The 114489-nt window shown below is 72.0% G+C and carries 96 protein-coding genes, 1 tRNA gene and 1 riboswitch (1 of these 98 only partly in view); of the genes, 35 read left to right on the forward strand and 62 right to left on the reverse strand.

All coding sequences use genetic code 11. The features are described 5' to 3' along the window. Positions 1-595 precede the first annotated feature (595 nt). On the reverse strand, positions 596-1603 hold the full coding sequence (locus tag ACZ6B1_RS15625; RefSeq protein WP_468778591.1) for a stage II sporulation protein M: 1008 nt from the start codon (positions 1601-1603) through the stop codon (positions 596-598). A 143-nt stretch (positions 1604-1746) separates the two neighbouring features. Here ACZ6B1_RS15625 and ACZ6B1_RS15630 point away from each other — a divergent pair, with 143 nt between their 5' ends. After that, complete coding sequence (locus tag ACZ6B1_RS15630) at positions 1747-2757, forward strand: RDD family protein (protein WP_468778594.1); 1011 nt, start codon at positions 1747-1749, stop codon at positions 2755-2757. Between the two features lie 15 nt (positions 2758-2772). Here the strand turns inward: ACZ6B1_RS15630 and ACZ6B1_RS15635 are convergent, their stop codons facing one another. The 8 genes from ACZ6B1_RS15635 to ACZ6B1_RS15670 form a co-directional block, all read right to left on the reverse strand. After that, positions 2773-3384, reverse strand: coding sequence for a hypothetical protein (locus ACZ6B1_RS15635; RefSeq protein WP_468778596.1), 612 nt, complete (start codon positions 3382-3384; stop codon positions 2773-2775). A 177-nt stretch (positions 3385-3561) separates the two neighbouring features. Then, the gene (gene ahcY, locus ACZ6B1_RS15640; protein WP_468778599.1) at positions 3562-5019 is read right to left on the reverse strand and encodes an adenosylhomocysteinase; all 1458 of its coding nucleotides are present in this window, start codon (positions 5017-5019) and stop codon (positions 3562-3564) included. A 250-nt stretch (positions 5020-5269) separates the two neighbouring features. Next, a complete protein-coding gene (locus ACZ6B1_RS15645) occupies positions 5270-6250 on the reverse strand; it encodes a cation diffusion facilitator family transporter (protein ID WP_468778601.1) in 981 nt (326 codons plus the stop codon). 132 nt (positions 6251-6382) lie between these two features. Next, on the reverse strand, positions 6383-7534 hold the full coding sequence (gene manA / locus ACZ6B1_RS15650; RefSeq protein WP_468778603.1) for a mannose-6-phosphate isomerase, class I: 1152 nt from the start codon (positions 7532-7534) through the stop codon (positions 6383-6385). A gap of 137 nt (positions 7535-7671) precedes the next feature. Beyond that, positions 7672-8799 carry an SIS domain-containing protein gene (locus ACZ6B1_RS15655; RefSeq protein ID WP_468778605.1) on the reverse strand — a complete coding sequence of 376 codons (1128 nt, stop codon included), beginning with the start codon at positions 8797-8799 and terminating at the stop codon, positions 7672-7674. Positions 8800-8911: 112 nt separating this feature from the next. Beyond that, positions 8912-9082, reverse strand: a complete 171-nt coding sequence (locus ACZ6B1_RS15660; RefSeq protein WP_007382472.1) for a Trm112 family protein — start codon at positions 9080-9082, stop codon at positions 8912-8914. A 145-nt stretch (positions 9083-9227) separates the two neighbouring features. Next, on the reverse strand, positions 9228-10592 hold the full coding sequence (locus ACZ6B1_RS15665) for a phosphomannomutase/phosphoglucomutase (RefSeq protein ID WP_468778610.1): 1365 nt from the start codon (positions 10590-10592) through the stop codon (positions 9228-9230). A gap of 177 nt (positions 10593-10769) precedes the next feature. After that, positions 10770-11147 (reverse strand): DUF3499 domain-containing protein, encoded by a 378-nt coding sequence (locus tag ACZ6B1_RS15670; protein WP_250404864.1) that lies wholly within the window; start codon positions 11145-11147, stop codon positions 10770-10772. 435 nt (positions 11148-11582) lie between these two features. Here ACZ6B1_RS15670 and ACZ6B1_RS15675 point away from each other — a divergent pair, with 435 nt between their 5' ends. Next, entirely contained in the window at positions 11583-11966 is a 384-nt protein-coding gene (locus tag ACZ6B1_RS15675; protein ID WP_468778612.1) for a metallopeptidase family protein, read from the forward strand. A gap of 214 nt (positions 11967-12180) precedes the next feature. Here the strand turns inward: ACZ6B1_RS15675 and ACZ6B1_RS15680 are convergent, their stop codons facing one another. The 3 genes from ACZ6B1_RS15680 to ACZ6B1_RS15690 all read right to left on the reverse strand — a co-directional run bounded on the left by ACZ6B1_RS15680 (position 12181) and on the right by ACZ6B1_RS15690 (position 17786). Beyond that, the gene (locus ACZ6B1_RS15680; RefSeq protein ID WP_468778613.1) at positions 12181-13689 is read right to left on the reverse strand and encodes a DUF5719 family protein; all 1509 of its coding nucleotides are present in this window, start codon (positions 13687-13689) and stop codon (positions 12181-12183) included. Continuing rightward, positions 13686-17309, reverse strand: a complete 3624-nt coding sequence (locus ACZ6B1_RS15685) for a glycosyltransferase family 2 protein (protein WP_468778615.1) — start codon at positions 17307-17309, stop codon at positions 13686-13688. The genes ACZ6B1_RS15680 and ACZ6B1_RS15685 overlap by 4 nt, the downstream gene beginning before the upstream one ends. Before the next feature lie 213 nt (positions 17310-17522). Then, complete coding sequence (locus ACZ6B1_RS15690; protein WP_003975777.1) at positions 17523-17786, reverse strand: WhiB family transcriptional regulator; 264 nt, start codon at positions 17784-17786, stop codon at positions 17523-17525. Between the two features lie 669 nt (positions 17787-18455). Between ACZ6B1_RS15690 and ACZ6B1_RS15695 the strand changes: the two genes are divergently transcribed. The 4 genes from ACZ6B1_RS15695 to ACZ6B1_RS15710 all read left to right on the forward strand — a co-directional run bounded on the left by ACZ6B1_RS15695 (position 18456) and on the right by ACZ6B1_RS15710 (position 22369). Next, positions 18456-18962 (forward strand): cysteine dioxygenase, encoded by a 507-nt coding sequence (locus ACZ6B1_RS15695; protein WP_468778617.1) that lies wholly within the window; start codon positions 18456-18458, stop codon positions 18960-18962. A gap of 33 nt (positions 18963-18995) precedes the next feature. Continuing rightward, positions 18996-19955: a 2-phospho-L-lactate transferase gene (gene cofD, locus ACZ6B1_RS15700; protein ID WP_468778620.1), complete on the forward strand. Its 960-nt coding sequence runs from the start codon at positions 18996-18998 to the stop codon at positions 19953-19955. Further along, complete coding sequence (locus ACZ6B1_RS15705; RefSeq protein ID WP_468778622.1) at positions 19952-21259, forward strand: coenzyme F420-0:L-glutamate ligase; 1308 nt, start codon at positions 19952-19954, stop codon at positions 21257-21259. Before cofD ends, ACZ6B1_RS15705 begins: the two co-directional genes overlap by 4 nt. A gap of 87 nt (positions 21260-21346) precedes the next feature. Beyond that, entirely contained in the window at positions 21347-22369 is a 1023-nt protein-coding gene (locus ACZ6B1_RS15710) for a DNA-3-methyladenine glycosylase family protein (protein WP_468778624.1), read from the forward strand. 263 nt (positions 22370-22632) lie between these two features. Here the strand turns inward: ACZ6B1_RS15710 and manB are convergent, their stop codons facing one another. Together manB and ACZ6B1_RS15720 are read right to left on the reverse strand one after the other, a co-directional pair. Then, on the reverse strand, positions 22633-23715 hold the full coding sequence (gene manB, locus ACZ6B1_RS15715; protein ID WP_468778627.1) for a mannose-1-phosphate guanylyltransferase: 1083 nt from the start codon (positions 23713-23715) through the stop codon (positions 22633-22635). A gap of 166 nt (positions 23716-23881) precedes the next feature. Continuing rightward, positions 23882-25204 carry a peptidoglycan recognition protein family protein gene (locus ACZ6B1_RS15720; RefSeq protein WP_468778629.1) on the reverse strand — a complete coding sequence of 441 codons (1323 nt, stop codon included), beginning with the start codon at positions 25202-25204 and terminating at the stop codon, positions 23882-23884. Positions 25205-25332: 128 nt separating this feature from the next. On the opposite strand from ACZ6B1_RS15720, the gene ACZ6B1_RS15725 reads away from it, so the two are divergent. The 4 genes from ACZ6B1_RS15725 (at position 25333) to ACZ6B1_RS15740 (ending at position 31234) form a co-directional block, all read left to right on the forward strand. Then, positions 25333-26088, forward strand: a complete 756-nt coding sequence (locus tag ACZ6B1_RS15725) for a TIGR03089 family protein (RefSeq protein WP_468778630.1) — start codon at positions 25333-25335, stop codon at positions 26086-26088. A gap of 183 nt (positions 26089-26271) precedes the next feature. After that, positions 26272-27450 carry an LCP family protein gene (locus ACZ6B1_RS15730; protein ID WP_468778632.1) on the forward strand — a complete coding sequence of 393 codons (1179 nt, stop codon included), beginning with the start codon at positions 26272-26274 and terminating at the stop codon, positions 27448-27450. Between the two features lie 233 nt (positions 27451-27683). Then, positions 27684-29453, forward strand: a complete 1770-nt coding sequence (locus tag ACZ6B1_RS15735) for an LCP family protein (RefSeq protein WP_468778634.1) — start codon at positions 27684-27686, stop codon at positions 29451-29453. 191 nt (positions 29454-29644) lie between these two features. Further along, complete coding sequence (locus tag ACZ6B1_RS15740) at positions 29645-31234, forward strand: LCP family protein (protein WP_468778636.1); 1590 nt, start codon at positions 29645-29647, stop codon at positions 31232-31234. 91 nt (positions 31235-31325) lie between these two features. Here ACZ6B1_RS15740 and ACZ6B1_RS15745 read toward each other — a convergent pair whose 3' ends face one another. Beyond that, positions 31326-32354: a glycosyltransferase family 2 protein gene (locus ACZ6B1_RS15745; RefSeq protein WP_468778638.1), complete on the reverse strand. Its 1029-nt coding sequence runs from the start codon at positions 32352-32354 to the stop codon at positions 31326-31328. 127 nt (positions 32355-32481) lie between these two features. On the opposite strand from ACZ6B1_RS15745, the gene ACZ6B1_RS15750 reads away from it, so the two are divergent. Beyond that, the gene (locus ACZ6B1_RS15750; protein WP_468778640.1) at positions 32482-34035 is read left to right on the forward strand and encodes an LCP family protein; all 1554 of its coding nucleotides are present in this window, start codon (positions 32482-32484) and stop codon (positions 34033-34035) included. Between the two features lie 65 nt (positions 34036-34100). Here the strand turns inward: ACZ6B1_RS15750 and ACZ6B1_RS15755 are convergent, their stop codons facing one another. Continuing rightward, positions 34101-34649, reverse strand: a complete 549-nt coding sequence (locus ACZ6B1_RS15755) for an acyl-CoA thioesterase (RefSeq protein WP_468778642.1) — start codon at positions 34647-34649, stop codon at positions 34101-34103. 119 nt (positions 34650-34768) lie between these two features. Here ACZ6B1_RS15755 and ACZ6B1_RS15760 point away from each other — a divergent pair, with 119 nt between their 5' ends. Continuing rightward, the gene (locus tag ACZ6B1_RS15760; protein ID WP_468778644.1) at positions 34769-36061 is read left to right on the forward strand and encodes an LCP family protein; all 1293 of its coding nucleotides are present in this window, start codon (positions 34769-34771) and stop codon (positions 36059-36061) included. On the opposite strand, the gene ACZ6B1_RS15765 is transcribed toward ACZ6B1_RS15760, so the two are convergent. From ACZ6B1_RS15765 to ACZ6B1_RS15775, 3 genes are all read right to left on the reverse strand, one after another. Next, on the reverse strand, positions 36058-36876 hold the full coding sequence (locus ACZ6B1_RS15765; RefSeq protein ID WP_468778646.1) for a class I SAM-dependent methyltransferase: 819 nt from the start codon (positions 36874-36876) through the stop codon (positions 36058-36060). The two genes, ACZ6B1_RS15760 and ACZ6B1_RS15765, sit on opposite strands and share 4 nt — an antisense overlap. Before the next feature lie 71 nt (positions 36877-36947). Then, complete coding sequence (locus ACZ6B1_RS15770) at positions 36948-37310, reverse strand: four-helix bundle copper-binding protein (RefSeq protein WP_468778649.1); 363 nt, start codon at positions 37308-37310, stop codon at positions 36948-36950. 161 nt (positions 37311-37471) lie between these two features. Beyond that, complete coding sequence (locus tag ACZ6B1_RS15775) at positions 37472-38629, reverse strand: acyl-CoA dehydrogenase family protein (RefSeq protein WP_468778651.1); 1158 nt, start codon at positions 38627-38629, stop codon at positions 37472-37474. A gap of 180 nt (positions 38630-38809) precedes the next feature. Here ACZ6B1_RS15775 and ACZ6B1_RS15780 point away from each other — a divergent pair, with 180 nt between their 5' ends. Further along, the gene (locus tag ACZ6B1_RS15780; RefSeq protein ID WP_468779375.1) at positions 38810-40153 is read left to right on the forward strand and encodes a UDP-glucose dehydrogenase family protein; all 1344 of its coding nucleotides are present in this window, start codon (positions 38810-38812) and stop codon (positions 40151-40153) included. Between the two features lie 90 nt (positions 40154-40243). Here ACZ6B1_RS15780 and ACZ6B1_RS15785 read toward each other — a convergent pair whose 3' ends face one another. Next, positions 40244-40777, reverse strand: coding sequence for a CGNR zinc finger domain-containing protein (locus ACZ6B1_RS15785; protein WP_468778653.1), 534 nt, complete (start codon positions 40775-40777; stop codon positions 40244-40246). Between the two features lie 122 nt (positions 40778-40899). Between ACZ6B1_RS15785 and ACZ6B1_RS15790 the strand changes: the two genes are divergently transcribed. Then, positions 40900-41256: a VOC family protein gene (locus ACZ6B1_RS15790; protein WP_468778655.1), complete on the forward strand. Its 357-nt coding sequence runs from the start codon at positions 40900-40902 to the stop codon at positions 41254-41256. Positions 41257-41284: 28 nt separating this feature from the next. Beyond that, the gene (locus ACZ6B1_RS15795) at positions 41285-41686 is read left to right on the forward strand and encodes a VOC family protein (protein ID WP_468778657.1); all 402 of its coding nucleotides are present in this window, start codon (positions 41285-41287) and stop codon (positions 41684-41686) included. 17 nt (positions 41687-41703) lie between these two features. Here ACZ6B1_RS15795 and ACZ6B1_RS15800 read toward each other — a convergent pair whose 3' ends face one another. The 4 genes from ACZ6B1_RS15800 to ACZ6B1_RS15815 all read right to left on the reverse strand — a co-directional run bounded on the left by ACZ6B1_RS15800 (position 41704) and on the right by ACZ6B1_RS15815 (position 46105). Next, positions 41704-42810, reverse strand: coding sequence for a dipeptidase (locus ACZ6B1_RS15800; protein ID WP_468778659.1), 1107 nt, complete (start codon positions 42808-42810; stop codon positions 41704-41706). Positions 42811-43230: 420 nt separating this feature from the next. Continuing rightward, on the reverse strand, positions 43231-44418 hold the full coding sequence (locus tag ACZ6B1_RS15805) for a dipeptidase (protein WP_468778661.1): 1188 nt from the start codon (positions 44416-44418) through the stop codon (positions 43231-43233). 5 nt (positions 44419-44423) lie between these two features. Then, a complete protein-coding gene (gene purE / locus ACZ6B1_RS15810) occupies positions 44424-44948 on the reverse strand; it encodes a 5-(carboxyamino)imidazole ribonucleotide mutase (protein ID WP_468778663.1) in 525 nt (174 codons plus the stop codon). After that, complete coding sequence (locus ACZ6B1_RS15815; protein ID WP_468778665.1) at positions 44945-46105, reverse strand: 5-(carboxyamino)imidazole ribonucleotide synthase; 1161 nt, start codon at positions 46103-46105, stop codon at positions 44945-44947. Before ACZ6B1_RS15815 ends, purE begins: the two co-directional genes overlap by 4 nt. A 182-nt stretch (positions 46106-46287) precedes the next feature. On the opposite strand from ACZ6B1_RS15815, the gene ACZ6B1_RS15820 reads away from it, so the two are divergent. Further along, positions 46288-46797, forward strand: a complete 510-nt coding sequence (locus ACZ6B1_RS15820; protein WP_468778668.1) for a GtrA family protein — start codon at positions 46288-46290, stop codon at positions 46795-46797. Positions 46798-46918: 121 nt separating this feature from the next. On the opposite strand, the gene ACZ6B1_RS15825 is transcribed toward ACZ6B1_RS15820, so the two are convergent. Continuing rightward, positions 46919-48190: an ATP-binding protein gene (locus tag ACZ6B1_RS15825; protein ID WP_468778670.1), complete on the reverse strand. Its 1272-nt coding sequence runs from the start codon at positions 48188-48190 to the stop codon at positions 46919-46921. A gap of 42 nt (positions 48191-48232) precedes the next feature. Continuing rightward, complete coding sequence (locus ACZ6B1_RS15830) at positions 48233-48910, reverse strand: response regulator transcription factor (protein ID WP_468778672.1); 678 nt, start codon at positions 48908-48910, stop codon at positions 48233-48235. Positions 48911-49400: 490 nt separating this feature from the next. On the opposite strand from ACZ6B1_RS15830, the gene ACZ6B1_RS15835 reads away from it, so the two are divergent. After that, positions 49401-50939 (forward strand): peptide MFS transporter, encoded by a 1539-nt coding sequence (locus tag ACZ6B1_RS15835; protein ID WP_468778674.1) that lies wholly within the window; start codon positions 49401-49403, stop codon positions 50937-50939. Positions 50940-51026: 87 nt separating this feature from the next. Here ACZ6B1_RS15835 and ACZ6B1_RS15840 read toward each other — a convergent pair whose 3' ends face one another. The 3 genes from ACZ6B1_RS15840 to ACZ6B1_RS15850 all read right to left on the reverse strand — a co-directional run bounded on the left by ACZ6B1_RS15840 (position 51027) and on the right by ACZ6B1_RS15850 (position 53111). Continuing rightward, complete coding sequence (locus ACZ6B1_RS15840; protein WP_468778676.1) at positions 51027-51386, reverse strand: hypothetical protein; 360 nt, start codon at positions 51384-51386, stop codon at positions 51027-51029. A 502-nt stretch (positions 51387-51888) separates the two neighbouring features. Further along, a complete protein-coding gene (locus tag ACZ6B1_RS15845) occupies positions 51889-52449 on the reverse strand; it encodes an ATP-binding protein (RefSeq protein ID WP_445055353.1) in 561 nt (186 codons plus the stop codon). Positions 52450-52733: 284 nt separating this feature from the next. Continuing rightward, entirely contained in the window at positions 52734-53111 is a 378-nt protein-coding gene (locus ACZ6B1_RS15850; RefSeq protein ID WP_468778680.1) for an STAS domain-containing protein, read from the reverse strand. 249 nt (positions 53112-53360) lie between these two features. Between ACZ6B1_RS15850 and ACZ6B1_RS15855 the strand changes: the two genes are divergently transcribed. Further along, positions 53361-54254: an RNA polymerase sigma factor SigF gene (locus ACZ6B1_RS15855; protein WP_468778682.1), complete on the forward strand. Its 894-nt coding sequence runs from the start codon at positions 53361-53363 to the stop codon at positions 54252-54254. A 289-nt stretch (positions 54255-54543) separates the two neighbouring features. After that, positions 54544-56088, forward strand: coding sequence for an RICIN domain-containing protein (locus ACZ6B1_RS15860; RefSeq protein ID WP_468778684.1), 1545 nt, complete (start codon positions 54544-54546; stop codon positions 56086-56088). A 22-nt stretch (positions 56089-56110) separates the two neighbouring features. Here ACZ6B1_RS15860 and hutI read toward each other — a convergent pair whose 3' ends face one another. The 4 genes from hutI to hutU form a co-directional block, all read right to left on the reverse strand. Further along, on the reverse strand, positions 56111-57286 hold the full coding sequence (gene hutI, locus ACZ6B1_RS15865) for an imidazolonepropionase (protein ID WP_468778687.1): 1176 nt from the start codon (positions 57284-57286) through the stop codon (positions 56111-56113). 53 nt (positions 57287-57339) lie between these two features. Beyond that, a complete protein-coding gene (locus tag ACZ6B1_RS15870) occupies positions 57340-58692 on the reverse strand; it encodes a formimidoylglutamate deiminase (protein ID WP_468778690.1) in 1353 nt (450 codons plus the stop codon). Further along, positions 58689-59891, reverse strand: coding sequence for an allantoate amidohydrolase (locus tag ACZ6B1_RS15875; protein ID WP_468779377.1), 1203 nt, complete (start codon positions 59889-59891; stop codon positions 58689-58691). Before ACZ6B1_RS15875 ends, ACZ6B1_RS15870 begins: the two co-directional genes overlap by 4 nt. Positions 59892-60043: 152 nt before the next feature. Then, positions 60044-61708: a urocanate hydratase gene (hutU, locus tag ACZ6B1_RS15880; protein ID WP_468778692.1), complete on the reverse strand. Its 1665-nt coding sequence runs from the start codon at positions 61706-61708 to the stop codon at positions 60044-60046. 94 nt (positions 61709-61802) lie between these two features. Here hutU and ACZ6B1_RS15885 point away from each other — a divergent pair, with 94 nt between their 5' ends. The 5 genes from ACZ6B1_RS15885 to ACZ6B1_RS15905 all read left to right on the forward strand — a co-directional run bounded on the left by ACZ6B1_RS15885 (position 61803) and on the right by ACZ6B1_RS15905 (position 65525). Continuing rightward, positions 61803-63221 carry a type III PLP-dependent enzyme domain-containing protein gene (locus tag ACZ6B1_RS15885; protein WP_468778695.1) on the forward strand — a complete coding sequence of 473 codons (1419 nt, stop codon included), beginning with the start codon at positions 61803-61805 and terminating at the stop codon, positions 63219-63221. Positions 63222-63400: 179 nt separating this feature from the next. Further along, complete coding sequence (locus ACZ6B1_RS15890; RefSeq protein WP_199210805.1) at positions 63401-63790, forward strand: hypothetical protein; 390 nt, start codon at positions 63401-63403, stop codon at positions 63788-63790. Continuing rightward, positions 63787-64605 (forward strand): transcriptional regulator, encoded by an 819-nt coding sequence (locus ACZ6B1_RS15895; protein WP_468778697.1) that lies wholly within the window; start codon positions 63787-63789, stop codon positions 64603-64605. The genes ACZ6B1_RS15890 and ACZ6B1_RS15895 overlap by 4 nt, the downstream gene beginning before the upstream one ends. Before the next feature lie 34 nt (positions 64606-64639). Next, a complete protein-coding gene (locus tag ACZ6B1_RS15900; RefSeq protein WP_468778699.1) occupies positions 64640-65140 on the forward strand; it encodes a roadblock/LC7 domain-containing protein in 501 nt (166 codons plus the stop codon). Positions 65141-65150: 10 nt separating this feature from the next. After that, on the forward strand, positions 65151-65525 hold the full coding sequence (locus ACZ6B1_RS15905; protein ID WP_468778701.1) for a roadblock/LC7 domain-containing protein: 375 nt from the start codon (positions 65151-65153) through the stop codon (positions 65523-65525). Positions 65526-65546: 21 nt separating this feature from the next. Here the strand turns inward: ACZ6B1_RS15905 and ACZ6B1_RS15910 are convergent, their stop codons facing one another. Together ACZ6B1_RS15910 and ACZ6B1_RS15915 are read right to left on the reverse strand one after the other, a co-directional pair. Then, positions 65547-66131 (reverse strand): hypothetical protein, encoded by a 585-nt coding sequence (locus ACZ6B1_RS15910; protein ID WP_468778703.1) that lies wholly within the window; start codon positions 66129-66131, stop codon positions 65547-65549. A 97-nt stretch (positions 66132-66228) separates the two neighbouring features. Further along, complete coding sequence (locus tag ACZ6B1_RS15915) at positions 66229-67092, reverse strand: MurR/RpiR family transcriptional regulator (protein ID WP_468778705.1); 864 nt, start codon at positions 67090-67092, stop codon at positions 66229-66231. A gap of 174 nt (positions 67093-67266) precedes the next feature. Between ACZ6B1_RS15915 and ACZ6B1_RS15920 the strand changes: the two genes are divergently transcribed. Continuing rightward, positions 67267-67698 (forward strand): hypothetical protein, encoded by a 432-nt coding sequence (locus ACZ6B1_RS15920; protein ID WP_468778707.1) that lies wholly within the window; start codon positions 67267-67269, stop codon positions 67696-67698. Between the two features lie 409 nt (positions 67699-68107). On the opposite strand, the gene ACZ6B1_RS15925 is transcribed toward ACZ6B1_RS15920, so the two are convergent. Then, entirely contained in the window at positions 68108-69499 is a 1392-nt protein-coding gene (locus ACZ6B1_RS15925) for a cystathionine beta-synthase (protein WP_468778710.1), read from the reverse strand. 161 nt (positions 69500-69660) lie between these two features. Between ACZ6B1_RS15925 and ACZ6B1_RS15930 the strand changes: the two genes are divergently transcribed. The 3 genes from ACZ6B1_RS15930 to ACZ6B1_RS15940 all read left to right on the forward strand — a co-directional run bounded on the left by ACZ6B1_RS15930 (position 69661) and on the right by ACZ6B1_RS15940 (position 73129). Further along, on the forward strand, positions 69661-70743 hold the full coding sequence (locus ACZ6B1_RS15930) for an SGNH/GDSL hydrolase family protein (RefSeq protein WP_468778711.1): 1083 nt from the start codon (positions 69661-69663) through the stop codon (positions 70741-70743). Positions 70744-70843: 100 nt separating this feature from the next. Continuing rightward, the gene (locus ACZ6B1_RS15935) at positions 70844-72064 is read left to right on the forward strand and encodes an acetyl-CoA C-acetyltransferase (RefSeq protein ID WP_468778713.1); all 1221 of its coding nucleotides are present in this window, start codon (positions 70844-70846) and stop codon (positions 72062-72064) included. A 282-nt stretch (positions 72065-72346) separates the two neighbouring features. Next, complete coding sequence (locus tag ACZ6B1_RS15940) at positions 72347-73129, forward strand: hypothetical protein (protein ID WP_468779379.1); 783 nt, start codon at positions 72347-72349, stop codon at positions 73127-73129. Between the two features lie 25 nt (positions 73130-73154). On the opposite strand, the gene ACZ6B1_RS15945 is transcribed toward ACZ6B1_RS15940, so the two are convergent. Further along, entirely contained in the window at positions 73155-73466 is a 312-nt protein-coding gene (locus tag ACZ6B1_RS15945; RefSeq protein WP_468778715.1) for a hypothetical protein, read from the reverse strand. 99 nt (positions 73467-73565) lie between these two features. Here ACZ6B1_RS15945 and ACZ6B1_RS15950 point away from each other — a divergent pair, with 99 nt between their 5' ends. Next, positions 73566-73796: a DUF4287 domain-containing protein gene (locus tag ACZ6B1_RS15950; RefSeq protein WP_031173022.1), complete on the forward strand. Its 231-nt coding sequence runs from the start codon at positions 73566-73568 to the stop codon at positions 73794-73796. A 114-nt stretch (positions 73797-73910) separates the two neighbouring features. On the opposite strand, the gene ACZ6B1_RS15955 is transcribed toward ACZ6B1_RS15950, so the two are convergent. The 3 genes from ACZ6B1_RS15955 to ACZ6B1_RS15965 all read right to left on the reverse strand — a co-directional run bounded on the left by ACZ6B1_RS15955 (position 73911) and on the right by ACZ6B1_RS15965 (position 76331). Next, complete coding sequence (locus ACZ6B1_RS15955; protein WP_468778717.1) at positions 73911-74771, reverse strand: Bax inhibitor-1/YccA family protein; 861 nt, start codon at positions 74769-74771, stop codon at positions 73911-73913. Positions 74772-74916: 145 nt separating this feature from the next. After that, positions 74917-76089 (reverse strand): 4-hydroxybenzoate 3-monooxygenase, encoded by a 1173-nt coding sequence (locus tag ACZ6B1_RS15960; RefSeq protein ID WP_468778720.1) that lies wholly within the window; start codon positions 76087-76089, stop codon positions 74917-74919. Between the two features lie 155 nt (positions 76090-76244). Continuing rightward, a tRNA-Leu gene (locus ACZ6B1_RS15965) sits at positions 76245-76331 on the reverse strand. Positions 76332-76723: 392 nt separating this feature from the next. On the opposite strand from ACZ6B1_RS15965, the gene ACZ6B1_RS15970 reads away from it, so the two are divergent. Together ACZ6B1_RS15970 and ACZ6B1_RS15975 are read left to right on the forward strand one after the other, a co-directional pair. After that, positions 76724-77494, forward strand: coding sequence for an ABC transporter ATP-binding protein (locus tag ACZ6B1_RS15970; protein WP_468778722.1), 771 nt, complete (start codon positions 76724-76726; stop codon positions 77492-77494). Next, a complete protein-coding gene (locus ACZ6B1_RS15975) occupies positions 77494-80022 on the forward strand; it encodes an ABC transporter permease (protein ID WP_468778723.1) in 2529 nt (842 codons plus the stop codon). The genes ACZ6B1_RS15970 and ACZ6B1_RS15975 overlap by 1 nt, the downstream gene beginning before the upstream one ends. A 65-nt stretch (positions 80023-80087) precedes the next feature. Here the strand turns inward: ACZ6B1_RS15975 and ACZ6B1_RS15980 are convergent, their stop codons facing one another. From ACZ6B1_RS15980 to ACZ6B1_RS16050, 15 genes are all read right to left on the reverse strand, one after another. Beyond that, positions 80088-81377 carry a class I SAM-dependent methyltransferase gene (locus tag ACZ6B1_RS15980; RefSeq protein ID WP_468778725.1) on the reverse strand — a complete coding sequence of 430 codons (1290 nt, stop codon included), beginning with the start codon at positions 81375-81377 and terminating at the stop codon, positions 80088-80090. A gap of 208 nt (positions 81378-81585) precedes the next feature. After that, complete coding sequence (locus tag ACZ6B1_RS15985) at positions 81586-82968, reverse strand: NAD(P)/FAD-dependent oxidoreductase (protein ID WP_468778727.1); 1383 nt, start codon at positions 82966-82968, stop codon at positions 81586-81588. Between the two features lie 544 nt (positions 82969-83512). Next, on the reverse strand, positions 83513-84469 hold the full coding sequence (locus tag ACZ6B1_RS15990; protein ID WP_468778729.1) for a Ppx/GppA phosphatase family protein: 957 nt from the start codon (positions 84467-84469) through the stop codon (positions 83513-83515). Then, on the reverse strand, positions 84466-85005 hold the full coding sequence (locus ACZ6B1_RS15995) for a DUF501 domain-containing protein (protein ID WP_358928876.1): 540 nt from the start codon (positions 85003-85005) through the stop codon (positions 84466-84468). The genes ACZ6B1_RS15990 and ACZ6B1_RS15995 overlap by 4 nt, the downstream gene beginning before the upstream one ends. 82 nt (positions 85006-85087) lie before the next feature. Then, entirely contained in the window at positions 85088-85564 is a 477-nt protein-coding gene (locus tag ACZ6B1_RS16000) for an FtsB family cell division protein (protein ID WP_468778731.1), read from the reverse strand. Positions 85565-85686: 122 nt separating this feature from the next. Beyond that, positions 85687-86994 carry a phosphopyruvate hydratase gene (gene eno, locus ACZ6B1_RS16005; protein WP_445051213.1) on the reverse strand — a complete coding sequence of 436 codons (1308 nt, stop codon included), beginning with the start codon at positions 86992-86994 and terminating at the stop codon, positions 85687-85689. A gap of 339 nt (positions 86995-87333) precedes the next feature. Next, positions 87334-88026, reverse strand: a complete 693-nt coding sequence (locus ACZ6B1_RS16010; protein ID WP_468778734.1) for a transglycosylase family protein — start codon at positions 88024-88026, stop codon at positions 87334-87336. A gap of 4 nt (positions 88027-88030) precedes the next feature. Then, positions 88031-88203: riboswitch (cyclic di-AMP (ydaO/yuaA leader) on the reverse strand. A gap of 176 nt (positions 88204-88379) precedes the next feature. Continuing rightward, complete coding sequence (locus tag ACZ6B1_RS16015; protein ID WP_468778736.1) at positions 88380-89411, reverse strand: transglycosylase family protein; 1032 nt, start codon at positions 89409-89411, stop codon at positions 88380-88382. Between the two features lie 148 nt (positions 89412-89559). After that, positions 89560-90849: a cytochrome P450 family protein gene (locus ACZ6B1_RS16020; protein WP_468778738.1), complete on the reverse strand. Its 1290-nt coding sequence runs from the start codon at positions 90847-90849 to the stop codon at positions 89560-89562. Positions 90850-91129: 280 nt separating this feature from the next. Then, positions 91130-92098, reverse strand: a complete 969-nt coding sequence (locus tag ACZ6B1_RS16025) for a nucleoside triphosphate pyrophosphohydrolase (RefSeq protein ID WP_468778740.1) — start codon at positions 92096-92098, stop codon at positions 91130-91132. 96 nt (positions 92099-92194) lie between these two features. Next, a complete protein-coding gene (locus ACZ6B1_RS16030; protein ID WP_468778742.1) occupies positions 92195-92842 on the reverse strand; it encodes a SurA N-terminal domain-containing protein in 648 nt (215 codons plus the stop codon). Positions 92843-92988: 146 nt separating this feature from the next. Then, entirely contained in the window at positions 92989-93816 is an 828-nt protein-coding gene (locus tag ACZ6B1_RS16035; protein ID WP_468778744.1) for a glycoside hydrolase domain-containing protein, read from the reverse strand. Positions 93817-93939: 123 nt separating this feature from the next. Next, positions 93940-95433: a protein kinase domain-containing protein gene (locus ACZ6B1_RS16040; protein WP_468779381.1), complete on the reverse strand. Its 1494-nt coding sequence runs from the start codon at positions 95431-95433 to the stop codon at positions 93940-93942. 38 nt (positions 95434-95471) lie between these two features. Further along, positions 95472-96101, reverse strand: coding sequence for a hypothetical protein (locus ACZ6B1_RS16045; RefSeq protein ID WP_468778746.1), 630 nt, complete (start codon positions 96099-96101; stop codon positions 95472-95474). Positions 96102-96248: 147 nt separating this feature from the next. Continuing rightward, entirely contained in the window at positions 96249-98327 is a 2079-nt protein-coding gene (locus ACZ6B1_RS16050; RefSeq protein WP_468778748.1) for an N-6 DNA methylase, read from the reverse strand. A 189-nt stretch (positions 98328-98516) separates the two neighbouring features. Here ACZ6B1_RS16050 and ACZ6B1_RS16055 point away from each other — a divergent pair, with 189 nt between their 5' ends. Both ACZ6B1_RS16055 and ACZ6B1_RS16060 read left to right on the forward strand, forming a co-directional pair. Then, the gene (locus ACZ6B1_RS16055) at positions 98517-99218 is read left to right on the forward strand and encodes a hypothetical protein (protein ID WP_468778750.1); all 702 of its coding nucleotides are present in this window, start codon (positions 98517-98519) and stop codon (positions 99216-99218) included. 187 nt (positions 99219-99405) lie between these two features. Next, a complete protein-coding gene (locus ACZ6B1_RS16060; protein ID WP_468778752.1) occupies positions 99406-100158 on the forward strand; it encodes a hypothetical protein in 753 nt (250 codons plus the stop codon). Between the two features lie 25 nt (positions 100159-100183). Here ACZ6B1_RS16060 and ACZ6B1_RS16065 read toward each other — a convergent pair whose 3' ends face one another. From ACZ6B1_RS16065 to ACZ6B1_RS16085, 5 genes are all read right to left on the reverse strand, one after another. Beyond that, positions 100184-100927, reverse strand: a complete 744-nt coding sequence (locus ACZ6B1_RS16065) for an N-acetyltransferase (protein WP_468778754.1) — start codon at positions 100925-100927, stop codon at positions 100184-100186. Positions 100928-100976: 49 nt separating this feature from the next. Further along, positions 100977-101696 (reverse strand): HNH endonuclease family protein, encoded by a 720-nt coding sequence (locus ACZ6B1_RS16070; protein WP_468778756.1) that lies wholly within the window; start codon positions 101694-101696, stop codon positions 100977-100979. A gap of 216 nt (positions 101697-101912) precedes the next feature. Then, positions 101913-105446, reverse strand: a complete 3534-nt coding sequence (gene mfd / locus ACZ6B1_RS16075) for a transcription-repair coupling factor (protein WP_468778758.1) — start codon at positions 105444-105446, stop codon at positions 101913-101915. A gap of 301 nt (positions 105447-105747) precedes the next feature. Beyond that, positions 105748-108330, reverse strand: coding sequence for an ABC transporter permease (locus tag ACZ6B1_RS16080; protein WP_468778760.1), 2583 nt, complete (start codon positions 108328-108330; stop codon positions 105748-105750). Then, positions 108327-109115, reverse strand: a complete 789-nt coding sequence (locus ACZ6B1_RS16085; protein WP_392295449.1) for an ABC transporter ATP-binding protein — start codon at positions 109113-109115, stop codon at positions 108327-108329. The genes ACZ6B1_RS16080 and ACZ6B1_RS16085 overlap by 4 nt, the downstream gene beginning before the upstream one ends. Positions 109116-109716: 601 nt before the next feature. On the opposite strand from ACZ6B1_RS16085, the gene ACZ6B1_RS16090 reads away from it, so the two are divergent. Then, a complete protein-coding gene (locus ACZ6B1_RS16090) occupies positions 109717-110124 on the forward strand; it encodes a DUF485 domain-containing protein (protein ID WP_468778762.1) in 408 nt (135 codons plus the stop codon). A 53-nt stretch (positions 110125-110177) separates the two neighbouring features. Then, entirely contained in the window at positions 110178-111758 is a 1581-nt protein-coding gene (locus ACZ6B1_RS16095; protein ID WP_468779383.1) for a sodium/solute symporter, read from the forward strand. A gap of 30 nt (positions 111759-111788) precedes the next feature. On the opposite strand, the gene ACZ6B1_RS16100 is transcribed toward ACZ6B1_RS16095, so the two are convergent. Both ACZ6B1_RS16100 and ACZ6B1_RS16105 read right to left on the reverse strand, forming a co-directional pair. After that, positions 111789-112724: a cellulose-binding protein gene (locus tag ACZ6B1_RS16100; protein WP_468778764.1), complete on the reverse strand. Its 936-nt coding sequence runs from the start codon at positions 112722-112724 to the stop codon at positions 111789-111791. Positions 112725-112925: 201 nt separating this feature from the next. After that, positions 112926-114489, reverse strand: the 3' portion of a protein-coding gene (locus ACZ6B1_RS16105) for an SUKH-4 family immunity protein (RefSeq protein ID WP_468778766.1). Its footprint extends 1313 nt past the window's final position; only the last 1564 of its 2877 coding nucleotides appear in the window; its start codon lies beyond the right edge, outside the window; the stop codon is at positions 112926-112928.

A 114489-nucleotide genomic window follows, 5' to 3' on the forward strand; every position in this document is an offset into this window, starting at 1 on the left:
CAGGATCAAACTCTCCGTGAATGTTTACTCGGCCAGAAAATTAATTCAGCCGGTTGAACACCACGAGAGCGGTGCAAGGGGAGGAATGATCCCCTCGCACACAGCGTCCTCGCTGTGTTTTTCAAAGGAACCTCGTCCCAGCAGATGCTGGAGACGGGGTATCAACATATCTGGCGTTGATTTTTGGCACGCTGTTGAGTTCTCAAGGAACGGTCGCTTCCTTTGTACTCACCCTCTCGGGCTTTCCTCCGGGCGCTTCCCTTCGTTCTTGCGTTTCCGACTCTATCAGATCTTTTCTCGATCCGATTTCCTCGGTGCTTTCCAGGTTTCCGCTCTCGCGTTTCCCTTTCCGGCGGTTCCGACTTTATCAGAAGTTTTCGGCCGGTCTGACCGGCTGCTTATTTCTGAGTAATTCGGAGGGGTGCTTCTCTCGATCGCGGCTGCGACTCTTTGGGAAGCGAGTAGATTCTAAACGATCAGCCCCGAACCTGTCCAGTTCTAGGCAACTGTTTGAATCTACCTCCCCGCTCGGTCCGTGTCAACGGCTCTTGCGGGGCGAAGGAGAGACTAGCAGCTCAGAGGCGGTGGATGCACATCAGGCGGCCGTGGGCACGGTCGAGCTGCGCTCGGCCTCCTCGACGTCGCCCGTCTCGCCGGCCCGCACCGCACGGCCGCCCAGGACGAAGACGTACGCCAGGAATGCCAGCTCGGCCGCGACACCAATGCCGATACGGGCCCAGGTGGGCAGGCCCGACGGGGTGACGAAGCCTTCGATGGCGCCGGAGACGAAGAGCACGAGGGCGAGGCCGATGGCCATGCCGACCGCGGCTCGGCCCTCCTCGGCAAGCGCGACACGGCGACTGCGCGGCCCCGGGTCGATGACAGTCCAGCCGAGGCGCAGACCGGTGCCGGCGGCGACGAAGACCGCGGTCAGTTCGAGCAGGCCGTGCGGAAGGATCAGACCGAGGAACGTGTCGAGGCGGCCGGCGGACGACATCAGTCCGAAGCCGACGCCCAGATTGAGCATGTTCTCGAAGAGGATGAAGAGCACGGGCAGGCCCAGGAAGATCCCCAGGACCAGGCACATCGCCGCGGCCTGGGCGTTGTTCGTCCAGACCTGGGCGGCGAAGGACGCCGCGGGATGGCTGGAGTAGTAGGTCTCGTACTCGCCGCCGGGGCGGGTCAGCTCACGCAGCTGGCTGGGGGCCGCGATGGTCGACTGGACCGCCGGGTGGGTGCCTATCCACCAGCCCAGGAGGATCGCGACGGCGGTGGAGACGAGCGCGATGGGCACCCACCAGCGACGCGCGCGATAGACCGCGGCGGGGAATCCCTGTCCCAGGAACCGCGTGACGTCCCGCCATGATGCGCGGCGGGTGCCGGTCACGGCGCTGCGCGCGCGTGCCACCAGTTGGCTGAGCCGTCCCGTCAGCTGCGGGTCCGGAGCGCTGGACTGGATGAGGGAGAGGTGTGTGGCGGTGCGCTGGTAGAGGGCGACGAGCTCGTCCGCCTCGGTTCCGCTGAGGCTTCGCCGGCGGCGGAGCAGGGCGTCGAGACGGTCCCACTCGGCGCGGTGTGCGGAGACGAAGACGTCCAGGTCCATGGGGTCTGCCTGCTCCTCGGCTGGTCGTCCACTGCTCGTCGTGGATGCTCTTGTTTCCGTCAGCTTGTCGTACTGCGGCGCGATGCGCCCTCAGCTTGGCAGACTTGCGGTTCACGGGGCAGGGCAGGGGAAGGACGACGGTCGTGAGTGAGCTGGTTACCGGCGAGGCGGTGGCGCTCGAATTGCGGCCCGCGAAGCTGCCGAGCAGGGCGTTGGCGGTGCTGCTCGATCTGGTCGTGGCCGTACTCGTGTACATCGCCGCGACTCTGGCGCTGGTGGCGGCGACGTCGTCCCTCGACGAGGCCGCTCAGGTGGCGCTGTCGATAGCCACCTTCCTGCTGGTGCTGGTCGGCGGGCCTATCGCGGTGGAGACGCTCAGTCACGGCCGTTCGCTGGGGAAGGTGGTGTTCGGGCTGCGTGTGGTGCGGGACGACGGTGGCCCCGTCCGGTTCCGGCACGCGTTGGTGCGCGGCGCCATCGGTGTCGTCGAGATCCTGATGACGTTCGGGGTGGGGGCCTGTATCGCCTCGCTGGTGTCGGCGCGGGGGCGGCGGCTCGGTGACGTGTTCGCGGGCACCCTGGTCGTGCGCGAGCGGATTCCCGCCGGGCAGACCGGTCAGGTGCCTCCGCCGCCACCGTGGCTCGCGGGGCGGTTCGCCGAGCTGGATCTGTCGGCCGTACCGGACGGGCTGTGGCTCGCGATCCGGCAGTACCTGACGCGGATGCAGCAGCTGGATCCGCGGGTGTCCTGGGAGATGGCGCAGCGGCTCGCGGCGGACGTCGCTGCCCGCACGGGGGCTCCTGTGCCGCACGGCGAGCACCCGGCGGCCGTTCTGGCCGCCGTGGTCCAGGAACGGCAGTCCCGTGAGGCCCGGCAGGCGTTCGGCGGGGCCGGGCCTGCCGCGCCGACGGGCTCGTCCGCTCCCTTTGCCTCCGGAGCGCCCGCGGAGCCTGCGGGGCCCTGGACGGTCGGCGGCGGTGCGCCCGGTGGTTACCCGCCGCCGTTTGCGCGGCCGTCGGCGCCGACCACGTACCAGTCCCCGGCCACCGCTCAGCCGCGGGTTCCGGTGCCGCCCTCCGCGCCGTCCACCCAGGTGCGTCCGGAGGAGCCGCCGGCCGACCGCCCCGCCACCGGGTTCGCACCGCCGGCCTGAGAAGCCCGCGGCCGCTCAGTCGAATCTGGACGGCGGTGACTGCAGGTCCTCCAGCTCGATCCCGGGCGCGGACAGGACCACGTCTCCGGCGATGTGCACCGTGTGCCTCTCGCCCGTGTCCAGGGCTGTGACCTGGTATTCGTCCACGGTCAGGGGGCCGTTGTCAGTGGCGTGTGCTTCGCTGTCCACCAAGGTCCAGGACTGGTCCAGAGTGCGGGGGGCGAGGACCGGGTCGGTGAAGGCCACGAGGCGTACGCGGGTCGCTGAGGAGGGGGTGAGACGCAGGAGACGGGCGGTGGCGACGAGGAACGCGGGGGACGTGCCGGTGAAGGCGTGGGCGCGCACATTGCCTTCGGTGGCGTGAGTTCCATCGGCGTCGGTGCGGACCCAGGTGACGCCGTCGAGGGCGGCGCCTCGCACCTGCCAGCCTCCCGTGTGCAGTTCGAGGCGGATGGGGCGGCCCAGGTCGTCCAGGGTGAGATCGACCGAGCCGCGGTGATCGCCGGCGGGGGTGGTCAGCTGGGAGACGTAGCGCCAGCCGGAGGGGCCGGGCGCGCACTGGAAGTGTTCTTCCGCGAAGGGGGTGTGATCGTGCGGATCGTGGAGCGAATATCGGCCGCGTGGCATGGGGGTCCTGGGTTTTGACGGGCCGGCGGTCCGGCTACGGCTGCTGGTCCGGTCCGAGGCCAAAGGGGCAGGCCCCCGGCACGGGGGTGCGGGGGCCTGCCTCTGCGGATCTGCGGACCTGCTGCCGGGGAGCGCTGCGGTGCACCGGTGTGCTCCCCGGCGGGCGGGACCGCGGACTCAGTAGCGGTAGTGGTCCGACTTGTACGGGCCCTCGACCTCCACGCCGATGTACGAGGCCTGCTCGGGGCGCAGCTTGGTGAGCTTCACGCCGAGGGCGTCCAGGTGGAGGCGGGCGACCTTCTCGTCGAGGTGCTTGGGCAGCACGTAGACGCCGGTCGGGTACTCGTCGGGCTTGGTGAACAGCTCGATCTGGGCCAGGGTCTGGTCCGCGAAGGAGTTGGACATCACGAACGACGGGTGACCGGTGGCGTTGCCCAGGTTCAGCAGGCGGCCCTCGGACAGCACGATGATGACCTTGCCGTCGGGGAACTTCCAGGTGTGGACCTGCGGCTTGACCTCGTCCTTGACGATGCCCGGGATCTGGGCGAGGCCGGCCATGTCGATCTCGTTGTCGAAGTGGCCGATGTTGCCGACGATCGCCTGGTGCTTCATCTTCGCCATGTCCGAGGCGAGGATGATGTCCTTGTTGCCGGTGGTGGTGACGAAGATGTCGGCGGTCTCGACGACCTCGTCCAGGGTGGTGACCTGGTAGCCGTCCATCGCGGCCTGCAGGGCGCAGATCGGGTCGATCTCGGTGATGATCACGCGGGCGCCCTGGCCGCGCAGGGACTCCGCGCAGCCCTTGCCCACGTCGCCGTAGCCGCAGACGACGGCGGTCTTGCCGCCGATCAGGACGTCGGTGGCGCGGTTGATGCCGTCGACGAGGGAGTGGCGGCAGCCGTACTTGTTGTCGAACTTCGACTTGGTGACGGCGTCGTTGACGTTGATCGCCGGGAAGAGCAGGACGCCGTCGCGCTGCATCTCGTACAGGCGGTGGACGCCGGTGGTGGTCTCCTCGGTGACACCGCGGATCTCCGAGGCGAGCTGGGTCCACTTCTGGGGGTTCTCGCCCAGGGTGCGGTGCAGCAGCTGGAGGATGACGCGGTGCTCGTCGGACTCGGCGGTCTCCAGACCGGGGACCTTGCCGTCCTTCTCGTACTCGACGCCCTTGTGGACGAGCAGGGTGGCGTCGCCGCCGTCGTCGAGGATCATGTTCGGGCCGCCGGTGGCGCTGTCAGGCCAGGTCAGCGCCTGCTCGGTGCACCACCAGTACTCCTCCAGGGTCTCGCCCTTCCAGGCGAAGACCGGGACGCCCCGCGGGTTGTCGGGCGTGCCGTCGGGGCCGACGGCGATGGCGGCGGCCGCGTGGTCCTGGGTGGAGAAGATGTTGCAGGAGGCCCAGCGGACCCGGGCGCCGAGGGCGACCAGGGTCTCGATGAGGACGGCGGTCTGCACGGTCATGTGCAGGGAGCCGGTGACGCGGGCGCCGGCGAGGGGCTGGGCCTCGGCGTATTCCTTGCGGATCGCCATCAGGCCCGGCATCTCGTGCTCGGCGAGGGTGATCTCCTTGCGGCCGAACTCGGCCAGGGAGAGGTCGGCGACCTTGAAGTCCTGTCGGTTGTCGACAGTCGTCATTGCGAGCTGCTCCTCGGGGTTGGGGCGAGGTGGGTACGGCTGGTCTGCGCGGCGGCGGACACAGGGGTGCCCGAGAAGAGGACACAGGCATGCCCACGTGCGCGCAGCGCAGTCCGTCGGAGGCCCTCTCTCCCTCGGCCGGTCCGCTGCGGGACCGCCCGACCGCCATCAGCAGCGACGTCTGGCTCCGTCCCAAGCTACACCGGGAGACGGGGGAGCCCCCAGTCCGCCTCCGAAGAGTTCCCGTCAATCAGTGGCCGGCGGCGTGCGGGGTGGGGCCGCCCGGGGTCGCCTCCGGGTCCGGGCCCTTGGCGGCCTCGGCCTCGCTGTAGATGTCGGGTTCCAGGTAGATCACGCGGGCGATGGGGACGGCGGCCCGGATGCGGGCCTCGGCCGCGTTGATGGCGTTGGCGACCTCGCCGGCCGTGTCGTCGTGCTTGACGGCGATCTTGGCGGCGATCAGCAGTTCCTCGGGGCCGAGGTGGAGGGTGCGCATGTGGATGACGCTGGTGACGGCGTCGCCGTCGACGATCGCGGCCTCGATCTTCTTGACGTCCTCGATGCCCGCGGCCTCGCCGAGCAGCAGCGACTTGGTCTCGGCGGCGAGCACAAGGGCGATGCCGACCAGCAGGACACCGATGCAGACGGTGCCGATGCCGTCCCAGACGCCGTTGCCGGTGATCAGGGCCAGGCCGACGCCGCCCAGGGCGAGGACCAGACCGATGAGCGCGCCGAAGTCCTCGAGGAGGACGACGGGCAGTTCGGGGGCCTTGGCGCGGCGGATGAACTGCGACCAGGACAGCTTGCCGCGCAGTTCGTTGGACTCCTTGATGGCCGTGCGGAAGGAGAAGCCCTCGGCGATGATCGCGAAGACCAGGACCCCCACCGGCCAGTACCAGTGCTCGACCGGGTGGGGATGGGTGATCTTCTCGTAGCCCTCGTAGATGGCGAACATGCCGCCGACGGAGAACAGGACGATCGAGACGAGGAACGCGTAGATGTAGCGCTCGCGGCCGTAGCCGAAGGGGTGCTGGGGGGTCGCCTCGCGCTGTGCCTTCTTGCCGCCGATGAGCAGCAGGAACTGGTTGCCGGAGTCGGCGAGCGAGTGGACACCCTCGGCGAGCATCGACGACGAGCCGCTGAACGCGAACGCCACGAACTTCGATGCCGCGATCGCGAGATTGGCGCCGAGTGCCGCCACGATCGCCCTGGTACCGCCTGACGCGCTCATGTGTCCGCGTTGTCCCTTCGCCCTCGTCCGTCTACGCCGTCCAGGCGTGTACCCGTCTTTGCCCGAGCTTTGCCGGTGGGCCATTGTTGCAGCCCGTCCGGGTGGCGGCGCGTCAGGTGTCCACAGTCCCGGTCATACGATCACAGTGGCCCGGAAGACGGTGCCCGCACCGGACACCTCGGCCTTCTCCCCCGCCGGGACGAAGACCGACTGGCCGGGGGCCAGCTCGTGCTCACCGGCCTGGACGGACCCGGCCGTGCAGAGCAGGATCTGCGGGGTGCCGAGGGTGAGGTCGTGGGCGGTACCGCCCTCCGACAGGACGTACCGGGAGAGCCGGAACTCGTCGATCGGGGTCTCGTAGACCTCCTCGCCGTCCGGGGCGGCCTCGGGGCGCAGCACGCCCGCGTCGCCCGCCTCGAAGCGGACGACGCGCAGCAGTTCGGGGACGTCGACGTGCTTGGGGGTCAGGCCGCAGCGCAGGACGTTGTCGGAGTTGGCCATGATCTCGACGCCGAGGCCGTCGAGGTAGGCGTGCGGGATGCCGGCGCCGAGGAACAGCGCCTCGCCGGGCTGCAGGCGGACGTGGTTGAGGAGCATGGCCGCGATGACGCCGGGGTCGCCCGGGTAGTGGTGGGCCAGGCCGGCGTAGGGGGCGTAGTCGCCGCCGAGGCGGGTGCAGGCGGCGGTGGCCTCGGCGACCGTGTGCGCCATTTCCTGCGGGTCGGCGGCGAGGACGGCGGTGAGGACCTCCCGCAGGGCCGCGTCCTCGGGGTGCGCGCGCAGCAGGTCGACATACGGCTTCAGGGAGTCGACGCCGAGCCCGTCGAGCAGGCCGGCCGCCTCGGCCGGGGCGCGGAACCCGCACAGGCCGTCGAACTCGGTGAGCGCGCAGATCAGTTCGGGCTTGTGGTTGGCGTCCTTGTAGTTGCGGTGCGGGGCGTCGACGGGGATGCCGCGCCGCTCCTCGTCGGCGAAACCCTCCCTGGCCTGCTCCAGGTCGGGGTGCACCTGGAGGGAGAGGGGCGCGCCCGCGGCGAGGATCTTGAGCAGGAACGGCAGCCGCGGACCGAACTTCGCGACCGCCGCGGCGCCCAGTTCGCGCTCCGGGCCGGCGTCGATCACCTCGACGAGCGTCCCGCGCGCGGTGCGTGAGGGAGCGCCCGGGTGGGCTCCCATCCACATCTCCGCCTGCGGTTCGCCGCTCGGCTCCACGCCGAGGAGGTGCGGGATGGCGGTGGTGGAACCCCAGGCGTAGGGGCGGACGGTGTTGTCGAGGCGGTCCATGTGGTTTCTCTGTCTCCGTACGTACGCTGCTCGGCCGGCGCCGGCGCCGGGTGATGCGCCGGTGCCGGCCGGTGTTCCGGTGGTGGGGCGTGGGCGCATCGGGCCGGGCGGGCCCGGGCGCGACGCCCTGAGCAAGGTCAGGCCCCGGAAGCGAGCGCCAGGTAAACGGCGGCGAAATCCGTGACGGCGATCAGTTCCGCGAGGGTCTCCAGTTCGTCGCCCTCCTCCGGTTCGAGTTCGCTGATCGGCGTGTCGTGGCTGAGCGCCAGGTCGCGGGCTGCGGGGGCGGCGGTGAGGCCGCCGATCGGGCGGTCGCGGAGCAGCACCACGCGCGCGTGCAACGCGGGCGGCTCCTCCACTCGGTCGCGGAAGAAGTCGCCCGGGTCGGCGCTGGCCGCGAGCGGGCCGGCCAGCAGGGCGCTGTGCGCGGCGAGCGCCTCGGGGAGTTCGGCGACGAGGGCGGGGCGGCCTGCGAGTTCGGCGAGGGCGGCGGCGAAACGGCGGCCGGCGGGGCCGGTCCCGGGGCCCTCCGTCCACACGACGGGGAGCGCGTCGGCGAGTTCGGCGGCGAGGGTCTTGGCCGGGTTGCTGTAGGCCGCGATGGCCGGGCCGCAGCGTTCGGCGATGTGGTCCAGGCGGTCGGCGACCTTCTCCAGGGTGTCCGGCCCCGCGCCGAGCAGACCGATGCGGTCCAGCAGCGCCAGCAGCGGGGTGAACAGGGCCCAGAACACGCCCGGGGAGGACGCGGCGAGGGGCTCTTCCTGGTCGTAGGGCGCCGTCGCCATCGGTACGAACATTCCGTGCGCGGCGGCGATCGCCTCGGCGAGCGGAGTGTGGGGCGGGGCGACGGCGACGACCGAGCAGCCCCGTCGGTAGGCCTGCTCGGCGAGCAGGGAGAGGCTGGGTTCGGTGCCGTCCGGGGTGGCGATGAGCAGCAGGTCGACGGAGCCCGCCCAGCCCGGGATCTCCCAGCGCAGGGCGCCCGCGGCGGGAGCGACGCCGGTGGGGGCCAGCCGGATGACGGGGCTGCCGGGGCCGGCCAGTGTGCCGAGCAGGTCGGCGGTGTGGGTGGCGGCGGCTCCGGGGCCCGCGATCAGCACGGCGCGGGGGCGGCCGTCGGGTTTGAGGTCGGCCACACCGGCCTCGGTGACGTGCCTGAGGGCGGTGCGTACGCGGGCGCCTGCCTCCGCCGCGCCGCGGAGGAGGCCGCGGCGGTCGGCGTCGGCGAGGCCCTCCGGGCTGTCGAGCAGCGATTCGTCGAGCATGGGCGGCAGCCTCCGATCGCCGGGGTCCTGTGCGAGGGGTCGAACGCGGGGTGGGCGCCTCGTCGGTGCGCGGCGGTGGCGCCGCGGTGCGCGCGAGGCGGGAGCGCCGCGGTCAGGCGGGGCGGCGGGCCTCGTCGACGAGCAGGACCGGGATGCCGTCGCGGACCGGGTATGCCAGGCCGCAGTCCTGACCGGTGCAGATCAGCTCGGTGTCCTGCTCCTTGAGGGGGGCGTGACAGGCGGGGCAGGCGAGGATCTCCAGAAGGCCGGCTTCGAGCGGCATGAGGGTGTCCCTTCGGGGGCGGAAGTTCTATTGCCGATGTGCTGGTCAGCGTACCGCTGGTGGCGGGGTCGGGCCGGGCCTGCGGGCGCGGCGGAAGACGCGCTGCCCGCCGGACCCGGGTTCGCCCGCCCCGGTGCGGGGTGGTTCAGGCCCTGATGATCGCCAGCGCCTCGTCACGGATCCTGGTCATCGTCGCCTCGTCCTTGGCCTCCGCGTTCAGGCGCAGCAGCGGCTCCGTGTTGGACGGGCGGACGTTGAACCACCAGTCGGCGGCGGAGACCGTGAGGCCGTCGAGGTCGTCGAGGGTGATGCCCGGGCGGTCCTCGTAGGCGGCGCGGATCGCGGTGAGGCGGGCGGCCTGGTCGGCGACGGTGGAGTTGATCTCGCCGGAGCCCGCGTAGCGGTCGTACTGCGCGGTCAGGGCGGACAGGGGGCCGTCCTGACCCCCGAGGGCCGCGAGGACGTGGAGGGCGGCCAGCATGCCCGTGTCGGCGTTCCAGAAGTCCTTGAAGTAGTAGTGGGCGGAGTGCTCGCCGCCGAAGATCGCGCCGGACCGGGCCATCTCGGCCTTGATGAAGGAGTGTCCGACGCGGGTGCGGACCGGGGTGCCGCCGTTCTCCTTCACCACCTCCGGAACGGTGCGGGACGTGATCAGGTTGTGGATGACGGTGCCCTTGCCGCCGGTGCGGGCCAGCTCGCGTGCCGCGACCAGGGCGGTGATCGCGGACGGGGAGACGGGGTCGCCGTTCTCGTCCACGACGAAGCAGCGGTCGGCGTCGCCGTCGAAGGCGATGCCCAGGTCGGCGCCCTCCGCCGGGACCCGCTTCTGCAGGTCCACGATGTTGGCCGGGTCGAGGGGGTTGGCCTCGTGGTTCGGGAAGGTGCCGTCCAGTTCGAAGTACATCGGCACGAGCGTCAGGGGCAGACCGGCGAAGACCGTGGGGACCGTGTGACCGCCCATGCCGTTGCCGGCGTCGACGACGACCTTCAGGGGACGGACGGCGGTGAGGTCGACGAGGGAGCGGAGGTGGGCCGCGTAATCCTCCAACGTCTCGCGCGTGGTGAGGGTTCCCGGCTCGGCGGCCGGCTCCGGGGTGCCCGACTCCAGCCACCGCTCGACGAGTTCGCGGATCTGCGTCAGGCCCGTGTCCTGGCCGACCGGGGCGGCGCCCGCGCGGCACATCTTGATCCCGTTGTACTGCGCCGGGTTGTGGGAGGCCGTGAACATCGCGCCCGGGAGGTCCAGCGCGCCCGAGGCGTAGTACAGCTGGTCCGTCGAGCACAGGCCGATCTCGGTGACGTCCACCCCGCGGTCGGCGGCACCGCGCGCGAAGGCGCGGGACAGGCCGGGGGACGAGGGGCGCATGTCGTGACCGACGACGATGGCCGTCGCGTCCGTCACCTCGGCGAAGGCGGCGCCGAAGAGGGCGGCCAGCGGCTCGTCCCACTGGTCCGGGACCACTCCGCGTACGTCGTACGCCTTCACGATCTGCGACAGATCAGCAGCCACGGCCAACCCTCCTGAAGTCCTATGGGTGCCCACAAACTACCCGTCGGGGGTGAGAGGCAGGTGTGCGGACACCCAGCGGACACGCCGGCGGACGTACAGGTGGGAGGCGAGTGGCGGGCAAGTGGGCTCGCGGGCCGTCCGGTTGGGTGCGGGATCGGTTCTCCGCGGAGTGTGGACTCAGTTGTCCGGTGAGCGCAGGATGCGCAGGTGCCCGCGGCGGGCGACTTCCATGGGATCCGGGGTACGGGCCCCGCCGCCGCCCGCCTCGGCCGCCCGCTGCTGGGGGCGGGCCGCCTCGCGCACGGCGTTGGCGAGCGCTTCCAGGTCGTCCCCGCTGGGCCGGGCCGGAGCGGAGCCGTCGAGGAGGCGGACGACCTCCCAGCCACGGGGCGCGGTGAGGCGCTCGGAGTGCTCGGCGCACAGGTCGTAGCAGTGGGGTTCGGCGTAGGTGGCGAGCGGGCCGAGGACCGCGGTCGAGTCGGCGTAGACGTACGTCAGCGTCGCGACGGCGGGTCGGCCGCAGGCGGTGCGCGAACAGCGACGTACAGGGCTCACGACGATGGACGGTACCGCACTCTTGAGCGGGCCGCGACGACTCTCCTCCAGGTCACGCCACCGTGTCGGACTGTGAGACGCCCCACAGGCACCTCCGAACAGGCCTTGCTGACCTGCGGGGACGGGGTCGGGCGGGGGACCCGGCGGGGAGGCCTCCGGTCATGAGTCGGCATAAACACTGTCAATTGCCTTGAGTTCACCGGTCTTGGAGGGTTACGGAAACGAGCCAGACCTTGGCTGGAATGGTCAACCTGTGACATGTCCTGTGACACGAGTTGCGTGGCGCCCGGGGACACCGGGTGCCGGTAACCGGTTGCCGCGTGGGGTCGGGCGGGCGGAGCGTGCGGGGACTAGGCTTCTGCGGTGATGGACAACCGTGTACCGCCCCGCGCCACCGGCCCCGGGCCCCGTCGCCGTGATCGTCACGGACGGGGCATGCGTGGGCCGATCGCACCGCCGCAGGTGCCGCTGGCGGCCAGCAGGGCCGAGGTGTTCGCGGACCTGGTGCAGGACTCCGTGGAGCGGCTCGAGCGGCGGTGGCCGCAGTTGGCCGACATGGACTTCCTGGTGCTCGAGGTGCCTCGGCTGGAGGGGCGGGGTACGGACGTCTGGGACGACGAGGCTGTCCCGCTGGGCGGGATCATTCCCGCGCGGGAGGGGCGGCGGGCCCGGGTCGTGGTGTACCGGCGGCCGGTGGAGATCCGGACCAAGGGGCGGGACGAACGGGCCGCGTTGGTGCACGAGGTCGTGGTGGAGCAGGTGGCGGAGTTGTTGGGGCTGACTCCGGAGACGGTCGATCCCCGGTACGGGGAGGATTAGGGCGCCCGGAGCGGGGTCGGTCCGCTGGGCCGGGATGCCTGGTCGCTCCGCGTCGTCGCCGACCTGGGGTGTTTCGCTTGCCGGCGCGGGCGGGGTGCCGCCGCGCCCACCCGTACCGCCCCTGGCGGCACGCATGCCCACTGCCGGGCGGCTCGGGGTGGCCGCGGCCGAGCGGCTCGGGTGGCCGCGGCTGCGCGGGCATGCGTGCCCCGGGTTACTTCTGCAGGAGGGACAGGTCCTCGTCCGTGCGGGGGACTGAGACCAGGCCTCGGTCGGTGGGGAGGGTCTGGACTGTGAAGGCGGGGACGCCGGCCGCTGTGGATGTGAGGGTGCGGGAGGCGTAGAGGGGGCCTCCGGACACGGGTTCCACCGTGAGGGCGTAGGTGCCCTTCAGGCCGGACGGGACGAGGGCCGGGATGTCCTGCGTGGTGCCGGACTTGATCGTGAAGGTCTTGGTGACCGGGGTGCCGCCCTCGCTGCCCGCCGAGGCCGTGACCTTGACCGTGGTGGTGGCCGTGGGCGCGGTCAGGGAGAGGGTCGAGGTCTTGCCGCGGTTGTCGGCCGCGGTCGCCCGCTTGCCGACGGGGGCCGTGGCGGGGATGAAGGCCGTCTCCTGCTTGGCTCCCTTGCCCCGGACCACTCGCAGGGCCGCCACCACGGGTACGGACTGGTCGGAGGGTGTGAGCACCAGGGAGCCCGCCTCGCCACGGGTGACGTCGCCGAGGTCGGCCGCGGTCGTCATCCCGGCCTTGACGTGCAGCGTCTCGTTACCGGCCGGGGTGATCAGGCCGTCGGGCGAGGCCAGGCGGACCTTGAGGTCCGCGTCGGCGTCGCCGGGGGTGAAGGCGATCAGGCGGACGTCGGTGGCGTCCTTGGGGATGCCGGGCAGGACCAGGCTGCCGGACGGATCGTCCGCCGCGGCCAGCCAGTCGCCGCCCGCCTTGTCGTCCAGGGCCTGTACCGCCGCGCCGACCCGGCCGCTGCGCACGCTGACGTGCACGGTCAGATCGGTCTGCCGTTCGTCGGTGAGCGTGGACAGCAGGATCGGCTCGCTCCCGTGCGGCGGGATCGTGAAGCCGTCCGTGACCGAGGACTTGATCGCGCCGTCCTTGCCGTACAGCTCGATGTCGACGACGGCGGCCGAGTCCTCGGGGTTGGTGAGGTGCGCGTAGTCGGTGCGGCCGGTGACCGTACTGGCGCCCGGGAACCAGAACTCGGTGTCCGCGGCGGTGCAGTTGACGCCCTGCAGCCCGCGGCCCGTGCCCGCGACGACCTCGGTGGTCTCCTGCACGGTCCAGCCGGGCGCGTACTTGCCGTCGGCGGTGCCGACCTGTGCGGGAGTGTCGGCGCCCGAGGTGTCGGCGGTGGCCGGGGTGCCGGGGTTCTTCGGCGTGAGCAGCGGCTTGGCGGCCTTCTTCTTGCCGCCCCCGCCCTTCTTGGACCCGCCCGTGCCGCCCGCCGACTGCTCGTCGGCCGCCTGGAGTTGGGCCTTGCCGCCGCTCGCCGTGCCCTTCGTGACGGGCGTGAACGACGTGTACGAGGTGTCGGCGATGTCGGAGGAGCTCGGCGCGGGGCACAGCAGGCTGGTGCGCTCCACGGGCAGTTCGGCGGCGGCCTTGGCCGGGGCCGCGCCGGAAGCGGACGGGGTGTCGAGCGCGGCGAAGGCGGTGACGGCGGCCAGCGCGGTCGTGCAGGCGATCAGGGACAGGGTGGTGCGGTTCACTGCTGGCTCCCGTCGGGGCGCTCGCTGCCGGTGCCGTACTGCTGCTGGGCCGGGTCGTAACCCTGCTGGTAGGCCTGCTGGTCGTACGCCTGCTGCTCGGCCGTGCCGCCGTAGGCGTAGGGGTCGTACTGGCCGTTCTGGTAGGGGTCCTGCTGGTACGCCTGCTGGTCGTAGCCCTCGGCCGGGTAGTGCCCTGCGTCCTGGTACTGGCCGGCGCCGTAACCGGCGTAGTCGCTGCCCGCGTAGTCCCACTCGCCGTACGCCGGCTGCTGGGGGACGGCCGCCGGGTCCTCCTGCGGAGGTGGCGGCACCTCGTCGGGAACGGTCTGCTCCGGGACGGCCGCCTCTTCGGCCTGGGCGCGCAGCCGGCGGGCGCGGCGGCCCTCTCCGGCGGTGGCCTGGGCGGGCACTGGCTGCTCCTCGGGCAGGTCGTCGTCGATGTCGCGGCGGCGGCCGGGCAGGGCGAGGACGACCAGGACGAGGGCGAGCGCGCCCTGGACCCACAGCCAGGCGGTGTGGGTGATCGGGTCGTCGTGGACGACGTCCAGCCGGCCTCCGGTGGACGGAAGCTGGAAGCCCTGCGCCCAGCCGTCGACCGTGGTGCGGGTGAGCGGCTTGCCGTCCAGGGTGGCCGCCCAGCCGTCGGAGGCGGCGTCGGCCAGGCGCAGGACACGGCCGCCGGAGCCGGAGGGGACGGTGGTGTGGATCTCCACCGGCCCGGCGGCGACGGACCGGGCGGTGCCGGTGCCGCCCGCGGGCACGATGGTGGCGCGGGAGACCTGCTGGTCGACGCGCCACAGGGCGCTGCCGTCCTGCTGGCTGAGCCGGCTCAGGCCGGGCGTGGCGTCCAGGACACGGGTGAACTCGCGGGGTGCGCCCTTGTGGACGAGGACGTAGCGCACGGCGAAGCCGCCGAGCTGGCCCGCCTGGTCGGCGCCGGAGCCGGCGACCAGGTTGGCGACGACCTTGTCGAGCCTGGCGTTCTCCCCGTCGGTGCCGGCGAGTTCGGCGTCTCCCATGCGGGCGCCGGATCCGCGGACCAGGCTGTAGCGCACGCGTGCGGTGGAGTCGCTGTCCAGGACCAGGGTGCGGGCCTGGTCGCGGGTGGCGGCGTCCTCGGCGACGAACGCGGGGACCTGCACCGGGTCGCGGCGCTCCAGCGGGCCGTCGGCCCCGCCGATCATCCAGCCGGCGGCGACGAGCAGCGGGCCCGCGGCCGAGGCGAAGGCGATCAGGGCGGCGACGGGCTGGCGCCAGCCGAAGCTCTGCTCGGCCACGCGCGCGCGTGCCCCGTCGGCACCCAGAGCCGCGGCGGCCAGCAGGGCGATGCCGTAGACGAGGGTGGCCGGTCCGGCCCACGTGGAGTGGTTGGACAGGACGGCGAAGACGAGGCCCACCAGGGCGACCGCCCAGGCGGTCCGGATGCCCAGCTGACGCTCGGAGCGCAGCAGCGCGGCCAGGGCGGCGAGGACGATGCCGATGAGCATCAGGCCGTCCACGGTGCCGGGGCCGCCGGGGCCGGCGCCGAGCAGGTCGAGCGCGGAGGCGCTGGAGGCGCCGAACTCCAGGCCCGCTTCGGTGAAGAAGCCGGTCGGGAGCAGGGTCAGCGACCAGGGGGCGAGGATCAGCAGCGGGGTGCCGAGCTGGGCGAGGAAGCGCAGGCCGTGGGCGACGAGGTCGCCGCGGCGCAGGACCAGCACACCGATGCCGAGGATCAGCGCGATGGGCCAGACGACCGGGGTGAACGCGGTGGTGATGGTCAGCAGCAGCGCGTACGCCCAGGTGGCGCGCCAGCTCCCGCGCGCTCCGGCGGTATGGGTGAGGCCGCTCGCGGCGATGCCGGCGCGCGCGATGAGCGGCAGCAGCACGGCGAGGACGGCGGTGCCGATGCGGCCGCCGGCCAGGGCGCCGGTGGTGGCGGGCAGGAAGGCGTAGGCGATCGCCGCCCAGGCGCGCAGCAGCCGGGAGGTGACGAGGGGCCGGGAGGCGAAGTAGGCGGTGAGGCCGGCCAGCGGCACCGAGCAGACCAGCAGCACGGTGACGGCGAGTCCGGTGGAGCCGAACAGGATCGAGGCGAGGGTCGCGACGATGGCGAGGTAGGGCGGTGCGGCGGCGGTGCCGCCGGCGCCCACCGGGTGCCAGGCGTCCAGGTAGCGGGACCAGAGGTCGCCGGCGCTCGCCGGGGCGGGCAGCAGGGCGCCGCCCGCGAGGGCGCCGCCGCCGAGCAGGGCGCGGCAGGCGACGAGGGAGACCAGGAGCAGGGCCAGGAAGAGCACCGGGCCGGGCTTGCGGGCGATCCGCTTCAGCCGGGCGAACTGCTCGAACTCCATGAAGTCGGCGTCGTCGCCGCCGGGCCCGGACTCCACGGCGCCGCCGTGCCGGCCGGCCGAGGAGGTCTCGCTGTCGGAGCGGCCGGAGAAGTTGCCCGCGACCTGTTCCACGGTGGCGCGGATGGTCGCGCCGGGGGGCGGGAAGAGCCGGCGCAGCTCGGTCTTGTCGATCTGGGAGGGACCGCGGCGGCGCCGGCCGGCGAGGATCCGCTCGGGCCGCAGCAGGGTTCCCAGCAGACCGCGGATCTCGTCGACGGCCTGCCCGGGGACCTTTCCGACGAGGGAGGCGACGGTCCTCAACAGGGTGCCGAGGACGAGCCGCAGCAGCACCCAGGGCAGCGCGGCCGTGCGGGTGTTGACGAGCAGGGTGTAGATGGCGCCGGCCTTGTCGACCTTGTGCGGGGAGGCGGCGGTGCGGCCCACGCAGTCGACGGTGCGGCGCTCGCGGGAGGCCGCCTCGGCGTGCCGTACGACCGCCTCGGGGGCGACGAGGACCCGGTGGCCGGCCGTGTGGGCCCGCCAGCACAGGTCGACGTCGTCGCGCATCAGGGGCAGCCGGCGGTCGAATCCGCCGAGCTGTTCGAAGACGTCGCGGCGGATGAGCATGCCGGCGGTGGAGACGGACAGCACGGTGCGGACGTGGTCGTGCTGGCCCTGGTCCTGTTCCCGGCGGTCGAGCCCGGTCCAGCGGCGGCCGGAGTTGGCGATGGAGACGCCGACCTCCAGCAGTTGCCTGCGGTCGTACCAGCCGCGCAGCTTGGGGCCGACGATCGCCACATCGTCGCGGCCGAGTTCGAGTTCGTTGTCGACGACCCGGAGGAGCTGGGCGAGGGCGTCGGGTTCGGGGGCGCAGTCGTCGTGCAGCAGCCAGAGCCACTGGACGGGCTCGCCGTGCGGCAGTTCGGGCAGATCGTAGGCGTCGTCGCGCCACGAGCGCGTGACCGGGTCCCAGCCGCTGGGGCGCCTGAGGTAGGGCAGCTCGTCGGGGGTGAGGAGGGGGGCGATGCGGCTCGCCTCCTCCACCGCCTGGCCGAAGCCGGTGCGCCGGGCCAGGTGCAGCACCCGGTCGTCACCGAGGGCCTCGGTGACCAGCTGGGCGGAGTCGTCCGCGCTGCCGGTGTCGGCCGCCACCGCGTTCTGGACGGGGCGCTCCTGGCCGAGCAGCCCGGCCAGCGCGTCGGGCAGCCAGCGGGCGCCGTCGTGGGAGACGAGGACCGCGGTCACCACATGACGCGGGAACTCAGGGTGGGCAGCCGGGTCTTGAGCTGCCGTTTGGCTGTGCACGGACATCGAGGTACGGGCCCCGGTTCGATGGACTGCGGTGGACGCCTGTGCCCCGAGGGGACAGCGGGGCGTCTCGGACGAGCGACCACACTATCGGCTGACCATGACGTCGGCCCGCCGCCTGTGGATAACCCACGGGCGACGGGCCGTTCGCGACATATGCGGGGGCGCCGTCCGGCAGCTCGGCGGTGTGGCGGCCGAAGCGTGACCGGGCGTCGGTCAGACGGCGGCCTTCTTCAGCCGGCGGCGCTCACGCTCGGACAGACCGCCCCAGATGCCGAAGCGCTCGTCGTTGGCGAGGGCGTACTCGAGGCATTCGGAGCGCACCTCGCAGGCGAGGCAGACCTTCTTCGCCTCTCTGGTCGAGCCGCCCTTCTCGGGGAAGAAGGACTCGGGGTCGGTCTGGGCGCACAGTGCGCGCTCCTGCCAGCCGAGTTCCTCGTCCGCGTCGTCGACCAGCAGTTGCTGCACCAGCTCGGTCATGTGCGCCCCTCGTCTGTCTTCACGTCCCCGTGCGTAGCCGCTACCGATTTCGGCTGAACGACACGAGTGAAATTACAAGTGTGCTGCTCCGGGCGAGTCAAGCCGAGATCTGCTATTGAGCCCGTTATTCACTCTGCGGAACCAAGGCCATGCGGAAAGTGTTCAAATCGCCATAAACCCTGACACACAGAAAAAGGCCCGGCGGAGCGGCGGACCCCGCACAGTTCTCTGTACGAAGAAGGACGCCCCCGCGTTCGATCTCGTTCCGGCGAGGCTCGAGCGCTCGGTTGTGCGCCATGTGTCCCGGGATCCGGGTGAACAAACCTTTCACCTGACAGATGAACCGGATGAGGTGAACCATGTCGCACTTTCCGGGCGTCGAGTTGACAGTCCGGGTGTGAGCCGGTGTCCTAGTGGGCATGCTCGCGAACTTGGCACCCGTCTCGACCCGCACCGCCGGGTCCCTCGGTGCCGCCCGCGCGCGCTGTAGCTGTTGTTGCTGTCCCAGCTGTTGAGCCCATCGCGCTCCGGCTGCTCCCGAGTCCATCCCGGCTCGGCCGCGTTCCCCTGTCCCTGACCCTCATCCGGGACCCCTCTCCTCGCCCGTGACCCGGGCGGACGCAGAGCGACACCCAGCCCCCACTCTCCGCCGAGGAACCCCCTCACCCGATGAACAGCGACAACGACCTCCAGATCGCCGGCGACATCCTCGAAGTCCCGCACCTGCTCCAGCCGCCGCGCGCGCACCCCGCCACCGTCGCCGAGTTCGTGGGCCTCGCCCGCTCCATCGCCGCCGACCGCTCCCAGTGGGCGCACCTCGTCCGCTACGACGCCACCACCCGCTGGTACCACCGGCTGCGCACCGGCCCCGGCTACGAGGTCTGGCTGCTGTCCTGGGTGCCCGGGCAGGGCAGCGGTCCGCACGACCACGGCCGTTCCTCCGGTGTCCTCACCGTCCTGGAGGGGACGCTGACCGAGCGCACCGAGCGGGGCACGCGCGCGCTGGCGGCCGGCGCCCAGAGGGTGTTCGCGCCGGGTTATGTGCACGAGGTGGTGAACGACGCGCTGGAGCCCGCGGTGAGCCTGCACGTCTACCACCCGGGCCTGACCGAGATGCCGATGCACAGCTCCCCGCACTGCGAGGCACGGACCGAGCCGCGTCCGGTGACTGCCTGACACGATGTCGTACCCGCCTGCGAGAATCGCCCCATGCGCATTGTGGTTCTGGCAGGCGGCATCGGTGGTGCCCGGTTCCTGCGCGGTCTGAAGCGGGCCGTGCCGGACGCGGACGTCACGGTCATCGGCAACACCGGCGACGACATCCACCTCTTCGGGCTGAAGGTCTGCCCGGACCTCGACACGGTGATGTACACGCTGGGCGGCGGCATCAACGAGGAGCAGGGCTGGGGGCGGACGGACGAGACCTTCCACCTCAAGGAGGAGCTGGCGGCATACGGGGTCGGCCCGGAGTGGTTCGGGCTCGGCGACCGGGACTTCGCCACGCACATCGTGCGGACGCAGATGCTGGGCGCCGGCTTTCCGCTGAGCGCGGTCACCGAGGCGCTCTGCGACCGCTGGAAGCCGGGTGTACGGCTGATCCCGATGACCGACGACCGTGTGGAGACCCACGTGGCCGTGGAGATCGACGGCGAACGCAGGGCGATCCACTTCCAGGAGTACTGGGTGCGGCTGCGCGCCTCGGTCGCGGCCGAGGCGGTCGTGCCGGTCGGCGCCGAGCAGGCCAAGCCGGCGCCGGGCGTCCTGGAGGCCATCGCGGAGGCGGACGTCATCCTGTTCCCGCCGTCCAACCCGGTCGTGTCCATCGGCACCATCCTGGCCGTGCCCGGCATCCGTGAGGCGATCGCGGAAGCCGGCGTGCCCGTGGTGGGCCTCTCCCCCATCGTCGGGGACGCGCCGGTGCGCGGGATGGCCGACAAGGTGCTCGCAGCAGTGGGTGTGGAGTCGACGGCCGCCGCGGTCGCCGAGCACTACGGCTCGGGGCTGCTGGACGGCTGGCTGGTCGACACGGTCGACGCGGGCGTGGTGGAGCGGGTCGAGGCGGACGGGATCCGCTGCCGGGCCGTGCCGCTGATGATGACCGACGTGGACGCGACCGCGCGGATGGCGCGGGAGGCGCTGGCACTGGCCGAGGAGGTGCGGGGAGCGTGAGCGGTCAGCGCGCCGAGTACCGGGTCTGGGCCCCGTCCGGAATCGCCGAGGTGCAGCCGGGCGACGACCTGGCCAAGCTGATCGCCGCCGCCGAACCCGGGCTGGCCGACGGGGACGTGCTGCTCGTCACTTCCAAGATCGTGTCCAAGGCGGAGGGCCGCGTCGTCCGGGCGGACGACCGCGAGTCCGCGATCGACGCGGAGACCGTGCGGGTGGTCGCCCGGCGCGGCCCCCTGCGCATCGTCGAGAACCGCCAGGGCCTGGTGATGGCGGCCGCCGGGGTCGACGCCTCCAACACCCCCTCCGGCACCGTGCTGTTGCTCCCCGAGGACCCCGACGCGTCCGCGCGCGCGATCCGCGACGGGCTGCGCGACACGCTCGGCGTCCGGGTCGGCGTCGTCGTCACCGACACCTTCGGCCGGCCCTGGCGGGCGGGACTCACGGACGTCGCGATCGGCGCGGCCGGGGTGCGCGTGCTGGACGATCTGCGCGGGGGCACGGACGCGCACGGCAACCCGCTCAGCGCCACCGTCGTCGCCACCGCCGACGAACTGGCCGCCGCCGGTGACCTGGTCAAGGGCAAGGCCGCCGGACTCCCGGTCGCCGTGGTGCGCGGGCTGCCCCACGTGGTGGACGGCGGGAACGGCGAGGGAGCGCGGGCGCTGGTGCGTACCGCGCGGGACGACATGTTCCGGCTCGGCACGTCGGAGGCCGTGCGGGAGGCCGTGACCCAGCGCCGTACCGTGCGGGCCTTCACCGACGAGCCCGTGGACCCCGGCGCGGTCCGGCGCGCGGTGGCCGCTGCGGTCACCGCGCCCGCCCCGCACCACACCACGCCCTGGCGGTTCGTGCTGCTGGAGTCCGAGGAGTCGCGGGTTCGGCTGCTCGACGCGATGCGGGACGTCTGGATCGCCGATCTGCGCCGGGACGGCAAGAGCGAGGAGTCCATCGCGAAGCGGGTCCGGCGCGGGGATGTGCTCCGCAACGCCCCGTACCTGGTCGTGCCGTGTCTCGTCATGGACGGCTCGCACACCTACGGGGACGCGCGGCGGGACGGTGCCGAGCGGGAGATGTTCGTGGTCGCGACGGGCGCGGGCGTGCAGAACCTCCTGGTCGCGCTGGCCGGGGAGCGGCTGGGCTCGGCCTGGGTGTCGTCGACGATGTTCTGCCGGGACACGGTGCGCGAGGTGCTGGGACTGCCCGCGGACTGGGATCCCATGGGGGCGGTGGCGGTGGGCCATCCGGCCGGGGAACCGCGGCCGCGGCCGGAGCGGGACGCCGGGGCGTTCATCGAGGTGCGGTGAGGCCGGTGGGCGCGGTCGCGTACGGCGCCCCCGGCGACCGCCTAGTCTCTTAGGACAGGACAGCCCCGCACCCCCAGGAACCCACCAGTGGCAGGACGATTCGCTCCGCGTCCCACGCGTACGACTGTGCGCGGCGGGCATGTCGGTGTACCCGCCGGTGCCGCTGCCGGGATACCCCGGCAGGCCGCGGGGCCGGCGCGGGTGCGGCGCTGGGTGCCGGAAGGGCCGCTCGATCTCGGGCTGGTGCTGGGTCCGCTGCGGCGCGGGCCCGGCGATCCGACGTTCCGCACCACACCGGACGGGTCCGTGTGGCGGGCCACCCTGACACCGGCCGGACCGGGCACGCTGCGGGTGCGCGCGTACGGCGGGGAGGTGCTCGGTGAGGCGTGGGGACCGGGTGCGCAGTGGCTGCTGGAGCAGTTCCCCGGGCTGCTGGGTGCCGCCGATGACCCGGACGCGTTCGTGCCCCGGCACCGGGTGGTGGCGCTGGCGCGGCACCGGCGGCCGGGGCTGCGGCTGACACGGACCGGGCTGGTGCTGGAGTCGCTGATCCCGTCGGTGCTGGAGCAGAAGGTCACGACCGACGAGGCGTACCGGGCGTGGCGGTTGCTGGTGCGGAGGTTCGGGGAGCCGGCGCCCGGCCCCGCGGGCGCGTTCGAACGGCCGATGTGGGTGATGCCGGCTGCGCGGACGTGGGCGCTGATTCCCTCCTGGGAGTGGCACCGGGCCGGGGTCGACGACAAGCGGGCCTCGACGATCCTGCGGGCCGTGCGGGTCGCCGCGCGGCTCGAGCAGGCGGTGGCGATGCCGGCGGCCGAGGCTCGGGCGCGGCTGGAGGTCGTGCCGGGGATCGGGCCGTGGACGTCGGCCGAGGTGGTGCAGCGCAGTCACGGGGCGGCCGACGCGGTGACCGTCGGGGATCTGCATCTGCCGGGGATCGTGGGGTGGGTGCTGGGCCGGAACCGGGACGCCGATGACGCGGAGATGCTGCGGCTTCTGGAGCCGTACGCGGGGCAGCGGCACCGGGCGGCCCGGTTGATTCTGCTGAGTGGGCAGGGGCCGGGGCGGCGGGCGCCGAAGATGCCTCGGGTGGATATCGGGTTGCTTTAGGGCTGGGGGTTGTCGGGTGCTCGGCGTTGGTTGCCGGGCTCGGCGTTGATGCCGGGGGCGCTTGTCAGGTGCTCGGCGTTGGTGCCGGCCCAGGGGGTTGCGCGCACCCGCGCTTGCGGGGTGCCGCTGCGCCCACCCGTGCCGCCCGCCCTCAGCGGCACGCATGCCCGCAGCTGGGAGGCTCGGGCGGTCACAGCTACACGGCTCGGGCGCCCGCAGTCACGCGGCATGCACGCCCGCAGGTCGGCGTGGGCCGGGGTTTGTCACTGGTCCGAGGAGAAGCGGAGGGCGGCTGGGGGGATGTGGGCGTCGCACCAGACGCGGACGCCTTCGCGGAGTTCGTTGTCGGGGCCGACCACCGCGCCGTCGCCGACGACCGCGCCGGTGAGGACGGAGCGTTCGCCCACCCGGGCGCGGCTGCCGATGAGGGAGTCGGTGACGACGGCGCCGGGCTCGATGACCGCGCCGGGCAGGATCGTCGAGCCGGAGACACGGGCGCCCTCGGCGACGAACGCGCCCTCGCCGACGACCGTGCCCCCGGTCAGCTTGGCGTTCGGGGCGACGACGGCCGTGGGAAGGACCAGCCGGTCGCCGCAGCGGCCGGGGACGGCCGGGGAGGGGGCCCGGCCGAGGACCAGGTCGGCGGAGCCGCGCACGAAGGCCGCGGGGGTGCCGAGGTCGAGCCAGTACGTCGAGTCCACCATGCCCTGCAGGTGGGCCCCGGCGGAGAGCAGCTCCGGGAAGGTCTCGCGTTCCACGGAGACCGGACGGCCCGCCGGGATGGTGTCGATCACCGAGCGGCGGAAGACGTACGCACCCGCGTTGATCTGGTCGGTGACGATCTCCTCCGGCGTCTGCGGCTTCTCCAGGAAGGCGAGCACGCGGCCGGTCTCGTCGGTGGGGACCAGCCCGTAGGCTCGCGGGTCCGTCACCTTCGTCAGGTGCAGGGAGACGTCCGCGCCCGTCGACTCGTGGGTGTCGATCAGGGCCCGGATGTCCAGGCCGGTCAGGATGTCGCCGTTGAAGATCAGTACCGGGTCGTCGGGCCCGGAGTGCAGACGCGAGGCCACGTTGCGGATGGCGCCACCGGTGCCGAGGGGCTCCTCCTCGGTGACGTACTCGATGTGCAGGCCCAGCGCGGCGCCGTCGCCGAAGTAGGGCTCGAAGACCTCGGCGAGGTAGCTCGTGGCGAGGACGATGTGCTCCACGCCCGCCGCTCTCGCTCTCGCGAGCTGGTGCGTGAGGAACGGCACCCCGGCCGCCGGGACCATGGGCTTGGGCGTGTGCACCGTGAGCGGACGCAGCCGGGTGCCTTTGCCGCCGACCAGGAGGATCGCTTCTGTCACCTGTCGTCTCTGCTTCCTGCCGGGACCGGCCGTACTTCTCGTTCCGGCCGGTCAGTGTATGCAGACCGGCCGGCGACTCCCCCGATGGCCGCGCGTGTCCGGCGGGATCGGCGCCAGGATTCCCTCCGCTGCGCGTCTCCCGACGACGGTGCCCGCGTCCCGGGCCTCAGCGGCCCTGGTACCGCGCGGCGCTGGAGCGGGCCGAGCCGAGCTTGGCGTAGAGCCTCTTGCCCGGGCAGTCGGTGGCGAATCCGTCCCTGTGTCCGGAGATCACGTTCAGTCGTACGCTCTTCCCCTTCGGGTAGAGATTGCCACCACCCGAGGTCAGATACGTCTTTCCGCGTGGATTTGCGCCGTAGAGGCCCAGCTTCCACGCGGTGAGCTTGGCGACGGCCTTCACCGCCGCGCCGGCCGGCTTGCTCGAGCCGTAGCTGCCGATGACGGCGATGCCCATGCTGTTGCTGTTGAACCCGAGGGTGTGGGCGCCCAGGACCGCCTTCGCCACTCCCCCGGCCCGGCCCTCGTAGATGGTTCCGCACTTGTCGACGAGGAAGTTGTAGCCGATGTCCCGCCAGCCCATGCTCTTGACGTGGTAGCGGTAGATGCCGCGGATGACGGACTTGGCCTGGGAGCAGGAGTAGTTGTTGCCCGTCGACGTGTGGTGGACGAAGGCAGCCTTGATCTTCTTCGTGTACACGAACCCGCGCTCGCGCAGTGACTCGTCCGCGCCCCAGCCCCGGCGCGTCACGATCCCCGGGCGTGGCCCGATGTAGGGCTTGGCGCGGGGCACGCTGTCGTCCGCCGCGTCCAGATCGCCCTCGGCCCGCAGCCGGTCCATCTCCCGCACGGTGTAGCGCCGGGTCAGCGCGGGAAGGGTACGGGGGCTGTCCGCCTGTGGCCCCTGGGCCGTCGTCCCGCCGCCGGGGTCGACCAGTTCCAGGCGCAGCCCGGACGGCAGGGACGGGCGCGGGTCGCCGCCCCGGCCCTGCCCCGCGACGGCCCGGCCCGGCACGGAGTCGGCGCGCACCCGTACGTCCACGCCGTCCGAGTCGCCCACCCACAGCGGCGCTGTGGCCCCGCGCACGCGGCCCGAGGAGCGTTCGGCGGTGGCCGGGTCGGCGCCGTGGTCCTCGTTGTGCGTCTCGACGTCCTGCCAGCCGGACCACCTGCCGGACGCCGCCGACCGGGTCCGCACCTGCACCGCGCCGCGCAGCGCGGCGTCCGGGTCGTCCCAGATCACGCCGACGAGCGAGAAGTGCCGTACGTCGGTGCGGTACAGGCCCTGCTCGGGGGCGGTTCCGGGAGTGCGCTCCTGGTCCAGCGGGGCCAGCGGCAGCGACTGGGTGCTGCCCGGGACCGCGGCCCCGGCCGGACTCCCCGCGCGCGGGGACGCGGCGGTCACGGACAGGGCCGCCGGGAGGACGAGGGCGGCCGCGCAGGTGACGCCGATCGAGGTGGCGCCGACCGGGAGGCTGAGGAATCCACGCATGCCCTTGATCCTGGACACGGTCACGGCGGGCCGCCATCGGGGAACTGACGGTGCGTCGGCTGCCGTTGCGCCGAACCGGTGGCCCCGGAACTCGGTGCGCTGGGCCGCCCCGGCGTACTCTTGCGCGGGTGAACGCCACCGATCGCACCCCTGCCGACCTGCTGCGTTCCGCGCTCGCCGCGGACGCCGGACGCCCCCTGGTGACCTTCTACGACGACGCCACGGGCGAGCGCGTGGAACTGTCCGTGGCCACCTTCGCCAATTGGGTGGCCAAGACCGCGAACCTCCTGCAGGGCGACCTGTCCGTCGGCCCGGGCGACCGGGTCGCGCTGCTGCTGCCCGCTCACTGGCAGACGGCGGTGTGGCTGCTCGCCTGCTCGTCGGTGGGAGCGGTCGCGGACATGGCCGGCGACCCGGCCTCCGCCGATGTCGTCGTGAGCGGGCCCGACACCCTGGAGGCGGCCCGGGCCTGCCGCGGCGAGCGGGTCGCGCTCGCGCTGCGGCCGCTCGGCGGGCGCTTCCCTCGGACGCCGGACGGGTTCGTCGACTACGCCGTGGAGGCACCGAGCCAGGGAGACCGGTTCGCGCCGTTCGCCCCGGTGGACCCCGAGGAGCCCGCGCTGATCGTCGCGGGGGCGGAGTTCAGCGGGGCCGAGGTGGTCGAGCGGGCGCTGTCCGAGGCGCCGTCGCTGGATCTGACGGGCCCCGGTTCGCGGCTGCTGTCGGGGCTGCCGTACGACACGTGGGACGGGCTCAGCGCGGGTCTCTACGCGCCGCTGGCCGTCGGCGGGTCCGTGGTGCTGTGCCGGAATCTGGACCGGCTGGACGGGGAGGGCCTGGCCAAGCGGATCGAGAGCGAACGGGTGACCGCCTCCCGCCACTGAGCCCACCGGGCACCGGCACCGCCTCCCGCCCACGAGCCCGTCCGGCAGCGCCCCCTCCGTGCCGTCCGGCCCCACCGCCGTCACCCGAATGGAGTAGCAAAGGGCGGCTCCCCCGCTCCCGTCCCGCCATCGTCGTAGGAGCAGCACGTGACGCTCGTACGCCATGGAGGGGTGTGACCGGACGTGCCCGACAGCTCAGGCAAGCCTCTCGGCCCCGGCCTCGGGTCCTCGGCCGGCGGGGATGGCCTGGCGCGACGGCACCGACGACGCTGGGTGTGGGGTACGGCGCTGGGGGTGACCGCGTTCCTGATGGCCTCGTCGGGGATCGGCTGGGTCGTCTACGCCAAGCTCAACGGCAACATCACCGCCGACGAGGCGGCCGCCGCCGAACTCGCCCGGTACGAGCGGGAGCGGCCCACCTCGCTGGTGCGGGGCGCGCAGAACATCCTGCTGATCGGCTCCGACACGCGGGCCGGGCAGGGCAACCAGGAGTACGGGCGGGACGTGGGCAGCGAGCGGTCGGACACCACGATCCTGCTGCACCTGGCCGCCGACCGGCGCAGCGCCACGGCCGTCTCGCTGCCGCGGGACCTGATGGTGGACATCCCCGGCTGCCGCAAGGCGGACGGCAGCCGCAGCGAGCCGGTGTTCGCGATGTTCAACCGGGCCTTCCAGGTGGGCGGTTCGGCCTGCACCATCCGCACCGTCGAGAAGCTGACGGAGATCCGCGTCGACCATCACATGGTGGTCGACTTCAGCGGGTTCAAGGAGATGGTGGACGCCGTCGACGGGGTGCGGGTCTGCCTGCGGGAGCCCATCGACGACAAGGCCGCCAAACTCAGGCTGCCGGCCGGGAAGGTGACGCTCGACGGGGAGCAGGCGCTCGGTTACGTACGGGCCCGCAAGTCGCTCGGCAACGGTAGCGACACCGACCGGATCGACCGGCAGCAGCAGTTCCTCGGCGCGCTCGTGAACAAGGTGCAGAGCAACGGCGTGCTGCTGAACCCGGTGAAGCTCTATCCCCTGCTGGACGCGGCGACCTCCTCGCTCACCACCGATCCGGAACTGGCAAGTCTGCGCGGTTTGTACCAGTTGGTGCGCGGAATGCGCGACATCCCCACCGAACATGTCCAGTTCCTGACAGTGCCGCGGAAGTCGTACGTCTACGACGCCAATCGCGATCAACTGGTGGAGCCGGAGGCCGAGAAGCTGTTCGCGCGGCTGCGGGCGGACCAGCCGGTGGCGGTGAAGGCCGTTTCGCGGCAGGTTCCCGGCGGCGGCGGGGAAGAAAACCGTAAGAATGCCCCCTCCCCCACGCCCACCTTCCGCGGGAACACCGCCGACGAGCACACCTGCGAGTAGGGCGCACGGCCGGGCCTACAAACTTTTGTTCAGAAATATGAGGGGGATTGCCCGGTTGTAGGAAGGTGGAATTTGTCACCGCCGTCGCTCGACGCTGAACTGGGCGGATAGTGTGAGCGATCCGGTGCACCCGGCCGCGAGGTCTGTCCTGGGGTCGTGCACTGTTTCACCGAGACCCGAGCGCCTTTGAGGGGGAAGGCGCCGCGTGGCCCCGACGGAGGATTCGGACAACCGTGGACGCGCAAGGCCGTGGGCGGGCGGACAACATCGACCCCGCAGACCAGTGGGTGCTCAATCCGAACACCGGCGAATACGAACTGCGACTGAGCCCTTCCGCACCGCAGTCGGCGGTTCCCGGCCCGCGCAGACCGGGCTCCCGGGCCTCCGGTGGCGCGGCGCGCGGGCGCGGCGACTCGGCGGCGGGCGGGACGCGCGAGATGCGTCAGGCACGCGGAGCCGACGTGCCGGCCCCGCGCCGGCGCCGTGGCGCCGAACCCGAGCCCGAGCCGCCGCGGGGGCGGCGCAACCGGCGGCCGGTGAAGAAGAAGTCGACGGCCAAGAAGGCGCTGGCCTGGACCGCGGGCGGCACGGCGTTCGTGCTCGTCGCCGTCGGCACGGCCGGGTATCTCTATCTCAAGCACCTCGAGGGCAACGTCACCACGACGGAGACCAGCGCGGCCAAGGACGGCTTCAGCAAGGACGACGCCTTCAACATCCTGATCATCGGCACCGACAAGCGGACCGGCAAGGGCAACGAGGGCTACGGCGACAAGGGCAGCGTCGGCCACGCGGACACCAACATCCTGCTGCACGTGGCAAAGGACCGGACGAACGCCACCGCGCTGAGCATCCCGCGCGACCTGATCGTGGACGTCCCGGACTGCGAGACCATCCAGCCCGACGGCAGCAAGAAGATCGTCGCCGGCACCAGCGGCGTCCGGTTCAACACCAGCCTGGGACAGGACGGCCGGGACCCGGGCTGCACCATGAACACGGTGAAGGCGGTCACCGGGGTCGCGCCGGACCACTTCATGATGGTCGACTTCAACGCGGTGAAGACGCTGACGACGGCGGTCGGCGGTGTCGACGTGTGCCTCAAGCACGCCGTGAAGGACCCGGATTCGCATCTCGACCTGCCCGCCGGCTCCTCGAAGGTCGCGGGCGAGCAGGCGCTGGCGTTCGTCCGCACCCGGCACAGCTGGGGCAACCAGGGCGACCTGGACCGCATCAAGGTGCAGCAGCAGTTCATGGGCTCACTGATGCGCAAGATGTCCTCCAGCGACACCCTCACCAGCCCGACCAAGCTGGTGAAGCTGGCGGAGGCCGCCACCAAGGCGCTGACCGTCGACCAGGGCATCAACTCGGTGAGCACGCTCAAGGACGTGGCACTCGAACTGAAGAAGGTGCCGCCGAAGAACATCTCGTTCATGACGGTGCCCGTCCTCGACAATCCGGCCGACGGCCTCGTCCACAAGACGGTGATCGTCAATCAGGACAAGGGCCCCGCGGTCTTCGACGCCATCAAGAACGACGTCTCCTTCACCGACGTGAAGAAGAAGCGGAAGGCGGCCAAGGCCAAGGCCAAGGACGAGGCGGCCGCCCGGCTGAAGGGCACAAAGTCCGACCCCTCCGAGGTGCGGGTGCGGATCCTCAACGGCGGCGCCGCGCAGGGCAGCGCGCAGGCCGAGCTGAACTGGCTGCAGAACGACGCGGGTGTGCTCAAGTCGGAGAACGGGGGCAACGCCCCCGCCGCGCTGAGCAGGACCACGCTCGAGTACGCGCCCGACCAGGCCTCCCAGGCACGTCGGCTGGCCGCCATCATGGGCCTGTCCGGCTCGGCCCTGAAGCCGGGCAAGAGCGTGACCAACTCCCAGGGGCTGCCCGCGATGACGCTGACCCTGGGCAAGGACTTCAAGGGCGCGGGTGTCTCACTGACCGCTCCGACGAAGGCGCCGGAGGTGGACGGCCAGTCCACGGCGGACAAGGTGCAGTGCGCTTCGTAGTTCAGGGCGGTTCGCGGCTCACCGCCGTTCACCGCGACGGCAGTTCGTGCTTCAGCGCGATTCAGAGGTAACCCATCGGGTCCGTCGTGCGTCTAACCCGACGCGGGACGGACCCGTTGCATGGCGTGGGGGAGGGCAGGGAGTTGTCGCAGAGCGGTGTTCGGGGGGAGCCTCCCACGGTCGAGGACACGATGGCGCTCACGCCGCGGACGGCGGGCGGGCCGGACGGGTCCGGACGGCATGGTGGCGGGCGCCGTGGTAGCGGCCCGAAGACGGACCGGCGGCCGCGCCGGCGGCGCGCGCTGCGCTGGTCGGCGATCGTGCTGGCCGTGGTGATACTCGGCACCGCGAGTGCCGGTTATCTGTACTACGAGCATCTGAACGGCAATATTCAGAAGGGCCGGCGCACCAGCGCCGACGACTCCAAGGCGCAGCGGACCCGCCCGAACGCGGCCGGTCAGACACCGCTGAACATCCTGCTGGTCGGCTCCGACAGCCGGGCCTCCGACGCGAACGTGGCGCTCGGCGGCAGCAAGGACAACCGGGGAAACCCGCCGCTCGGCGACGTGCAGATGCTCATCCACCTCTCCGCGGACCGCAAGAGCGCCGCGATGGTGAGCATCCCCCGGGACACCCGCGTCGACATCCCCAAGTGCGAGGACCCGAAGACCGGAAAGTCGTACCCGGCGACCAACGACATCATCAACACCTCGCTGGCCCGGGGCGGCGCCGGCTGCACGCTGGCCACCTGGGAGAACCTCACCGGGGTCTACATCGACCACTGGATGACGATCGACTTCGCGGGCGTGGTGCGGATGGCGGGCGCCATCGGCGGCGTCGAGGTCTGTGTGAACCAGAACGTCTGGGACCGCTCGACACCCAGTCAGCGGGGCGGTTCGGGGCTGAAGCTGAAGGCCGGACGGAAGAAGATCAAGGGCGTGCAGGCCCTGCAGTGGCTGCGCACGCGGCACGCCTGGGGCAGCGACCTGATGCGGGCCCGCGCCCAGCACATGTACCTGAACTCGATGATCCGGACGCTGAGGCAGCAGAGCGTCTTCACCGACACCGGCCGGCTGACGGACCTGGCCGATGCGGCCACCAAGTCGCTGACGGTGTCGGAGGAGATCGGCACCGTCAAGAAGCTCTACGACCTCGGCATGGAGCTGAAGTCGGTGCCGGCCAACCGCATCACGTCGGTGACGATGCCCAACGTCGAGGACCCGGCGAACGGCCAGCACGTGGTGCCGGAGAAGGCCGGAGCCGACAAGATGTGGCAGATGCTCCGCGACGACGTGCCCTTCGACAAGAACGGCAAGGAAGCGAAGAAGAAGGGCAAGGCCGAGCCGGCCAAGGCCCCTTCGATGGACGCGGCCCAGCTCGGGGTGCTGGTGCAGAACGCCACCCAGTCCTCGACCGAGGCCGCCGTGCAGGGCCGGGCGCGCACGATCGGCCAGGTCCTGGTGCAGCACGGGTACGGCAGGGCGGGCACCGACACCTCGGCGGCGGTCTCGTCGGACGAGACCTTCGTGCGCTACCCGAGCGCCGAACTGCAGGGCGACGCACAGGCCGTGGCCAAGGCGCTGGGCATCCCGGCGAGCCAGGTGAAGCGGTCCACCGACGTGTCCGGGGTCACCGTCGTCGTGGGCGCGGACTGGCGCACGGGCTCCGTCTATCCGAAGAAGTCGGCCCCGAAGGCCGGCGACGTGCCGAGCAACTCCGACGCCCTCAACGGCTCGGACACCTCCAAGTGCATGGACGTGTACAAGCCCTACCAGTGGTAGCGATGCAGAAGCCCTGCCAGGGCTAGCGCGGTGAGCGCATGAGAAAGAGGGCCCCGCCTCGGACAGGTGGGGCCCTCTTCGTGTTCCGTCGTCAGCGGGGTTCGAGCACCGCCGGGCGCCGCGAGGCGATCACCCGCTTCGCCAGCGACCTGGGGCTGGTCAGGAAGCCCCATCCCCACGTCATGTGCATGGTCGCCAGGGCCACCGGGATCTGCAGCCGGGCCTTGAGGGGCAGCCCCTTGCCCGCCGGGACCGAGCCCGCCAGGATCGCCGCCAGATAGCCGCCGGGTATCACCAGGCCCCACGGCGTGAGGGCGGCGCCCACCACGAGACCGGCGGCGATCGCGCACACCGCTGTCGGCGGGGCGAGGTAGCGCAGGTTGATCGAGCCCTCGTGGTACCGGGCCACGACATGGCGCCAGCGGCCGTAGTCCTTGTACTGCTTGGCCAGCGCCTTCACGCTGGGCCGCGGCCGGTACGACACCCTCAGCTCCGGCGAGAACCAGATCAGGCCGCCCGCCTCACGGATGCGGAAGTTCAGCTCCCAGTCCTGGGCGCGGATGAACTCCTCGTTGTAGCCGCCCTGCTGCTCCAGGGCCTCGCGGCGGAACACCCCGAGGTAGACCGTCTCGGCGGGGCCCGCCTGGCCACCGGTGTGGAAGGCCGCGTTGCCGACGCCGATCTTCGAGGTCATGGCGGCGGCGACCGCGTGCTCCCAGTCGTTCTCTCCCTCGGCGTGCATGACACCGCCGACGTTCTGCGCGCCGGTCTCCTCCAGGAGCCGGACGGCGGTGGCTATGTAGTTCGGCGAGAGGATGCCGTGGCCGTCGACGCGGACCACGATCGGATGCCGGGAGGCCTTGATCGCCGCGTTCAGCGCGGCGGGGGTGCGGCCGGTCGGGTTCGGGACGGTGTGTACGCGGGGATGTTCCGCGACCAGCTCGGCGGCGATCTCGTCCGTGCGGTCCGTGGACGGACCGAGGGCGATCACGACCTCCAGCTCGCCGGCGTACTCCTGCGCGAGGATCGCTTGGACGGCCCCGCGCAGATGCCGCTCCTCGTTGAGGACGGGCATGATCACAGACACGGCGGGGTGCCGCACGTCGGGCTTGGTGTTCATAGGGGGCTCACGTTACCGCGAACGGGGGACACCGGTGCGCGCCGCCGGGACCTATCGGCGGGCTGAGGATCGTATCGGCCTACCGTGCTCACGGATCCCACGTACGGCCGTCGTCCGGAGGTTCCCTTTGCCCAGCCCGCCACGGTCCCCCTCCCCCGCCGTCAAGGGCGTGGGGGACGCCCCCAGGCCGCAACGCCGGCCGCAGCCGTCCCCCCGCGTGCCCAGGCCGCCCAGGCCGCCCCGGCCTGGCCGGGCGACCGGGCGGGCGATGCGGCCCAGGCGGCCGCGCTGGGCGATGCGTGCGGTGACCACGCTGTCCGTGGTCGTCCTCGCCTCGGCCGGGATCGGCCACGCGGTCGTCACCAGCCTGGATGCCGGCATCACCAGGGTCGACGCCTTCAAGGACATGAAGAACCGGCCCCAGGCGGGGCACGGCACGAACGTCCTGCTGGTCGGCACCGACGGCCGCGACAAGATCGGCGACCGGGAGCGGCGGACCTATCACCTCGGCGGTCAGCCCTGCCACTGCACCGACACGATGATGATCGTGCACATCTCGGCCGACCGGGAGCGGGCGAGCGTGGTGAGCCTGCCCCGCGACTCCTACGCCGAGGTGCCCGCGCACAACGACACGGCCACCGGCCGGGAGCGCCCCGCGCACCCCGCCCGGCTGAACGCGGCCTACGCCGAGGGCGGCCCCCAGCTGACCATCAGCACCGTGGAGAACATGACCCATGTGAAGATCGACCACTATCTGGAGGTCGACTTCACCAGCTTCATGAGGACCGTGGACGTGCTCGGCGGCGTCCGGGTCTGTACCGCGACACCGCTGAAGGACTCGTACACCGGGCTCGACCTCGCGCCCGGCACCCACACCCTCATGGGCGGGCAGGCGCTGCAGTACGTCCGCGCCCGGCACGTCGACGGGGCGAGCGACCTGGGCCGGATGAAACGGCAGCAGCGCTTCCTGGCCGCGCTGATCGACCGGGCCACCTCCTCCGGGGTGCTGCTGAACCCCATGCGGTTCCGCGACGTGACCCGGGCGGTGCTCGGCTCGGTGCGCGCCGACGTGGGCTTCGGCACCGACGAGCTGCTCGACCTCGGCCGGGCGATGCGGAACTTCTCCCCGTCCTCCTCCGAGTTCACCACGGTGCCCATCGGGCAGATGAACTACCAGGTCAAGGGACTCGGCTCGACCCTGAAGTGGGACGACGCGGCGTCCGGCCGGCTCTTCGCGGCGCTGCGCGAGGACAAGCCGCTCAGCGCGGAACGGCCGCGCCCCGCCGCCGGGCCGGTCCCGGTGGAGGTCGACCCGCGCCAGATCCGGGTCCAGGTTGAGAACGGCACCCGCACCGAAGGGGTCGCCAAGCGGCTCGACGCGGCGCTCGCCGCGGCCGGCTTCGCCGCCACCCACCGGCCGGTCACCGCGGCCGTCCACGACGCCTCGCGCACGGTGATCTCCTACGACCCCCGCTGGGACCGCTCGGCCCGATCCCTGGCCGCGGCCCTGCCCGGCAGCGAGCTGCGCGCGGTGCGCGGGCAGGGGCCGCTGATGAAGGTGACCACCGGGTCCGACTTCCTGGACCCCCGCAAGGTGCGCACGGTACGGACCGGGAACCCGGCGAGGCCGGAGCACAGCGTGGTGCGCGGCGACGAGGTGGTGTGCTCGCAGGGCACCTGACCGGTACGGGAGCCGTGAACGGCTGGACTCGAGCCGCGCCCCGCCACGGCGGGTCAGCCGGCGGGTCAGTCCTCGAAGCCCTCCGCCGCCCGCTTCTCGCGCAGCTCGCGGATCGCGCGGCGGCGGGCCAGGCGGTGGGTGCGGCGGATCTGCGCCTCCTGGTTGCGGCGGCGGTCGCGGTCGGTCTCCGGGATCACCTGGGGCACCCGGCGCGGCTTGCCGTCGGCGTCCACGGCCGCGAAGACCAGGTAGGCCGAGCCGACCTGGGTGGCGGGGGCGGACTCGTTCCAGCGTTCGGCGAGCACCCGCACGCCGATCTCCATCGAGGTCCGGCCGGTCCAGTTGACCTGGGACTTCACATGCACCAGATCGCCCACGCGGACCGGCTCGAGGAACACCATCTCGTCCATGGACGCGGTGACGGCGGGGCCGCCGGAGTGCCGGCCGGCCACGGCGCCCGCGGCGTCGTCGACCAGCTTCATGATCACCCCGCCGTGCACCGTCCCCAGCAGGTTGGTGTCGTTGTGGGTCATGATGTGGCTGAGCGTGGTGCGGGAAGCGGATGTGGGCTTGCCCGGGATGTCCGGATCCGCGTCCGGGGCCTGATCTGTCATGACCCCTACCTTATGACGAAGTGACATTCACGGAATTTGTGTCAGCTTCGCAACAGCGGCGCCCTTATTTTCCGACAACCCTTGTGGGGCACACGGCCCCGACCTGCACACTGGGGCGCATGAATGACTGGCCCCAGGGATGGTCCGACGACAACCGAGGCCCGCGCTACGGACGCGGCAGCGGCGGCGCGCAGCCGGAAGGCGCCCGCGTCATGCGTCAGGTGCAGCGCGGCCCGGCGGTACCGCCCGGCCAGCGCCCGTACGGCACGCCCGGCCCCTCGGCGGCCTACGGCGCCGGGGTCCCGCAGCAGCCGTCGTACGTCGACGGCCAGGGATACGACGACTACGACAGCGGCTACAACACCGGCCAGGTCTACGGCGGAGGCGGCCCCGGCGGTCCCGAGGAGCCCTACGGCAGAGGCCCGCGCCCCGCCCCGAACTGGCGGCGGCGGATCAAGCTGACGGCCCTGACGCTCGTGACCGTGCTCATCGTCACGTCCGTGGCGACCTACTTCTGGGCCGACTCCAAGCTGAACCGGGACGTCGACCTCTCCAAGGTCATCGACCGGCCCGAGACCGGCGAGGGCACGAACTACCTGATCGTCGGCTCCGACAGCCGCAAGGGCATGACGGCCGAGGACAAGAAGAAGCTGCACACCGGCTCGGCCGACGGCCAGCGCACCGACTCGATGATGATCCTGCACGTCGGCGGCAACGGCGACACCCTGATCTCGCTGCCGCGTGACTCCGACGTGGCGATCCCCTCCTACAAGGGGTCGACGTCCGGGAAGGTCTATCCGAACCAGGGGCGCCACACGAAGCTGAACGCGGCCTACGCCGAGGACGGCCCGACCCTGCTGGTCCGCACGATCGAGTTCAACACCGGCCTGCACATCGACCACTACGTGGAGATCGGCTTCGGCGGCTTCGCGAAGATCGTGGACGCGGTGGGCGGTGTCGAGATGACCCTCGACCAGGGCTTCAAGGACAAGTGGTCGGGCGCCGACTTCAAGGCCGGCAAGCAGACCCTGAACGGCGAGCAGGCCCTGGCCTTCGTCCGCACCCGGCACGCCTTCGCGGCGAGCGACCTGCAGCGCACCAAGAACCAGCAGAAGTTCCTGTCCGCGCTGGCCCACCAGGTCGCCACCCCGTCGACGGTCCTCAACCCGTTCAAGTTCTACCCGACCATGGGCGCCGGCCTGGACTCCCTCACCGTCGACAAGGACATGAGCCTGTGGGACCTGGCGTCGATGTTCTGGGCGATGAAGGGCGTCAGCGGCGGTGACGGCAAGTCCATGAACATGCCGGTCTCCGGCTCCTCCGGCGGCAACCTCGTCTGGGACAAGGCGAAGGTGAAGACCCTCGTGGACGAGCTGAAGAACGACGAGACGGTGACCGTCTCCGGCAACTAGGCGGTCCCGGAGGCCAGCAGCGCGACATGGGGAAGGGCGAGCAGCCCTTCCCCTTCGTCGTACCGGGCGCACAGCCGCTCGTACTCGCGCCGGATGCGGCCGGTGGTCTCCGCGTCCTGCGAGGTCACGACCAGGCCGACGGTGGCGACCCCACCGGCCGCGCCGCCCCACCACTCCTCGACGGTCGCCCGGTGGTCCCACTCCAGCTCCTGCGCCCCGGCACCGCCGAAGCCGGCCTCCGCGAGCAGCCCGGTCAGGCCCTGGACGGTCCGCTCGAAGTCCTCGTCCGGGGCGAGGCGGGGCAGGTACGACGGCGGTACGGCGCCGCCCGCCGCGCACGCGGCGCCGAGCAGCTCCTGCCCGCCTCCGCGCCGGGCGCCCCACAGCGTCACGGCGACCCGCCCGCCCGGCCGCAGCACCCGCCGCAGCTCGGCGAGGGCGGTGCGCGGACGGCCCACGTGGTTGAGCACGAAGTTCCCGACGACCGCGTCGAACTCACCGTCCGGGAAGGGCAGTTCGGGCAGCACTGCCACCTCGGCGGCCACCCCGCGCCGGCGCGCCTCGGCGGCCATCCCGGCATCGGCGTCCACGGCCCGCACCAGCGCGCCCCGCTCCCCCGCCGCCAGCGCGGCCGTGCCGGTCCCGGTGCCGACGTCGAGCACCCGGATCCCCGCGCCGACGCCGGCGGCGTCCAGCAGGGTGGGCACGGTGTGAGCGCACAGGCGCCCGAAGCTCCTGGCGTACGCCTCGGTCCGCCCGGCCCACATGGTCCGTTCGGCGGCGTCGAAGGCCGCCGACGTATCCGTCTCGGTCATGCCCCCAGCCTGCCGCACAAACGATCAAGGGCACCACGGAGGTGCCCTTGATCACACGCGGGCGCGCGAGGTCACATCCGGGCGCCCGCCATCGTGCGGCACATCTCCGCGCAGCGGCGACACGCCTCCGCGCAGCGCATGAGCTGCTGGTCGTCCGGCATGGACATACACGCCTCGGCGCACATGTCGCAGGCCTTGGCGCACATCGCGCACATCTCCTGGGACATGGGCGAGCGCCGCATCATCATGTCCGAGCACATGCGGGTCATCTCGGAGCAGTCCATGAGCGCGCGCATGATCTGCATCTGGGGCTGGCCGCCCATGTGCATGCAGGAGCTCATGGCCTCCTCGCACAGGGTGTGCGCCGTCATGCAGGCCTCGACGCAGTCCTGCATCTCCTTGCTCATCGGGGTCATGGTTCCGGGCTGGGTCATGGCTCCTCCTGGGAAGGCTGGGGCCCGGATCGGGCCCCGTGTGCTTCCGTCCTACGCCCACCCGCCACCGCCCGCATGTGACCGACCGGTCGTAAGGCGCCCCGAAACAGACGGAAGGCGCCCCGAGGGGCGCCTTCCGGAGACCGTGAACCCGTGTCCTGTCAGGGCAGGTTGCGCGCCATGACGATCCGCTGGACCTGGTTGGTGCCTTCGTAGATCTGGGTGATCTTCGCGTCGCGCATCATGCGCTCCACCGGGTAGTCACGGGTGTAGCCGTAGCCGCCGAGGAGCTGGACGGCGTCGGTGGTGACCTCCATCGCCGTGTCCGAGGCGAAGCACTTGGCCGCGGCACCGAGGTAGGTGAGGTCCGCGTCGCCGCGCTCGGAGGCGGCGGCGGCCTGGTAGGTGAGGGCGCGGGCCGCCGAGATCTTCATCGACATGTCCGCGAGCATGAACTGGATGCCCTGGAAGTCGCCGATCGGCTTGCCGAACTGCTTGCGCTCCTGGACGTAGCCCTTGGCGTAGTCGAGGGCGCCCTGGGCGACACCGAGCGCCTGGGCGGCGATGGTGATGCGGGTGTGGTCCAGGGTCTTCATGGCGGTGGCGAAGCCGGTGCCCTCCTCGCCGATCATGCGGTCGGCGGGGATGCGGACGTTGTCGAAGTAGACCTCGCGGGTCGGGGAGCCCTTGATGCCGAGCTTCTTCTCCGGGGCGCCGAAGGAGACGCCCTCGTCCGACTTCTCGACGACGAACGCCGAGATGCCCTTCGAGCGCTTGGTGGGGTCCGTGACCGCCATCACCGTGTAGTACTCGGAGACGCCCGCGTTGGTGATCCAGCGCTTCACGCCGTTGAGGATCCAGTGGTCGCCGTCGCGGACCGCCCTGGTCTTCATGCCGGCCGCGTCCGAGCCCGCCTCCGGCTCGGAGAGGCAGTACGAGAACATCCCCTCGCCCTTGGCGAGCGGGGTCATGTACTTCTTCTTCAGCTCCTCGCCGCCGGAGAGGATCACCGGCAGGGAGCCCAGTTTGTTCACCGCGGGGATCAGGGAGGAGGAGACACAGGCGCGGGCCACCTCCTCGATCACGATCACCGTGGCGAGCGCGTCGGCGCCGGCGCCGCCGTACTCCTCGGGTACGTGCACGGCGTGCAGGTCGTTGGCGACCAGCGCGTCGTGGGCCTCCTGGGGGAAGCGGGCCTCCTCGTCGACCGCCGCGGCGAACGGCGCGATCTTCGCCTCGACCAGCGAACGGACGGCGTCCCGGAGCATGTCGTGCTCCTCGGACGGGCGGTACAGGTCGAAGTCAGCCGATCCGGCCACGGTCTCTCACGCTCCAAAGACGCTGTGATACTGACGCTAATTACCGTTAAGTAACTCAAATTTTAGTGGGCCGCCCGGAACCCGCCTACGTGAGCTTGGCGACAGCGGGGAAAATGCCCGGTGGGCGGCCCGACTATGCTCAGGCACCGCATGACCGAGTCCCCGAGCTGGAGCGCACCCATGAGCCTGAAGATCACCGTGATCGGCACCGGCTATCTCGGCGCCACGCACGCCGCGGCCATGGCCGAGCTGGGCTTCGAGGTACTGGGGCTCGACGTCGTGCCCGAGAAGATCGCCCTGCTGGAGCGCGGCGAGACCCCGATGTACGAGCCGGGGCTCGATGAGTTGCTGCGCAAGCACGTGGCGGGTTTCGAGGGGTCCTCCGGGCGGCTGCGGTTCACCACGGACTACGCCGAGGTGGCCGAGTTCGGCGATGTGCACTTCGTGTGTGTGAACACTCCGCAGCGGCACGGCGAGTACGCGGCGGACATGTCGTACGTCGACGCGGCCATCGCCTCGCTCGCCCCGCATCTGCGCGGCCCGGCGCTGGTGGTCGGCAAGTCGACCGTGCCGGTGGGCTCGGCGGACCGGCTGGCCACCTATCTCGCGGAGCACGCGCCCGCCGGCTCGGACGCGGAGCTGGCCTGGAACCCGGAGTTCCTGCGTGAGGGCTTCGCCGTGCAGGACACCCTGCACCCGGACCGGATCGTGGTCGGGGTGCGCAGTGAGCGGGCGGAGAAGCTGCTGCGCGAGGTGTACGCGACGCCGGTCGGCGAGGGCACCCCGTTCGTGGTGACGGACTTCCCGACGGCCGAGCTGGTGAAGACCGCGGCGAACTCGTTCCTCGCGACGAAGATCTCGTTCATCAACGCGATGGCGGAGGTCTGTGAGGCGGGCGGCGGTGACGTGGCGCAGCTCGCGGAGGCCATCGGGTACGACGACCGGATCGGGCGGAAGTTCCTGCGTGCCGGGATCGGGTTCGGCGGTGGCTGTCTGCCGAAGGACATCCGGGCGTTCATGGCGCGGGCCGGTGAGCTGGGCGCGGACCAGGCGCTGACCTTCCTGCGGGAGATCGACTCCATCAACATGCGCCGGCGCGGCCAGATGGTGGAGATGGCGCGGGAGGCGCTCGGGGGCGGCTCGTTCCTTGGCAAGCGGGTGGCGGTGCTCGGTGCGGCCTTCAAGCCGGACTCGGACGACGTGCGGGACTCGCCGGCGCTGAATGTCGCGGGGCAGATCCATCTGCAGGGCGGGCAGGTGACCGTGTACGACCCGAAGGGCATGGACAACGCCCGCAAGGTCTTCCCGACGCTGGGTTACGCGGACTCCGCCCTGGAGGCGGTCCGGGGGGCCGACGTGGTGCTGCATCTGACGGAGTGGCGGGAGTTCCGCGAGCTGGACCCGGCGGCGCTGGGCGAGGTGGCGGCGGCCCGGCTGATCCTGGACGGGCGCAACGCGCTGGACCCGGAGGTGTGGCGGCGGGCCGGGTGGACGTACCGAGCGATGGGGCGCCCGACCGCGTAGCCGGTTCCAGGTGTTCAACGGAGGACGCCGGTTCGGCCGAGGCTCAGTCGGCCGAACCGGCGTCTTCCCGCATTCTGCCCCACCGGGCGGCTATGTGGCCGTCGAACTCTCTGTGGTGTACGGCTCCTTCGCCCGGTAGCGGCGCATCTTGGCGCGCGCTCCGCACACCTGCATGGAGCACCAGCGGCCGCGGCCGGCGGGGCTGCGGTCGTAGTACGCCCAGTGACAGGTGTCGGCGGCGCAGGCCTTCAGCCGGGTCCAGGTGCCCGCGACCACGGCCTGGGCGACGGCAGCGGCGACCCGGGAGAGCAGCGGGCCGGTGTCGGCCGGGGCGAAGGCCGCCGAGCCGTCGGCGGGGTCGACGGTGATGTGCAGGGGGGCTTGGGCCAGCAGCTCGCCGAGCGGGGTGACCTCGCGGTGCGGCGGATGGCCGGCGTGGGCGAGCAGTGCGGCCCGCAGTGACTCGCGCAGGGTGAGGGCGCCGGGCAGTCCGTCCTCGGTGAGCCCGAAGCGCTGCAGGCCGTCGGCCGTGTCGAGCGTGTCCCGGCCGCTCTCGATGTCGAGCGTGTTCACCAGCGACTCGATCAGCGCCAGACCGTCCGGGGCGGGTGATCTCTCGGTCATGTCCGCCACTCACCTCCGCAATCCGGTTGCGACGTTACCCGCCATGCGGGAGCATGCGGTAACCGTTACCGGATAACCGGCTTCGAGGGTAACTCGGGGCTTCGGACGTCGTGGAGGAAGTCATGGCTCTCGCCAAGCTGGGTGTGGTCGTCCTGGACTGCCCGGACCCGCACGCGCTCGCCGGTTTCTACGCCGACGTACTGGGCGGCACCCCCGAGGGGGACGCGGAGTGGGTGGACCTGAAGGTGCCGGGCGGGCAGGCGCTCGCCTTCCAGCGCGCCCCCGGACACGTCCCGCCGCGCTGGCCGTCGCCGGACGCCTCGCAGCAGCTGCATCTGGACCTGGTGGTGGAGGACCTGGACGAGGCGGAGAAGGGGGTGCTGGCGCTGGGCGCGAAGCCGCTGGCCGGACAGGGCGGGAACGGCTTCCGGGTTTACACGGACCCGGCCGGGCACCCGTTCTGTCTCTGCGCCTGCTGACACCGCCTACCTACATCCGGGAGGACCCATGGCCGTCGCCCGTCTGCGCACCGTCGTGCTCGACTGCCCCGACCCGCACGCCCTGGCCGCGTTCTACGCGGCGGTGGCGGGAGGCACCCCGGAGGCCGAGAGCGACAACTGGGTCGTCCTGCGGGTCCCCGACGGGCCGCGGCTCTCCTTCCAGCGTGCCGAGGGGTTCACCCCGCCCCGATGGCCGCGCGCCGACCGGGACTCGCAGCAGTTTCACCTGGACTTCGACGCGGGACCGACCTGGGCGGAGATCGACGCGGCCCACGAGAAGGTCCTCGCGCTGGGAGCCCGGCCACTGGACCTGGAGGACCGCGAGAAGAAGGACTTCCAGGTGTACGCCGATCCGGCCGGGCATCCGTTCTGCCTGTGCCGGATCGAGCGGCCGGACGGGCTGGACTGAAGGGCGCCGGAAGGCGCCTAGCCGTCCAGTTCCGTGATGCTCGCGGTGGACGGGCCCCTGCGGTGCTGTGCGGTCTTGGCGGTGAAGTCCGCCCTGCGCAGCACCCGCTGTACGTTCTGCCAGGTCAGCAGGGCCAGCTCGGACTCGGCCCAGCCGCGGCGGAGCAGCTCGGCGATCAGCCGGGGGTAGTGGGAGGGGTCGGCGAGGCCGCGGGGGTGGGCGGCACCGGTGTCGTAGGTGCCGGACAGGCCCACGGACTCGGGGCCCGCGACATCGCGGACATGGTCGAGGTGGTCGGCGACGTCCCTGACGGTCGGGCCGGTCTGCTCGGCGGTCATCGGCACCATGCACAGGCCGCCGGCCGCGCCCAGTGCGGCGAGCGATTCGTCGGGCAGATTGGCGGGGTGCGGGCGCAGGGCGCGGGCCGCGGAGCGGGTGCACAGCACCGGTGCCCGGGACAGGGCGAGGGTCCGGCGCACGATGGCGTCACAGGCGCCCGAGAGGTCGGCGAGGACGCCGAGACGGTTCATCTCGCGGACCACCTCCTCACCGAACCGGGTCAGCCCCGCCGCGCCTGCCCAGGCGGTGCCCGTCAGGGTGAGGACACGCAGGCCGAGGGTGTGCAGGAGGCGCAGGATGCCGAGGGAGTCGCCGAGCGCGGGCGCCCCGGCCGGGCCCAGTACGACGGCGACCCGGCCGCAGTTGCGGGCGTCGATGACCTGCCCGGCGGCGACTGCCGCACGCAGGCTCTCCGGGTGGGCGTCGATCACCGAGCGGGCGAACTCCAACTGCTCCAGGGTGGCGCTCACCGCCCGGTCCCCGGCGAGCCCCTCGGGCGGGTGCAGCGACCAGAACAGGGCACCGACGCCTCCCTCACGCAGCCGTGGGACATCGGTGTCGAGGGAGGTGTCGCCCAGCTCCAGTTCGTACCAGGGCAGCCGGCGCAGGGCCCTGGGCAGTCCGCTGTGGCCGTCGGCGACGGGGTGGACGGTGAGCAGCGCGCGGGCGTCGTCCAGGTGTTCGGCGCCCGGGTCGTACGGTGCGGCCGGCAGGGTGCCGTCCGGCAGGCTGTCGCTCTCGCCGACCTCGGTCGTGGTGGGCATGTCGTCCTGGAGGTCGGTCATGGCGGGCTCCGTACATCGTCGTGTGCGACGCCGGCCGTGAGCTGCGCGTGAGGTGACCGGCGTAGGGCCACCGTCCCACGGAGCGTGAGGATCTTTCCTGGTGAGTGGGGCGTTCGGGGGTACACCCCGGGGCCTCGCTACCCACCCCGGCCACCCTCGTACGGGGGCCAACGGCCGGGCCCGTGCCGACACCACCGGACGGCCCGCCACCGCCGGGACCCCAAGCCGCCGGACGGGCGACACCGCCGGGCCCACGCCGAACGGCCGGGGCACCAGACGGACCGGACCGCCGGACAGGCCAGAGGCCGGACGGGCCGGACCGCCGCCTTGGCGGAACCGCCGGGCAAGCGGGACCGTCAGGCGGGCCGGCCCGCCCGGGCAGGTCTGCGCCGGGCAGGTCCGCGCCGGGCAGGTCTGCCGTCAGGCCCCCGTGCCGTCCAGGGACTCGATGGTGGCGTTGGACGGGGTGCGAGTGGACCGCAGATCGCGGGCGACGTCCTCCGCCGCGCCCAGTACTCGTACCGCGTTCTGCCAGGTCAGCTTGGCCAGGTCGGGGCGGGACCAGCCGCGGTCGAGCAGTTCGGCGAGCAGGTTCGGGTAGCCGGAGACGTCGTCCAGTCCGTCCGGGGTGAACGCCGTGCCGTCGTAGTCGCCGCCGATGCCGAGGTGGTCGATGCCCGCGACCTGGCGCATGTGGTCGAGGTGGTCGGCGACCGTGGACACCGTGGCGACCGGGCGCGGGTTGCTCTCCTCGAAGGCGCGGTGCACCTTCATGGCCTCGGCGGTGGTGTCGAGGTGGTGGAAGCCGTGGGCCCGCAGGTTCGCGTCGGCCGCCGCCGTCCAGTCGACCGCCGCCTGGAGCACGAACTTCGGCACGAACGTCACCATCGCCATGCCGCCGTTGGCGGGCAGCCGCTCCAGGACGTCGTCCGGGATGTTGCGCGGATGGTCGCAGACGGCCCGGGAGGAGGAGTGCGAGAAGATCACCGGCGCGGTGGAGGTGTCCAGCGCGTCCCGCATGGTCGTCGCCGCCACGTGGGAGAGGTCGACGAGCATGCCGAGCCGGTTCATCTCGCGCACGACCTCGCGCCCGAAGGCCGACAGGCCGCCGACGTTGGGCTCGTCGGTCGCGGAGTCCGCCCAGTCGTTGTTGTCGTTGTGGGTGAGCGTCATGTAGCGCACGCCGAGCGCGTACAGACCGCGCAGGGTGCCGAGCGAGTTGGCGATGGAGTGGCCGCCCTCGGCACCCATCAGGGAGGCGATACGGCCGCCCTGCCGCGCCGCCTCCATGTCCGCCGCGGTCAGCGCGGGGGCCAGGTCGGCCGGGTAGCGGTCGATCAGCTGCCGTACGCAGTCGATCTGCTCGAGTGTGGCCGGTACCGCGCCGGGCCGGTCCGAGGGCACGAACACCGACCAGTACTGGGCGCCGACCCCGCCCGCGCGAAGCCGGGGAAGGTCGGTGTGCAGGTGGGCGTTCTGGTCCGCGGCGATGTCCCGGGCGTCCAGGTCGTAGTTGACCTGGGCGCGCAAGGCCCACGGCAGGTCGTTGTGGCCGTCGACCACCGGGAACTCGCGCAGCAGTTCGCGGGCCTCGTCCAGGGATGGCATGCGCGTCACTTCCCGAAGCCGAAGCCGCTGCCCGCGCCCTCGACCTTGGTCCGCAGCCGCTTGCCCTTCTCGGTGGCCTGGTCGTTGAGGTCCTGCTGGAAGTCGCGCATCCGCTGGAGCAGTTCCTCGTCGTGCGCGGCGAGCATGCGGGCCGCTAGCAGACCGGCGTTTCGGGCACCGGCGACGGAGACGGTGGCGACCGGGACGCCGGCCGGCATCTGCACGATCGACAGCAGGGAGTCCATGCCGTCGAGGTACTTCAGCGGGACCGGGACGCCGATGACCGGCAGCGGGGTGACGGAGGCGAGCATGCCGGGCAGGTGGGCGGCACCGCCGGCGCCGGCGATGATCACCTTCAGGCCGCGCTCGGCCGCCTGCTCGCCGTACGTGATCATCTCGCGCGGCATACGGTGCGCGGAGACGACGTCGACCTCGTAGGCGATCTCGAACTCGTCCAGCGCCTTGGCGGCGGCCTCCATGACGGGCCAGTCGGAGTCCGACCCCATGACGATGCCAACAACGGGGCTCATTCGGTGATGGTGCCTCTCAGGTAGCCGGCAGCGTGACGGGCGCGCTCCAGCACGTCGTCCAGGTCGTCGCCGTAGGTGTTCACGTGTCCGACCTTGCGGCCGGGCTTCACGTCCTTGCCATACATGTGGATCTTGAGCTTGGGGTCGCGGGCCATGCAGTGCAAGTACGCGGAGTACATGTCCGGGTAGTCGCCGCCCAGGACGTTGACCATGACGGTCCACGGGGCCCGCGGGCGCGGGTCGCCGAGCGGGAGGTCGAGGACCGCGCGAACGTGGTTGGCGAACTGGGAGGTGACCGCGCCGTCCTGGGTCCAGTGGCCGGAGTTGTGCGGGCGCATCGCGAGTTCGTTGACGAGGATGCGGCCGTCGCGGGTCTGGAACAGCTCGACGGCGAGGTGGCCGACGACGCCGAGTTCCTTGGCGATGGTCAGGGCCATCTCCTCGGCCCGCAGCGCGAGGTCCTCGTCGAGGTCGGGGGCGGGCGCGATGACGGTGTCGCAGACGCCGTTCACCTGCCGCGACTCGACCACCGGGTAGGCGACGGCCTGGCCGTGCGGGGAGCGTACGACGTTGGCGGCGAGCTCGCGGACGTAGTCGACCTTCTCCTCGGCGAGGACGGGCACGCCCGCGCGGAACGGGTCGGCGGCCTCCTCGGCGGAGTCGACGACCCACACGCCCTTGCCGTCGTAGCCGCCGCGGACGGTCTTCAGGACGACGGGGAAGCCGTCGCCCTCCGCGCCCTCGGCGAGGCCTTCGCGGGCGAAGGCGGCCACGTCCTGCGGGTCGCTCACGATGCGGTGCCGCGGGCACGGGATGCCGATCGCGTCGAGCCTCGCCCGCATCACGCCCTTGTCCTGGGCGTGCACGAGCGCGTCGGGCCCCGGGCGCACGGGGATGCCGTCCGCCTCCAGGGCCCTGAGGTGCTCGGTGGGTACATGTTCGTGATCGAAGGTGATCACATCGCACCCCTGCGCGAACTCACGCAGCGTGTCCAGGTCGCGATAGTCGCCGACGACGACATCGTTCACGACCTGTGCCGCGGAATCCTGAGGGGTGTCACTGAGGAGCTTGAACCTGATGCCCAACGGGATGCCGGCTTCGTGCGTCATACGCGCGAGCTGCCCCCCGCCGACCATGCCGACTACCGGGAACGTCACCCCCCTAGCGTATCGGCCACGCCGACCCGCCCGGCTTACCGGCCTCGCACCTGCTCTTACCCTGGGCTTTCCCGGCTCTTTCCGACCCGTTCCCAAGCTGTGGCCTCGTCCGCAGGCGCCGGGGGTGCGGCCTGGATAGCATGGCTTGGCTGACGAAACCTACGGACGGGAGCTGCACAGCCATGGAACTACGTTCCTCGGGGCTGCAACGGCTCGTGCGCGAGGTGGCCAAGTTCGGTGCCGTCGGCGGTGCCGGTGTCCTCGTCAATCTGGGTGTGTTCAACCTGGTCCGGCACGTCTCCGACCTGCCGGTGGTGCGCGCCAGCGTCATCGCGACCGTCGTCGCGATCGCCTTCAACTACGTGGGGTTCCGTTACTGGACGTACCGGGACCGCGACAAGAGCGGGCGCACCCGGGAGCTGACGCTGTTCCTGCTGTTCAGCGCGATCGGCCTGGTGATCGAGAACGGTGTGCTGTACCTGGCGACCTACGGCTTCGGCTGGGACAGCCCGCTGCAGAGCAACGTCTTCAAGTTCGTGGGCATCGGCGTCGCCACCCTGTTCCGCTTCTGGTCGTACCGCAGCTGGGTGTTCCGTGCCATGCCCGCCCGGGAGGCGGTGGCGGGCGCGGAGTCGATCCTGGCGCAGCAGCCGAAGAAGCCCGCGTCCGAGCCCAAGCAGCGCGTTCCGTAGCCGGTTCCGCGGCCGGTCCCGCAGCCCGTCGCCGCGGCCGGTCCCGCAGCCCGTCGCCGCGGCCGGTCCCGCAGCCCGTTGCCGCGGCGGGTTCCGCCGGCGGACCGGGGGCCGGGTGCCGCTAGCGGACCGTGGGCCCGTTCTCGTCCGGTTTGCGGGACGGGGGCGTGCGGGACAGGAACAGGCCGAACACCGGCGGCTGGGCCTGGAGCAGCTCGAGGCGGCCTCCGTCGGCCTCCGCGAGGTCGCGGGCCACGGCCAGTCCGATGCCCGTGGAGTTGCGCCCGCTGATGGTGCGCTCGAAGATCCGCGCGCCCAGGTCGGCCGGGACGCCGGCCCCCTCGTCGGTGACCTCCACCACCGCCTGGTTGCCGGTGACCCGGGTGCGCAGGGCCACGGTCCCCCCGCCGTGCATGAGGGAGTTCTCGATCAGCGCCGCCAGCACCTGTGCGACCGCGCCGGGGGTGCCGACGGCGTGCAGGTGCCGCTTGCCGGAGGAGACGACGGCCCGGCCGGCGCTGCGGTAGGCGGGCCGCCACTCGGCGAGCTGCTGCTGGATGACCTCGTCGAGGTCGAAGGTGACGGCGGAGCCGGTGCGCGGGTCGCGCGCGTTGGTCAGCAGCCGCTGCACCACGTCCGTCAGCCGTTCGACCTGGGTCAGCGCGATGGTCGCCTCGTCCTTCACCGTCTCCGGGTCGTCGGTGAGGGTGATCTCCTCCAGCCGCATGGACAGCGCGGTCAGCGGCGTGCGGAGCTGGTGGGAGGCGTCGGCGGCCAGGCGCCGCTCGGCGGTCAGCATGCGCCCGATCCGCTCGGCGGAGGAGTCCAGCACATCGGCGACCCGGTCCAGCTCGGGGACGCCGTACCGCTTGTGCCGCGGGCGCGGGTCGCCGGAGCCGAGGCGTTCGGCGGTCTCGGCGAGGTCGGTCAGCGGGGAGGCGAGGCGGTTGGCCTGGCGGACGGCGAGCAGCACGGCGGCGATGACCGCGAGCAGCGCGACCAGCCCGATGATCAGCAGGGTGCGGCCGACCTCGCGGGTGACCGCGGAGCGCGGCTCCTGCACGGTGACCGTCTCGCCCTCCTCGCCCCGCTGGGTGGCGTGGATGACGTCGCCCTCGGGCTTGCTGCCGATCTCGATCGGCGGCCGGCCGGGGACGCTGATGACCGCGTACTGGTCCTTGCTGACCGGGTTGCGCAGGACCTCGGAGTTGACGTTCTCCTCCGCGAGGATGCGGCTGTCCACGATGCTCGCCAGCCGCACCGCCTCGGACTCGACCCGCTCCTGGGCGCTGCTGGTGATGGTCCGCGTCTCGACGATCACCAGGGAGACCCCGAAGACGGCGATCACGACGAGGACGACGGCGAGGGTGGACTGGATGAGACGTCGGCGCATGTCCTGGTTACCTGAAGCGGTGCCGGGCCCCTGGTGGGGGGCTCAGCTCTTCTCGAAGCGGAAGCCGACTCCGCGCACGGTGGCGATGTAGCGGGGGTTCGCCGCGTCGTCGCCGAGCTTCTTGCGCAGCCAGGAGATGTGCATGTCGAGGGTCTTGGTGGACGACCACCACGTGGTGTCCCAGACCTCGCGCATGAGCTGGTCCCGGGTGACCACGCGCCCGGCGTCCCGCACCAGCACCCGCAGCAGGTCGAACTCCTTGGCGGTGAGCTGGAGTTCCTCCTCGCCCATCCAGGCGCGGTGCGACTCGACGTCGATGCGCACGCCGTGCGTGGCCGGCGGCTGCTGGGGCTCGGCGGCGCCGCGCCGCAGCAGGGCCCGTACCCGGGCGAGCAGTTCGGCGAGCCGGAAGGGCTTGGTGACGTAGTCGTCGGCGCCCGCGTCGAGGCCGACGACGGTGTCCACCTCGTCGGCGCGCGCGGTCAGGATGAGGATCGGCACGGACTGCCCGTCGGCACGCAGCCGGCGGGCGACCTCCAGGCCGTCCATGCCGGGCAGGCCCAGGTCGAGCACGACCAGGTCGATACCGCCCTGGATTCCGGCGTCGAGCGCGGTGGGTCCGTCCTCGCGAACCTCGACCTCGTAACCTTCCCGGCGCAGGGCGCGGGCCAGCGGCTCCGAGATGGACGCGTCGTCCTCGGCGAGCAGTACACGGGTCATGAGGTGATGGTAGACCGCCCGCGCTCGGTGCCGGGGTGTGATCGCCTCCCGGGATTCTTACCTTCCCGGCCCACTGGTACGAACCATTGCCTGGGGGATGCGATCGTAGAGAAGACCTTCGAATCAGGCCCCGTGGTTCCCCCGACACCTGTGATCCGCGTCTCAAGTCCTTCCATATCAGGCAGTGTCCTGACGTACAGTGACGTGAACGCCTGTAGCACACAGGGGACCTTCGGCGGGCAGTTGTCGCTGAAGGTCTCTTTTGTGTGCGGGCTGACGAAGATCAGCCCTGAAAGGAATGACCTCTGGCCGGGCTCCGGACGCAGTGACGCGTGCGGGGCGTGGATCCCGGTGGTCGCCGTCCGCCGCTCCGCGATCCGGAGCGGACTCCCCCTGGGCGTGGGGGTGGACGGACGACCCTGCCGGTGCCGGCCACCCCCCACCGGGCGCGCAACGCTCCATCGCGCGTCCCGACCAGCAAGGAACGACCATGGCGTCCAGCCTGACGAAGGACTCGGTCCGCCCGGGCACCCCCGGGTCCGAGAAGACCTTCTTCGGCCACCCCCGCGGACTGGCCACTCTCTTCATGACCGAGATGTGGGAGCGATTCTCCTACTACGGCATGAAGGCCCTGCTCACCGTCTACCTGCTCTCCGGCGGCCCCGATGCCGGCAAGGGCAGCATGGGCGGCGGCCTGGCCATGGACGTGGCCACCACCACGGTGATCGTGTCCGTCTACTCGGCGATGGTGTACCTGCTCGCCATGCCCGGTGGCTGGCTCGGCGACCGTGTCTGGGGCCCGCGCAAGACGGTGGCCATCGCCGCTGTGACGATCATGTCCGGCCACGTCGTGCTGGCCCTGCCCGGCGGCCAGGCGCCGTTCTTCGCCGGTCTGGCGCTGGTCGCGGCCGGTTCCGGTCTGCTCAAGGCCAACATCTCCACGATGGTGGGGCACCTGTACGACGGCCCGGACGACCCGCGCCGTGACGGTGGCTTCACGATCTTCTACATGGGCATCAACGCGGGCGCCTTCTTCGCCCCGCTGGCCATCGGCACCGTCGGCCAGAAGGTCAACTGGCACCTCGGCTTCGGCATGGCCGCGGTCGGCATGGCGATCGGTCTGGCCGCGTTCCTGCTCGGCACCCGCCACCTGAACCCGCAGAGCAGCGTCGTCCCGAAGCCGCTGAGCACCGAGGAGCGGACCTCCTGGCTGCGCAAGGGCCTGACCTGGCTCATCATCGCGGCCGTGTTCTACGGCGTCGTGGGCGTCACCGGCCACTTCACCCTGAACTGGGCGATGATCCCGCTGACCGTCATCGGTCTGGTCATCCCGGCCGGTGTGCTGATGCGCATCAAGCGGGACAAGGAGCTGTCGTCCACCGAGCAGTCGAAGATGACCGGCTACATCTGGTTCTTCGTCGCGGCCGCCGTGTTCTGGATGATCTACGACCAGGGCGCGTCCACGGTCCAGGCGTTCGGTGAGGGCAAGGCCTCCGGCTCGCTGCTGGGCTTCGACTTCCCGTCCTCCTGGTACCAGTCGCTGAACCCGCTGTTCATCATGGCGCTGGCCCCGGTCTTCGCCTGGGTCTGGATGTGGCTGAACCGCCAGGGCAAGGAGCCCAGCACCATCGTGAAGTTCTCGATGGGCCTGGTCCTGATCGGCGTGTCGTTCTTCTTCTTCCTGATCCCGCTGGGCATGGCCGCCAACGGCACCTCGGTCAGCCCGATGTGGCTGGTCGGCATCTACTTCATCCAGACCGTCGGTGAGCTGTGCCTGTCGCCGGTGGGTCTGTCGGTGACGACGAAGATGGCCCCGGCCAAGTACGCCAGCCAGATGATGGGCGTGTGGTTCCTCGCGGTCACCGCGGGCGACTCCATCACCAGCCTGCTGTCCAACCCGGCCATCGCCGGGGTCGACCTCGGCGGCACGGGCGCGGTCTTCGGGGAGGCGGCCCTCGCGGCGCTCGCCGGATTCGCGGTGTGGATGTACCGCCGGAAGGTGAAGTCGCTGATGGGCGACGTTCGCTGACGCACCCCCGTACACAAGGGCGGAGGGCCGCCGCACAGGATGTGCGGCGGCCCTCCGCCCTTGTGTACGGGTCCCTGGATCAGGGGGTCAGGACTTCGTCTCGACCGACCAGGACCGGGTGAAGCTGCTGAAGCCGCACATCACGGTGGACTTCTGACCCGGCTTCACCCAGGGCCCCCACACGTACCACGGGATCTCGTGCGGGGTGCCCCGGCCGCGGACGACGTCGCAGACCAGCTTCACCCGGTGCCGGGCCACCTTCTTGCCCGACGCGGACTTCTTGCACGAGGACGTGGCCTTGGGCCGGCCCAGGTCGAGGTGGACCACAGCCGTGCACTTGTACTTGGCGGCGGCCGCCTCCGCGGTGCCCGCGGTGGCGAGGCCGGTCCCCGTCGCCATGAGGACGGCGGCGAGCGCGCCGCCCGCCACCTTCTTCCCCCAGATCATTTGCTCCTCTTTCCTCCGCCGGGCAGCGCAGGCGATGGTCAATCGCTCAACTGCGGATTCGCCCGGCGGGCAGCATGCCCGTTCACTTTGCTTGCACGAACGACGGGGACGCCATGCCGTATTTGATCTTGGAGGCAAATCGCCTGGGGGTTCTGAGCAAGATCTGAGGTGCGAGCCGCTGGACCCGGCCGGGGCTGCGCGGAGGGACGGCCCGGGGCAGAAATGCGCGGCACCTCTGGGGGGCGCCTCAAGGGCGTGGATGCCTCGGGGGCGTATGTGGGGGTGCGCGTGAGCGGGTGCAGCGGCGCGAGCGCGCGGTGGCATGCCGGTGCGGCGAGCGGCCACGCTCGGTGGGTGCGGCGAGCGGCCGTGCCCGGTGGGCGCGTCAGCGCCGCAGGCGGGTCCGCCCGGTGGCCGTGCCGGTGCGCCGACGCCGAAAGCCGACCCACGCCGGCGGGTGACGCCGGCGTGTCAGGCGGTGGTCTGGACGCGTCTCGGCGGGTTACGCCGGTGCGCCAAGCTCCGCCCACACAGTCTTGCCGTCGCGGCCGGGGACGCGCAGGACGCCCCAGTCGAGGCAGAGCCGCTGCACGATGAACATGCCGTGGCCGCCGGGGCGGCCGGCGCGGTGCGGGGTGCGGGGGGCCGGCTGACCGGTGCCCCGGTCGGAGACCTCCAGCCGGATCACCTTGTTGTCGCAGGCGAGGAGCAGCTCGTCCGGACCCTCGGCGTGCAGACAGGCGTTGGTGACCAGTTCGGACACCACGAGCAGGACGTCCTCGGCGGCGGCACGCTGATCGGCGCCGGCCGCGGGCAGCCAGCCCCACGCGTGCAGTGCCTGGCGGGTGAAGTCACGGGCGAGCGGGACGACGCCGCTCTCGCCGTCCAGGCGGAGCGTGCGTACCTGCCGCCCCCGCCCCGGGGGCGCACCCTCGGACGGCACGGACGGCGCGGCTGCCCCCGTGGACGCGCCCGGCTCCGGCGCACCCCCTTCGGACGCCCCGGAAGCGCCGCTGGGCTCCGGGCCGCGGTCGCCCGGCGAGTAAGGCCGGGTGGTGCTCATCAGCGCTTCACCTCACCGATCCACCAGTTCACAGTTCAACATTTCCGGCACCGGTCGGTGCCGAGCGGTCCGTACACAGTCCGCCCACGACTCCTCCGTCGTCCGCCCTCTCGCACGTACGTCGCGCCCAGGCCGTTCATCGGCTCCCCGACAGCTCGGCATGGCCGCGGTCGACGGCTTTCAGGATGACTCCTGCCCGACGGATCCGGCGGAACACCCCCCGTTTGGAGATGACCGGTGCCCCGTACAGACATCGGCCGTCCGGGAACGGCGGGAGCACGGATTCAGTCGGAGTCGCCGGCCAGTGCGGCCGCCACGGAGTCATGGACGGTGAAGACCGCCTCGGCCCCGGTGATCTCGAAAACGCGTGCCACCACCGGGAGCATGCCCGCCAGGTGCACTCCGCCGCCGGCGGCCTCGGCCTTGAGGCGCGCCCCGAGCAGAACGTTCAGTCCCGTGGAGTCGCAGAACTCAAGCCGCGAGCAGTCCACCACGAGCCGTGAGAATCCCTTCTCCAGAAGGTCGTCGAGCGGCTCGCGCAGAAGATCGGCGGTGTGGTGGTCCAGTTCACCCGCAGGTGTAACTACGGCGCTGGGACCCTCTTCCCGCACCTCCACCAGAAGCCGGCCCGACTGTGCGCTGCCGACCGTCCCGTGATCCATGCCGTCTCTCTCCCGAGGTCGTGGCTGCTGATGCCCTCGAACATTACGCCTTTCAATCGCACTCCGACACCCGAACAACCTCCCACAATCGGACATATCACCACAGAACGCACTTGCGACGTGCTCGGTGAAGCGGGTAGGGCTAGTAAAGACACACAGCCCTACACGCCGGCTTCGGAGGCGCCGCACACCGCACGTGCACGTTTTTTGGCTTCGGCAGCCATATGCCGAGAACGATGGAGGACACCCATGTCACCCCGGCTCGACGAATCGCATACCCCGATCGCGACGTCGACACCCCCACCGGAACTGGATCATCCCATCAATCCCCTCGAGGCGATCGAGGGACTCCCGGAGATCCCGCCCTTCGACGAGGTCGGCCCGGTCGACGCCCGCGCGTTGTCCCGGACGCTCTTCGAGCGCCTCGAGTCGCTCGAGGAGGGGACGCCCGACTACTCGTACGTGCGCGACACGCTCGTCGAGCTGAACCTCGCGCTGGTCAAGTTCGCCGCCTCCCGCTTCCGCTCGCGCAGCGAGCCGATGGAGGACATCATCCAGGTCGGCACCATCGGCCTGATCAAGGCGATCGATCGCTTCGAGCTCTCCCGCGGTGTGGAGTTCCCCACATTCGCGATGCCGACCATCATCGGCGAGATCAAGCGCTTCTTCCGTGACACCTCCTGGTCCGTGCGGGTGCCGCGCCGGCTCCAGGAGCTGCGGCTGGACCTGGCCAAGGCCGGCGACGAGCTCGCGCAGAAGCTGGACCGCGCCCCCACCGTGGCGGAACTCGCCGAGCGGCTCGGCATCTCCAACGACGAGGTCGTCGAGGGCATGGCCGCCTCCAACGCCTACACCGCATCCTCCCTGGACGCCCAGCCCGAGGAGGACGACTCCGAGGGCGCCCTCGCGGACCGCATCGGATACGAGGACCACGGGCTGGAAGGCATCGAGTACGTCGAGTCGCTGAAGCCGCTGATCGCCGAACTCCCCTCCAGGGACCGGAAGATCCTTTCTCTGCGATTCGTCGCGGGCCTGACCCAGTCGGAGATCGGCGAGGAACTGGGCATCTCCCAGATGCACGTCTCCCGGCTGCTGTCGCGGACGCTGGTGCGGCTGCGCAAGGGGCTGACCGTCGAGGAGTGATCCCTTTGGTGCCGCGTGCCAGGCGGCCCGGTCCACGGCGGTCCGGGCCGCTTCGCCGTTTCCGGGACGGAGTACCCCGAATGGCGGGTACCCGGCGCCCCAGCCCTCATGCCGGCCCTGCTCATGAGTCGGGGCGCCGGGCGCACTCGTTGGGCCCGCGCGCCTGCGCATGCGCGAACCGTTACCGGGGTTACCCAGGGAAACGTCTTTCCCGAACCGCGCCGCTCCACCACCATGAGCCCCCAAACCGGCCGGTACGCCGGAGAGTTCGGGAGACGGAGGGCGGGCGATGACCCAGGGCGGCGACGGGGCCGAGGCGGACACGGGACTCGCCGAAGCGCCGGACGCGCGGCTGACGGCGCTGCTGCGCGCCCCGTCCCCGACGGCCTACCCGGCCCTTCAGGAACTGCGCCGCCGGCACCAGCCGGCGGTCCTCGCCTACGCCGGGCTGTGCGCCGCGAGCGAGTCGGCGGCCCGCCGGCTGGCGGCGGAGACCTTCACCGCGGCGGCCCGCGAGACGGCCCGCGGCCGGGAGCCGGACGTGCCCCTGCGCCACCAGCTCCTGTTGCTCACCGCCCGGCTGGCGGCCGCCTGGGCTGCCGACGAACGCTCCGCGGGCGTCGACGCGGGCCTGCTGCTGGTTCTGAACGCCGGCGGTCTGCCCGACGGGCCCACACCACCGCTCCTCCCGGCGTTCCAGACGCTTCCGTCCCGCACCCAGGGCCTGATCTGGTACGGCATCCTCGAAGCGGAGCCCGTGGAGCGCACCGCCGCCTATCTCGGCCTGAGCCGTGTGGACGTGACCCATGACACCCCGCAGGCGGTGCAGGCGCTGGCCCAGGCCTGCCTGCGGCACCGCCTGGCCGGCTCGGACGACCCGCGCTGCGCCGACTTCCGCCGGCTGATCGAGGAGGCGGTACGTCCCGACGGCCCCCGCCGCAGCGCCGACCTGGACGCCCACCGCGCCCAATGCCCGCACTGCACGGCCGCCGTCGAGGAGCTGACCGCGCTGCGGGACGCCCCGCGGCAGACCCTGGCGGAGGGCCTGCTCCCCTGGCACGGGACGTCGTACCTCCGTCCCGCCGGTCCGGCTCCCGCCCCCGGCCCGCGCGCCGCCCGCCGGAACCGGACGCCCGGCCGCCGCTACCTGCTGGCCTCGACGGCGCTGGGTGTCGCCCTGGCCCCCCTGCTGGTCTTCCTGCTCTCCCCGTCCGAGGCCTCCGACCGGCACGCGACCGCGGCGACGCTCACTCCCCCGCCGGTGACGGTGACGGCCACGGTCTCGCTCTCCCCGTCGCCCGCCCCGACGCCGTCGCGCACCACCGCCTCGCCGTCGCCGTCGCCGTCGCCGAGCGGGACTTCGCACCGTCCGGCCACCTCCCCGCCGCCCAGCCGCGGCACCCCGCCCCCGTCCCCGGCGCCCGCGCCTCCGGGCGGCGCCTTCGCGCAGGTGGTGAACCTGGCCACGGGCCGCTGCCTGGACATCCGGGACGGCGAGCTGTGGAACGGCAACGACGTCGTGATGGCGCCCTGCGACTCCTCCGCCACCCAGCGCTGGCGGGTCGACGCGGGCCCGGGCGTCCTGCGCTCGGCCGCCGACTCCGACTTCTGCCTGGACAGCCGCGGCTCGACCGACCGGGGCGTGGGCATCTGGGAGTGCGACTCGGTCTACGGCCGCAACGGCCGGAACCTCCGTTTCGGCGTCGACCCCGACGGCACGATCCGCCCGGTGATCGACACCGGCACGGCGGTGACCCCGGACGGCGGCGACGGGGTCGTGCTGCGGCCGCTGGCCGGGGAGCCGGCGCAGCGGTGGCGGGCCGGGGCCGCCTGACCGGCCGGGGCGGACGCCCGGATCAGACCTCGCGCACGCCGCGCCGCCAGACGCCGGCGACCAGCGGCACGCCCGGCCGGTAGGCCAGGTGCACATGGCTCGGGGCGTCGAGCAGCAGCAGGTCGGCGCGGGCCCCCGGGGTGAGGCGGCCGATGTCCGTGCGGCGCAGGGCCGCCGCGCCGCCGGCCGTGGCCGACCAGACCGCCTCGTCCGGGGTCATCCCCATGTCCCGCACCGCGAGCGCGACGCAGAACGGGACCGAGGAGGTGAACGACGAGCCCGGGTTGCAGTCCGTCGACAGGGCCACGGTGACGCCCGCGTCCAGCAGCCGGCGGGCGTCGGGCCACTCCGCGCGGGTGGAGAACTCGGCGCCGGGCAGCAGGGTGGCGACCGTGTCGCTGTGGGCGAGGGCGTCGACGTCCGCGTCGGTGAGATGGGTGCAGTGGTCGGCGCTGGCCGCGTCCAGCTCGACGGCGAGCTGGACGCCTGGGCCGTAGGAGAGCTGGTTGGCGTGGATCCGGGGGTGCAGGCCCCTGTCCCGGCCGGCGGTGAGGATCGCGCGGGCCTGGTCGCCGTCGAAGGCGCCCTTCTCGCAGAAGACGTCGATCCAGCGGGCGTGCGGCGCGCAGGCGTCCAGCATCTCGCCGGTGACCAGGGCGACGTAGGCCGCCGGGTCGTCGGCGTGCTCGGGGGAGACGATGTGGGCGCCGAGGAACGTCACCTCGTCGGTGTGCCGGGCCGCGAGGCGCAGGGCGCGGGCCTCGTCCTCGACGGTGAGGCCGTAGCCCGACTTCGTCTCGAAGGTGGTGGTGCCCTGGCGGAGGGCTTCCGTCAGGTAGCGAGTGAGGTTCGCCTCCAGCTCCGCGTCGGTGGCGGCGCGGGTGGCCGCGACCGTGGTGCGGATGCCGCCCGCGGTGTAGGAGCGGCCGGACATCCGGGCGTTGAACTCCTGGGTGCGGTCACCGGCGAAGACCAGGTGGGAGTGGGAGTCCACGAAGCCCGGCAGCACCGCCCGGCCGCCCGCGTCGACCCGGTTGTCAGTGGCGGGTGCTTTCCTGGATTCACCGGTCCACGCGATGCGGTCGCCGTCGATGACGACGGCCGCGTCCTGGATCAGACCGAGGGGGGTCCTGTCACCGAGGGAGGGGTCGTTGGTGACCAGCGTGGCGATGTTGGTGATGACGGTGCTGCTGCTCATGGTGTCCTCGTGGGTGGCCGGTCGGGGGTCGGCTGGTTTCGGCCGCGCGGGCGTCAGCCGCGCAGGGCTTCGATCGCGTCCGCGAGCGCTGAAGGCACGTCCGGCACGAGGGCGTGGACCCCGTCCCGTACGACATGACGACCGCCCACGACCGTGTGCCGCACGTCCGCCGCGGTCGCCGCGAATACGGCCGTCTCGGCGCCCAGTCGGGGCAGCGGCCCGGCCGTCCTGACCGAGTCGAGCGCGATCGTCGTCAGGTCGGCGAGCGCGCCCGCCTCGATGGTGCCGGCGTCCTGCCAGCCGAGGGCCGCGTGGCCGTCGGCGGTGGCGGCGCGCAGCAGTGCGGCGGCCGTCCAGTGGCCCCGGGTGCGGGTGCGCAGCCGCTCGTTCAGCTCCATCGCGCGTGCCTCTTCGAACAGGTCGATGACCGCGTGGCTGTCGGAGCCCAGGGAGAGCGGGGAACCCGCCCGCTGCAGGGCGACGGCCGGGCCGATGCCGTCCGCCAGGTCGCGTTCGGTGGTGGGGCACATGCAGGTGCCCGTGGCCGAGCCGCCGAGCAGCGCGATGTCCTCGTCGGTGAGGTGGGTGTTGTGCACTCCGGTGGTGCGCGGCCCGAGGACGCCGTGGTCGGCGAGCAGTTGGGTCGGGGTGCGGCCGTGCGCGGCCCGGCAGGCCTCGTTCTCGGCGGTCTGCTCGGACAGGTGCACGTGCAGCGGGGCCCGCCGCTCCTCCGCCCAGCGTGCCACGGTCGCCATCTGGTCCGCGGGCACGGCCCGTACGGAGTGGATCGCCGCCCCGATCCGCGCGTGGTCCCGTTCCTTGAGAACTGAACAGCGTTCGGCCCAGGCCTCCGCGCTGCCGTCGGAGAAGCGCAGCTGGTGGGCGTTGGGCGGCTCGCCGCTGTGCTTGTTCCGGATGGCGGAGGAAAGGTAGGCGGTGTCCAGGAGGGTGATGCGGATACCGGCGTCGGCGGCGGCCGCGATCAGCGCCTCGCCCATGGCGTTGGGCTCGGCGTAGGGGGTGCCCCCGGGCGCGTGGTGCACGTAGTGGAACTCGCCGACGCAGGTGATGCCGGCCAGGGCCATCTCGGCGTACACCGCGCGGGCGAGGGCGTGGTAGGTCTCTGGGGTCAGCCGGTCGGCGACGGAGTACATCACCTCGCGCCAGGTCCAGAAGGTGCCGCTGCCGACCTGGACCGTGCCGCGCAGCGCCCGGTGGAAGGCGTGCGAGTGGGCGTTCGCCAGGCCGGGCAGGGTCAGGCCGCGCAGCACCTCGGCGCCGGGCGGCGGGGTGGGCACGCCGGTGCGGACGGCGGTGATCCGGCCGTCCGCGGCCGCCACCACCACGCCGGGCTCGACATGGGTGCCGAGCCAGGCGTGCTCCAGCCAGTAGGTCGCGTCGGTCACGTGCAGGCCAGCCCTTCCAGTACGTCGGCGAGCGCGCGCACCCCGGCCAGGCAGTCGTCCTCGGCCGCGGACTCGGCCGGGGAGTGCGAGACGCCGGTGGGGTTGCGCACGAACAGCATGGCGGTCGGGATGCGCCCGGAGAGGATTCCGGCGTCGTGTCCGGCGCCGGTACCGAGGACGGGCACCTTGAGGCCGGTGTCCTTCCCGAGGACGCGGCCGAGTTCGTCGCGCAGCGCGTGGTCGAACTCGACCACCGGGGTGAAGGACTCCCGGACGACGTCCAGGTCGATTCCGTGGGCGTCGGCGTACTCGCGCGCGGCCTTCTCGATGCCGCCGACGACGGTGTCCAGGGTCGCCTGGTCGGCGGCGCGGGAGTCGAGCCAGCCGCGCACCAGGGAGGGGATGGCGTTGACGCCGTTGGGCTCGACGGCGATCTTGCCGAAGGTGGCGACGGCACCGGCGAGTTCGGCCTCGCGGCGGGCGGCGAGCACCGTCTCGGCGTACGACAGCATCGGGTCGCGCCGGTCCACCAGGCGGGTGGTGCCCGCGTGGTTGGCCTCGCCGCGGAAGTCGAAGCGCCAGCGACCGTGCGGCCAGATGGCGCTGGCGATGCCGACCCGGTCGCCGGACAGGTCCAGCGCGCGGCCCTGTTCGACGTGGAGTTCCACGAAGGCGCCGATCCGGGCCAGCCGTTCCGGGTCGGCCCCGATGGCCTCGGGGTCGTAGCCGGCGGCCTCCATGGCCCGGGGGAGGGTGACACCGTCCGCGTCGGTGAGGCGGTGGGCCTGCTCGGCGGTCAGCTGTCCGGCGGTGAGCCGGGAGCCGACACAGGCGAGACCGAACCGGGCGCCCTCCTCGTCGCCGAAGTTGACGATGGCGAGGGGCTTGGTGAACCGGGCTCCCCTGGCGCGCAGTTCGTCGAGGGCCGCGAAGGAGGACACGACACCGAGGGGACCGTCGAAGGCGCCCCCGTCCGGCACCGAGTCCAGGTGCGACCCGGTGACCACGGCGTCCCCGGCGGCCGGGTCGCCCAGCCAGGCCCACTGGTTCCCGTTCCGGTCCACCTCGTAGGCCAGCCCGCGCGCCCGGGCCTGCTCCTCGAACCAGGCCCGGCACTCCCCGTCGGCCCCACTCCAGGCGTACCGCCGGTACCCCCCGGAGTCGGGATGCCGCCCGATGGGCAGCAACTCCGCCCACATCTCCTGGAAGGAGGGCGCCTGACGAGCGGCGGGCCCGTCGGGCTGCGGGCGATCGTTCCGCAGGGCGGAACCGGTGGGCACAGCCGCGGCCGCACCCGGCGACGACACCTCAGCCCCCGCCGAGGCGTCGCCGCCCCCGCCGTGAACAGAACTCACGCCTCGTCACCCTCACGCATCGGCACCCGGACCCCCCGCTCGTCCGCGACGGACTCCGCGATGTCGTAGCCGGCGTCCACATGCCGGATGACGCCCATACCGGGGTCGTTGGTGAGCACCCGCCGGATCTTCTCCCCGCCCAGCTTCGTGCCGTCGGCCACCGTCACCTGGCCGGCGTGGATGGAGCGACCCATCCCGACGCCGCCGCCGTGGTGGAGGGACACCCACGACGCGCCGGAAGCCACGTTGACCATGGCGTTCAGCAGCGGCCAGTCGGCGATCGCGTCGGAGCCGTCGAGCATGGCCTCGGTCTCGCGGTACGGGGAGGCGACGGAGCCGCAGTCGAGGTGGTCGCGGCCGATGGCCAGCGGAGCGGCCAGCTCGCCGGAGGCCACCATGTCGTTGAAGCGCTCGCCGGCCTTGTCGCGCTCGCCGTAGCCGAGCCAGCAGATGCGCGCGGGCAGGCCCTGGAAGTGGACGCGCTCGCCGGCCATCTTGATCCAGCGGGCCAGGGACTCGTTCTCCGGGAAGAGGTCGAGGATCGCCTTGTCGGTCTTGGCGATGTCGGCGGGGTCGCCGGACAGGGCGGCCCAGCGGAACGGGCCCTTGCCCTCGCAGAACAGCGGCCGGATGTAGGCGGGGACGAAGCCGGGGAAGGCGAACGCGCGGTCGTACCCGGCGAGCTGGGCCTCGCCGCGGATGGAGTTGCCGTAGTCGAAGACCTCGGCACCGGCGTCCATGAAGCCGACCATGGCCTCCACGTGCTTCGCCATGGACTCACGGGCACGCGTGGTGAAGCCGGCCGGGTCCTTCGCCGCGGCGTCGGCCATGTCCTCGAAGGCGACGCCCACGGGCAGGTACGCCAGCGGGTCGTGGGCGGAGGTCTGGTCGGTGACGATGTCGATCGGCGCGTCCATCGCCAGAAGCTGCGGGACCAGCTCGGCCGCGTTGCCGAGGACACCGATGGACAGCGGGCGGCGGGCGTCGCGGGCCTCGGTGGCCAGCTGGAGCGCGTGGTCCAGGGAGTCGGCCTTGACGTCCAGGTACCGGTGCTCGATGCGGCGCTCGATGGCGCGCGGGTCGCAGTCGATGCAGATGGCGACGCCGTCGTTCATGGTCACGGCGAGGGGCTGGGCGCCGCCCATGCCGCCGAGGCCGGCGGTGAGGGTGATGGTCCCGGCGAGGGTGCCGCCGAACTTCTTCGCGGCGACGGCGGAGAAGGTCTCGTAGGTGCCCTGGAGGATGCCCTGGGTGCCGATGTAGATCCAGGAGCCGGCGGTCATCTGGCCGTACATGGTCAGGCCGAGGGCCTCCAGACGGCGGAACTCCTCCCAGTTGGCCCAGTCGCCGACGAGGTTGGAGTTGGCGATGAGGACGCGCGGGGCCCACTCGTGGGTCTGCATCACGCCGACCGGACGGCCGGACTGGACCAGCATGGTCTCGTCCTGCTTGAGCGTGCGCAGCGTGCGAACCATGGCGTCGAAGGAGCGCCAGTCACGGGCGGCCTTGCCGGTGCCGCCGTAGACGACGAGCTTGTCGGGGTGCTCGGCGACCTCGGGGTCGAGATTGTTCTGCAGCATCCGCAGGGCGGCTTCCTGCTGCCATCCCAGGGTGCTCAGTTCCGTGCCGCGCGGTGCTCGTACGGGGCGGGGTCCCGACATCGTCTGCCTCCTCCTGTTACTACCTCTATTCACATCCTCGCTCCCTGAATAGAACTAGTCAACACCTCCCCGCGCTCACACTCGCGCGCCCCGGATGTTTGGCTGGAAGTACACGAAGGCCGACAGGAGGGGAGAGGTCGTGGACCACGACACCGACGGCGAGGCCCGGGAGCGGGCCGCCCGGCGCGACGAGGCGGTGCGCGGAGCGGTGGAGCAGGGGCTGCTGGGGCCGGACGCGGCCGTGGTGGGGCTGCTGGACGTCACCGGCATCCGGGAGTCGGCGGCCGCGCTGCGGGCGGCCTTCGACGCGGTCACGGCGCCGGGGACACCGGTGCTGCACGCCTTCGCGGTGAAGGCGAGCCCACTGGTGCCGGTACTGCGACTGCTGCACGAGGAGGGCATCGGCGCCGAGGTGGCGAGCCCGGGCGAGCTTGCGCTGGCACGGGCGGCGGGGCTGCCGCCGGAGAACACGGTGCTCGACTCCCCCGCCAAGACGCCGGCCGAGCTGCGCGAGGCGCTGGCGCTGGGCGTCGCCGTGAACGCGGACAACCCGCAGGAGCTGGACCGGCTCGACGCGCTGGTGGGGCCGGCGACCCCCCGGTCACCGCTCGGCATCCGGGTCAACCCGCAGATCGGCGGCGGCACCATCGGGGCGACCTCGACCGCGACCGAGACCTCGAAGTTCGGGGTGGCGCTGCGCGACGAGGGAGCCCGCGAGTGGGTCGTGCGGGCCTACGCCGACCGGCCGTGGCTGACCCGGCTGCACGCGCACACCGGCTCCCAGGGCATCCCGCTGTCGCTGCTGGCGCGGGGTGCGGCGGAGACGTACGCGCTGGCCGAGGAGATCAACGCGCGGATCGGGCGGCGGCAGATCGACACGCTCGACATCGGCGGCGGACTGCCGGTCAACTTCGAGGGAGAGGTGACCGCGCCTACGTACGCCCAGTACGCGCGCACGCTCAAGGAGGAGGTGCCGGGGCTGTTCGACGGGCGGTACGGGATCGTCACCGAGTTCGGGCGGTCGCTGCTGGCCAAGCACGGCACGGTGGTGGCGCGGGTGGAGTACGCGAAGAGCTCCGGCGGGCGGCGGATCGCGGTGACGCACGCGGGCGTGCAGGTGGCCACGCGGACGGTGTACGCGCCGGGGGCGTGGCCGCTGCGGATCGCCGCGTACGACGCCAAGGGCCGACCGAAGCCGGGCCCCGAGGTGACGCAGGACGTGGCGGGGCCCGCCTGCTTCTCGGGCGACCTGCTCGCAGAGGGGCGCGCACTGCCCCTGCTGGAGCAGGGCGACTACGCGGCGGCGCTGGACACGGGCGCGTACTACTTCGCGCACCACTACGCCTACAACTCACTGGCCCGGCCCGGCATTTACGGTTTCGCGCCGGACGGCTCCGGAGGCGTCGCCTTCGCGACCGTGCGGGAGCCGCAGACGGTGGCGGAGGTCGTGGCCGAGTCCGGAGGGGCGCACGCGTCCGCGCTCACCACCCTGCGCGCATCTGGGAGCCGTTGACACACTGCCGCGCCCCATCGAACAAATGGATCAACTGGCGGCAAACAGCCGTCAGTTGACCCACCTTAGTACGCCGGGCGCACGTTCCAATGGAAAATGCCAAAGCCCTCACCCGTCACACACACGTTGCGTAGTGTCTCTGTCACTCAACCGGAGTACAGGCGGGGAGGGGAACCGGCGTGCCCGGAATCGACGAGTGCCTACTGGATGCGATGCGGCTGCCCGGTGCCCGGGGAGCCGCGCTGGTGGACTGGACGAGCGGACTGGCCCTGGGATCCGTCGGGGAAGCCCCGGGCGGTGACCACGAGACCACCGCCGCCGAGGCCGCCGAACTGGCCAGGCTGGCCGCCGAGCACGGCGCCTTCACGGCCGGGGACGCCGAGGACGGGCGCCCGCCCGTCGAGGACGTGATCATCAGCAACCGCGACAGCTACCACCTGCTGCGGTTCGTGGTCACGTCCTTCGACAGCAGCGTCTTCCTCCACCTGTGGCTGGGCCGCGAGGAGGGCAACCTGGCCCTGGCCCGCATCCGGCTGGGCGAGATGGCCGACCGGCTGGTGCTGGGATGACCATGGTCGGCACACCTCCGCCGCTGCCGGTGCGGGACAGGTCGGCCGCGGCCGACCGGACCGCGGGCGCGCTGTCGCCGATGCTCAGGCGGCTCGCCGAAGAGCAGGCCACCGGCGTGCTCGTCCGCGAACACGGCACCCTGTACCTCGCCCGGGGCCGGGTCGTGCACGCCGAGAGCCCCCTCGCACCCGGCCTGAACGTGCTGCTCACCGCCCACGGCACCCTCGCGGCGGCCGCGTGGCAGCGGGCGGCCGACCGGGCCGGCGGCCCGGTGGACGCCGCCCGGCTGCTGCTCGACGCCGGACTGCTGCCCTCGGGCGCGCTGGAACTGTGCCACCTGGACACGCTGTACGACGCCGGGTACTTCGCCCTGGCGCCGAGCAGCACCCCCGGCCGGTTCCGGTACGACGGCTCGCCCCGCATCGGCCCGCTGCCCTCGGTCCCGGTCATCGCGCTGGAGCGCGAGACGCTGCGCCGCCGGCTGCTGCTGCACCGGCTGTGGCCGGACCCGGCGGTGGACAGCGCCCCGCTGATCCGCGCCGATCCGGCCGCGGGGGCGCAGGTCACACCGCGCCGGCGGGCCGTCCTGGACCGGGTGGACGGCGTCCGCACGGCCCCGGAGATCGCCCGTGACTTAGGCAGACAAGCCTTCCACACGCTGGTGGACGTACGCCGGCTCACGGCGGCCGGACTGGTCCGGCCGATGCACACGGCACCCGACCCGCCGCCGCTTCCGCCGGCTCCCCCGCTCACGGTCACCGACCCCGACATCGCGCTGCTGAAGAGGCTCAGGGATGCGCTGGAGGCGCTTTGAACGGCACCACCCCGCCGCCGAGAGGAGAGAGCTGATGGTGCCCGAACACGACCTGGAGACCGTGCTGGACGAGCTGCGCCGGCTGCGCACCCGCGTCCCGCAGCTCACCGGCGCCCTCGCAGCCGGCGTAGACGGACTCGTCGTCGCCCACGACACACCCGGCGTCGACCCGGAAGGCCTCGCGGCGCTCACCGCGGCCGCCCTCGGCGTGTCCGTACGGGTCGCCGACGCCACCGGCAACGGCGGCTTCCGGGAACTGCTTGTGCGCGGCGAACACGGCTACGTCGCCACCTACGCGGCCGGCCGCACCGCCGTGCTGACCCTGCTCACCCAGGACCGGGTGAACGTCGGCCGGCTCCACCTCGAGGGCCGCCGGTCCGGCGCCCGCATCGGGGAGCTGCTCGACGCCGCCGAGGCCGCCGCCCGGGCCGCGGCACCCACCGCACGGCCCGCCAGGACAACACCCGCACGTACTCGCACCACGCGCGTGCCACGCACCACGGCCACCGAAGCGCGCACCGCAACCGACAACTGAGAGGACCACCATGGCCAACACGGAAACCGCCCTGAAAGAGGCCCTGACCTCCATCGAGGGCGCCACCGGCGTCGCACTCGTCGACTACACCAGCGGCATGGCGCTGGGCACGATGGGCGGCACCAAGACCTTCGACCTCAACGTGGCCGCCGCGGGCAACACGGACGTGATCCGCGCCAAGATGCGCACGATGGAGATGCTGGGCCTCAAGGCCGAGATCGACGACATCCTGATCACGCTGACGGACCAGTACCACCTGATCCGCCTGCTCAAGGGCCGCGGCGGGAACGGCCTGTTCCTCTACCTCGTCCTGGAGCAGAACCGGGCCAACCTGGCGATGGCCCGGCACCAGCTCAAGAGGATCGAGGAGGAACTGGAGGTCTAGGCCCTCCGGACCCGCTCGAGGTCAGACCAGTGCCGCGGTACGGCGGCGGGACCCGCCGGGGGTCGCGTCGCCGGCCGCGACGCCCGTCGCGCGCAGGCCCTTCACGGCCTTGCCCGCCGGTCCGCCGCCCCGCCGGTCGAGCCAGTCGACCCGCACCCACAGCAGCGTCTCCCCGGCCCGCTCCCGCCGCCCGAGCCACGCGGCCTTCAGTCTGAGCCCGGTGCCGGCCCCGGCCAGCAGCATGCCCCCGGCAGCGGGCACCGCGAACGAGCTGCCGAGCGCCACCGCGAACGCCAGCAGCAGCCACCACCGGTGTCCCCGGCGCCAGTTGCGCACGGTCACCGCCCGGTCCTGCAGCACGTCGTACTTGCCCGCCCGGGCGGCCCCGCGGGTGAGCGCGGCGTACCGCTTCCTGCGCACCAGTGCCACGACGGCCAGGGCGACCAGGAACAGTGCGGTCCCCGCCATCACCCCGATCCGGCGCCCGGTCACCCCGGGCGGCAGTACTCCGATACCGGCGGCCACCACCCCGAACCACCACAGCGGTGCGGCACCCGCCCGTACGACGACGGCCACCCGGGCCAGTCCCTGCCCTCCGCGCGCCACGTCAGCCTCCCGTGTCACGTCTGCGTGTCCACCCAGCCCCTGGGTCCGGACACGACGCTAACGGCAGAACGTGAGACGAGTCTGAGAGCGCGTCGGGTCACTCGACGAACAACCCCCGGGCGGCGGCGTTCGCGTCGAACTGCTCCAACCGGGCCTGCGCGTCGGGCAGATCGTCACACAGCGCCTCCAGCAGCACCCGCCCGAGCAGCATCGGCGCGCACGCGGTGTCGAAGGCGAGCCCGGTGCCGACCGCGGCGGGCAGCAGCAGATCGGAGTGGCGGGCGACGGGCGCGAACGCGGAGTCGGCGACCGTGACGACGGTCAGGCCCGCCTCCTGGGCGTAGGAGAGGGTGTCGACCACCTCGCGCGGATGCCGGGGCAGCGCGAAGCAGAGCAGGGCCGTGGCGCCCGCGCGGACGGCCGCGTCGATACGGTCCTGGATCATCGTGCCGCCCTCGTTGAGCAGCCGGACGTCCGGGTGGACCTTGGCGGCGAAGTACGCGAAGCCGTACGCCTGGGAGGCGGCGGCGCGCAGCCCGAGCACCGGCAGCGGGCGCGAGGCCGCCAGGATCCGGCCGGCCTTCTGCACCGGCCGGGGGTCGGCGAGCAGCTCCGCGAGGTGCCTCAGGTTCTCGATCTCGGCCTCGACGGCCTGCTGGTACTCGTTGTAGGAGCCCGCCCCGGCGGCGGCCTGCTCGGCGGGCACGACCTCCCGCAGGTGCCTGCGCAGGGCGGGGTAGCCGTCGAAGCCGAGGGCGACCGCGAACCGGGTCACCGAGGGCTGGCTGACCCCGGCCAGTTCGGCCAGCTCCACGCTGGACAGGAAGGGGACGTCGGCGGCCCGCCGCACCATGCTGTGCGCGATGCGCCGCTGGGTCGGGGTGAGCCGGTGCCCTTCGAAGAGCGCCTGCAGACGGGTCGCCGGGGTGTCCGTCACGCCCGTGCTCCGGTCGACGCTCATGCTGTGCTCCCCCTCCGTGTGAACCCATGACCTATTCAGACATCTAGAACTCTGCATGAGCCTATACAGCCGGGCAAGGCCCGTCTCGTGATCCGGCCGCCCCGGGCCCGCGGGCGCCGAAGAGGGGGGTTTACCCCAGTGCGCGGGGCACCGGCGCTCCTTACCGTGAAGCGCATGAGCGGACTGGACTCGCGGGACACCGACCTCAAGAAGGACCTGGACGCCACCGTACGGGCGCGCGGGGAGCTGGGCGAGGAGTACGACTCCGCGCTCGTGGACTCCTTCCTGGAGAAGGTCGAGCGCCGGATCGACGACACGGTGGACCGCCGGGTTCGGCGGCACCTGGCCGAGCAGCGGATGGCCGACGCGCGCGGCACCCGGCGGTCCGGACCGGCCGGCTCGTGGGCGGACCGCTACGGCCTCGCGATCGTGTCGCTGGTGCTGGCCGTCCCGCTGTCCGCGATCTCCGGCGCCCTGGCCGGAATGACCGGCATCGTGGCCACCTGGCTCGGCATCGTCGGTGTGAACGCGGCCCAGGCGGTGCGCCTCAACCCGGAGCTGATCACCGGACGTCGTGAAGCCGGGCGGTCCGCCCGGGAGGACTGAAACCCGCGGAAGAAGGAACCGAGGTCCCGGGCAAAGTGAGTCCGGGGCAAGGCGAGTCCCGGGGAGGAGTGGGCCCGGGGGAGGAGTTGTGCGCGGGGACCGCCGCACCCCCGTTTCCGGGGGGCGGGACGACGGCGGTCCCCGCGAGGGACGCGGGCCGGGTCAGGACCGGGCTTGCGCGTCCTGGGCGTCCATGGATGTCCGGGAGCCGCTCCGGAGGTCCTTGGCGCCGCACGGCGCCGGCCTGGGCGGGGAGCCGCTCCCGCCCTGCCGACACCACTAATGTGCCGGACCCGTGTTAAGCGGGTGCTGCGCGCACGTGACACCCTCGTACCAGTTGCGGAACGGCTCGGCCGGCCCAAGTCACCCCCGGTTCGCCGCCGTTGCCGGCGGTTCACCGCGGGTTCGGCTACTTGTTGCCGCCCTTGGCCAGGAAGGCCAGCAGGTCCTGCCGGCTGACCACGCCGGTCGGCTTGCCCTCGACCAGGACGATCGCGGCGTCCGCGGAGCCCAGCACCGACATCAGGTCGCCGACCGGCTCGCCGGAGCCGACCTGGGGCAGCGGGGCGCTCATGTGCTTCTCCAGCGGGTCCTCCAGCGAGGCCCGCTTGGAGAACAGGGCGTCCAGCAGCTCGCGCTCCACCACGGAGCCGACGACCTCGGCGGCCATCACGTCCGGGTGACCGGCGCCCGGCTTGACGACCGGCATCTGCGAGACGCCGTACTCGCGCAGCACGTCGATGGCCTCACCCACGGTCTCCTCGGGGTGCATGTGCACCAGGGACGGGATGGTGCCGGCCACCTTGTCCTGCAGGACGTCGCCGACGCGGGCGCTGGGGCCCTCGTCCTCGAGGAAGCCGTAGTCGGCCATCCACTCGTCGTTGAAGATCTTCGAGAGGTAGCCGCGGCCGCTGTCCGGGAGGAGGACGACCACGACGTCGTCCGGGCCGAGCCGTTCGGCGACGCGCAGCGCGGCGACGACGGCCATCCCGCAGGAGCCGCCGACCAGCAGGCCCTCCTCCTTGGCCAGGCGGCGGGTCATCTGGAAGGCGTCCTTGTCGGAGACGGCCACGATCTCGTCGGCCACCGTCCGGTCGTACGCGGTCGGCCAGAAGTCCTCGCCGACACCCTCGATCAGGTACGGCCGCCCGGAGCCGCCTGAGTACACCGAGCCCTCGGGGTCGGCGCCGATGACGTTGACCGCGCCGTCGGAGGCGTCCTTCAGATAGCGGCCGGTGCCGGAGATGGTGCCGCCGGTGCCGACGCCGGCCACGAAGTGGGTGATCTTCCCCTCGGTCTGCTCCCACAGCTCGGGGCCGGTCGAGTGATAGTGCGAGAGCGGGTTGTTGGGGTTGGAGTACTGGTCCGGCTTCCAGGCGCCCGGGGTCTCCCGGACGAGGCGGTCGGAGACGTTGTAGTACGAGTCCGGGTGCTCGGGGTCCACGGCCGTCGGGCAGACCACGACCTCGGCGCCGTAGGCCCGCAGCACGTTGATCTTGTCGGTGGACACCTTGTCAGGGCAGACGAAGATGCACTTGTAGCCCTTCTGCTGGGCCACGATGGCCAGGCCCACGCCGGTGTTGCCGCTGGTCGGCTCGACGATCGTGCCGCCCGGCTTGAGCTCCCCGCTCTGCTCGGCGGCCTCGATCATGCGCAGGGCGATGCGGTCCTTCACGGAACCGCCCGGGTTGAAGTACTCCACCTTGGCCAGGACGGTCGCCTGGATGCCCTTGGTCACGTTGTTGAGCCGCACCAGCGGGGTGTTGCCGACGAGGCTGATCATCGAGTCGTGGAATCGCACCGTTGTCTCCGGTTGCTTGCAAAAAACATTGGTCTTAGTGGTTCCGCCAGCCTACGGCCCCGAAGTGGCCTCGGACGGGCGTTCACTCCCCGTTGAGATTGGCACACGGGCTGTACGGGGCAAGGAGTGGGTGTACGGCTACGAGGAGGTGGCGGCGACGCATGACGAGCATGTCGAGGGCGAGAGTGGCCCGGCGCATCGCGGCCGGAGCGGCGTACGGCGGCGGCGGGGTGGGGCTCGTCGGGGCGGCGGCGGTCGGCCTGCTGCTGGCTGAGATGCATCTGGCCCGGCGCCATGTGGGCAACGGCAGTGGGGGCCGGGTGCCGATGGCGGACGGGGTCTACGGCCACGCGTACGACATCCCCGGCGAACCGCCGCTGCGGCTGGCCCTGCTCGGCGACTCCACGGCCGCGGGGCAGGGCGTGCACCGGGCGGGCCAGACGCCGGGGGCGCTGCTGGCGTCGGGGCTGGCCGCGGTGGCGGAACGGCCGGTGGAGCTGCGGAACGTGGCGTTGCCGGGCGCCCAGTCGGACGACCTGGACCGGCAGGTGGCGCTGATCCTGTCGGCCGCCGATCCCGTCCCGGACGTCTGCGTCATCATGATCGGCGCGAACGACGTGACCCACCGGATGCCGCCCACGCGTTCGGTACGGCATCTGTCGGCGGCGGTGCGCCGGCTGCGCACGGCCGGTGCGGAGGTGGTCGTCGGCACGTGCCCGGACCTCGGCACCATCGAGCCGGTGCAGCAGCCGCTGCGGTGGCTGGCCCGCCGGACCTCGCGGCAACTGGCGGCGGCGCAGACGATCGGGGCGGTGGAGCAGGGCGGGCGGACGGTGTCGCTGGGCGACCTGCTGGGCCCGGAGTTCGAGGCGAATCCCCGGGAGCTGTTCGGCCCCGACAACTACCACCCCTCGGCGGAGGGCTACGCGACGGCGGCGATGGCGGTCCTGCCCACGGTGTGCGCGGCCCTCGGCCTGTGGCCGGCCGAGGAGGAACGGCCGGACGCGTCCCGGCGCGAGGGCTTCCTGCCGGTGGCCCGGGCCGCCGCGGAGGCCGCCTCGGAGGCGGGCACCGAGGTCACGGCGGCCATGCCCACGGGCCCCCGAGGCCCCTGGGCCCTCCTCAAACGCCGCCGCCGGCGCCGCGTGAGCGAGCCCGAACCGGGCCGGACCGGCCCGCCCGTCGGCATGAACCCTCAGACGGGTGGGCCCGCCGAGCCACCAGGCGCCCAAGCAAGCGCTTAGTAAATTGCGGTCAGTGTCACACCGCGACACCGGTGACCTGAACCATACGGCCGGGTAACTTCCCAACCGGCCCTGCCCAACTCCGTCCTCTGGAGCCGTGATGCCCGAAGCCGTCATCGTCTCGACCGCCCGCTCCCCCATCGGCCGCGCCTTCAAGGGCTCCCTCAAGGACCTGCGCCCGGACGACCTGACCGCCACGATCATCCAGGCGGCACTGGCCAAGGTTCCCGAGCTCGACCCCAGGGACATCGACGACCTGATGCTCGGCTGTGGTCTGCCGGGCGGCGAGCAGGGCAACAACCTCGGCCGCATCGTGGCCGTGCAGATGGGCATGGACCACCTGCCCGGCTGCACGGTCACCCGCTACTGCTCCTCCTCGCTGCAGACCAGCCGCATGGCCCTGCACGCCATCAAGGCCGGCGAGGGCGACGTCTTCATCTCGGCCGGCGTCGAGATGGTGTCCCGCTTCACCAAGGGCAACTCCGACAGCCTCCCCGACACGCACAACCCGTTCTTCGCCGAGGCCGAGGCCCGTACCGCCGCCGTGGCCGCGCAGGAGGGCACCACCTGGCACGACCCGCGCGAGGACGGCCTGGTCCCGGACGCCTACATCGCGATGGGTCAGACCGCGGAGAACCTCGCCCGCTGGAAGGGCGTGACCCGCCAGGACATGGACGAGTTCGGCGTCCGCTCGCAGAACCTGGCCGAAGAGGCCATCAAGAACGGCTTCTGGGAGCGCGAGATCACCCCGGTGACCCTGCCGGACGGCACGGTCGTCGCCAAGGACGACGGCCCGCGCGCCGGCGTCACCCTGGAGGGCGTGCAGGGCCTCAAGCCGGTGTTCCGCCCCGACGGGCTCGTCACGGCCGCCAACTGCTGCCCGCTCAACGACGGCGCCGCCGCGGTCGTCATCATGTCCGACACCAAGGCCCGCGAGCTCGGTCTCACCCCGCTCGCCCGCATCGTCTCCACCGGCGTCTCCGGCCTCTCCCCGGAGATCATGGGCCTCGGCCCGGTCGAGGCGTCCCAGCAGGCCCTGCGCCGCGCCGGCCTGACCGTCGACGACATCGACCTGGTCGAGATCAACGAGGCCTTCGCCGCCCAGGTGATCCCCTCCTACCGCGACCTCGGCATCGACCTGGACAAGGTGAACGTCAACGGTGGCGCGATCGCCGTCGGCCACCCCTTCGGCATGACCGGCGCGCGCATCACCGGCACGCTGATCAACTCGCTCCAGTTCCACGACAAGCAGTTCGGCCTGGAGACGATGTGCGTCGGCGGCGGCCAGGGCATGGCGATGGTCATCGAGCGCCTGAGCTGACGCACCCTCGGTAGCGGGCGCGGCACCCTACGTCAGGCGGTGGCCCAGAACCCGGGAAAGCCCCGGGTTCTGGGCCGTTTTGTGATCCAATCTCCCTCAGGATGTGACCTATGTCCCTCGCAGGGGCGTCCTTGCAGGTCAGCGCCGTGAGTCGGGAAACGACGCCATCAATCTCCTGTCCGTTTCGTGACGTTACGCACTGACAGCTGGCTAGTCCGCCCTTCAAGCTGATGTAGGAAGTCGGGGGTCGACTTTGAACCTGGGAGTACGTCAGTGAGCGCCATGCCCTTCGCCCTGCTGCTCACCACGGCCGCCACGGGCGCCGTGGGCGTCGCCGTCCTGCGGACCGTTCTGAAGCTGCGCCGCCAGCTCACCCGGCTGCAGGCACAGCTCGCCGAGAACCAGGCCTTCGCCAGGCGCGCGCCGCTGCCCGCGGCCCGCGCCGCCGAGGCGGACGAGATACGCGCGGCCGTGGCCGAGGCGCTGGCCGAGGAGCGGGAGCGGGAACTGGCCGAGGCGCGGGCGTTCTGGGCCGCTCAGGAGGCCCGCGACGCCTCCGACGCGCCGTCCCTGCTGAGTTTCACCGAGAACGACCTCTTCCTGCCCCGGCAGGCCGACTTCGCGGGCATGGAGTCGCTGGAGCCGGTCGCCGAGCCGGCCACGGAGACCGAGGAGTTCTCCGGGGGCGAGTCCCCCGAACTGGCCGCGGCCCGCCGCCGCCATCCCTCGCACCCGGACTTCGTGCCGGTGCAGTCGCCGGTGGTGAACGACCACGAGCGCACGGTGACCACCCTGGAGCAGCTCGCCGCCGACCAGGTCGAGCTGTCCGACGTCCGGCCCGGCCCCCTGGGCACCCTGGACGTCTACGTCTTCGCCGACGGCACCACCCTGTGCATGACCCCCGGTCACCGGGAGACGGCGGAGCGGCTGGCCGCGGCCGTGCGGGAGGGCGCCACGCCGTACCTGCTCGGCGGGTCGGGCATCTCCGGCGCCTACACGCTGACGTTCGCGTGCGGCGGGGACATGGTCTACATCCTGGCGGACCGGGTCATCGCGTCCCTGTGACGGCGGCGGAAGCCGTGGCGGTGGCTCAGACGCCTGCCCGCTTCCGTGCCTCCTCCACCAGCCCGACCGCCTCGCCGACCTCGTCGTCGGTGCGCAGCACCAGCGACAAGTCGTGCGCGGCCACCAGGATTTGGTCGGCGGCGGCGAACATCCCCGCGTCCGGCATCTCCCGGGGCTCGGAGCCCGGCTCCTCCACGCGCTGCGCCCACTGGGCCAACTCGTTGGCCAGGGCCAGCGCCTCGGCGGCGGCTCCCCGCTGGAGCCGACTCTGGGGCGCCGCCCGCAACCGGTCGGCGAAGTGATCCACTGCTCGGGTCAAGGGCGTCGTATCAACCACGGGCTGAGCGTAACGCGCCGCACTGTTGCCAATACGCGAACGCTCAGGCACGGTGACGTGAAGGACCGGCTTACATCCCCTTTGCATCCGGAGGCGCCGATGTCCCAACTCTTCTCCGAGGAGACCCACCGCAACCTGCTCGCCCGCATCCCCCATTGCACCGGTCGTGAAGTCTCCGACTGGCTGCGCACCGTCGAAGAAGGCCCCGCCCTGTTCCGCTTCGAGGAGAAGGTCAGCTGGCTCCGGCACGAGTACGACCTCGCGTACGGCCACGCCAAGGCGATCATTCATGAGTACGACCTGAGGAGGGCCGCCCGCAAGCTGCTCTGAGCACGCGCGGCGACCCGGCCACGGCAAAGGGACCCTGCGATCCGTCTTCGCCGGATCCGGGGCCCTTTCCCACGACTTCACCCGAGTGGCGGCCCGGTCAGGGGCCGGCCGCCACTAGTCGTTGTTGCTGAAGATCGCCACCAGCCGCAGCATCTCCACGTAGATCCACACCAGGGTGAGCGTGAGGCCGAACGCGGCGAGCCAGGACTCGCTGCGCGGGGCGCCGTAGGCGATGCCGTCCTCGATCTGCTTGAAGTCGAGGGTGAGGAAGAAGGCGCCGAGCACGATGGCGATGATGCCGACGATCGCGCCGAGCGGGCCGAAGCTGCGCAGGCCGCCGTCCTCGGCGACACCGAACGCGACCAGCAGCAGGTTGACCGCCATCACCAGGATGAAGGCCATGGCGATGGCCATGCCGATGCGGGCGTAGCGGGCCGTGACGCGCACCCAGCCGGCCTTGTAGACGAGCAGGGTCGCGGCCGTGACGGCCATGGTGCCGAGCACCGCCTGGAAGGGCGCACCGCTCCAGCGGCTGTTGTACATCTCGCTGATGACGCCCAGGAAGACGCCCTCGAAGGCCGCGTAGCCAAGGATCAGCGCGGGCGACGGTGTGCGCTTGAAGCTCTGCACCAGCGCCAGGACCATCGCGATGATGGCGGAGCCGAAGGCCAGGCCGTAGCTGGTCGTGGAGACCGGCAGCAGGACCCAGGCGAGGGCGGCGCCGACGGCGACCGTGCCGAGCGTGAGGGCCGAGCGCATGACGACGTCGTCCATCGTCATCCGGCCGGTGGCGGCCGGGGCCTGCGGCGGGGCGCCCTGCTGGAGGTCCTGCTGGGCGTAGGGGTTCTGCGCGTACGGGTTCTGTGCGTACGGGTTGCCCTGCGCGTACCCGGCCTGCGCTGCGGTGTTGAAGCCGGCGTAGCCGTTGTCGCGGCTGAACCCCCGTCGCGAGAAGACCGGGTTACTGCTCCTCATTTCACTCCTCCATGGCCGCCGTGCGCGGCCTTGGCTCAAGAGTAATGGATTGGCAAAAGAACGGCCGTACTACTTGAGGGGGATCTTTCCCCTGCGGTGTTGCCCAACACGCCGCGCGAACCCCTGATTCCCCCTGTGGAACCGCTCACTCCAGCGGGAAGCCGGTGTACGCCTCGGCCAGATCGGTCTCGGCCGCGCGGGAGGAGGTGACGCGTTCCAGCCGGGCCTCCTGGAGTCGGGCGTCGAAGGCGGTCGCGTCGGGGGCGCTGTGCAGCATGGTCGTCATGTCGTACGAGAACCGCTCGGCCTGCCAGATCCGGCGCAGACAGGTGGCTGAGTAGCCGTCCAGGAGTTCGGGCGACCCGGTCCGCCGCTCGTGGACGAGCGCCCGGGCGAACGTCACGACGTCACCGACGGCGAGGTTCAGCCCCTTGGCGCCGGTGGGCGGCACGATGTGGGCGGCGTCACCGGCCAGGAAGAGCCGGCCGTGGCGCATCGGCTCGTGCACGAAGGACCGCATGGGGGTGACCGACTTCTGGGTGATCTGACCGCGCTCCAGCTTCCAGCCGTCGCCGGTCTCCAGGCGCCGGTCCAGTTCGGCCCAGATCTCCTCGTCGCTCCACCCGCCCGCCTCGGTGCCGGCGGGCACCTGGAGGTAGAGACGGGAGACGGAGGGCGAGCGCATGGAGAGCAGGGCGAAGCCGCGGTCGTGGCGGGCGTAGACGAGTTCGTCGTGCGAGGGCGCCACGTCGGCGAGGATGCCGAGCCAGGCGTAGGGGTAGGTCCGCCCGAACACCCGCGAGGCGGCGGGGAAGGCCTTGCGGGCCACGCCCCAGAAACCGTCGCACCCGACGACGTAGTCGCACTCCAGGACGTCCTCGCGCCCCTGGTGCCGGAACGGCACCCGGGGCCGGTCGCCGTCCGCGCCCTCGACGGCCAGCGCCTCCGCCTCGAACAGCAGCGCGCCCCCTTCGGCCAGCTGGAGGGCGATGAGGTCCTTGCACACCTCCGTCTGGGCGTAGACCGTCACGGACCGCCCGCCGGTGAGGCCGGGGAAGTCGACACGGTGCCGGCGCCGGTCGAAGCGCAGTTCGATCCCGTCGTGCCGCATCCCCTCGCGGTCCATCCGTTCGCCGGCGCCCGCCTCCCGCAGCACGTCCACGGTGCCCTGCTCCAGGATCCCGGCCCGCTGCCGCTGCTCGACGTAGGCGCGGTCGCGGCTCTCCAGGACGACCGAGTCGATGCCGGCGCGGTGCAGCAGCCGCGCCAGAAGCAGCCCGGCCGGACCGGCTCCGATGATCCCGACGGTGGTGCGCATCGGTCGCTCCCTCTTCTCTGGAACCACTCGCGTTCGCATGGTGAAATTTCTTTCACTCTCTGGGAACGTGAGTCTCCGGCCGCACACATACCGCTGTCAACGGTCACGGGACAGAACGCGCGGGACTCAAGGGAGCGGTCCGGAAAAGAGAAGGTTGGTGCCCGGAGCCGGACTTGAACCGGCACGCCCGCGAAGGGGCAGCGAGGTTTAAGCTCGCCGTGTCTGCATTCCACCATCCGGGCAGGCCATGGGCACCGCTGCGAGGCTCCGAGCCTATCGGGGCACATCCCTCGAACAGACGAAGTAATGCCCCGATGTTGTCTTATTTTATTGACGTCTGAGGGAGCATCAGCACCCGGAACTCGCCATCCGCACTTGCCACCAGCGTGACGGGACGTGGGTGCGCACGTACGCGGAATGACGGAATTTCACCTACCGAACGAGGGCGCTCGTCCTGTTCTGGCCACCGCGCGCGTCAGGGTCTCCCGTCCTCCCCAGGTATGACACGGACCCGCTCCGTCCGACCGGAGTCGCCCCCCGGAACCGGAACAGCGGCTGACTACACGCACGCCGGCGGCCGGGACGATGGATCAAGTCCCCGAAACAGACGTCGTCCCGACAGGAGCACCCTCCCGTGACCACCACACCCACCGCCGGCCGGACCACGGCCGTGGCCGCACGCGCCACCGAGCTGTCGAAGATCTACGGGCAGGGCGAGACCCGGGTGGTCGCCCTGGACCGGGTCTCGGTCGACTTCCGGCAGGCGGAGTTCACCGCGATCATGGGACCGTCCGGTTCCGGCAAGTCCACGCTGATGCACTGCGTGGCAGGTCTGGACACCTTCTCCGCGGGGTCCGTGCGGATCGGCGAGACCGAACTGGGCTCCCTGAAGGACAAGCAGCTCACCAAGCTCCGCCGGGACAAGATCGGCTTCATCTTCCAGGCCTTCAACCTGCTGCCGACGCTGACCGCGCTGGAGAACATCACCCTGCCGATGGACATCGCCGGGCGGAAGCCGGACAGGGCGTGGCTGGACCAGGTCATCCAGATGGTCGGGCTCTCCGGGCGGCTGAGCCACCGGCCCGCCCAGCTCTCCGGCGGCCAGCAGCAGCGCGTGGCCGTGGCCCGCGCCCTCGCCTCCAAGCCGGAGATCATCTTCGGTGACGAGCCGACCGGCAACCTGGACTCGCGCTCCGGCGCCGAGGTGCTGGGCTTCCTGCGCAACTCGGTGCGCGAGCTGGGTCAGACGGTGGTCATGGTGACCCACGACCCGGTGGCGGCGGCGTACGCGGACCGGGTGGTCTTCCTCGCCGACGGCCGCATCGTGGACGAGATCCACGGCCCCACCGCCGACTCCGTCCTCGACCTGATGAAGCAGTTCGACGCGAAGGGCCGTACCAGCTGATGTTCCGCACCGCCCTGCGCAACGTCTCCGCGCACAAGGCCCGGCTCCTGATGACCGTGCTCGCCGTCATGCTCGGCGTGGCCTTCGTGTCCGGGACCCTCGTCTTCACCAACACCATCTCCGACGCCTACCAGAAGAGCTCCGCCAAGGGCTTCGACCAGGTCGACGTCGCCGTACGGCCCGAGTACCAGGACTCCAAGGGGGACCGGGTCGGCAAGACCCCCGAGCTGACCCAGACCCTGCTCGACCGGGCCGCCGATGCGCCCGGCGCCGCCTCCGCGACCGGTGTCGTCACCGGCTTCACCGCCATCGCCGGCAAGGACGGCAAGCTGCTCGGCGACGGCTGGCAGTCCGAGGGCGGCAACTACTGGGGCACCAAGGACGCCCGCTACCCCCTGGTCGCCGGACACGCGCCCAGCGGCCGGGGCGAGATGCTCATCGACGCCAGGACCGCCGAGCGGGCCGGCTACAAGGTCGGCGACACCGTCCGGCTCTCGGTGGACGGCCCCGTCCTCACCCCGCGCATCAGCGGCATCTTCAGCACCGACGACGGCAACGTGGCCGCCGGCGGCAGCCTCGCCCTCTTCGACACGCCCACCGCGCAGGCCCTGTTCGGCAAGAAGGGCACCTACGACGAGATCGACGTGAAGGCGACGTCGGGAACCAGCCAGAGCGCGCTCAAGGCGTCCCTGGACAAGGCGCTGCCGTCGCACCTGGTGGAGACCACCACCGGCAAGCGGCTCGCCGACGACCAGGCCGAGATGATCTCCGCCTCGATGAGCGGTCTCAAGCAGAGCCTGCTGGTGTTCGCCGGCATCGCCCTGTTCGTCGGCACGTTCATCATCGCCAACACCTTCACCATGCTGGTCGCCCAGCGCACCAGGGAACTGGCCCTGCTGCGGGCGGTCGGCGCCTCCCGCCAGCAGGTCACCCGCTCGGTGCTGATCGAGGCACTGGTGGTCGGCACGGTCGCCGGGGTGACCGGACTGGCCGCGGGCATCGGCATCGGCGCGGGCCTGCGGTCGCTGCTGGGCTCGTTCGGCGCGAGCGTGCCCGACGGGCCGCTGGTGATCACGCCGGGCACCGTGCTGACCGCCCTCGCCGTCGGCATCGTCATCACCGTGCTGGCCGCCTGGCTGCCGGGCCGCCGCGCGGCCAGGATCCCGCCGGTGGCGGCGATGAGCAGCGTGCACGCCAAGGCGACCACCAAGTCGCTGGTGCTGCGCAACACGCTCGGCGCGCTGTTCTCGGCGGCGGGCGTCGCGGTGGTCCTCGCGGCCACGACGATGGACACCGACTCCGCCCAGGGCCCGATGGGGCTCGGCGCGGTCCTGCTCATCATCGGCGTGTTCATCCTGACCCCGCTGCTGTCCCGCCCGCTGATCGCGGCCGCCGCGCCCGTGCTGCGCGTGTTCGGTGTCTCGGGCAAGCTGGCCCGCCAGAACTCGGTGCGCAACCCGCGCCGTACGGCGGCCACGGCGTCCGCGCTGATGATCGGCCTGACGCTGATCACCGGCATGACGGTGATGGCGGGCAGCCTGCAGACCTCGATCGACCGGATGGCCAGCTCGGCGATCCGCGCGGACTACGTCGTTTCGATGGCCAACCGCGGCCCGCTCTCCCCGGACGTGGCGCGCAGGCTCGCCGACGCCGACGGTGTCACCGCCAGCAGCCCGCTGCGCAACGGCGCGTCCCGGATCGGCGGCGAGACGGAGTACCTCACCGGCGTCGACGGCTCGGCCATCGGCGAGCTGACGGACCTGAAGGTGGACGACGGCTCCTTCACCGTGGGCGGCTCGCGGATCGTCGTGGACAAGGACCGGGCCGAGGAACACGGCTGGCGGGTCGGCTCCGGGTTCACCGCGCACTTCGAGGACGGCGCGGCGCGCCGTCTCACGGTCGCCGGGATCTACGAGGGCAACGACATGCTCAACGGGATCATGCTCGACAACAAGGTCCTCACCCCGCACCTGGCCGACCCGGCCGACATGCAGGTGATGGTCAGGACCGAGGGCGGGGCGTCCGACGGTGCCAAGGACAGGCTGGAGAAGGCCCTCGGCTCCAACCCGGCGGTCCTGGTCCAGGACAAGAAGGACATCTCCAACGACATCGCGAAGATGTTCACGCTGATGCTGAACATGGTCTACGGCCTGCTGGGCATGGCGGTGATCGTCGCGGTCCTCGGCGTCATCAACACCCTGGCCATGTCGGTCTTCGAGCGCTCCCAGGAGATCGGCATGCTGCGGGCGATCGGCCTGGACCGCAGGTCGGTCAAGCGGATGGTCCGCCTGGAGTCGCTGGTGATCTCCCTGTTCGGCGGGGTGCTCGGCATCGGCCTCGGTGTGTTCTTCGGCTGGGCGGCCGGCGAGCTGCTGGGCACGAAGATGCCGACGTACGAACTGGTCCTGCCCTGGGGCCGGATGGCGCTCTTCCTGCTGCTGGCGGGAGTGGTCGGGGTGCTGGCCGCCCTGTGGCCGGCCCGGCGCGCGGCCCGGCTGAACATGCTGACGGCGATCAAGGCCGAGTAGCCGCACGGACGACCGGGGCCCCGTTCCGCGTGCCGGAACGGGGCCCCTCGTCGTGTCCCGGCGGGTCAGGTGTTCCAGGTGCGGGTGCGCAGGGGGAGCCCGGAGGCGCCCGACTCGGGGGTGCGGACGGCCAGGACCTGGTTGACGCCGATGCGGTTGCGTTCGAAGGCGAGCGCGCAGGCGGCCATGTACAGCAGCCAGACACGGGTCCGGCCGGGACTGGTGAGGCGCATGGCGCGCTCCTGGCCCGCCTCCAACCGGGTGACCCACTGGCGCAGGGTGCGGGCGTAGTGCTCGCGGATCGACTCCACGTCCCGGACCTCGAAACCGGCCCGCTCGAGCTGGGTGACGGTGGTGCCGAGCGGGGCGAGCTCCCCGTCGGGGAAGACGTAGGCGTCGATGAACGCGTCGACCTCGTACGAGGATTCGTCGCGCTGCGGGCGGCGGGCGATCTGGTGGTTGAGCAGCCGTCCGCCGGGCTTCAGCAGGGCGTACAGGCCGCTCGCGTACTCCAGGTAACGCTCGGCGCCGACGTGTTCGGCCATGCCGATGGAGGAGATCGCGTCGTAGGGGCCGTCCGGGACGTCCCGGTAGTCCTGGACGCGGATCTCCACGCGGTCGGTCAGCCCCTCCTCCGCGACGCGCTTGCGGGCGTACGCCGCCTGTTCCTGGGAGAGGGTGACGCCGACGACGCGCACGCCGTGCTCACGGGCCGCGTGGATGGCCATCGAGCCCCAGCCGCAGCCGACGTCCAGCAGCCGCTGCCCCTGCGTCAGGCCGAGCTTGACGCAGACGAGTTCGAGCTTGTCCCGCTGGGCGGACTCCAGGGTGCCGCCGTCCTGCCAGTAGGCGCACGAGTAGACCATCGACGGGCCGAGGACGAGTTCGTAGAAGTCGTTGCCGACGTCGTAGTGGTGGCTGATGGCCCGCCGGTCGCTGTGCCGGGTGTGCAGGTGAGGGCGTCTGCGGACCTCCTCGCGGGGCGGGGCGGGCGGGATCGGCGGCCCGGCGAGCCTCAGCAGCTCGCGTCCCGCGGCCCGCACCTCGGGGTCGCGCAGCGCCTCGGCGAGTCCGCGGGCGTCCTCGCCGCGCTCCCACACCAGCCCCGCCATGACCTCGAGGACTCCGTAGAGGTCGCCCTCGATGTCCAGGTCCCCGGAGACCCAGGCCCGGGCCAGGCCCAACTCGCCGGGTTTGAAGAGCAGTCGGCGCAGGGCCCGGCGGTTGCGGACGACGAGGGCCGGGGCGTCCGGCGGGCCGTCCTGCGAACCGTCCCAGGCGCGGATCCGCACCGGTAGCGGTGCTCCCAGTAGCTGCTCGGCAAGCTTTCTCAACCGCGGCGCGGCGTCGGCCATGGCGCACACCTCCAAGACGACGATCCCGGATGTCCGATACCACGTAAACACCGCGAGGCCTCCGGCGCAGTCCCGCAAAGGAGTTACAGATCGGCACCCCCTTGCCGGAAGTCCGCCGGAACGCCGAAAGACCTCCCGCACCACGGATGGCAGGAGGTCTTTCGAGTGGTCACGACACCGGTTCGGCGACCGGTGAGCGAACCGTGGGTCAGGAGGCCTTGGCCTTCTCGCCCGTCTTGCTGGCGGCGGCGACCGGGGCCGGCTTGGCGGCCTCGTAGAACTCCTCGCGCGGGTTCTCCATGGCGCCCAGGGAGACGACCTCGCGCTTGAGGAACATGCCGAGGGTCCAGTCGGCGAAGACGCGGATCTTGCGGTTCCAGGTCGGCATCGCCATGCCGTGGTAGCCACGGTGCATGTACCAGGCGAGGCGGCCCTTGAGCTTGATCTTCATCTTGCCCATGACGATCATCGCCACGCCCTTGTGCAGGCCGAGACCGGCCACCGCACCCTTGTTGGCGTGCTCGTACTCCTTCTGCGGGAAGCCCCGCATACCGGAGATCACGTTGTCGCCGAGGGCACGGGCCTGGCGCAGCGCGTGCTGGGCGTTCGGCGGGCACCAGGCGTTCTCGTTGCCCGCCTTGCGGCCGACGAGGTCCGGGACCTGGGCGTTGTCACCGGCGGCCCAGATGTAGTCGGTGCCCTTGACCTGGAGCGTGGGCTCGCAGTCGACGTGGCCGCGCGGGCCGAGGGGCAGGCCGAAGCGGGCGAGGGCCGGGTTCGGCTTGACGCCGGCGGTCCAGACGATCGTGTTGGAGTCGACCTCGAGGCCGTTCTTCAGCACGACGTGGCCGTCCACGCAGGAGTCCATGGAGGTGGAGAGGTAGATCTCCACGCCGCGGCTCTCCAGGTGCTCCTTGCCGTACTGGCCGAGCTTGGGGCCGACCTCGGGGAGGATCTTGTCCGCGGCGTCGACGAGGACGAACCGCATGTCCTCGCGGGAGACGTTCTTGTAGTACTTGGCCGCGTCCCGGGCCAAGTCCTCGACCTCGCCGATGGTCTCCGCGCCCGCGAAGCCACCGCCGATGAAGACGAAGGTGAGCGCCTTGCGGCGGATCTCCTCGTCGGTCGTGGAGTCGGCCTTGTCCAGCTGCTCCAGGACGTGGTTGCGCAGGCCGATGGACTCCTCGATGCCCTTCATGCCGATGCCCTGCTCGGCGAGGCCGGGGATCGGGAAGGTGCGGGAGACCGCGCCCATCGCGATGACCAGGTAGTCGAAGGGCAGCTCGTACGCCTCGCCCACGAGGGGGGCGATCGTGGCGACCTTGCGGTCCTGGTCGATGGTGGTGACCCGGCCGGTGAGGACCTCCGCCTTCGGCAGTACGCGTCGCAGCGGGACGACGACGTGCCGAGGGGAGATGCTGCCGGCGGCGGCTTCGGGGAGGAAGGGCTGGTAGGTCATGTACGACCGGGGGTCGACGACCGTGACGGTCGCCTCGCCGTAGCGCATCTTCTTGAGGATGCGCCGAGCTGCGTACAGGCCTACGTACCCACCGCCTACTACGAGGATCCTGGGACGCTCCGTGGTGCTCATGCCATCGAGTATCCACCCGGCTCAGGGGGGCTGCTCGTGCGCCCCTTCACAAGCTCTTGCACACCCTGTGCTAAACTCCGCGCCCCGCGTGACGCAGGTCATGTCGCGAACCCGGAACCGCGGGGCGGTCTGACCCGTTGTCAAGGCCGCGTGAGCTGCCTCTCTGTCGATTCAGGGCGTCCGTGAGGGACGGGAAACACACTCGGAGCATTCCTCCCAGGCCCCTCGTGCACCCATCATCTGAACATGTTCAAACGACAGATGAACCCCCGGAAGGGCCACCCGGCCCCGCTTCCCGGCCGCACGGGACGGAATTCCTTGTGAAGAAGTTCACGAACTTTCCCGACGGGGTGCCGCCGGAGGCGCCGAACGGCTCGCTCACACGTTATCCGAACTGCTCAACAGAGGCTACTCATCAGTAGCATCCGGACGGAAAGTGCCCCTGGGAACGGGGCGTTGACCGCGGCCACCGGCGGCACGGGCCGCCGGCTTCCGCTCGCCGGCGGGCGCGGTGACGCGCCCGCCCCAGCCGTTCGGCAGCCGCTTACGGCGCCGCGCTCTGCGCCGCGCCGAAGGCGATGCCGTCGAGGATGTCGTGCTCGCTGACGACGACCTCTTCGGCACCGGTCCGCTCCATGATCGCGAGCAGCACGAGGGCGCCCGCGCCGATCACGTCGACCCGGCCCGGGTGCATGGAGGGGATCGCCGCGCGCTCGGCGTGCGTGGAGTGCAGCAACTCGTCCGTGATCTCGCGGACGCGCTCCCGGGTGACGCGGGAGTGGTGGATGCGCGCGGAGTCGTACTCGGGCAGCTCCTGGGCGATCGCCGAGACGGTGGTGACCGAACCGGCGAGGCCGACCAGGGTGCGCGCCTCGCGCAGCGGGACCGTCCGCTCGGCGAGGTCGAGGGCGGCCTCGATGTCCGCCCTCATGGCCGCGATCCGCTCCTCGGTGGGCGGATCGACGACCTCGCCCTCGTGCACCAGGTGCCGTTCGGTCATCCGCACGCAGCCGACGTCCACCGACCGCGCGGCCCGTACGTGGTCGTCGCCGACGACGAACTCGGTGGAGCCGCCGCCGATGTCCACCACGAGGTAGGGGCGGGGCAGGTGGTCGTGGCCCCTGAGCTCGTTGGTCGCGCCGGTGAAGGAGAACTCGGCCTCCTGGTCGCCGGTGATGACCTCGGGCTCGACGCCGAGGATGTCCACGACGCCGCGCACGAAGTCGTCCCGGTTCTCGGCGTCCCGGGAGGCGGAGGTGGCCACGAAGCGGATCCTCTGCGCGCCGTGCTCCTTGATGACCTCGGCGTACTCACGGCAGGCGGCGAAGGTCCGCTCCAGCGCCTCGGGGGCGAGCCGGCCGGTGCGGTCGACGCCCTGGCCGAGCCGCACGATCGTCATCCGCCGGTCCAGTTCGACGAGTTCACCGGTCACGGGATCGGCGTCGGCGACCAGCAGGCGGATGGAGTTCGTACCGCAGTCGACGGCGGCCACGCGGGTCACTTCTCGTCCTCCCCGGCCGGCTCGCACGGCGTCACGCACGGACCCTTGCTCCACCACTCGGGGAGCATCGCGATCGCCTCGTCGCCGAGCGGGTTCACGCCCGGCCCGGCGGCCAGCGAGTGGGCCACCAGCACGTGCAGGCACTTCACCCGGTCCGGCATGCCGCCGGCGCTCGGGAAGCCCGCCAGCACCTCGATCTCGTCCCGGCGCCGGATGTAGTCCTCGTGGGCGGCCCGGTAGGCGGCGGCCAGCTCCGGGTCGGTCCCCAGCCGCTCGGTCATCTCCTTCATGACGCCGTCGGCCTCCAGCGTGCCGATCGCCGAGTTGGCGCGCGGGCACGTCAGGTAGTACGTCGTCGGGAAGGGCGTGCCGTCGGGCAGCCGGGGCGCCGTCTCCACGACGTCCGGCTGGCCGCAGGGGCAGCGGTGCGCGATGGCCCGCAGGCCCCGCGGCGGGCGGCCCAGCTGCTGCTTGAAGGCCTCGACGTCCGCGTCGGTGGGCTCGGTGCGCGGAGTGGGCGGCGGAGGCGTTTCCATGACTGCTTTCAGGGTGGCTTTCTGTCGGAGGCCGGCCCGCGGGCCGGTTACTGGTGGCGGCCGGTGGCCGGCCGGGGTCCGGTCACTGGTCGGAGGCGTCGGCCTTGTCGACCCCGTCCCAGACGTTCGCGTACCAGGGCCGGTGGGCGGCCCCGAGGTCGGCGCGGGACTGCCTGGCCTCGCCCGGGTCGACGACGACGTAGCCCGTCTCCCCGGGCATCACGTAGTGCAGCCGGCGCCGGATCTGCTGCTCGGCGTAGGCGTCGTCCTGCCAGCGCGCCTTGAGGTCACGCAGTTCTTCTACGCGCTGCCGGGCCTGCCCCCGCTCCCGCTGGAGGTCGGAGATCTCGGCACGCTGGGAGACGTACTGCCGCATCGGGTAGGCGAGGGCGACGATCAGCGAGCACAGCACCAGTGCCAGCAGGGCCGCGCGGCCGGTGAGCCGGGAGCGGCGGGCCTGCCGTTTGGTCTGGGAGCGGTAGACCCTGGCCGCGGTCTGCTCGCCGAGGGCGCGCAGCCTGGTGGCGGTGGAGAAACGGTCCCGGTCCTTGACGGCCATCTGGCTCTCCGCCTCCCCTTCCACGTGCGTACGTCCCCGCACACGGTACGGGACCGGGTACGGGGACGTACGTACGACTGGCTGATACCCGGGCCGTCCCGTTCGGATCGGCCCGGCGGAGGTCAGCCCTTGGAGACCTCGGTGTGGCCGCGGAAGCGCGGGAACGCGCTGCGGCCGGCGTACACCGCGGCGTCGTCGAGGATCTCCTCGATGCGCAGGAGCTGGTTGTACTTGGCGACGCGCTCGGAGCGGGCCGGGGCACCGGTCTTGATCTGGCCGCAGTTGGTGGCGACGGCCAGGTCGGCGATGGTGACGTCCTCGGTCTCACCGGAGCGGTGGGACATCATGCACTTGAAGCCGTTGCGCTGGGCCAGCTCGACGGCGTCCAGGGTCTCGGTGAGCGAGCCGATCTGGTTCACCTTGACCAGCAGGGCGTTGGCGGCGCCCTCGTCGATGCCGCGGGCGAGGCGCTCGGGGTTGGTGACGAACAGGTCGTCACCGACGAGCTGGACCTTGTCGCCGAGCTTGTCGGTGATGATCTTCCAGCCGGCCCAGTCGTCCTCGAACAGCGGGTCCTCGATGGAGACGAGCGGGTAGGCCGCGACGAGCTCCTCGTAGTACTCCGTCATCTCGGCGGCGGAGCGCTCCTTGCCCTCGAAGAGGTACTTGCCGTCCTTGTAGAACTCGGAGGCGGCGACGTCGAGCGCGAGGGCGATCTGCTCGCCGGGCGCGTAGCCGGCTTCCTTGACGGCCTCGAGGATGAGGTCGAGGGCCTCGCGGTTGGAGCCGAGGTTCGGGGCGAAGCCGCCCTCGTCGCCGAGGCCGGTGGACAGGCCCTTGCTCTTCAGGACCTTCTTCAGCGTGTGGTAGACCTCGGTGCCCCAGCGCAGGGCCTCGGAGAAGGACTCCGCGCCGATCGGGGCGATCATGAACTCCTGGATGTCCACGTTGGAGTCGGCGTGCGAGCCGCCGTTCAGGATGTTCATCATCGGCACCGGCAGCAGGTGCGCGTTCGGGCCGCCCAGGTAGCGGAACAGCGGGAGGTCGCTGGCCTCGGAGGCGGCGTGCGCGACGGCGAGGGAGACGCCGAGGATGGCGTTGGCGCCGAGGGAGCCCTTGTTGTCGGTGGCGTCCAGGTCGAACATCGCCTGGTCGATCAGGCGCTGCTCGGTGGCGTCGTAGCCGACCAGCTCCGGGCCGATCTGCTCGATGACGGCGAGGACGGCCTTCTCGACGCCCTTGCCCTGGTAGCGGTTGGGGTCGCCGTCGCGGAGCTCGATGGCCTCGAAGGCACCGGTGGAGGCACCGGACGGAACGGCGGCACGACCCGTGCTGCCGTCGTCGAGGCCGACCTCGACCTCGACCGTGGGGTTGCCTCGGGAGTCCAGGATTTCCCGGGCTACGACGACGTCGATGGACGGCACGAGCATCTCCTTCTTGGATGTGACGCTGGAAGTGCGGGGCGGGGTGCCTTACGGCTCTGCCTTGCGACTAGAGCCTAACCGTCCAAGGGGCGTCGGCCACCGACCGACCGTCCCGTGGACAGGGAGACGGTACCCATTGTTCCTGCCCGGAACAAAGGGGTCCGGGTGAGGTCCCGCGAACGAAGAGGGGAAGGGCCGGGGAAAACACAGCCCCGCCCCGGTGCGTACGGGGGAAAACGCACCGGGGCGGGGAGCCCGTGGGGGACGGGGGGAATGACCCTCACGCGGCCTTCAGCCTGGGGGACGGCCTTGTGAGGGCACTGTGGTTCCGGTCGGAGCCAGGTGTCACTTCAGGTGCAGCTGCTGGCCCGGGTAGATGAGGTCGGCGTCCTCGACGATGTCCTTGTTCAGCTTGAACAGCTTCTGCCAGCCGCCGTCGACCTTGTGCTTCTCGGCGATGGTGCCGAGGGTGTCGCCCTTGACCACCTTGTACTCGCCGTCGCCCTTCTTGACCTTCTTGCCGGTCGGGGTGGTGACGGTCTTCTTCGCGCTCGCGGCCGGGCGCTCGCTGGAGCGGGAGGCGGCCTGCTGGTCGGTGGAGCGGCTGGCGGTGCTACCCGAGGAGGTGCTCTTGGAGGAGCCGCTCGGGGCGGAGCCGTTGTTGGGGGTGCTGGACAGGCCCTTGCCGCACACCGGCCAGGCGCCCTTGCCCTGGGCGGCGAGGACCTTCTCGGCGACGGCTATCTGCTGGGCCTTGGAGGCCTGGTCGGCCTGCCCGGCGTACTGCGTACCGCCGTAGGCGGCCCAGGTGGAGGCGGAGAACTGCAGACCGCCGTAGTAGCCGTTGCCGGTGTTGATGGACCAGTTGCCACCGGACTCGCACTGGGCGACCGCGTCCCACTCGGAGGTGGTGGCGGCGGAGGCGTTGCCGGCCGCCATCAGCGGGGCGGCGACGGCGGCGCCGGTGACACCGGCCAGCGCGATGGCACGGGTGGCCTTGGACGGACGACGGTGCTTGCCCTTGCTGGAGAACAGCATGGATGGATCCCCTCACCGACGCCTGCGAGGTGAGCTGTCGGGTTCGGGCCGGTTGAGTTGCCCGGCCGCGGGCCCGCTTTCGCGGGCCGCGGCTCCACCCCTAGCCGGTTCCAGCGCGACCGCTGGTTCCGGCACTTACCTTGGGTCCCCCGCTCCTGCCTACGGCGCATTACGCGACGACTGTTCCCGGGCGGCCGCTGGCAGGATTCGGCGTTGCGACAGCCGGGGCTCGTGGTGACGAGCGGTCATGACCGTAGACACGCGATCGAGGGAATTTCAAAGACGATCAGGGCTTCTGAGACTCATCCCACACTTTCCCCGAAACGGACATCGACGACCAATACGGGCGTCAACTACCGCTGCTTTTGGCCCGTTTCGCTACCGACTTCCAGGGTCTGACCGGCGGAGATGTGGTTCGGGTCGGCGCCGATGGCCTTCTTGTTCAGGGAGTAGAGCTCGTGCCATCCACCGTCCACGTCAAGGGAGTCGGCGATGGAGGCCAGGGTGTCGCCCTCATGCACGGTGTAGGCGTCCGCCCCGCGGGAGGCGTGCTTGCCCGACGAGGCGGCGCTCTGACCGTTTGTCACGCTTTCGTCCGCACTACCCCCGCGGTGACGTCCGCCACTGCTGAGCGCTCCGGTGTCGACGAGGCTCCAAGAACCGCCGGTCTGCCATGAATTGTCCGAGTCCTCCACAGCGGGTTCCGCGGTCGCGGACTCGCTCCCCTGCGACGTCTCGGCGCTCGGCGATGCGGATTTGTCGGACTTGGGGGCATCCGTGCTCTTGCCCGACCCCTTGGAACCGGCACCCTTGTCCGCACCCGAGGGCGACTTGTCCGCCGAGCCCGAGGAGGAGTCGGGCGACGAGGAGGAATCCGGCAGACCGGACGAGTCGGAATCATCGGTGGAACCGGACGAGTCCGTGGAGCCGGAGGAGTCGCCCGACTCGTCCTGGTCCGCGTCGGACTTCCCGGAGCCCCCGACACCCGTGTCGACGTCCAGGGATCCGGAGTTGGAGGTCAGACCGGAGAGCAGGGCACAGGTGGTCCAGGGCGTGGTGCCCTGGTCGGCGAGGATCTTCTCGGCGACGGCGATCTGCTGCGAGCGGCTGGCCTGGTCGGCGGTGGCGGCGTACTTGGTGCCGCTGTAGGCGTCCCAGTCGTCCTGTGAGATCTGCAGCCCGCCGTAGTACCCGTTGCCCGTGTCGGCGCTCCAGGAGCCGCCGCTCTCGCATTCGGCGACCTTGTCCCAGGTGGTGCCGTCGGCCGCGTTGGCGCTCGCGGCGCCGAGGAGCGGGATGGCGATGGCGGAGCCGGTCACTCCGGCCGCGACGAGAAGAGCCGGAGCCTGACGGGGGCGACGGTGACGACCGTTCCCGGAGAGCATGCGGAAGCCTTTCGTGCGACAGCGGGACCGGCGCGGCGCGTAATGCTCGGGCCGCGCTGATGGGTGAACGTATAGGCATACGATCACTTGTCACAAGTTCATGCCGCACAGATCACGTGAAGATCACAAAGTTGAACGCCCTTCACGTTCAGGGTTGTACGGCCTGTTCCGCGGCCGGGGTGAACTCCACGGGCAGGGTGCGCAGCCCGCGCATGATGAGCCCGCCGCGCCAGCGCAGATCGGCCGGATCGGCCGCGAGCCGCAGGTCGGGGAGGCGGGTGAGGAGCGTGGCGAGCGCGGTCCGGCCCTCCAGCCGGGCGAGCGGGGCGCCGAGGCAGTAGTGGATGCCGTGGCCGTAGCCGAGGTGCTGGTTGTCCTCGCGGGCGAGGTCGAGGACATCCGGGTCGGCGAACCGCTCCGGGTCCCGGTCGGCCGCGGCGAGGACGACGAGCACCGGGTCGCCGGCCGCGATGTCCTGCCCGCCGAGGGTGAGCGGCTGGGTGGCGAACCGCCAGGTGGCCAGCTCGACCGGGCCGTCGTAGCGCAGCAGTTCCTCGACACCGGTCTCGAGCAGGCCCTGTTCGCCGCGGGCGAGGGAGTCCTGCAGCCGGTGGCGCTGCTCGGGGTGGGTGAGCAGGGCGTAGGTGCCGTTGCCGATGAGGTTGACGGTCGTCTCGAAGCCGGCGAACAGAAGGATGAAGGCCATCGCGGCGGCCTCGTTCTCGGTGAGGTGCTCACCGTGGTCGGAGGCGCGGATGAGGCCGGAGATCAGGTCCTCGCCCGGGGTGGGCTCGGCCGGCAGTGCCGCACGCTTGCGGTGGATCAGCTCGGCGAGGTAGCCGCGCATCTTCTTCACCGACCGGGCGACCCCGCCGCGCGGTCCTCCGCCGTGCCTGATCATCATCCCGGCCCAGTCACGGAAGTCGTCCTGGTCCTCGCGCGGGACGCCGAGCAGGTCGCAGATGGCGTAGATGGGCAGTGGGAAGGCGAACTCGTGGATGAGGTCGGCGGAGCCCGTCCTCGCGAAGCCGTCGATGAGGTCGTCGGTCAGCTCCTGCACCCGGGAGGCGAACTCGGCGACCCGGCGGGGCGTGAACGCCTTGCTGACCAGTCTGCGCAGCCTGGTGTGGTCCGGCGGATCGATGTTCAGCAGGTGCGTCATCAGCTCGGCCTTGCGCTCGCCCGGGATACCGGTCTTGCCCTTGGCGTGCGCGGGCTCGTCGTGGTGCGCGGGGTTCTTGCTCAGCCGCTGGTCGGCGAGGGCCTGCCGGGCGTCGGCGTACCGGGTGACCAGCCAGGCCTCGACCCCGCTCGGCAGCCGCGTCCGGCGCACGGGCTCGTGCTCGCGCAGCCAGGCGTAGGCGGGGTAGGGATCGGCGGCGAACTCCCAGGTGAACAGTTCCGGGGCGGTGCGGGGCGGGGCGGGCTGGTCGGTCACTCCTCGACGGTATCGGTCGCGGACGCCGGCTCCGCCCCGGCCGCCGCGTGACCGCCGGCGGCGGCCCGCCGCATCCGGTGGCCGGCTCAGTCGCGCAGCGCGCGGGCGAAGGCCCACGCGGCGCCGGCGTCACCGCGCTCGGCCGTCTCCCGTGGATATCCCGACGCGCCTGCTCCACCGGTCGTGAGCCCCGGGGTGCCCGGACGGCCCCCGGCCGTCCGTGCCTGCCCCGGGGCCACGGCACCGACCTGAGGCGCCGTCACCGCGCTCGGCTGAGGGGTCAGCTCTCGGCGGCGCGTATCGCGTCCCGGTACACCCGCGCCGCCGCCCGCAGTGCCGCCTCCGGGTCCACGCCGTCGGCCTCCGCGCGGACCGCCAGGGCCAGCAGTTCGTAGCCGATGCCCTCGCCCTCGGGCAGCGGCACCTCCAGTCCCGCCGTGCGGGTGCGGGAGGCGAGCTTGGCGGCGAGGGCGAGGCCGGGCTGGCCGAGAGGGACGCCCTCGGTGACCGAGGTGCGCCGCTTCTCCTCGGCCTTGGTGCGCAGCCAGTGCTCCTTGACGTCCTCGGGGGTCTCGGCCGTCTCGTCGCCGAAGACGTGCGGGTGGCGGTGGATCAGCTTGGCGACGATGCCGCCGGCCACGTCGTCGACGGAGAACGGGGCCTCCGGGTCCTCCTCGGCGATGCGGGAGTGGAAGACGACCTGGAGCAGGACGTCGCCCAGCTCCTCGCGCAGCTCCTCCCGGTCGCCGGCCTCGATCGCCTCGACCAGTTCGTACGCCTCCTCGATCCCGTACTTCGCCAGGCCCAGGTGGGTCTGCCGGGACGACCAGGGGCACTCGGCGCGGATGCGGTCCATGACCTGGACGAGGTCGAGGAGGCGGGCGCCCGGCAGGTCGTAGGAGGCGGGCAGCAGTTCCAGCTCGGGCATCCGGAGCCGCCCGGAACCGGCGAGGCGGGCGAGGCCGTCGGTGAGGGCGGGCTCCCCCTCCCCCGTGGCCACGACCACCACCGTCCGCCCGCCCGCGCAGGCGTCGACCAGCTCCTGCGCGGTGGGCGACGCCTCCGCCACGGATATCCCGGCCTCCCGCAGGTAGGGGAGCTGCGGATGGGCGCCGTCCGCGCACAGCACGGCGTCGGCGGCGCGCAGCGCCTGCCAGGCGGGCCAGGACAGCAGGCCGGGCGCGACACGGTGGCTGGTGGTGAGCAGGACGATGCGGCCGGGAGCGGCTTCGGGGCTGGTTGCGTTCACGATCCGAACGTAACCCACGGCGAAGAGGGACGGGATCGGTTGTCCACAGGGCGGGGACAACGTGTGATCGTATGACCGACCACCCGCCACCGACCGCTACGCGGGCTGCTGCGCCCCCGCCGCCGTGACCTCGCGCACCCAGGGCGTCTTGGCGTCCACGCGGCTGCTCTTTCGCACGTCCCAGGCGCCGTAGCGCGGGTTGAGGTCGACGTGGAGTTGCTGGGAGGCCTTAGACAGGGCGTTCCAGAACGCGGGCTGCGTGGTGTCGGTGCCGAGCTTCGCGGCGAGCTTCTGCGCCTCGAGCTGGAGCCGGAGGTTGTCGTCCAGGCGGCCGGGCGCGATGCCGTACTTCTGCAGCCAGGCGGTCTCCAGGCCCTTGGCGCCGCCGGCCTGCTGCTCCAGGCCGGCCCGCATCCGGGAGACCTCCTTGCGGGTGACCGCGATCCCCTCGTCCCGCGCGGCGCGGTGCAGTACCTGGTCCAGGACCATGTTGTGCAGGGTGTCGCGGGTCAGGCTGCCGGTGGAGGCGAGGACCTGCTGGTACTGGGTCTCGTCCTGCACCACGGCCCGCTGCGCCCGGCGAACCTCGTTGACCCGGCCCTCGAGCTGGGCGACGCTGATCCGCTCCCCTCCCACGACCGCGGCGGCGCCGGGGTGCGCTTCGCTTCCGCAGGCGGTGAGAACGGGTGCCGCGGCGGCGATCGCTGCGGAGAGGAGGAGCGCGGTGCGACGGCGGCGGTGCAAGGAGACCTCCAAGGGAGCTTGTGCGGCGGTGCACAAAGTCTTGCGGTGATCGATGTTAGGCAGTGGGCAGCCTGTGGCCAACCCATTCGACCAACGATTCGCACGCGCTTCGGGCACCGCCGCGTCTCCCCCGGCCGGGGTACGGGTCAGCCGGTGACGGCCACCGGCGCGTCCCACGCGTCACGGTCGACGGTGAGCGTGACACCGCCGTGCGACTCCTTGCTGTTGACCATGTACTGGTGGGCGCGGCTGTGGTCGGTGAACTGGGTCGAACCCCACGGCCAGTCCGAGGTCGTGGTGTTCTTCTTGTCCCACAGCGCGTACCAGAGGTTGCCCGGCAGGTCGGTCTTGTCGCTCGCGGTGGCGACGGCCTTGGCGCTGGAGCTGGTGAAGCCGTAGTAGCCGGCGCGGTACGTCTTGACGCGCAGTTCCTTGTCGAAGGCGCGGACGTAGGTGAGCACGGCGTCGTTGCACGACTTGCTGGTGATGTCGTACGGCTCCATGTCCAGGTAGATCGCGCTGCCGGCCTTCATGCCGAGCGCGGCGGCCTTGGCCACGGCGTCGTCGGCGTCGCTGGTACCGAGGGACGCGGCGGTGGACGCGGTGAGCTTCTCCGGGTTGGAGCCGGTCTGGCAGGGCGGCTGGGCGCCGACGTAGATCGGGACGAGCTTCCAGCCGAGACCGCTGACGTACGTCACCCAGGAGGACGTCAGATTGGGCTGCGCGCAACCGCGGTTCCTGCCGCCCACGTAGACGGCGGCCGCACCGTAGAAGCCGGTGTGCCAGGCCTTCATCGTCGCCTTGGAGGGCGCGGTGCAGGTGTCGAACGCGCGCCCGGTGAACGTCTTCTGCGCGGGCCAGGAGGTGGCGGCCGTCGAGGTCTGCGCCGCGATGCCCGCGCCCGCGAGGACGGCCGTTCCCGCCACGCCCCACGTGATGTACCTGCGCCTCTTGGACTGCCGATGACCTGCCATGGAACCCCACCCCTGCTCAAAAGTGCGTGGCGAAAACGCACCGCAACCTATCCCGCGCCGATCATGCGTGCGGGAAACGCGCCCCCTTGCCAGGCACAAGAATCCCCCAGGCAACGGCAAAAACTAGCCGCGCACCTGCCCCAGCCATTGCAGGGTCCGGCGGATCTCCGCGGCCAGCGGGTCGCCGGGGCCGCGGAAGCGCTCGACGTCCACCAGCAGCCGCGCCAGCGTGTCGTGGGCGGCCGGCCGGTCGCCGAGGGCGAGCAGCAGGTGGCCGATGCGGCGGCGCACGTCGTGGGCGAGCTGCGGATCGCCGGAGACGTACTGGTTCTCGTAGTACGGCAGCAGCGCCCGGTACTCGGCGAGCGCCGCCGCCGGTTCGCCGAGCTGCTCCAGGCACTGGGCCGCCTCGTAGCGGAAGCGCAGGGACTGCGGGTCGGCCTGCCCGGCCTCGGCGGCGCGCTCGTCGGCGAGGCGGCGCAGTTCGGGCAGCGCGCGCCGGTACTGGCCGTCGTCCAGGAGGGTGGCGGCGTACTGCTTGCGCAGGGTGCGCACCACCGGGGAGCGCTCGCCGTGCTGTTCGGCCGCGGCGGGCAGGATCGCGCCGAGTATGTCCACGGCCTGGGTGATGCGGCCCTCCCCGAGCAGGCGCTTGACCTCGTCGACGGCGGCGGCGACGTCGGGCTTCCCGGCGGCGGGCGGCGCGGGCGCGACGGGGGCGGGCTGCGGCGCGGGCGTGCGGGCGCGGTCCGGCCAGGGGGCGTGCGGGCGCAGGAAGGGGCGCGTCGGATCCAGCGGCGCCCCGGTGGGCATGCCACGCGCGGGCAGCAACAGCGCCAGGTGCTCGTACACCTCCTGCGCGGAGTCCGGCCGGTGCTGCGGGTCCTTGGCGAGCAGGCGCAGGACGAGCGCCTCCAGCGCCTCGGGGACCTCGGGGCGGATGCGGCGCACCGGCACCGGTGGCTCGTACAGGTGCCGGTGCAGCACGCCGAGCGCGGTGGAGCCGGCGAACGGCACGTCGCCGCTGAGCAGTTCGTGCATCAGCACGCCGAGCGCGTACAGGTCGGTGTACGGGCCGACGGCGCCGCCCATGGCCTGCTCGGGCGCCATGTAGGCGGGCGAGCCGATCGGGGAACCGGTGTGGGTGAGGCGGGTGGTGTCGGTGTCCATGACGGAGGCCACGCCCAGGTCGAGGACGGTGACCGTGCCGTCCTGCTTCACCATGACGTTCCTCGGCTTGAGGTCGCGGTGCACGATCGGCACGGCGTGCACCGCGCTCAGCACGGCGCAGAGCTGCGCGGCCACCGCCACCGCCCACTGCCACGGGTACGGGTCGTGCTCGGCGAGATGGTCGGAGAGGTCGGCGCCGTCGACGTACTGCATGACGAGGAACAGCTCCTCGCCCTCGCTGCCCGCGTCGTGCACCGTGACCAGGCCCGGGTGGTCGACCTGCGCGGTCACCCGGCACTCGCGCACGAAGCGGCGGCGCAGCTCGTCCGCCTCCTGCCCGGCCACCTTGTCGGGGCGCAGCAGCTTCACCGCCACCCGCCGGTCCAGCCGCTGGTCGTACGCCGTCCACACCTGGCCCATGCCGCCCTGGCCGATGAGCGTGGACAGTTCGTAGCGACCGGCGACGACGCGTCCCGCCGCCACGCTCACCGTCCGCCCTCGGGGCCGGCGTCCCGCATGCCGTCGCTGTCGTGGTGGCCGTCGTGCTTACGCAGGTAGTCGCTCAGCTCGTCCAGTTCGGCACGCACCTGGTCGATACGGGCGGGCGCCGGGCGCTGCGGCGGCGGGGCGACCGGCGGGGGCTGCGGCACCGGCGTGTGGTGCGCCGGGGGCGTCGCGGGCACGGGGGTCTGTGACGTGGCCGAGGTGGTGAACGCCGACGAAGGCGGCGGGTAGCCGTACCCGGACACCGCGCCGCCCGCGTACGTCTGCCGCAGCCTCTGGTAGTACCGGATCTCCGCCACGAGGTAGTACACGAGCGCGGCCGCCAGGGCGCCCAGGAGCAGCAGGACGCCCAGGTAACCACCGGTGGTGTGGACCTCGTCGCCGGGCTCGCTGCCCAGCAGGACGATGCTGAGGATGTCGGCCGCAAGCAGCGCCACGAACAGACCCCAGTCCAGCGACCTGCGCGTGACGGCGGCCAGTCGCAGCAGCATCACCCAGGCGAGCATGCCGATGCTGAGGACCCCGACCGCCACGAACAGCACGCGCAGGAGGACCAGCCCCGCCGGGTGCGGCGGCTGCTTCACCGGCTGTGTGTAGCCGTGGCCTTGCATGGCTGCTCCTGATGCCTGAAATGGGCGTGCCTGTCCGCCCGGTGTGCTCCGCCGGGCTGACACCACTCGTGCGATGGTCGCTTCGAGCATATGGCCCGGCACGGACAAGCGGTCCGGGTTGTACCGAACCGTTGTCCGGGAGCATCGTCAATCCGGCGCGACGGTGCCGTCCGTGAGCCCGTCGTACATCCCGCGCACCAACTGGTCCCCGAGCCGGCTCGCGTGCCGCACGGCCCGTTCGAACTCGTCGAGGGCGCGGAACCGCGCGCCGTAGCGCCGCTGTTCGTCGAACGGGAGCCGGGGAAGCTGCAGGCGGCGCACGTCCAGGCGGGTGGCCGTGGAGGCATAGCTGCTGGCCTGACGGTGGTTGGCCGTTCCGCGCAGGAAGCCGGCGAGGAACCACGGGTCCAGCGCCGCCGGATCGGGCCGCAGCAGCACCAGGTTGCGGCCCAGGGCGGCGCCCCGCGTCGCCTCGCCGATCACGCGCGCCACCGAGCCGCCGCCGAGCACCGGCACGACCACGTCGCCCGGTTCCGTCAGCACGGCTTCCTCGTCGCTCTCCGGCAGCGTCCCGGAGGGTGCCGTTCCGGCGAGCACGTCGTGGTCGGTCAGGACGGGCACGCGCGCGCGGCCGCCGTTCCCCCCGGTGCGCAGCACCAGCGTGCCCCCGCGCGCGAGTTCACCGACGGTGGTGAGCGGCCAGCGCACGGGCGGCGCCGGGCCGACGGGGGGCGGGGTGAGGTCGGCGGTCAGCCGCAGTGTCTCGCCGAGGCGCTCGCGCACCGCCGTGAGCTGCTCCGCGCCGTCGGCGGCCGCCGCGGGCGGCAGATGACGGGCGGGGGCCAGGTCGACGTCGTCGTCGAGGAGTTCGATGACCGGCACGGACCGGGCCAGCCCCGGCCGCTCCGTCAGCCGCCCGGCGCGCTCGAAGGCGCGCCAGGCGTCGAGCACGGCCTCCCGCACCGCCTGCCAGTCGGGGCCGCCGCGTGCCTCGCCGGCGAACCGTCCGGTGTCGGCGAGCAGCACCTCGGGCGCCGCGGGCGTCCGGTCCGGCCGGCGCAGCACCCACACGTGGAGCGGGATGTTGTACGGCGGCGCCGCCCCGACCGGCAGCGCGACGACGGCGCGCAGCGCGCCCCGGCGCAGCAGGTCGGCGCGGATCCGGCGCCCGGAGCGGCGGGAGGCGGCGGCCGGCGGCATGAGCAGTACGGCGGTGCCGCCGTCGGCCAGCCGGGCCAGCGCGTGCTGCACCCAGGCCAGCTCGGACTCGGTGCGCGCCGGGAAGCCGTACTCCCAGCGGGCGTCGTAGGCGAGTTCGTCGTGGCCCCAGTTGCGCTCGTTGAACGGCGGGTGGCACAGCACGGCCTCGGCGCGCAGCTCCGGGTGGGCGTCGGCGCGCAGGCTGTCGCCTACGGCGGCGTGCACGGTGGCGCGGGACTGCAGCCTGAGGCGCAGGGCGGTGACGGCCGCCAGGTCGGGTGCGCCGTCCTGGGCGTACAGCTCCTGGTCCGGGCGGGTGTCGACGGCGCGCAGCAGCGCGCCGGTGCCGCAGGCCGGGTCGAGAACGGTGCGGGCGGGGCCCGCGAGGTCGGCCATCAGCCGGGCGAGTTCGGCCGGCGTGAGCGTGTACTGGCGCGGATTGGCGTCCAGATGGCGGCCCAGGAGGAACTCGAAGGCCTGCCGCGCCCCCGTCTCGGCGGCCAGTTCGGCGGCTCCGCGCAGGAGAGGGGCGGAGGGGAGGAGCCGGGGACCGCTCGGAGTGCGCAGCGCGGGGGTGTGAGCGGCAGGCGAGGTGTGAGCGGGGGCGCCGGTGTTCACGACAGGCGGGGTGTTCACAGTGTTCACACCCAGTACCTGCTCCAGCGCGCCCGGCAGCATCGCGGCCAGACGCTCGTCGGATCCGGCGCTCACGTCCAGCCAGACGGTCGGGCGTTCATGGATGAGCAGCAGCGCGCAGCCGGCGTGCACCAGCGCGGTGACCGGGCCCTCGGGATGCCCGGCGATCTGCTGCCAGACGCGCTCGCGCAGCGGGACCTCGGCGAGCTTGCCCTGCTCGCGCAGCCATGCCTCCACCTCGGCGAGCGCGAAGGACGGGCTGGTCTCGGTGCCGCCGACCGGTTTGGGGAAGTCGGCGTGCCTGCGGCGCCAGTTGCTGACGGCGGCTCGGCCCACTCCGGCGAGCCGCGCGATACCGGCGGCGGTCACCTCTGTCGCGTTGTCCTGCACCGGTCCCGCTCCCCTCGTCCCGTTGTGCGCCGAGCATACCGGCGTACACAAGAGCTGGGCATTCACGGACGTGTACCGTTCTGAATCTGTGAACCGTGTTGACTCGGTTCACAGGCTCTGGTCTTATTGACCCAGCGAACGAGCGGCCAGCCGGAGGGGGCGGCCGCCGCATGGGGAGGGGTTCCTGCCATGGGCATGAAGGGCAAGATCGCGCTGGGCGCCGTCGTCGGGGTCGCCGTCATCGCCGCCGTGTCGGCCAACGCCGACAACGGCAAGGACGGCGGTTCCGGCAGTGGCAAGGACACCTCGGCGTCCGCCGCGCACCGGCCCGGCTCGAAGCAGGACACGGGCGCCGGCAAGGAGGCGGGCGGCAGGGCGGCGGAGAAGAAGAAGGCCGCCTTCGAGGGGGACGGCGAGTTCCAGGTCGGCTCCGACATCAAGCCCGGCACCTACCGCACCACCGGCAACACCGACGGCATGTGCTACTGGGAGCGGGCCAAGGACGCCTCAGGCGAGATGGACTCCATCCTGGCCAACGACAATGTCTCGGGCACGAGTTACGTCACCATCAAGGCCGCCGACAAGCTGTTCGAGTCGAACGGCTGCGCGGACTGGGAGGCCGTCGCCGCGAAGGCGAAGGGCTCGCCCGCCTCCTCCATGGACGGCGACGGAGGCATGTTCAAGGTCGGCACCGACATCGCGCCGGGCACCTACAAGTCGGCCGGCAACAGCGACGACTCCTGCTACTGGGAGCGCGTCAAGGACGCCGAGCACGGGCTCGACTCGATCATCGCCAACAACAACGTGAAGGGCACGGCCGTCGTCACCATCGGTGCCGGCGACGCCTACTTCAAGACGACCGGCTGCGGGAACTGGAAGAAGACGGCCTGACCGCCCCGTTCACCGCCGCACCGCACCACCACCGTCGCGGCACCGCGCCGCACCGCCCCCGCGCCACACCACCGTCGCGCAACGCGCCACACCACCGTCGCGCCACGCACCGCACCACCGTCGCGCCACGCACCGCACCACTCCTCACCACAATTCACCACCTCACTTCTCCCAGCAAGGAACTGTCATGCGCCGAACCGCACTTGCCGCCATCTGTCTCGTCGCCGCGGCCACCGCGGGAATCACCGGCTGTCTGCCGGGGCAGGACAAGGCGGACAGCAAGCCGAAGGGCCCGTTCGCCGGAATGAGCGGAGGCGAGATCGCCGACCGCGCGCTGAAGGCCACCACCGGGGCCTCGTCGCTGCGGATGAAGGGCGATGTCGCCGACGACGAGAGCACGGGCACCATCGGGCTGGACATGGCCCTGGACAAGAAGGGCGAGTGCGCCGGCACGATGAGCATGGGCGGCCAGGGCAAGGCCGACCTGATCAGGACCGGGAGCACCGTCTACATGAAGTACGACGAGGCGTTCCTGCGCGCCCAGAGCAAGGGCGAGTCCAAGGCCGACACCGACGCGGCCGTGGACATGCTGGCCGGGAAGTGGACCAGGATGGCGGTGAAGGGCCAGGACGCCAAGGACATCGCGGGCTTCTGCGACCTGAACTCGGTGCTGGCCGGCGCGGGTGACGTCAGCTCGGACGCCACCCGCGGGAAGACCACCACCCTCGACGGCACACCGGCGATCGTGCTGCACGAGAAGGACGGCAAGGACCGCTACACGCTGTACGTGGCGACCGAGGGCAAGCCGTACCTGCTCCAGGTCGACAGCGCGGCCGGCACCAAGGAGCCGGTGCACCTGTCCTTCAGCGACTACGACAAGCCCGTGCCGGCGCGGAAGCCCGCCGGGAAGGTCATCGACCTGGACGCCCTGGGCGGCTGAGTCCGGGCCGGGGCCCGGCGCCGGGTCACAGCGGGTGCCGCATCCACACGTTGGGTTCAACGTAGACGGCGTACCCGCGCTCCGGTTCGCAGTGGACCGGGACCAGCGCGCCGGGCACCTCGACGTCCCCCCGCGTGTCGAAGGGCAGCCCGGTCCAGCGGCGCCACTCCTCGAGGGAGGCGCCGACGGTCATGGAGGCCGTGGCGACGGAGTCGATGGTGGCACCGGCGCGGGCGTGCACGCGCAGCCACGGGTCCTCCGGCAGACCGTCCGGGCGGACCCGGTGGGCGTACTCGGCGATCGGGGTGCGCGGCTCACGGTGCTTGCCGCTGGGGCGGACGGGGGCGACGACCTCGCCGAAGCCGCGGGCGCGGGCGTTGTCCCGCATCGCCGAGAGCATGAGGGCGGACAGGCCGTGCCCCTGGGCGTGCGGGGCGATGACGACGGAGATCGCGCTGACCGTGTCGGGGCGGGTGCCGCGGCGCAGGTCGGCGAAGGCCCACAGCAGGATCTGGTCCCAGCCGCGGGCGGGCAGGGCGCCCCGGCCCTCGGCCGCGAGGGCGAAGGGGACGCTGAAGGCGTGGGCGACGACCTCACCGTGCTCGTCCTCGGCGAACAGCGCGTACTCGGGCAGTTCGGTGGGGATGCGGCCGTAGTGGGCGTTGCCCACGGGGTCGTTGGTCACGAACTCGGGCCAGGTGTCGGCCATCTCGAACACCGCCGGCAGCCGGTCGGGCCGCTCGGCGAGGCTGCTTACCCTCACGTCCATGCGGGTCACCGTAGGCGGTGCGGATCGCCCCGGGAAACCGAATTGCCGCTCACCGGGCCCTGAAGCGCTCCGGGGCGTTCGTGGGATTGCCGCCCGTGGGGAGCTTCTGGTCCGGGCAGCCGCCGAGCACCTTCTTCATCGCGGTCTTCTCGGCGGCGGTGACCCACAGGCCGTACTTCTTCTTCACCGCCACCTGGGCGGCGACGTAGACGCAGCGGTAGTCCTTGTCGGGCGGCAGCCAGGTGGCCGTGTCGCCGTCGCCCTTGCCGCGGTTGGTGCTCGCGTCGACCGCGAGAAGGTTGAGCGGGTCGTTGGCCAGGGCTATGCGCTTGCTGGGCTCCCAGTACTTGGCGCCCTTCTGCCAGGCGTCCGAGAGGGCGACGAGGTGGTCGATGTCGACCTGGCTGCGGCCGCGCCGGTAGGTGATGACCTTGCCGGAGTAGGGGTCGGGCTTCAGCAGGCCGTAGGAGACCTTGCAGTCCCCGTCGGTGTACTTCACCTGTTCCAGGTCGCGTTTGAGGATGTCGTCGCGCGTGTCGCAGGAGTTGGAGTCGGTGTCGGCCCAGGCGGAGCCGAAACGCTCGCGGGAGTAGCCGGTCTTGGGGGCGCGGCCCTTGACGGTCAGCGAGTCGGCGGCGGACAGGGCCGCTCCCCCGCGCGCCTTCTCCTCGGGACCCGGGGACCCGCCGATCCGGTCGCTCTTGCAGCCGGCCACGGAGACCGCCATGACGACCGCCGCGGCGACCGCCCCGCCCCTCAGACGCGTCACGGTGCGTCCCCCTCGCTCGCCCTGTCCGCCCTGATGTACGGGCGGATCGTGTCCGCGTCCACCGTAACGGGCGTACGGCGCACAGCAGATGGGTCTCAAAGGGGCGATCGGGCCGCAACCGGGATGATCGACGCGAAATTCGATGCTCCGCCATCGGCCACCGCACCACGGCCGCGGGGCGGGAGGTTTCGCCCTCCCGCCCCGCGGCCGGAACTTCTACGATCCCAGGACCGAGGCCAGGAACTCGCCGACCCAGCCCAGCAGTTCGCGGCCGACGAGCGGCTTGCCCCCGACCTTCGCGGTCTTCGGCCGCGGGACGAGGACCTGGTGCGCGGCCGGCTTGATGACCGTGCCCGGGTACAGCCGCTTGAGCCGCAGCTCCTGCGACTCGCGCAGCTCCACCGGCGCGAAGCGGATGTTGTTGCCCTGGAGCACGATCTCGCCGACGCCGCACGCGCGCGCGAGCATCCGCAGTCCGGCCACCAGCAGCAGGTTCTCCACCGGCTCGGGCAGCTTGCCGTAGCGGTCGGTGAGCTCCTCGCGGACGGCCTTGACGTCCTCCTCCGAGTTGGCGGAGGCGATGGCCCGGTATGCCTGCAGGCGCAGCCGCTCGCCGGGTGCGTAGTCGTGCGGGACGTGCGCGTCGACGGGCAGCTCGATCTTGACCTCGAGCGGCGGCTCCTCCTCGATCCCGCCGGTCTCGAGCTGCCGCCGGTAGTCGGCGACGGCCTCGCCGACCATGCGGACGTACAGGTCGAAGCCGACGCCCGCGATGTGCCCGGACTGCTCGCCGCCGAGGAGGTTTCCGGCGCCGCGGATCTCCAGGTCCTTCATGGCGACGTACATGCCCGCGCCCATCTCGGTGTGCTGGGCGATGGTGGCGAGGCGCTCGTGCGCGGTCTCCGTCAGCGGCTTCTCCGGCGGGTACAGGAAGTAGGCGTAGCCCCGCTCCCGGCCCCGGCCGACACGGCCGCGGAGCTGGTGGAGCTGGGACAGGCCGAAGTTGTCGCCGCGCTCCACGATGAGGGTGTTGGCGTTGGAGATGTCGATGCCGGACTCGACGATCGTGGTCGACACCAGCACGTCGAACTTCTTCTCCCAGAAGTCGACGACCACCTGTTCCAGCGCGGTCTCCGACATCTGGCCGTGCGCCGTGGCGATCCGCGCCTCGGGGATGATCTCGCGCAGGCGCGCCGCGGCCCGGTCGATGGACTCGACCCGGTTGTGGATGTAGAAGACCTGGCCCTCGCGCAGCAGTTCACGCCGTACGGCGGCGCCGATCTGCTTCTCCTCGTACGGTCCGACGAAGGTGAGGACGGGGTGCCGCTCCTCGGGCGGGGTGGTGATGGTGGACATCTCCCGGATGCCGGTGACCGCCATCTCCAGGGTGCGCGGGATCGGGGTGGCGGACATGGTCAGGACGTCGACGTTGGCACGGAGCTTCTTCAGCTGCTCCTTGTGCTCGACGCCGAAGCGCTGCTCCTCGTCCACGATGACCAGGCCGAGGTCCTTGAACTTGGTCTCGGAGGAGAACAGGCGGTGGGTGCCGATGACAACGTCCACCGAGCCCTCCTTCAGGCCCTCCAGGACCGCCTTGGCCTCGGTGTCGGTCTGGAAGCGGGAGAGGGCCTTCACGCTCACCGGGAACTGCGCGTACCGCTCGGAGAAGGTCCCGAAGTGCTGCTGCACCAGCAGGGTGGTGGGGACGAGCACGGCGACCTGCTTGCCGTCCTGTACGGCCTTGAAGGCGGCCCGCACCGCGATCTCGGTCTTGCCGTAGCCGACGTCGCCGCAGATCAGGCGGTCCATGGGGACCGACTTCTCCATGTCCTCCTTGACCTCGGCGATGGTGGTGAGCTGGTCGGGGGTCTCCGCGTAGGGGAAGGCGTCCTCCAGCTCGCGCTGCCACGGCGAGTCTCCGCCGAAGGCGTGGCCGGGGGCGGCCATGCGGGCGCTGTAGAGCTTGATCAGGTCGGCGGCGATCTCCTTGACGGCCTTCTTCGCGCGCGCCTTGGTCTTGGTCCAGTCGGCGCCGCCGAGGCGGTGCAGGGTGGGGGCCTCGCCGCCGACGTACTTGGTGATCTGCTCGAGCTGGTCGGTGGGGATGTAGAGGCGGTCGCCGGGCTGGCCGCGCTTGGCGGGGGCGTACTCCACGACCAGGTACTCGCGGGTGGCGCCCTGCACGGTGCGCTGCACCATCTCGATGTAGCGGCCGACGCCGTGCTGCTCGTGGACGATGTAGTCGCCCGCCTCCAGGGTGAGCGGGTCGATCGTCTTGCGGCGGCGGGCCGGCATCCGGGCGCCGTCGCGGCCGGAGGCCTTCTGGCCGGAGAGGTCGGTCTCGGTGAGGACGGCCAGCTTCAGCGCCGGGTCCACGAAGCCGTAGTCGATGCAGCCGCAGGAGACGTGCACCACGGAGGGGCTCAGCTCGCCGAGGTCGGCGTCCAGGCGGGCGGCGATGCCCTCGCCGCCGAGCACCTCCACGGTGCGGGCGGCCGGGCCGTGGCCCTCGGTGACGAAGACGGTGCGCCAGCCGTCGGCGAGCCAGCCCTTGGTGTCGGCGAGGGCCCGCGCGGTGTCGCCGCGGTAGGTCTCGGTGGCGTGCATGCCGAGCTTGAGGGTGTCCGCGTCGAGCTGCTCGTCGGCCGCGAACGGCGACACCGACCACCACATCATGTTCAGCTCGCGCGCGCGGTCACGGACGTCGGCGATGGACCACAGGGAGGCCGCGCCGACGTCGATGGGCGCCTCGCCGCCGCCCGCCGTGGCGGCCCAGGAGGCCTGCAGGAACTCCTGCGAGGTGGCGACGAGGTCGGCGGCACGGGTGCGGACCCGCTCCGGGTCGCAGACGACGGCCATGGCGCCGCCGGGGAGCACGTCGAGCAGCAGCTCCATGTCGTCGACCAGGACGGGCGCGAGGGACTCCATGCCCTCGACCGCGATGCCCTCGGCGATCTTGTTCAGCAGTTCGCCCAGCTCCGGGTGCTCCTCGGCGAGGGCACGCGCGCGCGTGCGCACGTCCTCGGTGAGCAGCAGCTCGCGGCACGGCGGGGCCCACAGACCGTGCTCGGCGACCTCGAGGGAGCGCTGGTCGGCGACCTTGAAGTAGCGGATCTCCTCGACGTCGTCGCCCCAGAACTCGACGCGCAGGGGGTGCTCCTCGGTGGGCGGGAACACGTCCAGGATGCCGCCGCGCACGGCGAACTCGCCGCGCTTCTCCACCAGCTCCACGCGCGCGTAGGCGGCGGCCGCGAGGGCTTCGACGACCTCGTTCAGATCGGCGCTCCGGCCCGTTCGCAGGGACACCGGCTCCAGGTCGCCGAGGCCCTTGACCTGCGGCTGGAGCACGGAGCGCACGGGGGCCACGACGACGGAGACAGGGCCGGTCTCGGGGTCGTCGGTGCTGGGGTGGGCGAGGCGGCGCAGTACGGCGAGGCGGCGCCCGACGGTGTCGCTGCGCGGGCTGAGCCGCTCGTGGGGCAGCGTCTCCCAGGAGGGGTACTCCGCCACCCTCTGCGGGGGCAGCAGGGTGCGCAGGGCGGCGGCCAGGTCCTCGGCCTCCCGTCCGGTGGCGGTGACCGCCAGCACCGGCCGCCCCGCCTCGCGGGCCAGGGCGGCGACCGCGAAGGGGCGGGCCGCAGGGGGGCCGACCAGGTCGACGTGCATGCGGTTGCCGTCCGCCGCCGCCTCGATCGCTTCGGCGAGGGCGGGGTCCTTGACTACGGCGTCGAGCAGACCGTGCAGGCTCATGGAGAGGCTTTCCGTCCGGGTATGGGCAACGCGAACCACCCGACACGCGGGGCGGGCCGGGGGTTCCCAGGGTACGACGCCCGGGCTCCCGTCACCCGGTGGAGTGAACACGCCGACCCGCTGAGAGACGCGGCGCTACCGTGGAGGCGGGGCCAGCCCGGCGCCCCGTCCACTTGGGGTGGTGCCGTTTCGGCCCGTCGTGCAGCGGACCGCCGCCGCATGACAGCGCCCGGCGCCGAGAAGTCCCCCGTGACTTCTCGGCGCCGGGCCCCCGTGCCCCCGTGTCCCCCTCACCGGGTGACTACTCGGTCGCGATCGCGTTCAGGACGTTCATCCGGCCTGCCCGGAACGCCGGGATCAGGGCGGCGAACAGGCCCACGAAGGCCGAGGCGACGAAGACCGTGATGATCGTCGGCCAGGGGATCTCCAGGACCTTCAGGCCCTCCAGCGCCAGCAGCTTCTGCGCGGTCGCGCCCCAGCCCATGCCCAGGCCGAGGCCGAGCAGGGCGCCGAAGACCGCGATCACCACGGACTCCAGGCGGATCATGCGGCGCAGCTGGCGGCGGGAGAGGCCGATGGCCCGCATCAGGCCGATCTCCCGGGTCCGCTCGACCACCGACAGGGCCAGGGTGTTCACCACACCGAGGACGGCGACGATGATCGCGAGCGCCAGCAGGCCGTAGATCATGTTGAGCAGCTGGCCGATCTGGTCCTTCAGCGCCTGCTTGTAGTCGGTCTGGTCGCGGACGGTGTACTGCGGGTACTTGTGCAGCGCCGCCCGGAGCTCCTTGTAGGCGGCGTCCTGCCGTCCGTCCTTGGCGCTGGCGAAGACGAGCTGGTCCAGCGGCATCCGGTTGGCCGGCACGTACTTGGCGAGCGTGGCCATGGAGGTGTACTTGGCGCCCTGGTCGATCACCTCGTCGCTGCTGGTGATCGCCCGGACCGTCAGGCGGGCGGTGGAGCCGTCCTTGAAGGCGACGCCGATCTTCGAGCCGATGTGGATGCCGTGGTCCTTGGCGAACTTCTCGTGGACCGACATCGAGTCGGGCAGGTAGGCGTCCTTGAGGTCACCGGCGACGGTCTTCTTGCGCAAGTCGGTCGCGTAGGTCGGGTCGGCCGCGGTGATGTCGGTGTCCTTGAGGGTCTGGCCGTCGGGGGTGGTGAAGTCCGCCTTGGTGGGCCGGTACTCGGTGACCCGTGCCAGGCCGGGCGTGGACTTGATGGCCGCGACGGCCTGCGGGACGACCGGGGCCCCGTTGTCGTTCTGGACGATGAAGTCCGTGCCGACGGTCTTGTCGAGCTGGTCGGTGGCGGAGGCCACCATGGAGGACCCGACGACCGACAGGCAGGCCACGAGGGCCAGGCCGATCATCAGGGCGGCGCCAGTGGCGCCGGTGCGGCGCGGGTTGCGCAGCGCGTTGCGCTCGGCCATCCGGCCGACCGGGCCGAAGATCCGCAGCATGACCGCGCCGAGGACCCGGACGAGACCGCCGGCCAGCAGCGGGCCGATGACGACGAAGCCGATCAGGGTGAGCACCACGCCGAGGCCCAGCCAGCCGGAACCGCCCTTGGCCTGGTCGGCGATGGCGGCCGCGTACAGGCTCGCGGCACCGGCGCCGGTCAGGACCAGGCCGACGACGGCCCGCACGATCCCGGCCTTGGCGTCGGCCGGGGCGCTCGCGTCGCGCAGCGCGGCCATCGGGGAGACCTTGCCGGCGCGCCGGGCGGGCAGGTAGGCGGACAGGACGGTGACGACCACACCGAGCAGCAGGCCGAGGGCGGGGGTGGTCCAGGCGACGGTCAGGTCGTCGGTGGACAGGTGCATGCCTATCTGGCCCATCAGCTTCATCAGGCCGACCGCGATGCCGACGCCCGCGCCGACACCGAGCACCGACCCGATCACGCCGAGCAGCAGCGCCTCGATCAGTACGGACCGGTTGACCTGGCCGCGCGAGGAGCCGATGGCCCGCATCAGGCCGATCTCGCGGGTGCGCTGGGCGACCAGCATCGAGAAGGTGTTGATGATGAGGAAGATGCCGACGAGGAAGGCGATCCCGGCGAAGCCGAGCATCGCGTACTTCATGACGTTCAGGAAGCTCTGGACGCTCTTCTGGTTGGCGTCGGCGACCTCCTTGGCGGTCTGCACCCGGTAGCCGTGGCCGCCGAGCGCGGCGGTGACGTTCCGCTTCAGCCGTGCGTCGCTGACCCCCTTGTCGGCGGTGACGTTGACGTTCGTGTACACCCCGGTCCGGCCGATCAGGGTCTGCTGGGCGGTCTTCGTGTCCAGGTAGAAGATGGCCGCGCCGGGGTTGGTGACGGTGAAGGCGGCGATGCCGGACACGCGCGCGTGGTGGGTGCCGACGGCGGTGATGATGCCGATCTCGTCGCCGAGCTTCAGGTGGTGCTTGTCGACGGTGTCCGCGTCGACCATGACCTGGCCGGGGCCCTTGGGCGCCGTACCGGACGTGATCTTCATGGTGCGGGCGTCGTTGCCGTTCCAGCTTCCGACGATGGTCGGGGCACCGCTGGTCGGGGAGAGCTTGTCCAGGTCGTGGTCGACGACGGTGACCGAGGTGGAGAACACCGTCCCCTCGGCCTTCGCGACACCCTGGGCCCCGCGCACCTCACCGACCACGGAGGCGGGCATGACCGGCGGCTTGCCGGTGCGGGAGGTCGTCTCGCCGGTGTCGGAGGAACCCTTGGCGCTGACCTGCACGTCCGAGGACGTGGTCTGGAACAGCTTGTCGAAGGTGGTGTTCATCGTGTCCGTGAACACCAGCGTCCCGCAGACGAAGGCCACCGAGAGCAGCACCGCGATCGCCGACAGCGCCATCCGGCCCTTGTGGGCGAAGAAGTTGCGCATCGAGGTCTTCAGCACGGTCATGACGTGCGCCCCCGGGCGTCGAAGTCCTTCATACGGTCCAGGACCTGCTCGGCCGTCGGCTGGTGCATCTCGTCGACGATCCGGCCGTCGGCGAGGTAGAGCACGCGGTCGGCGTAGGAGGCGGCGACGGGGTCGTGGGTGACCATCACGATGGTCTGCCCGAGTTCGGTCACGGAGCGGCGCAGGAAGCCCAGCACCTCGGCGCCCGCGCGCGAGTCGAGGTTTCCGGTCGGCTCGTCGCCGAAGATGATCTCCGGGCGGGCGGCGAGCGCGCGGGCCACCGCGACGCGCTGCTGCTGGCCGCCGGAGAGCTGGGTGGGCCGGTGCTTGAGCCGGTCGGCCAGCCCGACGGTCTCCACCACCCGGTCCAGCCACGCCCGGTCCGGCTTGCGGCCGGCTATGTCCATGGGGAGCGTGATGTTCTCGAGCGCGTTCAGCGTGGGCAGCAGGTTGAACGCCTGGAAGATGAACCCGATGCGGTCCCGGCGCAGCTTGGTGAGCTTCTTGTCCTTCAGGCCGGTGATCTCGGTCTCGTCCAGGTAGATCTGACCGCTCGTCACCGTGTCCAGGCCGGCGAGGCAGTGCATGAGGGTGGACTTGCCGGACCCCGAGGGGCCCATGATCGCGGTGAACTGGCCGCGGGCGATGTCCACGTCGACGTGGTCCAGCGCGACGACGCGGGTCTCGCCGGACCCGTACGCCTTGACGACCTGCCGGGCTCGCGCGGCAACGGCCGTAGGCCCTCCAGTGCCCCCGTGCCTGGGAATGGTCACAGCCGATGTCACGGTACGTCTCCTATGTCGGTCGACAGGTCGGTGGGTGCGCCCCGGTTCCGGTGCGCCTGTTCCGGGTACGACGCCGAGTCTGGCGTGCGGCGGGCGTGCCGCGCGCTGGTGCGAAGCCCCCTGTTGTGCGGGGGAAAACCCCACCCCCGCGGTTCGGTCAGCCGCCCCCCGGCGGCGTAAAGCCAGGTTAAGGACGGCGGTGGGCCCTTCTCGTCCTCCGGCGGGACGAACCCTCCCCGACCCGTAGTACGGAGATACCCCTAGGGGTCGTCCACCGTCGGGTGGAGACGCACTCGGGGTCGGCTCCACCCTCCGCCACGGAAAGGCTCCACCCTCTCGTCGCGTCAGGTTCAAGCCCCAGGCCCGCAGGGCGGCTTCGCACCGGCCGGCGGTGCGGGTGCCGCATCGCGAACACCCTGGTTAACGGGGGTAACAACACGGGCGGGACACGGTTCGGTGGAGTAAGCGCATACCGACCGGCCAGTTCGGAGAAAAGCCCACGCGGCCAAGGGCCCGCGAGTAGCGTGCGTGACTCCGTTCCCCAAGCCCTACCTCCCTGCGGTCCGCCGCCACGGACCCGAGCCACGCAAGGAGCCCCGGGATGTCCCACGACCCGCCGCACTCCCCGTCGTACCCGACCTACCCCTGGCAGCCAGTACCCCCCGAGCCGCCGCGCCCGCACCGGTCCCCGGCCCGCGAACCCCTCGGGCACCACAGCGACCTGCGCACGCTGCGCGGCGCCTACCGCTGGCAGCGACGCACCGCCACCCTCACCGCACTCGGCTACTTCACGCTGTTCCTCGTGCTGTCCGCGTACGCCCCGGACGTCATGACGCGGGACCTCGCCGACGGCATCCCGGCCGGCCTGCTGCTCGCCCTGCTCCAACTCCCGGTCACCTGGCTGGCGATCGCCCTGTACGAGCACACCGCGCGCCGCCATGTCGACCCGCTCGCCGACCGCATCCGCAAGGAGGCCGAGCTGGACGCGCGGCGGGGAGCGATCCGGTGACCGCCCGCGCCCTTCCGCCGGGCGTATCCGGCTTCAGCGGCTCCGCCCAGGCCATGTCACTGGTCGCCTTCTCCGCCGTGGCCACCCTCACCCTGCTGCTGTGCGTGATGACCGGCCCGGACCGCGACGACCTCGACGAGTTCTACACCGGCTACGGCACCCTGTCCCCGCTGCGCAACGGCCTGGCCATCGCCGGGGACTACATCTCAGCGGCGACCGTCCTCGGCACCGGCGGAGTGATCGCCCTGTGCGGCTACGACGGTGTCGTGCTCGCCCTCAGCACCGCCCTGTCGCTGCTGCTGCTGATGTTCCTGCTGGCCGAACCGCTGCGCAACGCGGGCCGGTTCACCATGGGCGACGCGCTGGCCCGCCGGATGCCGGGCCGCGCCGTGCGGATCACGGCCTGCGTGGTGACGATCGCCTCGCTGCTGCCGCTGATGCTGGTGCAGCTCGCCGGCACCGGACAGCTCATCGCGTTCATCCTCGGCTTCTCCAACGAGTCGCTGAAGACCGGCTGCGTCATGGGACTCGGCGCCCTGATGATCGCCTACGCGGCGATCGGCGGCATGAAGGGCACCGCGCTCATCCAGATCCTGAAGATCGTGATGCTGGTCGGCTCCGGCGCCGTCGTCGCCGTACTGATCCTGCACCGCTTCGACTGGGACCCGGGCGCGCTGTTCCAGGCGGCGGCGCGGCAGAGCGGAGCCGGTCCGGCCTTCCTGCACTCCGGGCTGCAGTTCACCGGGCACTCGAACGCCCGCCTGGACATGATCAGCTCCGAGCTGACCATCGTCCTCGGCGGCGCCTGCCTGCCCCACATCACCATGCGCATGTACACCGCCTCCAGCGCCCGTCAGGTGCGCCGCTCGCTGTCCTGGGCGGTGTCGCTGGTGGCACTGTTCGTGCTGGTCATCACGGTGGTCGGGTTCGGCGCCACGGCCCTGGTCGGCCGCTCGGTGATCGCGGCGGCCGACAAACAGGGCAACACCGCCTATCTGCTGGGCTCCCGGGCGGTGTTCGGCGTGGACGTGTCCACGGCGGAGAGCTTCCTGTTCACCCTGGTCACCACGGCGCTCTTCCTGACCCTGCTCGCCTCGGTCGCCGGGATGATCCTCGCCTGCGCCAACTCCCTGGCCCACGACGTGTTCGCCGCGCGGGTACAGGAGATGCCGGCCCGCCGGGAGATGGCTCTGGCCCGCTTCTCCGCGCTCGCCATAGGGGTGCCCACGATCCTGCTGGCCACCCTGGTGCAGCACTACAGCCTGCAGCCGCTGGTGACGCTCTCCTTCTGCCTCGGCGCCTCCGCGCTCGCGCCCGCCCTCGTCTACAGCCTCTTCTGGCGCCGGTACACCCGGGCCGGACTGATGGGCACCCTGCTCGGCGGCTCGCTGACCGTGCTGCTGCTCATGCCGGGCACCAACCTCGTCTCCGGCTCGCCCGTCTCGGCCTTCCCCGACGCCGACTTCAACTGGTTCCCGTTCACCACGACCGGCATCGTCTCCATCCCGGCGGGCTTCTTCTTCGGCTGGCTGGGCACGGTCGTCTCCGGCCGCCGCAGGGCGGAGGAACAGCGGCGCCAGTACGAGGCGGTGGAGGGCTGGATCCTGGCGGGCGCGGTCCGCAGGGGCGGCTGAGCCGACGCGGGGCGGCGCACCCCCGCCGCGTCAGGGGGTGTCCTCCGGCTCACGCAGCCCCGACCCGGTCGGCACCCCCTGCTCCTGCTCCACCCTGCCCGTCAGGGTGATGAGACTGTTGCGCACGGAGTCCATGTGCGTCTGGACCTCGTCCCACATCTCGCTGTGCTCGCGCAGCACCCGCTCGGTCTCCTGGGCGATGCGCTTCTCCTCCGTGTGCGCCTCGTCGACGATCTCCACGGCACGCACCCGCGCCTGCTCCTCGCAGCGGCGCGCGGCCTCCTCGGCCTCGACGAGCGCCCGCTCCGCCTCGGCGACCCGGGCCTCCGCGGCGGCGATCCGCTCGGCCTGGCAGGCCTCCAGCGCGACCAGCCGCTCGGCCTCCTCGCGCTCCACCGCCGCCAGCCGCTCCGCCTGCTCAGCGGCCTGCTCGGCGGACAGCCCGTCGATGCGCTCGCGCACCTCACGCAGCGCGGCGAGCGCCTCCCCGCGCCGCTCCTTCACCCCGCGCCGCGCGCCGATCCGCAGCTCGTCGGCCTCCGCGCGTGCGGCGAGGACGAGCCGGCGGGCGTGCTCCACGGCCTCCGCGCGCAACGCGTCCGCCGCCTCCCGCGCCGCCTGGTGCACGTCCAGGGCGTACGCCTCGGCCTCGGCGATCTCCTCCTGCGCCGCCTGCCGCGCACCCTCGCGGACCTCCGCCGCCTCCCGCAGCACGAGCTGGTACAGGTGCGCCGCCCGCTCCCCCAGCGACTCGTACGTCTGCGGCACCAGTTCCTCGACCGTCTCGCGCAGCCGCGCCGCCTCCGCCTCCATGTCCTTGGCGAGCACGGTCAGCCGCGCGGCACGCTCCCACGCGGCGTCCCGGTCCTGCGACAGCGCCTCCAGATACGTGTCGACCTGATCGGGGCGGTAGCCGCGCCCCCGGACGGTCTCGAGGTCGTACGGCGTCGTCGATGCGCTGCTCACCCTGGGAGCCCCTCTCCGCCGGACATACACGACATAATGATTTCGCGCATATCCTGCTAGACCGGACGTAAGTATGCGTATTACGACACTCCGCAGAGATGTCACGGTCGAAATCCCGCGCGACGACGCGCGCGAAAACACTCATGCCCTCCACGCACACGCGTGAAGGGCATGAGAGGAGCGGGCCTCAGCGGGCGCGGGCTACAGCAGCCCGTCCCACATCTGTTCCAGCAGCACCGACCACCAGCTCTCCGGCGAACCCAGCGCCGCCGGGTCCAGAGCGGCCAACTGCGCCTGGAAGTCCACCGTCCAGCGGCCCGCCTGCTCCTGGTTCAGCCCGTGCCGAAGCCGCCACATCCGCCCCAGCAGCGCCAGGCACCGCGCGAACTCGGGCAGGCCGGTGTTCACGAACTGCGGCGGCACCGGAGCGCCACCCGGCCCCGCCTCCACCGGAACGGCCACGATGTTCGCCGTCCCGTACTGCACGCAGATCGCCCGGCCGAAGTCCGTACCCATCACCAGGTACGACCCCGCGTCCGGGGCCGGCTGCACCCCGCGCTCCGCCGCCAGCTCCGCCAGCGTCGGCACCGGACGGCCCGGCTGGGCCTGCGCCCAGAAGAACGGACCCAGGTCCACCGGAAGCCCGGCCACCACCAGCGTGTGCGCCACGACCGGCGGCACGCCCTGCCGCGACACCGCCTGCTGCTCGAACCGGAAGACCCCCGGCCCGAACACCGCCGCCAGCTCCTGCGCGATGCCCTCCGGCGGGACCGGCGGCGCCGGCTGCACCGGCGGCAGCGGCGCCCGCACCGGCGCCGGCCTGGCCGGGCCGTCCGCGACCTGGTGCAGCTCACCCTGGTGCGCCAGCAACTGCTGCATGCCCTGCTGCCGGCTCGCGTGGTCCGCGCCGTACGGCGCGATGCTCGTGATCCGCGCCTGCGGCCACTGCTCCCGGATCATCCGCGCGCAGTACGCCCCCGGCAGCTCGCACGACTCCAGCTCCGTGTGCAGCTCCAGCACCTGGTCCGGCGGCACGTTCATCGCCCGCAGCTCATGGAAGATCTGCCACTCCGGATGCGGCGTGCCCGGCGCCGAACGCCGGATCAGCTGCTGCTCCGAACCGTCCTGCGCGCGGTAGCGCAGCACCGCCTGGTACCCCGGACCCACCGTCGGCTGCCCCTGCTGCGGATAGCCGTACGCCGGAGGCTGCCCCGGCAGCGGACCACCCGGCGGCGGCATCGCACCCGGCGGCACCGGCTGCGGCATCGGCTGCGGCATCGGCTGCGGCTGCGGCTGCGGCTGCGGGGCGCCCATCGGCCCCGGCACGCCAGGGGCACCCGGCGGCATGCCGGGCGGCCCGGCCGCGGGCGGCGGCGGAGGCGGAGGCGCTCCCGGTCCGCCCACGGGCGGCGCCGCCAGGACGGTCTCCGCATGGTGCACCGCACCACGCCCCCCGCCGCCGGCGCCCGGGGCACCGGGAGCAGCGGGCGCGCCGGGAACACCAGGAACGCCCGGAGGCTGGGGAGCACCGGGGGCGGGAGGCACCGGCATGCCCGGGGTGGCCAGCACCGTGGCAGCGTGGGGGGCGTCACCCGGCGGCGTACCCCCGGGAGCGCCCGGCGCACCGGGGCCCTCGGGGCCGAGCGCCGACACGAGCTGCGTCGGCACGTACCCGCCCGCGGGCGCGCCCGGAGCACCCGGCGCGGGCGGCGGGGGCGGCGGGGGCGTACCCCCCGGACGCGCGCCCGGCGGACCCGGAGCACCC

The organism is Streptomyces sp. NPDC041129 (genome assembly GCF_055592265.1).

What these genes read in the sequence shown, in the direction of transcription:
- ACZ6B1_RS15625 (WP_468778591.1), bottom strand. Translation starts at nt 1,603, where the DNA reads ATGGACCTGGACGTCTTCGTCTCCGCACACCGCGCCGAGTGGGACCGT.
- ACZ6B1_RS15635 (WP_468778596.1), bottom strand. Translation starts at nt 3,384, where the DNA reads ATGCCACGCGGCCGATATTCGCTCCACGATCCGCACGATCACACCCCC.
- ahcY (WP_468778599.1), bottom strand. Translation starts at nt 5,019, where the DNA reads ATGACGACTGTCGACAACCGACAGGACTTCAAGGTCGCCGACCTCTCC.
- ACZ6B1_RS15645 (WP_468778601.1), bottom strand. Translation starts at nt 6,250, where the DNA reads ATGAGCGCGTCAGGCGGTACCAGGGCGATCGTGGCGGCACTCGGCGCC.
- manA (WP_468778603.1), bottom strand. Translation starts at nt 7,534, where the DNA reads ATGGACCGCCTCGACAACACCGTCCGCCCCTACGCCTGGGGTTCCACC.
- ACZ6B1_RS15655 (WP_468778605.1), bottom strand. Translation starts at nt 8,799, where the DNA reads ATGCTCGACGAATCGCTGCTCGACAGCCCGGAGGGCCTCGCCGACGCC.
- ACZ6B1_RS15660 (WP_007382472.1), bottom strand. Translation starts at nt 9,082, where the DNA reads ATGCCGCTCGAAGCCGGCCTTCTGGAGATCCTCGCCTGCCCCGCCTGT.
- ACZ6B1_RS15675 (WP_468778612.1), top strand. Translation starts at nt 11,583, where the DNA reads ATGCGTGGGCCGATCGCACCGCCGCAGGTGCCGCTGGCGGCCAGCAGG.
- ACZ6B1_RS15685 (WP_468778615.1), bottom strand. Translation starts at nt 17,309, where the DNA reads ATGTCCGTGCACAGCCAAACGGCAGCTCAAGACCCGGCTGCCCACCCT.
- ACZ6B1_RS15690 (WP_003975777.1), bottom strand. Translation starts at nt 17,786, where the DNA reads ATGACCGAGCTGGTGCAGCAACTGCTGGTCGACGACGCGGACGAGGAA.
- ACZ6B1_RS15695 (WP_468778617.1), top strand. Translation starts at nt 18,456, where the DNA reads ATGAACAGCGACAACGACCTCCAGATCGCCGGCGACATCCTCGAAGTC.
- cofD (WP_468778620.1), top strand. Translation starts at nt 18,996, where the DNA reads ATGCGCATTGTGGTTCTGGCAGGCGGCATCGGTGGTGCCCGGTTCCTG.
- ACZ6B1_RS15720 (WP_468778629.1), bottom strand. Translation starts at nt 25,204, where the DNA reads ATGCGTGGATTCCTCAGCCTCCCGGTCGGCGCCACCTCGATCGGCGTC.
- ACZ6B1_RS15740 (WP_468778636.1), top strand. Translation starts at nt 29,645, where the DNA reads ATGGCGCTCACGCCGCGGACGGCGGGCGGGCCGGACGGGTCCGGACGG.
- ACZ6B1_RS15745 (WP_468778638.1), bottom strand. Translation starts at nt 32,354, where the DNA reads ATGAACACCAAGCCCGACGTGCGGCACCCCGCCGTGTCTGTGATCATG.
- ACZ6B1_RS15755 (WP_468778642.1), bottom strand. Translation starts at nt 34,649, where the DNA reads ATGACAGATCAGGCCCCGGACGCGGATCCGGACATCCCGGGCAAGCCC.
- ACZ6B1_RS15760 (WP_468778644.1), top strand. Translation starts at nt 34,769, where the DNA reads ATGAATGACTGGCCCCAGGGATGGTCCGACGACAACCGAGGCCCGCGC.
- ACZ6B1_RS15765 (WP_468778646.1), bottom strand. Translation starts at nt 36,876, where the DNA reads ATGACCGAGACGGATACGTCGGCGGCCTTCGACGCCGCCGAACGGACC.
- ACZ6B1_RS15770 (WP_468778649.1), bottom strand. Translation starts at nt 37,310, where the DNA reads ATGACCCAGCCCGGAACCATGACCCCGATGAGCAAGGAGATGCAGGAC.
- ACZ6B1_RS15780 (WP_468779375.1), top strand. Translation starts at nt 38,810, where the DNA reads ATGAGCCTGAAGATCACCGTGATCGGCACCGGCTATCTCGGCGCCACG.
- ACZ6B1_RS15785 (WP_468778653.1), bottom strand. Translation starts at nt 40,777, where the DNA reads ATGACCGAGAGATCACCCGCCCCGGACGGTCTGGCGCTGATCGAGTCG.
- ACZ6B1_RS15790 (WP_468778655.1), top strand. Translation starts at nt 40,900, where the DNA reads ATGGCTCTCGCCAAGCTGGGTGTGGTCGTCCTGGACTGCCCGGACCCG.
- ACZ6B1_RS15795 (WP_468778657.1), top strand. Translation starts at nt 41,285, where the DNA reads ATGGCCGTCGCCCGTCTGCGCACCGTCGTGCTCGACTGCCCCGACCCG.
- ACZ6B1_RS15800 (WP_468778659.1), bottom strand. Translation starts at nt 42,810, where the DNA reads ATGACCGACCTCCAGGACGACATGCCCACCACGACCGAGGTCGGCGAG.
- ACZ6B1_RS15805 (WP_468778661.1), bottom strand. Translation starts at nt 44,418, where the DNA reads ATGCCATCCCTGGACGAGGCCCGCGAACTGCTGCGCGAGTTCCCGGTG.
- purE (WP_468778663.1), bottom strand. Translation starts at nt 44,948, where the DNA reads ATGAGCCCCGTTGTTGGCATCGTCATGGGGTCGGACTCCGACTGGCCC.
- ACZ6B1_RS15820 (WP_468778668.1), top strand. Translation starts at nt 46,288, where the DNA reads ATGGAACTACGTTCCTCGGGGCTGCAACGGCTCGTGCGCGAGGTGGCC.
- ACZ6B1_RS15825 (WP_468778670.1), bottom strand. Translation starts at nt 48,190, where the DNA reads ATGCGCCGACGTCTCATCCAGTCCACCCTCGCCGTCGTCCTCGTCGTG.
- ACZ6B1_RS15830 (WP_468778672.1), bottom strand. Translation starts at nt 48,910, where the DNA reads ATGACCCGTGTACTGCTCGCCGAGGACGACGCGTCCATCTCGGAGCCG.
- ACZ6B1_RS15835 (WP_468778674.1), top strand. Translation starts at nt 49,401, where the DNA reads ATGGCGTCCAGCCTGACGAAGGACTCGGTCCGCCCGGGCACCCCCGGG.
- ACZ6B1_RS15840 (WP_468778676.1), bottom strand. Translation starts at nt 51,386, where the DNA reads ATGATCTGGGGGAAGAAGGTGGCGGGCGGCGCGCTCGCCGCCGTCCTC.
- ACZ6B1_RS15845 (WP_445055353.1), bottom strand. Translation starts at nt 52,449, where the DNA reads ATGAGCACCACCCGGCCTTACTCGCCGGGCGACCGCGGCCCGGAGCCC.
- ACZ6B1_RS15850 (WP_468778680.1), bottom strand. Translation starts at nt 53,111, where the DNA reads ATGGATCACGGGACGGTCGGCAGCGCACAGTCGGGCCGGCTTCTGGTG.
- ACZ6B1_RS15855 (WP_468778682.1), top strand. Translation starts at nt 53,361, where the DNA reads ATGTCACCCCGGCTCGACGAATCGCATACCCCGATCGCGACGTCGACA.
- ACZ6B1_RS15860 (WP_468778684.1), top strand. Translation starts at nt 54,544, where the DNA reads ATGACCCAGGGCGGCGACGGGGCCGAGGCGGACACGGGACTCGCCGAA.
- hutI (WP_468778687.1), bottom strand. Translation starts at nt 57,286, where the DNA reads ATGAGCAGCAGCACCGTCATCACCAACATCGCCACGCTGGTCACCAAC.
- ACZ6B1_RS15875 (WP_468779377.1), bottom strand. Translation starts at nt 59,891, where the DNA reads ATGTGGGCGGAGTTGCTGCCCATCGGGCGGCATCCCGACTCCGGGGGG.
- hutU (WP_468778692.1), bottom strand. Translation starts at nt 61,708, where the DNA reads ATGTCGGGACCCCGCCCCGTACGAGCACCGCGCGGCACGGAACTGAGC.
- ACZ6B1_RS15885 (WP_468778695.1), top strand. Translation starts at nt 61,803, where the DNA reads ATGTTTGGCTGGAAGTACACGAAGGCCGACAGGAGGGGAGAGGTCGTG.
- ACZ6B1_RS15895 (WP_468778697.1), top strand. Translation starts at nt 63,787, where the DNA reads ATGACCATGGTCGGCACACCTCCGCCGCTGCCGGTGCGGGACAGGTCG.
- ACZ6B1_RS15900 (WP_468778699.1), top strand. Translation starts at nt 64,640, where the DNA reads ATGGTGCCCGAACACGACCTGGAGACCGTGCTGGACGAGCTGCGCCGG.
- ACZ6B1_RS15905 (WP_468778701.1), top strand. Translation starts at nt 65,151, where the DNA reads ATGGCCAACACGGAAACCGCCCTGAAAGAGGCCCTGACCTCCATCGAG.
- ACZ6B1_RS15915 (WP_468778705.1), bottom strand. Translation starts at nt 67,092, where the DNA reads ATGAGCGTCGACCGGAGCACGGGCGTGACGGACACCCCGGCGACCCGT.
- ACZ6B1_RS15920 (WP_468778707.1), top strand. Translation starts at nt 67,267, where the DNA reads ATGAGCGGACTGGACTCGCGGGACACCGACCTCAAGAAGGACCTGGAC.
- ACZ6B1_RS15930 (WP_468778711.1), top strand. Translation starts at nt 69,661, where the DNA reads ATGACGAGCATGTCGAGGGCGAGAGTGGCCCGGCGCATCGCGGCCGGA.
- ACZ6B1_RS15935 (WP_468778713.1), top strand. Translation starts at nt 70,844, where the DNA reads ATGCCCGAAGCCGTCATCGTCTCGACCGCCCGCTCCCCCATCGGCCGC.
- ACZ6B1_RS15940 (WP_468779379.1), top strand. Translation starts at nt 72,347, where the DNA reads ATGCCCTTCGCCCTGCTGCTCACCACGGCCGCCACGGGCGCCGTGGGC.
- ACZ6B1_RS15950 (WP_031173022.1), top strand. Translation starts at nt 73,566, where the DNA reads ATGTCCCAACTCTTCTCCGAGGAGACCCACCGCAACCTGCTCGCCCGC.
- ACZ6B1_RS15955 (WP_468778717.1), bottom strand. Translation starts at nt 74,771, where the DNA reads ATGAGGAGCAGTAACCCGGTCTTCTCGCGACGGGGGTTCAGCCGCGAC.
- ACZ6B1_RS15960 (WP_468778720.1), bottom strand. Translation starts at nt 76,089, where the DNA reads ATGCGCACCACCGTCGGGATCATCGGAGCCGGTCCGGCCGGGCTGCTT.
- ACZ6B1_RS15975 (WP_468778723.1), top strand. Translation starts at nt 77,494, where the DNA reads ATGTTCCGCACCGCCCTGCGCAACGTCTCCGCGCACAAGGCCCGGCTC.
- ACZ6B1_RS15980 (WP_468778725.1), bottom strand. Translation starts at nt 81,377, where the DNA reads ATGGCCGACGCCGCGCCGCGGTTGAGAAAGCTTGCCGAGCAGCTACTG.
- ACZ6B1_RS15985 (WP_468778727.1), bottom strand. Translation starts at nt 82,968, where the DNA reads ATGAGCACCACGGAGCGTCCCAGGATCCTCGTAGTAGGCGGTGGGTAC.
- ACZ6B1_RS15995 (WP_358928876.1), bottom strand. Translation starts at nt 85,005, where the DNA reads ATGGAAACGCCTCCGCCGCCCACTCCGCGCACCGAGCCCACCGACGCG.
- ACZ6B1_RS16000 (WP_468778731.1), bottom strand. Translation starts at nt 85,564, where the DNA reads ATGGCCGTCAAGGACCGGGACCGTTTCTCCACCGCCACCAGGCTGCGC.
- eno (WP_445051213.1), bottom strand. Translation starts at nt 86,994, where the DNA reads ATGCTCGTGCCGTCCATCGACGTCGTCGTAGCCCGGGAAATCCTGGAC.
- ACZ6B1_RS16010 (WP_468778734.1), bottom strand. Translation starts at nt 88,026, where the DNA reads ATGCTGTTCTCCAGCAAGGGCAAGCACCGTCGTCCGTCCAAGGCCACC.
- ACZ6B1_RS16015 (WP_468778736.1), bottom strand. Translation starts at nt 89,411, where the DNA reads ATGCTCTCCGGGAACGGTCGTCACCGTCGCCCCCGTCAGGCTCCGGCT.
- ACZ6B1_RS16035 (WP_468778744.1), bottom strand. Translation starts at nt 93,816, where the DNA reads ATGGCAGGTCATCGGCAGTCCAAGAGGCGCAGGTACATCACGTGGGGC.
- ACZ6B1_RS16045 (WP_468778746.1), bottom strand. Translation starts at nt 96,101, where the DNA reads ATGCAAGGCCACGGCTACACACAGCCGGTGAAGCAGCCGCCGCACCCG.
- ACZ6B1_RS16055 (WP_468778750.1), top strand. Translation starts at nt 98,517, where the DNA reads ATGGGCATGAAGGGCAAGATCGCGCTGGGCGCCGTCGTCGGGGTCGCC.
- ACZ6B1_RS16060 (WP_468778752.1), top strand. Translation starts at nt 99,406, where the DNA reads ATGCGCCGAACCGCACTTGCCGCCATCTGTCTCGTCGCCGCGGCCACC.
- ACZ6B1_RS16065 (WP_468778754.1), bottom strand. Translation starts at nt 100,927, where the DNA reads ATGGACGTGAGGGTAAGCAGCCTCGCCGAGCGGCCCGACCGGCTGCCG.
- mfd (WP_468778758.1), bottom strand. Translation starts at nt 105,446, where the DNA reads ATGAGCCTGCACGGTCTGCTCGACGCCGTAGTCAAGGACCCCGCCCTC.
- ACZ6B1_RS16080 (WP_468778760.1), bottom strand. Translation starts at nt 108,330, where the DNA reads ATGACCGTGCTGAAGACCTCGATGCGCAACTTCTTCGCCCACAAGGGC.
- ACZ6B1_RS16090 (WP_468778762.1), top strand. Translation starts at nt 109,717, where the DNA reads ATGTCCCACGACCCGCCGCACTCCCCGTCGTACCCGACCTACCCCTGG.
- ACZ6B1_RS16095 (WP_468779383.1), top strand. Translation starts at nt 110,178, where the DNA reads ATGTCACTGGTCGCCTTCTCCGCCGTGGCCACCCTCACCCTGCTGCTG.